The sequence below is a fragment of the Streptomyces sp. NPDC001070 genome, from assembly GCF_053598835.1.
This window is the reverse complement of record NZ_JBSFLB010000006.1, coordinates 1-114,204: the sequence shown is the minus strand read 5'-3', so window position 1 is coordinate 114,204 and position 114,204 is coordinate 1. Positions and strand designations below refer to the sequence as shown.

At 72.9% G+C, this 114,204-nt stretch carries 97 protein-coding genes, 1 pseudogene and 1 riboswitch (1 of these 99 only partly in view); of the genes and pseudogenes, 28 read left to right on the top strand and 70 right to left on the bottom strand.

Annotated features, from left to right (window positions below; genetic code table 11):
• Window positions 1–1,431 carry the 3' portion of a MocR-like pyridoxine biosynthesis transcription factor PdxR gene (gene pdxR / locus ACWDAS_RS09685; RefSeq protein WP_450388321.1) on the top strand. The gene continues 24 nt to the left of window position 1, outside the view, so 1,431 of the gene's 1,455 nt are visible here — the last part of the coding sequence; its start codon lies off the left edge, out of view; the stop codon is at window positions 1,429–1,431.
• A 64-nt stretch (window positions 1,432–1,495) separates the two neighbouring features.
• Here the strand turns inward: pdxR and ACWDAS_RS09680 are convergent, their stop codons facing one another.
• The 7 genes from ACWDAS_RS09680 to ACWDAS_RS09650 all read right to left on the bottom strand — a co-directional run bounded on the left by ACWDAS_RS09680 (window position 1,496) and on the right by ACWDAS_RS09650 (window position 8,724).
• Window positions 1,496–2,485, bottom strand: a complete 990-nt coding sequence (locus ACWDAS_RS09680) for a malate dehydrogenase (protein ID WP_450388320.1) — start codon at window positions 2,483–2,485, stop codon at window positions 1,496–1,498.
• 574 nt (window positions 2,486–3,059) lie between these two features.
• Complete coding sequence (locus ACWDAS_RS09675) at window positions 3,060–3,911, bottom strand: helix-turn-helix domain-containing protein (protein ID WP_450388319.1); 852 nt, start codon at window positions 3,909–3,911, stop codon at window positions 3,060–3,062.
• Window positions 3,912–4,005: 94 nt separating this feature from the next.
• Window positions 4,006–4,689, bottom strand: a complete 684-nt coding sequence (locus ACWDAS_RS09670) for a response regulator (protein WP_450388318.1) — start codon at window positions 4,687–4,689, stop codon at window positions 4,006–4,008.
• On the bottom strand, window positions 4,686–5,897 hold the full coding sequence (locus tag ACWDAS_RS09665) for a sensor histidine kinase (protein WP_450388317.1): 1,212 nt from the start codon (window positions 5,895–5,897) through the stop codon (window positions 4,686–4,688). Before ACWDAS_RS09665 ends, ACWDAS_RS09670 begins: the two co-directional genes overlap by 4 nt.
• Before the next feature lie 224 nt (window positions 5,898–6,121).
• Window positions 6,122–7,339: an NADP-dependent isocitrate dehydrogenase gene (locus ACWDAS_RS09660; RefSeq protein WP_450388316.1), complete on the bottom strand. Its 1,218-nt coding sequence runs from the start codon at window positions 7,337–7,339 to the stop codon at window positions 6,122–6,124.
• Between the two features lie 90 nt (window positions 7,340–7,429).
• Window positions 7,430–7,873, bottom strand: a complete 444-nt coding sequence (locus ACWDAS_RS09655) for a DUF3017 domain-containing protein (RefSeq protein ID WP_450388315.1) — start codon at window positions 7,871–7,873, stop codon at window positions 7,430–7,432.
• Entirely contained in the window at window positions 7,870–8,724 is an 855-nt protein-coding gene (locus tag ACWDAS_RS09650; RefSeq protein WP_450388314.1) for a bifunctional methylenetetrahydrofolate dehydrogenase/methenyltetrahydrofolate cyclohydrolase, read from the bottom strand. The genes ACWDAS_RS09655 and ACWDAS_RS09650 overlap by 4 nt, the downstream gene beginning before the upstream one ends.
• Before the next feature lie 102 nt (window positions 8,725–8,826).
• Between ACWDAS_RS09650 and ACWDAS_RS09645 the strand changes: the two genes are divergently transcribed.
• Window positions 8,827–9,498 carry an RDD family protein gene (locus ACWDAS_RS09645; protein ID WP_450388313.1) on the top strand — a complete coding sequence of 224 codons (672 nt, stop codon included), beginning with the start codon at window positions 8,827–8,829 and terminating at the stop codon, window positions 9,496–9,498.
• 57 nt (window positions 9,499–9,555) lie between these two features.
• Complete coding sequence (locus ACWDAS_RS09640) at window positions 9,556–10,152, top strand: hypothetical protein (protein ID WP_450388312.1); 597 nt, start codon at window positions 9,556–9,558, stop codon at window positions 10,150–10,152.
• Between the two features lie 70 nt (window positions 10,153–10,222).
• On the opposite strand, the gene purH is transcribed toward ACWDAS_RS09640, so the two are convergent.
• On the bottom strand, window positions 10,223–11,776 hold the full coding sequence (purH, locus tag ACWDAS_RS09635) for a bifunctional phosphoribosylaminoimidazolecarboxamide formyltransferase/IMP cyclohydrolase (RefSeq protein WP_450388311.1): 1,554 nt from the start codon (window positions 11,774–11,776) through the stop codon (window positions 10,223–10,225).
• Window positions 11,773–12,387 carry a phosphoribosylglycinamide formyltransferase gene (gene purN, locus ACWDAS_RS09630; protein ID WP_450388310.1) on the bottom strand — a complete coding sequence of 205 codons (615 nt, stop codon included), beginning with the start codon at window positions 12,385–12,387 and terminating at the stop codon, window positions 11,773–11,775. The genes purH and purN overlap by 4 nt, the downstream gene beginning before the upstream one ends.
• Window positions 12,388–12,601: 214 nt before the next feature.
• Between purN and ACWDAS_RS09625 the strand changes: the two genes are divergently transcribed.
• Window positions 12,602–13,327: a hypothetical protein gene (locus ACWDAS_RS09625; protein WP_450388309.1), complete on the top strand. Its 726-nt coding sequence runs from the start codon at window positions 12,602–12,604 to the stop codon at window positions 13,325–13,327.
• A gap of 7 nt (window positions 13,328–13,334) precedes the next feature.
• On the opposite strand, the gene ACWDAS_RS09620 is transcribed toward ACWDAS_RS09625, so the two are convergent.
• Window positions 13,335–14,627: a cell division protein PerM gene (locus tag ACWDAS_RS09620; protein ID WP_450388308.1), complete on the bottom strand. Its 1,293-nt coding sequence runs from the start codon at window positions 14,625–14,627 to the stop codon at window positions 13,335–13,337.
• Between the two features lie 112 nt (window positions 14,628–14,739).
• Between ACWDAS_RS09620 and ACWDAS_RS09615 the strand changes: the two genes are divergently transcribed.
• Entirely contained in the window at window positions 14,740–15,720 is a 981-nt protein-coding gene (locus ACWDAS_RS09615) for an RNA polymerase sigma factor (protein ID WP_450388307.1), read from the top strand.
• An 82-nt stretch (window positions 15,721–15,802) separates the two neighbouring features.
• Here the strand turns inward: ACWDAS_RS09615 and sucD are convergent, their stop codons facing one another.
• The 7 genes from sucD to ACWDAS_RS09580 all read right to left on the bottom strand — a co-directional run bounded on the left by sucD (window position 15,803) and on the right by ACWDAS_RS09580 (window position 24,761).
• Window positions 15,803–16,687 (bottom strand): succinate--CoA ligase subunit alpha, encoded by an 885-nt coding sequence (sucD, locus tag ACWDAS_RS09610; RefSeq protein ID WP_450388306.1) that lies wholly within the window; start codon window positions 16,685–16,687, stop codon window positions 15,803–15,805.
• A gap of 19 nt (window positions 16,688–16,706) precedes the next feature.
• Window positions 16,707–17,882 (bottom strand): ADP-forming succinate--CoA ligase subunit beta, encoded by a 1,176-nt coding sequence (gene sucC / locus ACWDAS_RS09605; protein WP_450388305.1) that lies wholly within the window; start codon window positions 17,880–17,882, stop codon window positions 16,707–16,709.
• A gap of 283 nt (window positions 17,883–18,165) precedes the next feature.
• Window positions 18,166–19,068, bottom strand: a complete 903-nt coding sequence (locus tag ACWDAS_RS09600; RefSeq protein WP_450388304.1) for a hypothetical protein — start codon at window positions 19,066–19,068, stop codon at window positions 18,166–18,168.
• Window positions 19,069–19,191: 123 nt separating this feature from the next.
• A complete protein-coding gene (locus ACWDAS_RS09595) occupies window positions 19,192–20,076 on the bottom strand; it encodes a hypothetical protein (protein WP_450388303.1) in 885 nt (294 codons plus the stop codon).
• Window positions 20,077–20,179: 103 nt separating this feature from the next.
• Window positions 20,180–21,349: a VWA domain-containing protein gene (locus tag ACWDAS_RS09590; RefSeq protein ID WP_450388302.1), complete on the bottom strand. Its 1,170-nt coding sequence runs from the start codon at window positions 21,347–21,349 to the stop codon at window positions 20,180–20,182.
• Complete coding sequence (locus ACWDAS_RS09585; RefSeq protein WP_450388301.1) at window positions 21,346–23,676, bottom strand: DUF5682 family protein; 2,331 nt, start codon at window positions 23,674–23,676, stop codon at window positions 21,346–21,348. Before ACWDAS_RS09585 ends, ACWDAS_RS09590 begins: the two co-directional genes overlap by 4 nt.
• Window positions 23,673–24,761 (bottom strand): ATP-binding protein, encoded by a 1,089-nt coding sequence (locus tag ACWDAS_RS09580; RefSeq protein ID WP_450388300.1) that lies wholly within the window; start codon window positions 24,759–24,761, stop codon window positions 23,673–23,675. The genes ACWDAS_RS09585 and ACWDAS_RS09580 overlap by 4 nt, the downstream gene beginning before the upstream one ends.
• Before the next feature lie 165 nt (window positions 24,762–24,926).
• Here ACWDAS_RS09580 and ACWDAS_RS09575 point away from each other — a divergent pair, with 165 nt between their 5' ends.
• Together ACWDAS_RS09575 and ACWDAS_RS09570 are read left to right on the top strand one after the other, a co-directional pair.
• Window positions 24,927–26,297 carry an SWIM zinc finger family protein gene (locus ACWDAS_RS09575; RefSeq protein WP_450388299.1) on the top strand — a complete coding sequence of 457 codons (1,371 nt, stop codon included), beginning with the start codon at window positions 24,927–24,929 and terminating at the stop codon, window positions 26,295–26,297.
• A 44-nt stretch (window positions 26,298–26,341) separates the two neighbouring features.
• Entirely contained in the window at window positions 26,342–27,883 is a 1,542-nt protein-coding gene (locus tag ACWDAS_RS09570) for a DUF5691 domain-containing protein (RefSeq protein ID WP_450388298.1), read from the top strand.
• Between the two features lie 122 nt (window positions 27,884–28,005).
• On the opposite strand, the gene ACWDAS_RS09565 is transcribed toward ACWDAS_RS09570, so the two are convergent.
• Window positions 28,006–28,419 carry a cobalamin B12-binding domain-containing protein gene (locus tag ACWDAS_RS09565; RefSeq protein WP_450388297.1) on the bottom strand — a complete coding sequence of 138 codons (414 nt, stop codon included), beginning with the start codon at window positions 28,417–28,419 and terminating at the stop codon, window positions 28,006–28,008.
• Between the two features lie 241 nt (window positions 28,420–28,660).
• Here ACWDAS_RS09565 and ACWDAS_RS09560 point away from each other — a divergent pair, with 241 nt between their 5' ends.
• Together ACWDAS_RS09560 and ACWDAS_RS09555 are read left to right on the top strand one after the other, a co-directional pair.
• Window positions 28,661–29,479, top strand: a complete 819-nt coding sequence (locus ACWDAS_RS09560; protein ID WP_450388296.1) for an esterase/lipase family protein — start codon at window positions 28,661–28,663, stop codon at window positions 29,477–29,479.
• Between the two features lie 141 nt (window positions 29,480–29,620).
• Entirely contained in the window at window positions 29,621–30,982 is a 1,362-nt protein-coding gene (locus ACWDAS_RS09555; protein ID WP_450388295.1) for a M23 family metallopeptidase, read from the top strand.
• Between the two features lie 100 nt (window positions 30,983–31,082).
• Here the strand turns inward: ACWDAS_RS09555 and pcrA are convergent, their stop codons facing one another.
• Window positions 31,083–33,518 (bottom strand): DNA helicase PcrA, encoded by a 2,436-nt coding sequence (gene pcrA / locus ACWDAS_RS09550; protein ID WP_450388294.1) that lies wholly within the window; start codon window positions 33,516–33,518, stop codon window positions 31,083–31,085.
• A gap of 261 nt (window positions 33,519–33,779) precedes the next feature.
• A riboswitch (cyclic di-AMP (ydaO/yuaA leader) is annotated at window positions 33,780–33,940 on the top strand.
• Window positions 33,941–33,948: 8 nt separating this feature from the next.
• On the opposite strand from pcrA, the gene ACWDAS_RS09545 reads away from it, so the two are divergent.
• Window positions 33,949–35,097 (top strand): NlpC/P60 family protein, encoded by a 1,149-nt coding sequence (locus ACWDAS_RS09545; protein ID WP_450388293.1) that lies wholly within the window; start codon window positions 33,949–33,951, stop codon window positions 35,095–35,097.
• 16 nt (window positions 35,098–35,113) lie between these two features.
• On the opposite strand, the gene ACWDAS_RS09540 is transcribed toward ACWDAS_RS09545, so the two are convergent.
• Complete coding sequence (locus ACWDAS_RS09540) at window positions 35,114–35,467, bottom strand: hypothetical protein (RefSeq protein WP_450388292.1); 354 nt, start codon at window positions 35,465–35,467, stop codon at window positions 35,114–35,116.
• Window positions 35,468–35,808: 341 nt separating this feature from the next.
• Between ACWDAS_RS09540 and ACWDAS_RS09535 the strand changes: the two genes are divergently transcribed.
• The gene (locus tag ACWDAS_RS09535; RefSeq protein WP_450388291.1) at window positions 35,809–36,873 is read left to right on the top strand and encodes an NlpC/P60 family protein; all 1,065 of its coding nucleotides are present in this window, start codon (window positions 35,809–35,811) and stop codon (window positions 36,871–36,873) included.
• 30 nt (window positions 36,874–36,903) lie between these two features.
• On the opposite strand, the gene ACWDAS_RS09530 is transcribed toward ACWDAS_RS09535, so the two are convergent.
• Window positions 36,904–37,527 carry a LuxR C-terminal-related transcriptional regulator gene (locus ACWDAS_RS09530; RefSeq protein WP_450388511.1) on the bottom strand — a complete coding sequence of 208 codons (624 nt, stop codon included), beginning with the start codon at window positions 37,525–37,527 and terminating at the stop codon, window positions 36,904–36,906.
• Window positions 37,528–37,571: 44 nt separating this feature from the next.
• Entirely contained in the window at window positions 37,572–38,873 is a 1,302-nt protein-coding gene (locus ACWDAS_RS09525) for a PspC domain-containing protein (RefSeq protein ID WP_450388290.1), read from the bottom strand.
• A 109-nt stretch (window positions 38,874–38,982) separates the two neighbouring features.
• Between ACWDAS_RS09525 and ACWDAS_RS09520 the strand changes: the two genes are divergently transcribed.
• Together ACWDAS_RS09520 and ACWDAS_RS09515 are read left to right on the top strand one after the other, a co-directional pair.
• A complete protein-coding gene (locus ACWDAS_RS09520) occupies window positions 38,983–40,239 on the top strand; it encodes a PspC domain-containing protein (protein WP_450388289.1) in 1,257 nt (418 codons plus the stop codon).
• The gene (locus tag ACWDAS_RS09515; protein ID WP_450388288.1) at window positions 40,236–40,502 is read left to right on the top strand and encodes a hypothetical protein; all 267 of its coding nucleotides are present in this window, start codon (window positions 40,236–40,238) and stop codon (window positions 40,500–40,502) included. The genes ACWDAS_RS09520 and ACWDAS_RS09515 overlap by 4 nt, the downstream gene beginning before the upstream one ends.
• Here the strand turns inward: ACWDAS_RS09515 and ACWDAS_RS09510 are convergent.
• From ACWDAS_RS09510 to guaA, 3 genes are all read right to left on the bottom strand, one after another.
• A complete protein-coding gene (locus ACWDAS_RS09510; RefSeq protein WP_450388510.1) occupies window positions 40,440–40,958 on the bottom strand; it encodes a DoxX family protein in 519 nt (172 codons plus the stop codon). The genes ACWDAS_RS09515 and ACWDAS_RS09510 overlap by 63 nt on opposite strands.
• A gap of 121 nt (window positions 40,959–41,079) precedes the next feature.
• Window positions 41,080–41,871, bottom strand: a complete 792-nt coding sequence (locus ACWDAS_RS09505; RefSeq protein ID WP_450388287.1) for a class II aldolase/adducin family protein — start codon at window positions 41,869–41,871, stop codon at window positions 41,080–41,082.
• A gap of 89 nt (window positions 41,872–41,960) precedes the next feature.
• Window positions 41,961–43,544, bottom strand: coding sequence for a glutamine-hydrolyzing GMP synthase (gene guaA, locus ACWDAS_RS09500; protein WP_450388286.1), 1,584 nt, complete (start codon window positions 43,542–43,544; stop codon window positions 41,961–41,963).
• A gap of 281 nt (window positions 43,545–43,825) precedes the next feature.
• Here guaA and ACWDAS_RS09495 point away from each other — a divergent pair, with 281 nt between their 5' ends.
• Complete coding sequence (locus ACWDAS_RS09495) at window positions 43,826–44,143, top strand: chorismate mutase (protein ID WP_450388285.1); 318 nt, start codon at window positions 43,826–43,828, stop codon at window positions 44,141–44,143.
• 503 nt (window positions 44,144–44,646) lie between these two features.
• The gene (locus ACWDAS_RS09490; protein ID WP_450388284.1) at window positions 44,647–44,904 is read left to right on the top strand and encodes an LAETG motif-containing sortase-dependent surface protein; all 258 of its coding nucleotides are present in this window, start codon (window positions 44,647–44,649) and stop codon (window positions 44,902–44,904) included.
• Window positions 44,905–44,977: 73 nt separating this feature from the next.
• Here ACWDAS_RS09490 and ACWDAS_RS09485 read toward each other — a convergent pair whose 3' ends face one another.
• From ACWDAS_RS09485 to ACWDAS_RS09450, 8 genes are all read right to left on the bottom strand, one after another.
• Complete coding sequence (locus tag ACWDAS_RS09485; RefSeq protein WP_450388283.1) at window positions 44,978–46,762, bottom strand: GMC oxidoreductase; 1,785 nt, start codon at window positions 46,760–46,762, stop codon at window positions 44,978–44,980.
• Window positions 46,762–48,363 (bottom strand): succinic semialdehyde dehydrogenase, encoded by a 1,602-nt coding sequence (locus tag ACWDAS_RS09480; RefSeq protein ID WP_450388282.1) that lies wholly within the window; start codon window positions 48,361–48,363, stop codon window positions 46,762–46,764. Before ACWDAS_RS09480 ends, ACWDAS_RS09485 begins: the two co-directional genes overlap by 1 nt.
• 120 nt (window positions 48,364–48,483) lie before the next feature.
• Entirely contained in the window at window positions 48,484–49,992 is a 1,509-nt protein-coding gene (locus ACWDAS_RS09475) for a serine/threonine-protein kinase (protein WP_450388281.1), read from the bottom strand.
• A 20-nt stretch (window positions 49,993–50,012) separates the two neighbouring features.
• Window positions 50,013–51,416, bottom strand: coding sequence for a serine/threonine-protein kinase (locus ACWDAS_RS09470; RefSeq protein WP_450388280.1), 1,404 nt, complete (start codon window positions 51,414–51,416; stop codon window positions 50,013–50,015).
• Window positions 51,417–51,480: 64 nt separating this feature from the next.
• Window positions 51,481–53,355 carry a serine/threonine protein kinase gene (locus tag ACWDAS_RS09465; RefSeq protein WP_450388279.1) on the bottom strand — a complete coding sequence of 625 codons (1,875 nt, stop codon included), beginning with the start codon at window positions 53,353–53,355 and terminating at the stop codon, window positions 51,481–51,483.
• Between the two features lie 81 nt (window positions 53,356–53,436).
• The gene (locus tag ACWDAS_RS09460; RefSeq protein WP_450388278.1) at window positions 53,437–55,275 is read right to left on the bottom strand and encodes a serine/threonine-protein kinase; all 1,839 of its coding nucleotides are present in this window, start codon (window positions 55,273–55,275) and stop codon (window positions 53,437–53,439) included.
• A 121-nt stretch (window positions 55,276–55,396) separates the two neighbouring features.
• The gene (locus ACWDAS_RS09455; RefSeq protein WP_450388277.1) at window positions 55,397–56,995 is read right to left on the bottom strand and encodes a serine/threonine-protein kinase; all 1,599 of its coding nucleotides are present in this window, start codon (window positions 56,993–56,995) and stop codon (window positions 55,397–55,399) included.
• Window positions 56,996–57,096: 101 nt separating this feature from the next.
• Window positions 57,097–58,803, bottom strand: coding sequence for a glycerol-3-phosphate dehydrogenase/oxidase (locus tag ACWDAS_RS09450; protein ID WP_450388276.1), 1,707 nt, complete (start codon window positions 58,801–58,803; stop codon window positions 57,097–57,099).
• A gap of 384 nt (window positions 58,804–59,187) precedes the next feature.
• On the opposite strand from ACWDAS_RS09450, the gene ACWDAS_RS09445 reads away from it, so the two are divergent.
• Window positions 59,188–60,423, top strand: coding sequence for a nucleotide sugar dehydrogenase (locus ACWDAS_RS09445; protein WP_450388275.1), 1,236 nt, complete (start codon window positions 59,188–59,190; stop codon window positions 60,421–60,423).
• Window positions 60,424–60,452: 29 nt separating this feature from the next.
• Here ACWDAS_RS09445 and ACWDAS_RS09440 read toward each other — a convergent pair whose 3' ends face one another.
• The 7 genes from ACWDAS_RS09440 to ACWDAS_RS09410 all read right to left on the bottom strand — a co-directional run bounded on the left by ACWDAS_RS09440 (window position 60,453) and on the right by ACWDAS_RS09410 (window position 69,121).
• On the bottom strand, window positions 60,453–61,544 hold the full coding sequence (locus ACWDAS_RS09440) for a sugar phosphate nucleotidyltransferase (RefSeq protein WP_450388274.1): 1,092 nt from the start codon (window positions 61,542–61,544) through the stop codon (window positions 60,453–60,455).
• A 36-nt stretch (window positions 61,545–61,580) separates the two neighbouring features.
• The gene (locus tag ACWDAS_RS09435; protein ID WP_450388273.1) at window positions 61,581–62,171 is read right to left on the bottom strand and encodes a GtrA family protein; all 591 of its coding nucleotides are present in this window, start codon (window positions 62,169–62,171) and stop codon (window positions 61,581–61,583) included.
• A 93-nt stretch (window positions 62,172–62,264) separates the two neighbouring features.
• Entirely contained in the window at window positions 62,265–63,047 is a 783-nt protein-coding gene (locus ACWDAS_RS09430) for a polyprenol monophosphomannose synthase (protein ID WP_450388272.1), read from the bottom strand.
• A 173-nt stretch (window positions 63,048–63,220) separates the two neighbouring features.
• Window positions 63,221–64,771, bottom strand: coding sequence for a glycosyltransferase family 39 protein (locus ACWDAS_RS09425; protein WP_450388271.1), 1,551 nt, complete (start codon window positions 64,769–64,771; stop codon window positions 63,221–63,223).
• Window positions 64,768–66,513: an ArnT family glycosyltransferase gene (locus ACWDAS_RS09420; RefSeq protein ID WP_450388270.1), complete on the bottom strand. Its 1,746-nt coding sequence runs from the start codon at window positions 66,511–66,513 to the stop codon at window positions 64,768–64,770. The genes ACWDAS_RS09425 and ACWDAS_RS09420 overlap by 4 nt, the downstream gene beginning before the upstream one ends.
• Window positions 66,510–67,511, bottom strand: coding sequence for a glycoside hydrolase family 26 protein (locus ACWDAS_RS09415; protein WP_450388269.1), 1,002 nt, complete (start codon window positions 67,509–67,511; stop codon window positions 66,510–66,512). Before ACWDAS_RS09415 ends, ACWDAS_RS09420 begins: the two co-directional genes overlap by 4 nt.
• A complete protein-coding gene (locus ACWDAS_RS09410; RefSeq protein WP_450388268.1) occupies window positions 67,508–69,121 on the bottom strand; it encodes a glycosyltransferase family 2 protein in 1,614 nt (537 codons plus the stop codon). Before ACWDAS_RS09410 ends, ACWDAS_RS09415 begins: the two co-directional genes overlap by 4 nt.
• Window positions 69,122–69,659: 538 nt before the next feature.
• Between ACWDAS_RS09410 and ACWDAS_RS09405 the strand changes: the two genes are divergently transcribed.
• Window positions 69,660–74,093 carry an Ig-like domain-containing protein gene (locus tag ACWDAS_RS09405; RefSeq protein ID WP_450388267.1) on the top strand — a complete coding sequence of 1,478 codons (4,434 nt, stop codon included), beginning with the start codon at window positions 69,660–69,662 and terminating at the stop codon, window positions 74,091–74,093.
• A gap of 152 nt (window positions 74,094–74,245) precedes the next feature.
• Here the strand turns inward: ACWDAS_RS09405 and ACWDAS_RS09400 are convergent, their stop codons facing one another.
• From ACWDAS_RS09400 to ACWDAS_RS09385, 4 genes are all read right to left on the bottom strand, one after another.
• Window positions 74,246–75,367: a GuaB3 family IMP dehydrogenase-related protein gene (locus tag ACWDAS_RS09400; RefSeq protein WP_450388266.1), complete on the bottom strand. Its 1,122-nt coding sequence runs from the start codon at window positions 75,365–75,367 to the stop codon at window positions 74,246–74,248.
• Window positions 75,368–75,475: 108 nt separating this feature from the next.
• A complete protein-coding gene (gene guaB / locus ACWDAS_RS09395; RefSeq protein WP_450388265.1) occupies window positions 75,476–76,978 on the bottom strand; it encodes an IMP dehydrogenase in 1,503 nt (500 codons plus the stop codon).
• A gap of 99 nt (window positions 76,979–77,077) precedes the next feature.
• Complete coding sequence (locus ACWDAS_RS09390; RefSeq protein ID WP_450388264.1) at window positions 77,078–77,692, bottom strand: sigma-70 family RNA polymerase sigma factor; 615 nt, start codon at window positions 77,690–77,692, stop codon at window positions 77,078–77,080.
• Window positions 77,693–77,953: 261 nt separating this feature from the next.
• On the bottom strand, window positions 77,954–78,565 hold the full coding sequence (locus ACWDAS_RS09385) for a response regulator transcription factor (RefSeq protein WP_003948568.1): 612 nt from the start codon (window positions 78,563–78,565) through the stop codon (window positions 77,954–77,956).
• 472 nt (window positions 78,566–79,037) lie between these two features.
• On the opposite strand from ACWDAS_RS09385, the gene ACWDAS_RS09380 reads away from it, so the two are divergent.
• Window positions 79,038–79,352 carry a WhiB family transcriptional regulator gene (locus ACWDAS_RS09380; RefSeq protein WP_319138961.1) on the top strand — a complete coding sequence of 105 codons (315 nt, stop codon included), beginning with the start codon at window positions 79,038–79,040 and terminating at the stop codon, window positions 79,350–79,352.
• A gap of 68 nt (window positions 79,353–79,420) precedes the next feature.
• Here the strand turns inward: ACWDAS_RS09380 and ACWDAS_RS09375 are convergent, their stop codons facing one another.
• Window positions 79,421–80,335: a LysR family transcriptional regulator gene (locus tag ACWDAS_RS09375; RefSeq protein WP_450388263.1), complete on the bottom strand. Its 915-nt coding sequence runs from the start codon at window positions 80,333–80,335 to the stop codon at window positions 79,421–79,423.
• 84 nt (window positions 80,336–80,419) lie between these two features.
• Between ACWDAS_RS09375 and ACWDAS_RS09370 the strand changes: the two genes are divergently transcribed.
• The 4 genes from ACWDAS_RS09370 to ACWDAS_RS09355 all read left to right on the top strand — a co-directional run bounded on the left by ACWDAS_RS09370 (window position 80,420) and on the right by ACWDAS_RS09355 (window position 83,782).
• Window positions 80,420–81,475: an aminotransferase class V-fold PLP-dependent enzyme gene (locus ACWDAS_RS09370; protein WP_450388262.1), complete on the top strand. Its 1,056-nt coding sequence runs from the start codon at window positions 80,420–80,422 to the stop codon at window positions 81,473–81,475.
• A 75-nt stretch (window positions 81,476–81,550) separates the two neighbouring features.
• Window positions 81,551–82,210, top strand: coding sequence for an MOSC domain-containing protein (locus ACWDAS_RS09365; protein ID WP_450388261.1), 660 nt, complete (start codon window positions 81,551–81,553; stop codon window positions 82,208–82,210).
• A gap of 10 nt (window positions 82,211–82,220) precedes the next feature.
• Entirely contained in the window at window positions 82,221–83,006 is a 786-nt protein-coding gene (locus tag ACWDAS_RS09360; RefSeq protein ID WP_450388260.1) for an SDR family NAD(P)-dependent oxidoreductase, read from the top strand.
• A 71-nt stretch (window positions 83,007–83,077) separates the two neighbouring features.
• Window positions 83,078–83,782, top strand: a complete 705-nt coding sequence (locus ACWDAS_RS09355) for an ester cyclase (RefSeq protein ID WP_450388259.1) — start codon at window positions 83,078–83,080, stop codon at window positions 83,780–83,782.
• A gap of 61 nt (window positions 83,783–83,843) precedes the next feature.
• On the opposite strand, the gene groL is transcribed toward ACWDAS_RS09355, so the two are convergent.
• The 4 genes from groL to ACWDAS_RS09335 form a co-directional block, all read right to left on the bottom strand.
• On the bottom strand, window positions 83,844–85,472 hold the full coding sequence (groL, locus tag ACWDAS_RS09350) for a chaperonin GroEL (RefSeq protein WP_450388258.1): 1,629 nt from the start codon (window positions 85,470–85,472) through the stop codon (window positions 83,844–83,846).
• Window positions 85,473–85,596: 124 nt separating this feature from the next.
• Window positions 85,597–85,905, bottom strand: coding sequence for a co-chaperone GroES (gene groES / locus ACWDAS_RS09345; RefSeq protein ID WP_018562788.1), 309 nt, complete (start codon window positions 85,903–85,905; stop codon window positions 85,597–85,599).
• 267 nt (window positions 85,906–86,172) lie between these two features.
• Complete coding sequence (locus tag ACWDAS_RS09340) at window positions 86,173–86,727, bottom strand: NUDIX hydrolase (protein ID WP_450388257.1); 555 nt, start codon at window positions 86,725–86,727, stop codon at window positions 86,173–86,175.
• Window positions 86,727–88,088, bottom strand: coding sequence for a hypothetical protein (locus tag ACWDAS_RS09335; protein WP_450388256.1), 1,362 nt, complete (start codon window positions 88,086–88,088; stop codon window positions 86,727–86,729). Before ACWDAS_RS09335 ends, ACWDAS_RS09340 begins: the two co-directional genes overlap by 1 nt.
• A gap of 62 nt (window positions 88,089–88,150) precedes the next feature.
• Between ACWDAS_RS09335 and ACWDAS_RS09330 the strand changes: the two genes are divergently transcribed.
• Entirely contained in the window at window positions 88,151–89,329 is a 1,179-nt protein-coding gene (locus tag ACWDAS_RS09330; protein ID WP_450388255.1) for a THUMP-like domain-containing protein, read from the top strand.
• A 28-nt stretch (window positions 89,330–89,357) separates the two neighbouring features.
• Here ACWDAS_RS09330 and ACWDAS_RS09325 read toward each other — a convergent pair whose 3' ends face one another.
• Genes ACWDAS_RS09325 through tsaB form a run of 4 tightly spaced genes read right to left on the bottom strand, consistent with a single transcriptional unit; the run spans window position 89,358 to window position 91,888 of the window.
• Window positions 89,358–89,618: a hypothetical protein gene (locus tag ACWDAS_RS09325; protein WP_450388254.1), complete on the bottom strand. Its 261-nt coding sequence runs from the start codon at window positions 89,616–89,618 to the stop codon at window positions 89,358–89,360.
• Window positions 89,615–90,730 (bottom strand): tRNA (adenosine(37)-N6)-threonylcarbamoyltransferase complex transferase subunit TsaD, encoded by a 1,116-nt coding sequence (gene tsaD / locus ACWDAS_RS09320; protein WP_450388253.1) that lies wholly within the window; start codon window positions 90,728–90,730, stop codon window positions 89,615–89,617. Before tsaD ends, ACWDAS_RS09325 begins: the two co-directional genes overlap by 4 nt.
• Window positions 90,723–91,217, bottom strand: coding sequence for a ribosomal protein S18-alanine N-acetyltransferase (gene rimI, locus ACWDAS_RS09315; protein WP_450388509.1), 495 nt, complete (start codon window positions 91,215–91,217; stop codon window positions 90,723–90,725). The genes tsaD and rimI overlap by 8 nt, the downstream gene beginning before the upstream one ends.
• A 17-nt stretch (window positions 91,218–91,234) precedes the next feature.
• Complete coding sequence (tsaB, locus tag ACWDAS_RS09310; RefSeq protein ID WP_450388252.1) at window positions 91,235–91,888, bottom strand: tRNA (adenosine(37)-N6)-threonylcarbamoyltransferase complex dimerization subunit type 1 TsaB; 654 nt, start codon at window positions 91,886–91,888, stop codon at window positions 91,235–91,237.
• Between the two features lie 164 nt (window positions 91,889–92,052).
• Between tsaB and ACWDAS_RS09305 the strand changes: the two genes are divergently transcribed.
• Entirely contained in the window at window positions 92,053–92,595 is a 543-nt protein-coding gene (locus ACWDAS_RS09305) for a hypothetical protein (protein ID WP_450388251.1), read from the top strand.
• Window positions 92,596–92,662: 67 nt separating this feature from the next.
• Here ACWDAS_RS09305 and ACWDAS_RS09300 read toward each other — a convergent pair whose 3' ends face one another.
• The 10 genes from ACWDAS_RS09300 to ACWDAS_RS09255 form a co-directional block, all read right to left on the bottom strand.
• A complete protein-coding gene (locus ACWDAS_RS09300) occupies window positions 92,663–92,833 on the bottom strand; it encodes a hypothetical protein (RefSeq protein WP_450388250.1) in 171 nt (56 codons plus the stop codon).
• A 124-nt stretch (window positions 92,834–92,957) separates the two neighbouring features.
• Window positions 92,958–93,482: a tRNA (adenosine(37)-N6)-threonylcarbamoyltransferase complex ATPase subunit type 1 TsaE gene (gene tsaE, locus ACWDAS_RS09295; RefSeq protein ID WP_450388249.1), complete on the bottom strand. Its 525-nt coding sequence runs from the start codon at window positions 93,480–93,482 to the stop codon at window positions 92,958–92,960.
• A gap of 11 nt (window positions 93,483–93,493) precedes the next feature.
• A complete protein-coding gene (locus ACWDAS_RS09290) occupies window positions 93,494–94,777 on the bottom strand; it encodes an alpha/beta fold hydrolase (RefSeq protein ID WP_450388248.1) in 1,284 nt (427 codons plus the stop codon).
• A gap of 32 nt (window positions 94,778–94,809) precedes the next feature.
• Window positions 94,810–95,946 carry an alanine racemase gene (alr, locus tag ACWDAS_RS09285; RefSeq protein ID WP_450388247.1) on the bottom strand — a complete coding sequence of 379 codons (1,137 nt, stop codon included), beginning with the start codon at window positions 95,944–95,946 and terminating at the stop codon, window positions 94,810–94,812.
• A 35-nt stretch (window positions 95,947–95,981) separates the two neighbouring features.
• Entirely contained in the window at window positions 95,982–96,971 is a 990-nt protein-coding gene (locus tag ACWDAS_RS09280) for a L,D-transpeptidase (RefSeq protein ID WP_450388246.1), read from the bottom strand.
• An 80-nt stretch (window positions 96,972–97,051) separates the two neighbouring features.
• Entirely contained in the window at window positions 97,052–98,524 is a 1,473-nt protein-coding gene (locus tag ACWDAS_RS09275; RefSeq protein ID WP_450388245.1) for an NAD(P)H-hydrate dehydratase, read from the bottom strand.
• A 421-nt stretch (window positions 98,525–98,945) separates the two neighbouring features.
• Complete coding sequence (locus tag ACWDAS_RS09270) at window positions 98,946–99,314, bottom strand: holo-ACP synthase (RefSeq protein WP_450388244.1); 369 nt, start codon at window positions 99,312–99,314, stop codon at window positions 98,946–98,948.
• Between the two features lie 7 nt (window positions 99,315–99,321).
• A complete protein-coding gene (gene glmS, locus ACWDAS_RS09265) occupies window positions 99,322–101,169 on the bottom strand; it encodes a glutamine--fructose-6-phosphate transaminase (isomerizing) (RefSeq protein ID WP_450388243.1) in 1,848 nt (615 codons plus the stop codon).
• Window positions 101,170–101,267: 98 nt separating this feature from the next.
• Entirely contained in the window at window positions 101,268–102,074 is an 807-nt protein-coding gene (locus tag ACWDAS_RS09260) for an ABC transporter permease (RefSeq protein ID WP_450388242.1), read from the bottom strand.
• Window positions 102,071–103,045 carry an ATP-binding cassette domain-containing protein gene (locus ACWDAS_RS09255; RefSeq protein ID WP_450388241.1) on the bottom strand — a complete coding sequence of 325 codons (975 nt, stop codon included), beginning with the start codon at window positions 103,043–103,045 and terminating at the stop codon, window positions 102,071–102,073. The genes ACWDAS_RS09260 and ACWDAS_RS09255 overlap by 4 nt, the downstream gene beginning before the upstream one ends.
• A 162-nt stretch (window positions 103,046–103,207) precedes the next feature.
• Here ACWDAS_RS09255 and coaA point away from each other — a divergent pair, with 162 nt between their 5' ends.
• Window positions 103,208–104,200, top strand: coding sequence for a type I pantothenate kinase (gene coaA / locus ACWDAS_RS09250; RefSeq protein WP_450388240.1), 993 nt, complete (start codon window positions 103,208–103,210; stop codon window positions 104,198–104,200).
• Between the two features lie 29 nt (window positions 104,201–104,229).
• Window positions 104,230–105,168, top strand: coding sequence for a DUF389 domain-containing protein (locus ACWDAS_RS09245; RefSeq protein WP_450388239.1), 939 nt, complete (start codon window positions 104,230–104,232; stop codon window positions 105,166–105,168).
• Here ACWDAS_RS09245 and glmM read toward each other — a convergent pair.
• The 4 genes from glmM to ACWDAS_RS09225 all read right to left on the bottom strand — a co-directional run bounded on the left by glmM (window position 105,165) and on the right by ACWDAS_RS09225 (window position 109,530).
• A complete protein-coding gene (glmM, locus tag ACWDAS_RS09240; RefSeq protein WP_450388238.1) occupies window positions 105,165–106,523 on the bottom strand; it encodes a phosphoglucosamine mutase in 1,359 nt (452 codons plus the stop codon). The two genes, ACWDAS_RS09245 and glmM, sit on opposite strands and share 4 nt — an antisense overlap.
• Window positions 106,524–106,674: 151 nt before the next feature.
• A complete protein-coding gene (rpsI, locus tag ACWDAS_RS09235) occupies window positions 106,675–107,175 on the bottom strand; it encodes a 30S ribosomal protein S9 (RefSeq protein ID WP_319140461.1) in 501 nt (166 codons plus the stop codon).
• A gap of 40 nt (window positions 107,176–107,215) precedes the next feature.
• A complete protein-coding gene (rplM, locus tag ACWDAS_RS09230; RefSeq protein ID WP_361800595.1) occupies window positions 107,216–107,662 on the bottom strand; it encodes a 50S ribosomal protein L13 in 447 nt (148 codons plus the stop codon).
• Window positions 107,663–107,907: 245 nt separating this feature from the next.
• Complete coding sequence (locus ACWDAS_RS09225) at window positions 107,908–109,530, bottom strand: ATP-binding cassette domain-containing protein (RefSeq protein WP_450388237.1); 1,623 nt, start codon at window positions 109,528–109,530, stop codon at window positions 107,908–107,910.
• A gap of 66 nt (window positions 109,531–109,596) precedes the next feature.
• On the opposite strand from ACWDAS_RS09225, the gene ACWDAS_RS09220 reads away from it, so the two are divergent.
• Window positions 109,597–110,634, top strand: a complete 1,038-nt coding sequence (locus ACWDAS_RS09220) for a hypothetical protein (RefSeq protein ID WP_450388236.1) — start codon at window positions 109,597–109,599, stop codon at window positions 110,632–110,634.
• 26 nt (window positions 110,635–110,660) lie between these two features.
• A complete protein-coding gene (locus ACWDAS_RS09215) occupies window positions 110,661–112,511 on the top strand; it encodes a hypothetical protein (RefSeq protein WP_450388235.1) in 1,851 nt (616 codons plus the stop codon).
• Between the two features lie 13 nt (window positions 112,512–112,524).
• Here the strand turns inward: ACWDAS_RS09215 and truA are convergent, their stop codons facing one another.
• The 3 genes and pseudogenes from truA to ACWDAS_RS09200 form a co-directional block, all read right to left on the bottom strand.
• Window positions 112,525–113,382, bottom strand: a complete 858-nt coding sequence (gene truA / locus ACWDAS_RS09210; protein ID WP_450388234.1) for a tRNA pseudouridine(38-40) synthase TruA — start codon at window positions 113,380–113,382, stop codon at window positions 112,525–112,527.
• Between the two features lie 72 nt (window positions 113,383–113,454).
• Window positions 113,455–113,958: a 50S ribosomal protein L17 gene (gene rplQ / locus ACWDAS_RS09205; protein ID WP_450388233.1), complete on the bottom strand. Its 504-nt coding sequence runs from the start codon at window positions 113,956–113,958 to the stop codon at window positions 113,455–113,457.
• Window positions 113,959–114,040: 82 nt separating this feature from the next.
• Window positions 114,041–114,204 (bottom strand): annotated as a pseudogene (locus tag ACWDAS_RS09200) (DNA-directed RNA polymerase subunit alpha); the annotation flags it as partial.

The window sequence follows — 114,204 nt, the reverse complement described above, 5'->3', positions numbered from 1 at the left end:
GTCGACCTCCATCTGGACCTCGCCGGGGGCGCCGGTGCGCGCACCGGGCTGGAGAACGCGCTGCGTGAGGCGGTGCGCGTCGGCCGGCTCACCCCCGGCACGCGGCTGCCGTCCTCGCGGGTGCTCGCCAAGGACCTGGGCATCGCCCGCAACACCGTCGCCGACGCCTACGGGCAACTGGTCGCCGAGGGCTGGCTGACCGCCCGCCAGGGCTCCGGCACCCGCGTCGGCCACGGCTGGCACCCTGCCGGGGCGCCGCCCGCCGCCCGTGCCCGCGGCGCCGGTCCGCGTCCCGTCGACGGCACAGGCGCGGCGGTGGGGCCGCTGACGCCGTTCGGGCACCGGGACCACGTCCCGTACGACCTGCGGCCCGGCGCACCCGACCTCGGCTCCTTCCCCCGTGCCGCATGGGCCGCCGCCGCGCGCCGCGCGCTCGCGGCCGCCCCCAACGAGGCCTTCGGCTACATCGACCCGCGCGGCCGCCCCGAGCTGCGCGAGGCCCTGGCGGCGTATCTGGGCCGGGTGCGCGGGGTCCGCACCACACCGGAACTCCTGGTGGTGTGCACGGGCTTCGTCCAGGCCTCCGGGCTCCTCGGCCGCGCACTGCGCGCCCGCGGGGCCCGCCGCGTCGCCGTGGAGGCCCTGGGCTACCCGCACACCCTGCGCATCCTGCGGGCGGCGCGGCTCACCACCGTCCCGCTGCCCGTCGACGAGGACGGCGCCCGCGTCTGCGCCCTGGACGCCGGTGTCGACGCCGCGCTGCTCACGCCCGCGCACCAGTTCCCGTACGGCACCCCGCTCTCACCCGAACGGCGTACGGCGACGGTGGCCTGGGCCCGTGACACGGGCGCAGTGGTGATCGAGGACGACTACGACGGGGAGTTCCGCTACGACCGGCAGCCGGTGGGCGCCCTGCAGGGCCTGGCGCCCGAACACGTCGTCTACGCGGGAACGGCCAGCAAGAGCCTCGCCCCCGGACTGCGGCTGGCCTGGCTCGCCCTGCCGCCCGCCCTCCTCGAACCGGTCCTCGACGAGAAGATCCTCGCCGACCACCACTCCCCCGTACTCGACCAGCTCACTCTCGCCGAACTGATCGCCTCCGGCGCGTACGACCGCCATGTGCGCCGCATGCGGCTGCACTACCGCCGCCGCAGGGACCGTCTCGTCGCCGCGCTCGCCGCCCACGCGCCCGCCGTACGGGTGTCGGGCATCGCCGCCGGCCTCCACGCCGTGCTGCGCCTGCCGCCGGGCACCACGGCCGAAGCAGTGGTCGGGCAGGCCCGGGAGCACGGCCTCGCCCTGCAGAGCCTCGCCGAGTTCGGCGGCACGGACGACGACGCGATCGTCGTCGGCTACGGCACCCCGCCCGAGCACGCCTTCGCCGGGGCCGTGGACGCGCTCTGCGGGCTGCTCGCCGCGCACACTCCATGACGCGGCCCGCCGCCGCGCCCGTGCGGGGCGCGGCGGCGGGCCGTCGTCAGGCTCTGCGCCGGTCTCAGATGAGGCCGAGGGAGCGGACCGCGTCACGCTCCTCCTCGAGCTCCTTGACCGAGGCGTCGATGCGCGCGCGGGAGAACTCGTTGATGTCCAGGCCCTGGACGATCTCGAACCGGCCGTCCTTCGCGGTCACCGGGAAGGAGGAGATGAGGCCCTCCGGCACACCGTAGGAGCCGTCGGAGACGACACCGGCGGAGGTCCAGTCACCCTCGGCGGTGCCGTTGGTCCAGGTGAAGACGTGGTCGATCGCGGCGTTGGCGGCCGACGCGGCGGAGGAGGCGCCACGGGCCGCGATGATCGCCGCACCGCGCTTGGCGACGGTCGGGATGAAGTCCTCGGACAGCCACTTCTCGTCGTTGACGGTCTCGGCGGCGTTCTTGCCGGCGACCTCGGCGTGGAAGATGTCCGGGTACTGGGTGGCGGAGTGGTTGCCCCAGATGGTCAGGCGGCGGATCTCGCTCACCGGCACGCCGGTCTTCTTCGACAGCTGGGAGATCGCGCGGTTGTGGTCGAGGCGGGTCATCGCGGTGAAGCGGTCGGCCGGGACGTCCGGGGCCGAGGACTGCGCGATGAGCGCGTTGGTGTTGGCCGGGTTGCCGACGACGAGGACGCGGATGTCGTCCGCGGCGTGGTCGTTGATGGCCTTGCCCTGCGGGCCGAAGATGCCGCCGTTGGCCTCCAGCAGGTCGCCGCGCTCCATGCCGGCGGTGCGGGGGCGGGCGCCGACGAGCAGGCCCACGTTGGTGCCGTCGAAGGCGACGTTCGGGTCGTCGCTGATGTCGATGCCCTGGAGCAGCGGGAAGGCGCAGTCGTCCAGCTCCATCGCGGTGCCCTCGGCGGCCTTCAGGGCCGGGGTGATCTCCAGCAGCCGCAGCTTCACCGGGACATCGGGGCCGAGCAGGTGGCCGGAGGCGATGCGGAACAGCAGCGCGTAGCCGATCTGGCCGGCCGCTCCGGTTACGGTGACGTTGACGGGAGTGCGAGTCATTGCCTTCTCCTGGCCTTCTCCTGCTGGATCCCTTGCCGCCCCGGCAGCGTCCCATGCCCCGGAACGGGGATCTCTCGGCGTCAAGAGACCCACGCCAGGCTATACCCGCGCCGTCGTGGCGGATGCCACCACCAGTGTGGCCCCGGTCACCGCCTCCGCGTCCCGCGTTCCCCGCGCCGGCGTGCGTCCCGTGCCCCCGAGTCCCGGCGCGGTCCGGAAGTGGGAGGCCGGGGCGGCGGGGGTCCGTCGATGTCCGCGGTGACCGTCCCGGGCGACGCCCACGGCCAGGACGGCCCGGCCCCGCCGCCGGCGCCCGCGCGGTGGGCCCCCGAGGCGGGCCCCGCCCCGGCGACGGCCCACCGCCGACCGCGACCACGCGACCGAGACCGGCGAGTCGCCCCGCGCAGCGAGGGCGCACACGCCCCAACCCCGCACTGCGCCTCAACCGCAGGCAGGCCGCAGGGGGATCCGCCACCGCCGGCGGGCCATCTCCCGCTCCCCCTCCTGCTGGTGCCGTTCTGCCCCGGAAGGCTGTTGACGGGGATGCTTGGACCGGCTCGTCCGGTTGCGTCCGTCATCCGATGCAGACGCCCAGGATGATCAGGCCGAGGCAGAGTCCCTTGCCGTGGCCGTGGCCGTGGCCGTTGCCGTGGCCCTCGGACGCGGAGGGTGCCGGTGCGGTGGTCGACGCGGGCGGCGGGGCCTGGGTCGTGTCGCCGCCGCCGGGGGCCGCCGTCGTGCCGCCCGTGCCCGGTGTCGTACCCGGGCCCCGACCCGGTGCGGAGGAGGCGCGGTCGGTCTCCGTCACCGGCGCCGCGGGCGTGCCGCCGTCCGGGGACATGTCACCCGCGGAGCGGGAGGTGTCCTGTTCCGTCGGGCCCGCCGAGGGGCCCGACCCGGGCCACGAGGTGGCCGCGGACCCGCTGGAGCGCGTGGCGGAGGGGGCTGGGGCGGCCGGCACGGTGGCCGTGGGGCGGGCCGACAGCGGGGCCTCGGCCCGCTCGGCCCCGTCCCTGGCCACCCCGGTCGCCACCAGCAGCGCGAACACCCCGCCCAGCACCAGGCCGCAGGCGGCCGCCAGCAGCGCCTTGCTCCGCCGCCGGAGGGCGTGCTGGGGCAACCCCTCCACCGGGGCCAGCGGGTCGAGCGGATCGGCGTACGGAAAGCCCTTCATGGTGTCCGCGACCCCGCGGTCGGCCAGCTCCCACAGGGCGATGAGCCGGTCGTAGTCGGCGCCGCTGAGCTGCCCCAGCACCTCGACCGCGTCACGCGGCGGGATCTTCACGCCGTTGAGGTACTGCTCCCAGGACTCGGTGCTCTGCACGGTGCGCGCGGCCAGCGCCGGCACGCTCAGCCCGCTGCGGTCCTTCATCCGGCGCAGATGCACGGCGAGGCGGCGCGCGGCGCCGTCCAGTGTCTCGGGCAATGGCTCCCACCGTGCCATCACGCACCCCCCGGCTCCGTTAGTCAACCCACGGTAGCGACGCACACACGCTCGATGCATGAAATCCGGAGAATCCTCACGCTCCTCGCGGGGTGACGAGTCCGGTCTCGTAGGCGAGGACGACGGCCTGGGCGCGGCTGCCGAGGTGGAGCTTGGCCATGGTCCGGTTCAGGTGGGTCTTGACGGTCGCCTCGCTGATGAAGAGCAGATCGGCGATCTCCGGGTTCGACAGGCCGCGGGCGATCAGCCGCAGCACCTCCAGCTCCCGCGCGGTCAGCACCGCCAGCTCGGCGGGCGGGGCCCGGTCGGCGCCGGCCGAGGGCGCGGCCGGGCGCGGCGGCGCGTACGCCTCGATCAGCCGGCGGGTGACGCTGGGGGCGAAGAGGGTGTCGCCGCCCGCGACGGCGTGGACGGCGGCGAGCAGCCGGTCCGGGCCCGCGTCCTTGAGTAGGAAGCCGGAGGCCCCGGCGCGCAGCGCGGTGTAGACGTACTCGTCGAGGTCGAAGGTGGTGAGGATGAGGATGCGCGGCGGCGGGTCGGCCGCGGCGGCCAGGATGCGCTCGGTGGCGACGACCCCGCTGATGCCCGGCATCCGGATGTCCATGAGGATCACGTCGGGCCCGGTCCGCGCCGCGCGCTCCACGGCCTCCTCGCCGTCGCCCGCCTCCCCGACCACCTCGATGCCGGGGGCGGCGCGCAGCAGTGCCACGAGGCCGGCCCGGATCAGGAACTGGTCGTCGACGACGAGCACCCTGGTCATGCCTCCGATGTGTCCCCTCGCCGCTCTGTCCCCCGCGCGGACGTGGGGAGTGTGAGCCGCACCTCGAATCCCTCGCCGAGCGGGCCGATATCCACCGTCCCGCCGTAGAGCCTGGCGCGCTCCCGCATGCCGATCAACCCGTGTCCCGTTCCGCGGACCATTGTGGCCGGATCGGATCGGCCCGGCGGCACCCCGGAGCCCGTGCCCGCGCCGTCGTCGGTGACGGTCACCGTCAGGTGGTGCGGCTCGTAGGCGACCCGGACGAGCGCCCGGGCGAGGGGGGCGTGCTTGAGCACGTTGGTCAGCGCCTCCTGCACCACCCGGTACGCGCACAGGCCCACGCCGGGCGCCACGGGCCGGGGCTCGCCCTCGATCCGCAACTCCACCACGAGCCCGGCGGCGCGCACCCGCTCGATCATCTCGCCCAGCCGGGTCACCGAGGGCATCGGGTCGTAGGAGGCCCAGCCCTCCTCCGGCTCGCCCGGCCCGGCGCGCAGCACCTTGAGCATGCGGCGCATCTCCTGGAGCGCCTCGCGGGTGGTGTCGGAGATGGTGTCGAGCGCGCCGCGGGCGGTCTGCGGGGAGGTGTGGAAGACGTACGCGGCCATGCCCGCCTGCACCGAGATCACCGACATGTGGTGGGCGACGACGTCGTGCAGTTCGCGGGCGATGCGTGCCTGCTCCTCCGCCACCGCCTCACGGGCGCGGTCCTGCTGTTCGGTCCGCAGTTGCTCGGTGAGCCGTGCCAGCCGCTTCTCGCGCTTGGCCGACACCCGGGCCGAGCGTCCGAAGCGGCACATCACCAGAGGGAACACCACGGCCTGCGCGGCCACGGTGGCCATCGAGCTCTGCGCCGCCGTCAGTCCGGCGTACACCCAGACCGCGCCGGTCAGCCCCGCGCAGGCCAGCGCGGTGCGCACGGGGCGCACGGCCGCGACGGTGTAGAGCGCGAGCAGCGGCGCCATGGAGTTGACCACCGGCCAGTACCCGGCCGCCACGTAGAGCGTCCAGGCGGCGCAGACGAAGACGCAGACCCCGAGCGGGGCCCGGCGCCGGACCGCGACCGGCAGGTTGACCAGGGCGGTCAGCGCGTAACCGAACAGATCCAGCCGCACCCAGTCCGTCGGCGGCCGCTCATGGCCCAGCAGCATGCTGGCGACGGTGAAGCCCACCGCCAGCAGGACGTCGACCAGCCACTTGTTCCGCACGCGCGCAGCGTAGGCCCCGGCCGCAGGGGTGAGCGTCAGTCCCCCGCCGTACCGCGGAAGTTGTACGTCCTCTTCCGAAAGGTCAACCCGGCACGGGACGACCTCCCCGCCCCGCCCCCGTAGGGTCGTCGCCGGGGGCCAGAGGGGGGCGCCCCAACACGACGGTGCCCCGTCCTCCGACGGGGGGAGGACGGGGTACCGGGTCGTGGGGTGCCCGCGGGTGCTCAGACGGACATCCGCTTGCGCAGGTTCTCCTCGACGGCCGCGAGGAACTGCTCGGTCGTCAGCCACGGCTGTTCCGGGCTGACCAGCACCGCGAGGTCCTCGGTCATCTGGCCGGCCTCGACCACCTCCAGGCAGGACCGCTCCAGCACCCCGGCGAACCGGGCGAGCTCGGGGGTGTCGTCCAGCCGGGCGCGGTGGGCCAGGGCGCGGGCCCACGCGAAGACCGAGGCGATGGGGTTGGTCGAGGTCGGCCGGCCCGCCTGGTGCCTGCGGTAGTGGCGGGTGACCGTGCCGTGCGCCGCCTCGGACAGCACGGTCCGGCCGTCGGAGGTCATGAGGACCGAGGTCATGAGGCCGGGTGAGCCGACGCCCCGGGCGAGGACGCCGGACAGGATGTCGCCGTCGTAGTTCTTGCACGCCCAGACGTAGCCGCCCGCGCCCTTCAGGGCCGAGGCCGCCAGGTCGTCGACGAGGCGGCGCTCGTAGCCCAGGCCGCAGGCCTCGAACTCGCGGCGGAACTCGCCGTCGTAGACCTCCTGGAAGAGATCCTTGAAGCGGCCGTCGTACTTCCTGAGCACCGTGTTCTTCGTGGACAGGTAGACGGGGAGCCCGCGCGCCAGCCCGTAGCGGAAGGCGGCGCGCGCGAACTCCCGGATCGAGTCGTCCAGGTTGTACATGGACAGGGCCACGCCGGGCCCGGGGAAGTCGTGCACCTCCAGGTCGACCGGGTCGGAGCCGTCGTCCGGGGTGAAGCTCAGGGTCAGCGTGCCCGCGCCGGGGATCCTCAGCTCGGTGGCGCGGTACTGGTCGCCGAAGGCGTGCCGGGCGATCACGACGGGCCGGGTCCCGCCGGGCACCGCCCTCGGCACGTTCCGCACGACGACGGGTTCGCGGAAGATCCCGCCGCCGAGGAGGTCGCGGATGGTGGCGTTCGGGGAGCGGTACATCCCCCTGAGGCCGAACTCCGCGACCCGCGCCTCGTCGGGCGTGACAGTGGCGCACTTGACGCCGACGCCGTGCCTGGCGACCGCCTGGGCCGCGTCGGCGGTCACCTGGTCGTGGGTGGCGTCGCGGTGCTCGATGCCCAGGTCGAAGCGGATGAGTTCGATGTCGAGGTACGGCAGGACCAGCTCGTCCCTGATGAACCGCCACATGATCCGCGCCATCTCGTCGCCGTCGAGCTCGACGACCGGGTTCCTTGCCTTGATCTTGGCCATGGGAGTCGTTCTGCCTCTCACGCCGTGACGTGAGCCCAGGGTGGCGCCGCACGTCTTACGTCAGGAAACTCGCCACCCAGCGTAGCCGGATCAACGCACAGAGAAACGGACAACGTCCTCCAGGAAGGGGATCTCGAGCACCGGGTGCGGCTGCGCCATCAGCGCCAGCAGCACGATCAGGACGCCCAGCAAACCGTAGATGATCATGTCGGTGAAGCGGCTGCGCACCGCCAGCATGCCGACCGAGGGCAGCAGCCAGCGCATCAGCGCGCCCAGGAGCAGCGCCGAGCCGATCAGCACCAGGCCGGCGCGGGCGACGTCCGCGGCCACCAGCACCAGGCCGAGCAGCACCGCGCCGGAGACCACGAGGATCGGCCACTGGCGGGCCGGGGCCGGGGCGTGGGGGCCCATGGCCCGGCCGCCGCCCTCGGGGCGCGCGGTGCCGCGGGTCAGCACCTGGAAGCGGCGGCTGCGGCCGGCGTCGCCGGACTCCTCCGGCGCCGCCGCTCCCGTACGGGGACCCGTCCCGGTCATGCGTACCGGCCCTCCGCGGTCTCCACGACGTTCGCCAGCAGCATGGCCCGGGTCATCGGGCCGACGCCGCCGGGGTTCGGCGAGATCCAGGCGGCGACCTCGGCCACGCCCGGGTGCACATCGCCGACGATCTTGCCGTTCTCGTCGCGGCTGACGCCGACGTCCAGAACGGCCGCGCCCGGCCGCACGTCCTCCGGCTTCACCAGGTGCGGCACTCCCGCGGCGGCCACGATGATGTCGGCCTGGCGCAGCTGGGCGGACAGGTCGCGGGTGCCGGTGTGGCAGAGGGTGACGGTGGCGTTCTCGGACTTGCGGGTCAGCAGCAGCCCGATCGAGCGGCCGACGGTGACGCCGCGGCCGACCACGGTGACGTGCGCGCCGTTGATCTCCACGCCGTGCCGCCGCAGCAGCTCCACGATGCCGTTGGGGGTGCAGGGCAGCGGGCCGCGCTCGTTGAGGACCAGCCGGCCGAGGTTCGTCGGGTGCAGCCCGTCCGCGTCCTTGGCCGGGTCCATCAGCCCCAGGACGCGGTTGGTGTCGATCCCCTTCGGCAGCGGCAGCTGGACGATGTAGCCGGTGCACTCGGGGTTGTCGTTGAGCTCGCGGACGACCGCCTCGATCTCCTCCTGGGTGGCGCTCTCCGGCAGCTCGCGCTGGATGGAGGCGATGCCGACCTCCGCGCAGTCGCGGTGCTTGCCCGCGACGTACCAGCGGCTGCCCGGGTCGTCGCCGACCAGGAGCGTGCCGAGGCCGGGGGTTACACCCCGCTCCCTGAGCGCCTGGACGCGGGTCGACAGTTCTGACTTGATCGCGGCGGCAGTGGCCTTGCCATCGAGAATCTGGGCGGTCATAGCTCCATCTTCTCAGGTCCGCACACCAACGCTGGACAGCGGATGACGCCGCCCACGACGATGTGGGCCGTCCCCAGTCCCATCCGCGCGAAAGAAGCCAACGTGAGCTACCCGCCCGGTCCCGGCAACCCGTACGGCCAGCAGCCTCCGCAGCAGCCCTACGGTCACCCCCAGCAGCCCCCGGCCCAGCCCGGTTACGGTTACCCGACGCAGCCGCAGCAGCCCTACGGCAGCATCCCGCCGCAGGCCCAGGGCCCGTACGGCCACGGCTACCCGGGCGGCCCCGTCCCCGGCATGCCGCCGTACGCGAGCTGGGGCGCGCGGGTCGGCGCGACGCTGGTCGACTTCCTGGTCGCCGGGCTGGTGCCGATGATCCTGATCGGCATCGGCTACGGGCAGTTCATCGCCACCGTGGTCGACCAGGCCCGGACCTGCGACAGCAGCGGCACCTACGACTGCCCCGCGCCCGCGATACCGGGCAGCGCCTTCGCCCTGATCGGCCTCGGCTTCCTGCTCTCCGTCGCCGGCACCCTGTTCCTCTGCTACCGCGAGGGCAAGACCGGCCAGACGCCGGGCAAGAAGGCCCTGGGCATCAGCGTCCTGCGGGAGTTGGACGGCCGTCCGCTCGGCTTCGGCATGGCCTTCGTCCGCCGGCTGTGCCACGGACTGGACGGCGCCGCCTGCTACATCGGCTACCTGTGGCCGTTGTGGGACGACAAGAAGCAGACCTTCGCCGACAAGATCCTCAACACGGTTGTCGTGAAGACCCGTTAGGCCCCCGGCGAGAATGAGGCGACGTCCCCGGTCCCGCCCCTGCGAAGGAAGTCACCAGTGAGCTATCCGCCCGGCCCCGGCAGTCCCTACGGCCAGCGGCCTCCGCAGCAGCCGTACGGATACCCGCAGCAGCCCCCGGCCCAGCCGGGCTACGGCTACCCGGCGCAGTCCCAGCCGCAGGGGCAGCCGCCGTACGGATACCCGCAGCAGCCGCAGCCGCAGGGGCCGTTCGCGGCGTATCCCGGCGGGCCCGAGGTCATGCCGTCGTCGGCGAAGGCGGCCCGGGCGATGCTCTTCGTGCTCGGCGGGATGCAGATCCTGGGCGGCCTGCTGCTCCTGCTCGGGGCCGCGGCGCTCAAAAGCGTCGACGACACCGACGAGTTGGCCATGCCCATCGGCCTGGTCTACGTGATGGGCGTGCTCTTCCTGGCCTTCGCCGTCCTGTCGATCGGCATGGGCGCCAAGTACAGGACGGGCGGCAACGGCACACGGATCGGGTCCATCGTGATCGGCGTGCTGGTCGCGCTGAGCAGCATCGCCACCATGATCAGCGGCGCCTTCGTGCTGGTCGCGCCGCTCGCGCTCAGCGTGCTGCTGATCGTCTTCGCGGCGAAGGGCGAGACGGCGGCCTGGTTCAGGCGCCCGCAGTACTGAGCGGGTCCTCCCCGTACGCCGAAGGCCCCCGCCTGCGCGGGGGCCTTCGGCGTACGGGCGCGGCGGCCGGTCAGTGGAAGAAGTGCCGCGTCCCGGTGAGGTACATGGTGACGCCGGCCTTGCGCGCGGCGTCGATCACGGCCTCGTCCCGGACCGAACCGCCCGGCTGCACGACGGCCTTGACGCCCGCGCCGGTGAGCACCTCCAGCCCGTCGGGGAACGGGAAGAAGGCGTCCGACGCCGCGTAGGAGCCGGCCGCGCGCTCCTCACCGGCCCGCTGGACGGCGAGCTTGGCGGAGTCGACGCGGTTGACCTGGCCCATGCCGACGCCGACGGTCGCGCCGTCCTTGGCCAGCAGGATGGCGTTGGACTTCACGGCCCTGCAGGCCCGCCAGGCGAAGGCCAGATCGGCCAGCTCATCGGCGGCCAGCGGCTCGCCCGTCGCCAGCGTCCAGGTGGCCGGGTCGTCGCCGGTGGCCTGCAGGCGGTCCTTCTCCTGCAGCAGCACCCCGCCCTCGACCGGGCGGAACTCGGTCACCGCGACGGGCGCCTCGGGGCAGCGCAGCACGCGGATGTTCTTCTTGCGGGCGAGGATCTCGACCGCGCCCTCCTCGAAGTCCGGCGCCACGATGACCTCGGTGAAGATCTCGGCGACCTGCTCCGCCATGGCCGCGCTCACCGGACGGTTGACGGCGATGACCCCGCCGAAGGCCGACAGCGGGTCGCAGGCGTGGGCCTTGCGGTGCGCCGCGGCGACGTCGTCACCGACCGCGATGCCGCAGGGGTTGGCGTGCTTGATGATCGCGACGCAGGGCTCGTCGTGGTCGTACGCCGCCCGGCGCGCGGCCTCGGTGTCGACGTAGTTGTTGTAGGACATCTCCTTGCCGTGCAGCTGCTCGGCGCCCGCCAGGCCCGCGCTGCCGTCCGTGTAGAGGGCGGCGGCCTGGTGCGGGTTCTCGCCGTAGCGGAGCACGTTCTTGCGCTCGTACGTGGCGCCCAGGAAGTCCGGGAAGGGGCTGTCGTCGGCAGGGGCGTACGAGCTCGCGAACCAGCTCGCGACCGCGACGTCGTACGCGGCGGTGTGCTGGTAGGCCTCGGCGGCCAGGCGCTTGCGGGTGGTGAGGTCGAAGCCGCCCTCACGGACGGCGGCCAGCACGTCGGCGTACCGCTCGGGGCTGGTCACGACCGCCACGGAGGGGTGGTTCTTGGCGGCGGCGCGGACCATCGACGGGCCGCCGATGTCGATCTGCTCGACGCACTCGTCCTCCGAGGCGCCGGAGGCCACCGTCTCGCGGAACGGGTAGAGGTTCACCACGACCAGGTCGAAGGGCTCGACGCCGAGCTCCTCCAGCTGCCTGCGGTGGTCCTCCAGCCGCAGGTCGGCGAGGATGCCGGCGTGCACCTTCGGGTGCAGGGTCTTCACCCGGCCGTCCAGGCACTCGGGGAAGCCGGTCAGCTCCTCGACCTTGGTGACCGGCACCCCGGCGGCGGAGATCCGCCCGGCCGTCGAGCCGGTGGAGACCAGCTGGACGCCCGCCTCGTGCAGGCCGCGGGCCAGCTCCTCCAGCCCGGTCTTGTCGTAGACGCTGACCAGTGCGCGACGGATCTCCCGCTTGGTACTCACGGCAACAGAACCTTTCGTCCCTCAATGCGATAGCCGTCGCGGGACAACCGCCCCACGACGTCGACGAGCAGCGTGCGCTCGACTTCCTTGATGCGCTCGTGGAGCGCTTCCTCCGTGTCGTCCGCCCGGACCTCGACCACGCCCTGGGCGATGATCGGGCCGGTGTCGACGCCGTCGTCGACGAAGTGGACGGTGCAGCCGGTGACCTTCGCGCCGTAGGCGAGGGCGTCGCGCACCCCGTGGGCGCCCGGGAAGCTGGGCAGCAGCGCGGGGTGCGTGTTGACGAAGCGGCCGCCGAACCGGGCGAGGAACTCCTTGCCCACGATCTTCATGAACCCCGCCGAGACGACCAGGTCGGGCTCGTACGCCGCCACCGCCTCGGTCAGCGCGGCGTCCCACGCCTCGCGGTCGCCGTGGTCCTTCACCCGGCAGACGAACGTCGGCACCCCGGCGCGCTCGGCGCGGTCGAGGCCCGCGATGCCGGAACGGTCCGCTCCGACTGCGACGACGTGCAGCCCGGCGTCGAGCAGTGCCTGCAGGTTCGTACCCGAACCGGAGACGAGCACGACGAGTCGGGCGGGACGGGAAAGGGGCGGAAAGACTGTGGCCACTGCGGGTCATCTCTCGGGATCCGGCGCTTTGGAGGATCGTACGGCTCGAAGATCGCCGGAATTCCGGGGAACTCTACGAGGCCGTCGACCGTCAGCAACGATACCGGCACACCCGACCGCCCCCACGGGACGGGGGAGCGCGCGGGCGGTAGCGTCTGGGGTGAAGAACGGCGAAGTCACGCGTCCGACAACTCGAGGAGTCGACGGCAAGGGGATGACCCAGGCAAGCATGAGCAGTGGCCGCGGCCACGAGCAGGACAACCCGTTCGCCCCGCCGCCGGAGAACGCGCCCGAGCAGCCCTGGCAGCCGCGCCGGCCGCAGCAGCCCTCCGACTCCGGGGAACAGTCGCCCACGCCCACTCCCCCGCCACCGCCGCCGCCTTCCTGGGGCGGCCAGTGGAGCGAGCGGCAGCCCGGCCGGCAGGACGGGGGCCTCGGCGACCGTCCCGGCGGTGGCGGCTACGGCGGGCAGCGCCCGGAAGGATCCCGCTTCGACCCCACCGACCCCGCGCAGCGACGTGCCCGCTACGCCCTGATCTGCGGCATGTGGGGGCTCTTCTTCGCGCTCTTCCTGGGGTGGACGTACGTGGGGCTGCTGCTCGGCGCCCTCGCGCTGTACTGGGGCGTCAACGCGCTGCGGATGAAGCCCGAGGAGCGCGCCAAGGCCCGCGCCGAGGCGGCCGCCCTGCTGGCCGAGGGCGGTGCCACCCCTCCGCCGCAGCGGCCCATCGACCCCCGCAGCAAGCCGCAGCGCCCGGCCGCGGTGGGCGGCCTGGTCATGGGCGGGCTGGCCCTCAGCGTCGTGGCGGCGACCTTCACGACCCAGCTGGTCTACAAGGAGTACTACACCTGCACCCGGGACGCCCTGACCTCCCAGTCGCGCGACGCGTGCCAGGACCTGCTGCCGTCCCCGGTCCGCGAGCTGCTGCACACGCGCTGACGGGGCGCTACTCCTCCGGCTGATCGTCGGCGGCCGCCACCGCGGCCGCCGCACGACGGGTCCGCGCCCAGCGCAGCAGCAGGGCTGTCGGGGTGCCGACGGCCGCCGTCCAGACGGCCGCCGCGCCCCCGGTGAGCCACCAGGAGGGCCCGAACGCCTCCAGCGCCCCGGTGCCCAGCGGCCCGGCCGCGAACCCGGTGAGCAATCCCATGGCGATCCCGCACACCAGCCCGCCCAGGGCGGCGTGCGCGGCGGTGCGTCCGAGGCCGCGCGGCTCCCGCGGATCGACCGCGAGCAGGCCCACCGCGACGCCGGCGAGCACCGGCACGACCAGCGCCACCCAGGTCAGCGCCGTCCCCGGCCCGGGCTGGGGCAGCGCCGCGAGAAGCGGGAAGTCCGGCAGCACCGGCTCCCCCACCACCCCGGCCGGGCGCACCGCGGCCTGGCTGCCGAGCGCGAAACCGGGGCCGAGCGCGTAGGCCGCGCCCCAGACGGCTGCGTTCGGGATCAGCGCGACGGCCACCGCCAGCACCGCGAGCCGCCCGGACAGCGCCTCACTGAGCCGGGTGAAGGACGCCCCCGCCGCACCGGGGTGCAGCACCAGGGTCACCGCCGTGAGCGCCGCACCGCCCGCGACGAGGACGCCGGCCCCCGCGCCCGCCGAGCGCAGCACGACCGCGGCCTCCCGCACCGGCACCTTCACCGGTACGGACACCGACACCCGGGACAGCCACGCCGGCAGCGGGATCCGCGGCCGCCCCCGCTCCACCCAGGCACCCGCGGCCGCCGCGAGGGCGGCGACGACGGGCACGTGCAGCACGGCGCCGATCGCGTCGCTGCGCACCGGGCCGTACGAGGTGTAGACGACCACCCCGGCGGCCACCGCGAGATAGCCGCCGATCAGCCAGGCGACGGCGGAGCGCGCGGCCCGGTCGTCGGAGGCGGGTGCCACGGCGTCCGCCCCCGCCCGGTACAGCAGCCACACGGGAAACACCATGGGCAGCAGCGGTGTGACGCCGATGGGCGCGGGGACACCGGAGAGGGTCTCGGTGCGCACGAGCTCGCCGCCGTGCGCGACGAGCCAGCAGTCGGCGGCGACGTGGAGGGCGCCGTTCAGTCCGCTGTCGGGGAACGGCGAGATGATCCACAGGAAGAGCACGAGCATGGCGAAGCCGCCCAGGCCGAGGCCCGCGGCGACCACGCCGCCGGTGAAGGCGGGGGCGGACTCGGAGGCTCGCAGGGTCGCGTGGGCGGCCCGGATCCGGAGGACGGCCTGACTCAGGGCGCTTGCGGCACTCACGGCTCTCATGCTGCCAAGAACACCCCCTTTCGCCGTGGCAGCATGCGAATGCCCGTCGTGTCGCCGAATATGACGTTATGCGTTTCTTCATTCGATCCGAGTGGTCGATCGCATGAGCCGCACATCCACGACAAAGGCCGCCAAGGGCCTCAGGAAGCGAAGGCGTTCCCAGCCGGCCAAGGACCCGAAGGCGACGAGGGCCGGGAACGCCGCGAAGACCCCGCAGGTCGCGCAGGCGGCCGGGCCGGGGGAATCCGCCGTGCCCGCAGAGCACGTGGAGTCCGCGGGGGCCGGGAGCACCGCACCGTCCATGGCGACGGGGTCACGGGGCGGAAGCGGCCGCGGCCCCGCCCCGGCACCCGGTCCGCCCGGTCCGCCCGAGGGACGGACGGCGGGCGCCACGGAGACCGCGGAGGTCACCGAGGCGGATGCCGTACGGATCGCCGAGGCGGCCCAGGCCGCCTTCGACGCGCTCTACATCCGCAACGCCCCCGCCCTTCTCCGCCAGGTCGAGCTGCTCACCGGCAACATACGGTTGGCCCGGCACGCCGTGCACCGCGCCTTCGACCTGGCCTGGCAGCGGTGGCCCGAGGTCGCCGTCGACCCCGATCCGGCCGGATGGGTCCGTGCGGAGGCGCACCACCACGCCCTCGCCTCCTGGCAGCAGCTGGTGCCCTGGTACCGCACTCCGCCCAGGGAGCGCAGCCTCTTCCAGCGGCTGCCGCGGGGCGCCCGGCACGCCGTGTTCCTCCACGACGGCCTGGGCCTGAGTCTGCGGCGTACGGCGGAGGAGAGCATGGCCACCACCTCGGCGACCGCCGAGCGGATCGTCCGGGCCCGTGCCGCCCTGGGCGAGGGGATGGCCGCCCGGCTCGGCGACCTGCTGGACGAGCAGCCGCAGCCGGAGTTCCCGGCGGCCATGGTGCGCGAGCTCAGCGAGCAGTGGCTGCGGGTCCGCACGGTGGGAGCGGTGGTGGTGACGGCCGTGATAGCGCTGGTGACCGCGATCGGGCTGATCTTCGGGCCGCTGAGCGACCGCGTGTCCGCCGAACGCGATCACGTCGGGCACCGGACCTCCGCGCCCGCGCCCTGACACCCGCCCCCTGGCACGGACGCGGGCCCGCCCCCCGAGGGGAGCGGGCCCGCGTGCGTTGCCCTCCGTACGGAGGTGAGGATCAGCCCTGCAGGATGGCGCGCGCGAGGCGGGCCGTCTCCGACGGGGTCTTGCCGACCTTGACGCCGGCGGCCTCGAGGGCCTCCTTCTTCGCCTGGGCGGTGCCGGAGGAGCCGGAGACGATGGCACCGGCGTGGCCCATGGTCTTGCCCTCGGGCGCGGTGAAGCCCGCGACGTAGCCGACCACCGGCTTGGTGACGTGCTCGGCGATGAAGGCCGCGGCACGCTCCTCGGCGTCGCCGCCGATCTCGCCGATCATGACGATCAGGTCGGTCTCGGGGTCGTCCTGGAACGCCTTGAGCGCGTCGATGTGGGTGGTGCCGATGATCGGGTCACCACCGATGCCGACGGCGGAGGAGAAGCCGATGTCGCTGAGCTCGTACATCATCTGGTAGGTCAGCGTGCCGGACTTCGACACCAGACCGATGCGGCCGGACGTGGTGATGTCGGCCGGGATGATGCCCGCGTTGGACTGGCCGGGGGTGATCAGGCCGGGGCAGTTGGGGCCGATGATCCGGGTCTTGCTGCCCTTGCTGCCCGCGTACGCCCAGAAGGAGGCGGTGTCGTGGACGGCGATGCCCTCGGTGATCACGACCGCGAGCGGGATCTCGGCGTCGATGGCCTCGATGACCGCGTCCTTGGCGAACTTCGGCGGGACGAAGATGACGGTGACGTCGGCACCGGTCTTCTCCATGGCCTCGGCGACGGAGCCGAAGACCGGCACCTCGGTGCCGTCGAAGTCCACGCTGGTGCCGGCCTTGCGCGGGTTCACACCGCCGACGATGTTGGTGCCGGAGGCGAGCATGCGCCGGGTGTGCTTGGTGCCCTCGGAACCGGTCATCCCCTGGACGATGACCTTGCTTTCCTTGGTCAGGAAGATAGCCATGATGTGGTGACCTTGTCCCTTACTTCGCAGCCAGCTCGGCGGCGCGCTCGGCGGCGCCGTCCATGGTGTCGACCTGCTCCACGAGCGGGTGGTTGGCGTCGGTCAGGATCTGCCGACCGAGCTCCGCGTTGTTGCCGTCCAGACGGACGACGAGCGGCTTGGTGACCTCTTCGCCCTTGGACTTCAGCAGCTCCAGGGCCTGGACGATGCCGTTGGCGACGGCGTCGCAGGCGGTGATGCCGCCGAAGACGTTGACGAAGACGGACTTGACGTCCGGGTCGCCGAGGATGATCTCGAGACCGTTGGCCATGACCTCGGCGGACGCCCCACCGCCGATGTCCAGGAAGTTGGCGGGCTTGACGTTGCCGTGGCCCTCACCGGCGTAGGCGACGACGTCCAGGGTGCTCATGACGAGACCCGCGCCGTTGCCGATGATGCCGACCTCGCCGTCGAGCTTGACGTAGTTGAGGCCCTTGGCCTTGGCCGCGGCCTCCAGCGGGTTGGCGGCGGCGTGGTCGACCAGCGCCTCGTGCTCCGGCTGGCGGAAGTCGGCGTTCTCGTCCAGGGAGACCTTGCCGTCGAGCGCGATGACGCGGCCGTCGGCGACCTTGGCGAGCGGGTTGACCTCGACGAGGAGCGCGTCCTCGGAGATGAAGGTCTTCCACAGGGTCTGCAGGATCTCGGTGACCTGGTCGGCGACGTCGGCCGGGAAGTTGGCCGCCTCGACGATCTCGCGGGCCTTCTCCGGGGTCACGCCCTCGATGGCGTCCACCGGGATCTTGGCGACGGCGTCGGGGTTGGTGGCCGCCACCTCCTCGATCTCCATGCCGCCCTCGACGGACGCGATCGCCAGGAAGGTCCGGTTGGCGCGGTCGAGGAGGAAGGAGACGTAGTACTCGGAGGCGATCTCCGGGGCCAGCTCCGCCAGCATCACCTTGTGGACCGTGTGGCCCTTGATGTCCATGCCGAGGATCTGCTGGGCCTTCGCCACCGCGTCCTCGGGGTCCGACGCCACCTTCACGCCGCCTGCCTTGCCACGGCCGCCGGTCTTCACCTGAGCCTTGACGACAGCCTTGCCACCGAGTCGCTCCGCGACCTCGCGCGCCGCCTCAGGCGTGTCGATGACTTCACCGGCCAGCACCGGTACACCGTGCTTGGCGAAGAGGTCCCTCGCCTGGTACTCGAACAGGTCCACGCGCGTCCGTCCTTGGTAATCGCGGGTTCGTTGTCTGCGTGAGCGTGCCGGGGGCGGTCGTCGCTGACGTCTTCGTAACGATCCATGCGTACGGTCGTACGGGGGGCGCACACGTCGGCCGAGCACGCGGCATGTCCGTCTCGCAGGTTATCGCCGCATGGGCGGCACGGGTAAATCGGAGATGGCGCGAGAGCGGTGAGAACAGTCACAGACCAGCCGAACGGGCGGCTCCCGCTCTCCTTCGCGGGAGCCGCCCGGCCGGTACGGCGGACCGGTGAACCGGTCAGCCCAGGTGCTGGACGGGGCCGGGGACTGCCGCCCGGGCGACGCCCCGGACACCGGAGGCGGCGCTGGAGGCGAGCGGCGTGGCGTCGTCCCCCGCGGTGACCGTCACGTCCTTCACGAACGGCCGCACGTAGCTCGCCACGCCGCCGGTGAGCGGGCCGGTGCGGTAGGCGACGCCCTCGCCGAGGCCGCCGCTGTCGCCGGCGACACCGTCCGCGAGGGGCCGGGTGCCGGCCACGACGGCCCGCGCGGCCGGCGCGACCGCGTCCGCGGTGCCGTCGGCGAAGACGGCGGCACCGTCCGCGACACCGCCGGCGAAGGGCGGCACCTGGCCGGCGACGCCGGTGGCGAAGGGGTTCACCTCGCCCGCCACTCCGGTCGCGAACGGCGTGACGTCCGCCACGACGTCCTGGGCGAGCACCCCGGCGTCGCCCACGGTCCGGCCGGCGACGGGGGTCGCCGCGCCGACCGTCCTCACGGCCAGCGGGGGCAGCGCGTCCTGCGCGGTGCCGTCGACGACGGGACCGGCGGCGGTCACGGCGTCCTGGGCCCGCTCGGTCTCCAGGTGGGGGGCGAAGGCGGACAGGGGGCCGAAGAGGTAGTCGATCTCGTCGCCGGCGGCAGGGACCTCGACGCCGGAGGCGGCGCGGGTGGCCGCGCCCGCGGCCTCGGTGGCGGTGCCGGTCGTTTGGGCGGCACGGGCCGTCGCATCGGTCTCGGCGACGGCGGACACCTCGGCGGTGGCCTTCGCGTGCGCGGCCTCCGCGGTGTCGACGGCGACGTCGGGCACCGACACGGGGCGCATGGGCAGTTCGGCGGCGTTGGCGGACGCGGCACCGATCGCGACGATGCCGCTCGCGGTGGCGGCCACATAGAGGGAACGACGGATTGCCTGGTTCATGGTGGTTCGGATCCTTCGGGTGCGATGGATCGGAGATCACCCGTGCGAAGAGGGGATCATCCGGCTGGGCAGACCTGTTCCGCCCCCGCGCGGCAGGTCACGGAGCGGGGGGAGAGGGCTGCCCTAGCCGGGGAATTCGAGGACTTCGCGGTACTGCTCGAGGAGCGGCGCCGTACCGGCCCTACGGCCGCGGACACCGGTCGCGGGCCGCGGGAAGGCCGCGGCGGAGAACGCGGCGGCCTGCGGGTCGCCGCCGGAGGAGGACCTGTACTGCGCCGTCGTGGTGACGGGGTCGCCACCGTCCCGGCCGGCCGGGAGGCGGAACGGGCCGTCGTCGCCGCCGGCGCTCACCGCGGCTCGTCGCGTGTCCGTGCCGGGCGGGCCGGGGAGGCCCGCCGCCGGGAAGGACGTCGGGCCGAACCGCGGCGCCTTCCGCACGAGGCCCTCGCGGGGCGCGGTGGCGGCATCCGCCGGTGCGGCGCCGGGCGCCGGGGAACCGGCGGACGGTGCCGTGCCGGGCACGACAGGCCGCGGGACCAGGTTCGCGGCCCGGGGCGGAAGAACGTCCAGTACGGGCCCGGTGAGCGCGACCGGGGACAGGTGGCCCCCGCGCAGCGCGCCGCGGACGGACGTGCGGGTGCCGCTGAGGGCCGGCTCGGCGGCGTCGGTGCCGGGGAGCGCGCGGGCGGTGTCATGGACGGGGTCGGCGATGCGCCCGCCCCGGGCGGCCGGACGGGCCGCCGTCCCGGACGGTGACCTCGTGTCCTGGCGCTGAACGACCCGGGCCACGGGGCGCAGCGAGCCGTCGCCGGACGGGGCCGCCGCCGCCACGGCCGCCGAAGCCGGCGCGGTGGGCGGCTCGTTCGCCTGCGCGCGGTCCCCGAAGAGGAAGCCGAGGACCAGCAACGCGCCGAGGAACACCGCGATCCGCAGCGCACGCGACCGCGCCGCCGCCCGCAGTACGCACACGGCGGTGCGCGGCTGCGGGAACGCGGTCACGGACGTCACGGTCGGGGGGTCCTCCACCGTATGGAATCGGACGGAACGCGGTGTTCCGGAAGCACGGGGTGGCATCCTCGCACAGGGGGTCGGGGCCCGCGCAAGCCCGATGTCACTGACGGGTCGCCAGATCCGGTACGGGCAGGGGCCGCTTTTCGATGGCGGCGGCCATGACCTCGGGGAAGAGATCCGGGGTGCAGGCGAACGCCGGTGCCCCCAGCGCCGCGAGCGCCGCCGCGTGTTCCCGGTCGTAGGAGGGCGCGCCCTCGTCCGACAGCGCCAGGAGTGCGACGAACTGCACACCGGAGGCCTTCATGGCCGCGACCCGCTTGAGCATCTCGTCGCGTATGCCGCCCTCGTAGAGGTCGCTGATGAGCACGACGACCGTCTCCGCGGGCCGCGTGATGTGGGACTGGCAGTAGGCCAGCGCCCTGTTGATGTCGGTGCCGCCGCCGAGCCGGGTGCCGAACAGCACGTCGACCGGGTCGTCCAGATGGTCGGTCAGGTCGACGACCGAGGTGTCGAAGACGACGAGCCGGGTGTCGATGCTGCGCATCGAGGCGAGGACGGCGCCGAAGACGGACGCGTAGACCACGGAGGCCGCCATCGATCCCGACTGGTCGATGCAGAGCACCACGTCCTTCTTGACCGCCTGCGAGGCGCGGCCGTGGCCGATCAGCCGCTCGGGCACGACCGTGCCGTGCTCGGGCAGGTAGTGCCGGAGGTTGGCGCGGATCGTGCGGTCCCAGTCGATGTCCCCGTGCCGGGGGCGGTTCACCCGCGCGGAACGGTCCAGAGCGCCGGTGAGCGTGGCCCGGGTCCGGGCCGCCAGGCGCTTCTCCAGGTCGTCCACGACCTTGCGGACGACGGCCCGCGCCGTCTCCTTCGTCGTCTCGGGCATCGCCTTGTTCAGCGAGAGCAGGGTGCCGACCAGGTGGACGTCGGCCTCGACCGCCTCCAGCATCTCCGGCTCCAGCAGCAGCGCGGACAGCCCGAGCCTGTCGATGGCGTCACGCTGCATCACCTGCACGACGCTGCTGGGGAAGTACCTGCGGATGTCCCCCAGCCAGCGCGCCACCTGCGGCGCCGAGCCTCCCAGGCCCGCGCTCCGGGGGGCGGGCGACCCCCCGCCGTCGCGGGGGGCGGTCCCGTAGAGCGCCTCCAGTGCCTGGTCCATCGCCGCGTCCCGGCCGGTGAGCTGCCGTCCCGTGCCGTCGGCGGGACCACCGCCCAGCACCATCCGCCAGCGCCGCAGCCGCTCGCCGGCGTCCACATCCGTCATGTGTCCTGACCCCCCGTCCGTTCGCCGAGACCCAGCAGCAGCCGTGCGGTGGACAGCGCCGCCCCCGCCCGCTCCTCGTCGAGCCGCGGGCCGAAGCCCGCGAGGCCCTCCCCCGCGTCTCCGTCCACCGCTCTCCCGCCCGCCGGGCCCCGCCGCACCAGCTCCCCCACCGTGCGCCGCACCCCCCGGTCGAACCCGCCGAACGTGCGCCGCAGCAGCGGCAGTACGTCGTCGAAGGCCGCCGCCGGGACCCCGGACAGCCAGCCGTCGACCAGCGCGAGCAGCCGTTCGTCGTGGACCAGCAGCATCCCGCCACCGGCGAGGAACCCCTCGACCCAGGCGGCAGCCTCCTGCGGGGGCGTGCCGTGCGACAGGGCGAGCCCCATCAGCCGGGCCACCTCCGCGGGATCCAGCCGCCCGTCGTCGAGCAGCAGCCGTGCGGCGCTCCCGCGCAGCAGCCCCGGTACGCCCCGGTCGCGCACGGCCAGCGTCCGCAGCACCCCCGCCCAGCGGTCGCGCAGCGCGTCGTCGCCGAGCAGGACCAGGGCCTGCTGCACACCCTCGACGTGCCCGCGCATCTCACCCGCGCCGTCCGCGTCGAGCCCCGCGCACGCGGGCGGCAGGCCCACGCAGACCCGCTCCGCGAGCCCCCACGCGACCTCGCGCAGCGCCTCCGCGTCCGTCCCCCGCACGTCGCCGTAGCGAACGGAGCGCACAAGCGCCGGCAGCGCCTGAGCGAGGTGCGCGACGTCCGCGTCGAGCGCGGCGCGGTCGGCGAGCACCCGCATCACCTTCGGCAGGGCGTCCGGCAGCCCGGCGAGCAGGCAGCGTTCGGCCAGGCCCGTCACGTCGGCGAGCGTGCCCGCGGTCACCGCCGCGTCCTCGGCCCGGGCGGTGGCCGCGGATTCCACGGTGGTGCCCCACACCCCCGCCTCGGCGACCCGCACCGCCAGCTCCGGCTCCCAGCGCAGCCGCCAGCTCTCGCGGAAGGTGCCGGTGGCGGCCGTACGGGAACGGGCCGGCTCGCCCCAGTGGACGCCGAGCATCCGCAGCCGGTGCAGCAGGCGGCTGCGGCCCGCGTCGGTGTCCTTGCGCAGGTCCAGGTCCACCTCCTTCTCCGGGGCCTCCGGCTTCATCCGCAGCCTGCGCTGCTCGCGCGCCAGGTCGCGGGCGAGCGGCACCGCCGGGGCGCCCTCCGGGACCTCGCCCAGCACGTCCCCCACGACGAGCCGGTCCCGTATCAGCGCCAGCGGCACGTCCGATCCGTCGCACATCACCGCCCGTATCGCGTCGGTGGTCTCGCCCAGCCCGGCAAGGGGGCGCCCGCGCAGGGTGGCGAGGGTGTCGGCGAGCCGCACCGCCTCGATGACGTGCGCGGAGGAGACCGGCAGATCCTCCTCCCGGAGCAGGCCGGCGACCTTGGTCATCCACCGCGCCACCGGACGGTCGGGCGCGGTGAACAGATGGCGGTACCAGCCGGGGGAGTCGATGCCGGCCCCGTAGCCGCTGGCGCGGGAGAGCCTGCGGTGTGTCCAGGGCACCCAGGTGACCTCGACCTTCGCCTTGGGCAGGCCCTTGAGCAGGGCCCGGTCGGCGGTCACCCCTGCGTCGCGGGCGAGCGCGGGCACATGCCAGGCCCCGCACACCACGGCCACGCTCCCGTGCGCGCGGCGCGCCTCCCGTATCCGCAGCCGCATGTGCGCCTCGCGCACCGCGTCCTGCGGGTGGCCACCGTCGCCGTACGCCCCGCGCAGCGCCTCCATCGCCTCGGCGAGCGCCCCGAACGCGGCGAGCGGGTCGGCGTCCCCCTCCGCGTCCCCGCCGCGGTGCTCGACCGCGTCCTCCCACCATCGCTCGGGGTCGTCGTAGCCGGCCGTCCGCGCGAGCACCGCGAGCGGGTCGACGCGCGCGTCCGCCGCGCCGGCCATATCCCCATCCCCTTCTTCCCTCTCCTCCTCTCTTCTCCCCTGTCCCTCAGGCGCGTCCGTCTCCTCCCGCAGCACGAGCGAGTGCGCGGCGGGCAGATCGATGAAGCGCACCGGCACCCCGCGTCCGGCCGCCCAGCGGATCGCCTCCCACTCCGGGGAGAACTCCGCGAACGGCCAGAAGCCGGCCCGGGACGGCTCGTCGACGACATGGGCGAGCAGGGCGACCGGCGGCCGCATCCCCGGATCCGCGGCGAGCCCCAGCACCGCGTCCGCCTCCGGCGGGCCCTCGACGAGCACGATCCGCGGCTCCAGCCGGTCGAGGGCGGCGCGCACGCCGCGTGCCGAGCCCGGGCCGTGGTGCCGCACCCCCAGCAGCGCCACCCCCTCCGCACCGGTCACGGCGTCACCTCGCGGCAGGCGCGGTAGAAGTCCTTCCAGCCCTCGCGCTCCCGGACCACGGTCTCCAGATACTCCTGCCACACCACGCGGTCGGCGGCCGGGTCGCGGACCACCGCGCCGAGGATCCCGGCGGCGACGTCCCCGGCGCGCAGCACGCCGTCGCCGAAGTGCGCGGCCAGGGCCAGGCCGTTGGTGACCACCGAGATCGCCTCGGCCGTGGAGAGCGTGCCGGAGGGGGACTTCACCCTGGTGCGCCCGTCGGCGGTGACGCCGCCGCGCAGTTCACGGAAGACGGTGACCACCCGGCGGATCTCGTCCGCGCCCTCGGGGGCGGCCGGCAGTTCCAGCGAACGCCCGAGCTGGCCCACCCGGCGGCTGACGATGTCGACCTCCTCCTCCACGGTCGCGGGCAGCGGCAGCACGACCGTGTTGAAGCGCCGGCGCAGCGCGCTGGACAGGTCGTTGACGCCCCGGTCCCGGTCGTTGGCGGTCGCGATGAGGTTGAACCCGCGCACCGCCTGGGTCTGGTCGCCCAGCTCCGGTATCGGCAGCGTCTTCTCCGAGAGGATGGTGATGAGGGTGTCCTGCACGTCCGCGGGGATACGGGTCAGCTCCTCCACGCGCGCGATGCGCCCCTCGGCCATGGCCCGCATGACCGGGCTCGGGACCAGGGCCTCCCGGCTCGGCCCGTTGGTGAGCAGCCGGGCGTAGTTCCAGCCGTAGCGGATGGCCTCCTCCGGGGTGCCCGCGGTGCCCTGCACGAGCAGTGTGGAGTCACCGCTGACGGCGGCCGCGAGATGCTCGGAGACCCAGGTCTTCGCGGTGCCCGGGACGCCGAGCAGCAGCAGGGCCCGGTCGGTCGCGAGGGTGCTGACGGCGACCTCGACGATCCGCCGCGGGCCCACGTACTTGGGTGTGACGACGGTGCCGTCGGGGAGCTCGCCGCCCAGCAGATACGTGGCGACCGCCCACGGTGACAGATTCCACCGGGCCGGACGCGGTCTGTCGTCGGCCGCCGCGAGAGCCTTGAGCTCATGGGCGAACGCGTCTTCGGCGTGCGGCCGGAGTGCGGTGTCCACGGACATGGTTCTCCCCCTGTTCTCACGTGGAGCGGATGGTGCGGACGCCCCGTCAGCCCCCGGGGGCGTCCGCGTTTCCCACGATGGCGCACCCCACTGACAATCCCGGTCCACCGTCAAGAACCCGCAGGTCAGGGCCGTTTGTCAGTGCCCGCCCGTACCGTCGTCGCCATGGACGGGATGGACGAACAGCGGCCGGAGCGGTGGACCGCCGACCAGGTCCTGGCACTCGCGCCGGACGCGTCGTCGCGCAAGGCGGGGACAGGGCTGGCGACGGCCGCGCGGTGGTCCGGGACGGGGTCCTGGGACACCGCGGTGTGGGGGCTGTGCCCGGGCAGCGGCGGCGAGCCGTACCGGACGGTGGTCGACACGGCCGGGCCCGGCTGCAGGTGCAGTTGTCCCAGCCGGAAATTCCCCTGCAAGCACGCGCTCGGGCTGCTCCTCCTCTGGGCCGGGGGCGAGGTCGGGCCGGCCGCCGGCGGGGACGGCCGGCCCGACTGGGTCACCGAGTGGATCGACGCGCGCCGCGCGCGCGAGGAGCGCAGGTCCCAGGGCGAGCGCGGCACGTCCGGCGGCGGTGACCCGGAGGCGGCGCGGAAACGGGCCGAACGCCGGGCGGGGCGGGTCGCCGCCGGGGCCACGGAGCTGGAGCGGCGGCTGGCGGACCTGCTGCGGGGCGGTCTGGCCGGGGCGGACCGCGAGGGGTATCAGCGCTGGGACGAGACGGCGGCGCGCATGGTCGACGCCCAGGCCCCCGGACTCGCCTCCCGGGTGCGCGAGCTGGGCGCGCTGCCCGGGGCGGGCGGCGACTGGCCTTCGCGGCTGCTGGAGGAGACGGCCCTGCTGCATCTGCTGGCCAGGGGCTATCTGCTGGAGGACCGGCTGCCGGAGCCGCTGGCGGCCACCGTGCGGTCCCGGATCGGCTTCACGGTGGATTCGGCGGAGCTGCTGGCCGGGCCGACCGTGCGCGACCACTGGCTGGTCCTGGCACAGCACGACACCGCCGACGACCGCCTCACCACCCGCCGGACGTGGCTGCACGGCGAGGCCACCGGCCGGACCGCGCTGCTGCTGTCCTTCGGGGCGGCGGGCCGGGCGCCCGAACCGGCGCTCCCGGTCGGCCTCCGCCTCGACGCGGAGCTGGCCTTCCACCCCGGGGCCCATCCACTGCGGGCGGCGCTCGGACCGCGGCACGGCGCCCCTCTGCCCGGCCGGATGCCGCCGGGCGTGCCGGTCGCGGCGGCGCTCACCGCGTACGGCGAGGCCCTGGCCGGCGATCCGTGGCTGGACTCGTGGCCCGTCGTGCTCGCCGGTGTCGTGCCGATACCGGGCGGGACGGGCTGGCAGGTGGCGGACGCGGCGGGGAAGGACGCGGTCCCGGTCCCGGCGGGAGGCGCCGGTGCCGGGGCGGGGCTGTGGCGCCTCGCGGCGGTCTCGGGGGGCCACCCGCTGACGGTGTTCGGCGAGCTCGGCCACCAGGGCTTCCGGCCCCTCACGGCCTGGGACGGCGCGGACACGGGGCCGGTGCGGCTGACGGCGTGAGCCCGGCGGCCGGCCGTCGCGGAGACGACGACGAAGGGGGAACGATGACGAAGACCTGGGCCGAGCTGGTCGGCACCGCGCTGCTCGGCACCGACCGCAGAGGCGGCACACCCGCGGAGCTGCTGGACTGCGCCGCCCTCGCCGTCGTACGGCGTCGTGCCGGACTGCGGCCGGCCACCGCGGGGGCGCGGCCGGCCGCGGCGCCGGACGACCCGCGGCCGCCACTGCCCGACGCGGCACGGCGACGGCTGTCCCTGCTCCTGGCGGACCGCTCCGTCGGGGGCGGCGGGGGCAGCCGGCGCGGAGCCGCCCCCAACCTGGCCGAGTTGCTGCCGCAGTGGCTGGCCGAGGCGAACGCGCGGGGCTACGCGGCCCCGCCCGAGCTGCTGCCCGCGCTCCTGGACGCCGCCCGCGCGCGGACCGATCTGCGGCCCGAAGCGTTGGCGCTGGCCGGACCGCGCGGGCTGTGGCTGGCCGAGCTGAACGCGGACTGGCGGTTCGCGCTGCGCGCCGGGGCGCCGGGTGTCGTGCCGGACGTCGCTGACCCGCGGGCCGTGCGGGCGCTGTGGGAGGAGGGGCTCTTCGCCGAACGGGTGTCCCTGCTGGCCCGGCTGCGGGCCCGCGACCCGGGGCAGGCGCTGGAGCTGCTGCGTTCCGGATGGGCCGGCGAGCGGGCCGAGGACCGGCTGATGTTCCTGGACTCGCTGCGCGAGGGCCTGTCGCCGGCCGACGAGCCGTTCCTGGAGCAGGCACTCGCCGACCGCAGTCGCAATGTGCGCGCCACCGCCGCGGAACTGCTGTCGGCCCTGCCCGGCTCCGCGCTCGCCACCCGGATGGCCGCACGGGCCAGGACGTGCGTCGCGTGGGATCCGGCGGGCGGCCGGATCACGGTGGAGGCGCCCTACGAGTGCGACACCGCCATGGAACGCGACGGTGTGGTGGCGATACCGCCCGCGGGGCGCGGGGAGCGCGCGTGGTGGTTCGGCCAGGTGGTGGACGCGGCGCCGCTCGGCACATGGCCGGCGCGCTTCGGCGGCCGGACGCCCGAGGAGATCATCGCGCTGCCGGTCGCCGACGACTGGCAGGCCGATCTGCACGCTGCGTGGTGCCGGGCCGCGGTGCGCCAGGGGGACGCGGCCTGGGCCCGCGCCCTGCTGGGCCCGGCCCCGACTCCGGCGACGGCCGTCAGCCCCGTCGGGGACCCGGCGAAGCTGCTGTCGATCCTCCCGGCACCGGAGCGGGCGCAGTGGGTGGCCCGCTTCATCGCCGCGCACGGCCTGTCGGAGGCGTTCCAGATGCTCGCGGTGTGCGCCGTGCCCTGGGCGGAGCCCCTGGGCAGCGCGGTGGTGGACGCCCTGGACATCGCGCGGGACGCGGGCAGCTACCCGTGGAGCTTCAGCGGGGTGATGGGCCTGGCCGAGCGCTGCCTGGATCCGGCGGAGGCCGATCGCGCGGCCCCGCTGGCCGCGGTGCCGGCGGAGTCCGCCGACACCTCCCCGGGCGCCGGGGCGTACTGGGCGGAGGCCTTCCAGCGGCTCGTCGGCACCTTGCGCCTGCGGGCCGCCATGCTTGAGGAACTGGCCTGAGCCGACCGCGGCACGGTGGGCCGGTGACGCCGTTGGGGCCGGCAGGCCGGTGACGCCGCTGGGCCGGTGACGCCGGCGGCGTCGGCGCCCGCGCCCCGCCCGCCGGCGCCGCCCGCCTCCGGTCAGGCCTGCGCGGGCTGCCGCAGGTTGTCGTTCACCCAGGCGACGACCTCGGTGGTCGGCGTGCCCGGGGTGAAGATCGCGGCCACGCCCAGTTCCCGCAGCGGGGCGATGTCCGCCTCCGGGATGATCCCCCCGCCGAAGACCTTGATGTCGGCCGCGTCACGCTCCTGGAGCAGCTCGATCACCTTGGCGAAGAGCGTCATGTGGGCACCCGAGAGGATGGACAGCCCGATCGCGTCGGCGTCCTCCTGGATCGCGGTGTCCACGATCTGCTCGGGCGTCTGGTGGAGACCGGTGTAGATGACCTCCATGCCGGCGTCCCGCAGCGCCCGCGCGATGACCTTGGCCCCGCGGTCGTGGCCGTCCAGGCCCGGTTTGGCGACCACCACACGGATCGGTCCGGACACTCCCATCGCTGCCTCCATACACGATTGCTGCGCTCAGCGGGCACATGCGTGAACGAACGTTATCGCCAGCATCCCCCGTGCGGACAGTTTCACGAAGTGCCCCGAGGGGGAAATCACACATGGGACACGTTCACGTTAGAAACGCGTTCGGCCCGTGGTCGTCCATCGTTCGGCAGGCGACACGGGCCGTCGCGTTCTCGGCGCACGGGGGACAGGGCCGTCTCCGTGTGCCCACGGGAGGTAGGCCATGGGCGTCCTGTCTTTCGGTGTCGGAGATCGCCTGGTGCGCCAGGCGGCCTACGTACGAGCCGCCGCGATCGAGATCGCCATTCTCACCGGGCATGTCTTCCTCTACCCGACCGGCATCTTCCAGGAACGCGGGCCGCAGCCGCCGGCCGGCGACTCCGAGGAACCGCCCCGCCTCCCCACCGCGGGCCGGAGCCATCCACCGGTGCTCCTGCTGCACGGCTTCGTGGACAACCGTTCGGTGTTCGCGATGCTGCGCCGTTCACTTCGCCGGCACGGCTGGCCGCATGTGCAGGCGCTCAACTACTCGCCGCTGACCTGCGACATCCGCACGGCGGCGGCCCTCCTCGGGCGTCATGTCGAACAGATCTGCGAGCAGACGGGGCACCACCAGGTGGACATCGTGGGCCACAGCCTCGGTGGGCTCATCGCCCGCTACTACGCGCAGCGGCTGGGCGGCGACACGCGGGTGCGCACCGTGGTCACCCTGGGCACCCCGCACGCCGGGACCCGGGCGGCACCGCTGCTGAACCCGCACCCCATCGTCCGCCAGATGCGGCCCAACTCCGACCTCATCGAAGAGCTGGCCAAGCCGGCACCCGGCTGCCGTACCCGGTTCGTGGCGTTCTGGAGTGATCTGGACGAGCTGATGAGCCCGGTCGAGGCCGCCCGTCTGGACCACCCCGACCTCATCGCCCGGAACGTCCATGTGGCGGGGGTCGGGCATCTGACCATGCCGGTCCACGCGGCGATCGCCGCCGGAGTCCGGCAGGCGCTGCTGGGCGAGGAGCTGGCGTCGGGGGCCGTGGACGCGGCTTGACGGCCTTGCACCCATAACCATCGAAAGGCCATCGAACACAACGCATCGGGGATGCCTGAATCCTGCCGAAGATTGTGGCCGTCGGCCGCAGGGGGATACAGTCGCCGCTAATTCTCCTGCTGCCGAGGCGAAAGAGAAGCGGTGAACGACCGTCATCCGGCGGGGTACGCCCCCGAGTACAGCGCCTACGGGTACGAGGGCTATTCCGACGCCTCGTACGCGCCCGTGGGTGCTGCCCATGCGGATGACGACCCCCTCTTCGGCGCCTGCCAGGGCTACCCCGCCTACGACACGGGGTCCTACACCACCGGCTCGTACGACACGACCGCGACCGCGTACTGGCCCTCGACGCCGGCCGCCCCCGCCTACGGCGACTACACGGGCACGACCACCGGCACCTGGCATCCGGACCCCGCGCAGGCCCAGCCCGCGGCGGCCTACGACTACGCGCAGTACGAGCACACGGCCGTCCACGGCTACGAGGAGCCCGAGGCCGCGCACGGCCACGTGCCCGCGCCCCGCACCTACGAGCAGCCGGAGCAGTACGACACCGGAGCCCACGCCCCCGAGGCCTACCGGCCGCAGGCGTACGAGCCCGACGGGTACGACTCCGAGCCCTACGAGGCCGAGTCTTACGAGAGCGAGCCCTACGGGGCCGACGCGTACGACGTCGCCCCGGACCCCGACGCCGCCGACGACGACGCGGAACCGGAGCTGGACCCCGAGTACGAGGGTGACACCGCAGTGGCCGCCGTGCCGCGCTCGCGCGGCGCCGGCGGCAGCCGCCGGCGCCGCCCGGCACGGCGTTCGGCGCTGCTCACCGTCGCCGTCCCCTCCGTGGCGGTCATGGGCGTCGCGGCCTGCGCCGCCGCCGTCACCGTGAACACCGAGGACGCAGACAGCAGCCGCACCCAGGCCGACGGCGCTCCCGAGGCGGCCAACGCCCCGACCACGAAACTCGACCAGCAGCTCGCCGGAGTCAACCGGGACGTCGACGACTTCGCCGACCGCGCCAGCCGCACCCAGGAGCGCATCGACCTCAAGGAGCGCCAGGCGCTCGAGCGGGCGAGGAAGGCGGCGGAGGCGGCCCGCAAGGAGGAACTGCGCCCCAAGTTCCTGCTCCCGGTGAAGCAGCACGGCCTCAGCGCCTACTTCGGCCAGGCGGGCGTGAACTGGATGTCGGTCCACACCGGCATCGACTTCCCGGTGGACTACGGCACCCCGGTGATGGCCGCGACCGACGGCGTCGTGCGCACCCAGTGGAACAGCGCCTACGGCAACATGGCCATAGTGACCGCCCCGGACGGTACCGAGACCTGGTACTGCCACCTGAGCAGCACCAAGATCCGCTCGGGCTCGGTCAAGGCCGGCGAGGTCATCGCCTATTCCGGCAATTCCGGCAACTCCACCGGACCGCACCTGCACTTCGAGGTGCGCCCCGCCGGCGGCGCGGCCATCGACCCGCTGCCGTGGCTGCTGAAGCACGGTCTCGACCCGCGCTGAGCCGCACGCACCGAGCCGCACCCGCCGGGAGGCAGCCGACCCGAGGGCCGAGGCGCGAAACCCCGGACCCCGGGTCCCGGGCCCCCGTGACCGCGAGGCCCTACAGCTTCTCCACCGGCGCGTAGCGCAGCAGCAGCACCTTGGGCCGCTCGTCGCCGAAGTCGATGGTGGCCTTGGCCTTGTCCCCGCTGCCGTCGACCGAGACGACCGTGCCCAGCCCGAACGTGTCGTGGGTGACCCGGTCCCCCACCGCCAGGGCGATGACCGGCCGGTCCTGCGTACGCCGTGTGGCGAAGCCGGAGGGCCCGCTCTTCGACGAGGACCGCGACAGCATCGAGGCCGCCGCCGACACCGAGGCGGACGGTGCCGGGGAGGAACCCGTGCGCCTCCACTCGATGAGCGGCTCCGGGATCTCCTCCAGGAACCGGGAGGCCGGGTTGTACGAGGGCTGGCCCCACGCACTGCGCATGGTCGACCGCGTCACGTACAGCCGCTGCCGCGCCCGCGTGATGCCGACGTAGGCGAGCCGGCGCTCCTCCTCCAGCTCCTTGGTCTGGCCGAGCGCGCGCATGTGCGGGAAGACCCCGTCCTCCATGCCGGTCAGGAAGACCACCGGGAACTCCAGGCCCTTGGCGGTGTGCAGGGTCATCAGCGTTATGACGCCGCCGCCCTCGTCGTCGTCCGGGATCTGGTCGGAGTCGGCGACCAGCGCGACCCGCTCCAGGAACTCGGCGAGCGTGCCGGGCTCCTCCTCGGTGCGCTCCTGCTCGAACTCCAGGGCCACCGCCGCGAGTTCCTGGAGGTTCTCGATGCGGGTCTCGTCCTGCGGGTCGGTGGAGGCCTGGAGCTCGGCCAGGTAGCCCGTGCGCTCCAGCACCGCCTCCAGGACGGTGGCGGGACCGGCGCCGGACTCCACGATCGTGCGCAGCTCCTCCAGCAGCTCGTTGAAGCGCTTGACGGCGTTGACCGAGCGCGCGGCCATGCCGAAGGCCTCGTCGACCCGGCGCAGCGCGGCCGCGAAGGAGATCCGCTCGCGCGAGGAGAGGGCGTCGATCATGGCCTCGGCGCGCTCGCCGATACCGCGCTTGGGCACGTTCAGGATGCGGCGCAGCGGGACGGTGTCCTCGGGGTTGGCGAGCACGCGCAGGTAGGCCAGGACGTCCCGGACCTCCTTGCGCTCGTAGAAGCGGACTCCGCCGACGACCTTGTACGGCAGTCCGACGCGGATGAAGACCTCTTCGAAGACACGGGACTGCGCGTTGGTGCGGTAGAAGACCGCGACCTCGCCGGGACGTGCGTCGCCGGCGTCGGTGAGCCGGTCGATCTCGTCGGCGATGAACTGCGCCTCGTCGTGCTCCTGGTCGGCGACGTAGCCGGTGATGACCGGGCCCTGCCCGGCCTCCGTCCACAGGTTCTTCGGGCGGCGCGAGGCGTTGCGCTCGATGACGGCGTTGGCGGCGGTCAGGATGTTCTGGGTGGAGCGGTAGTTCTGCTCCAGCAGGATCGTGCGGGCCTGCGGGTAGTCCTCCTCGAACTGGAGGATGTTGCGGATGGTGGCACCGCGGAAGGCGTAGATGCTCTGGTCGGCGTCGCCGACCACGCACAGCTCGGCGGGCCCCTCGCCGCCATCCTCCGCGTCACCGGTCCCGACCAGCTCGCGCACCAGGGTGTACTGGGCGTGGTTGGTGTCCTGGTACTCGTCCACCAGGACGTGCCGGAAGCGGCGCCGGTAGTGCTCGGCGACGTCCGGGAAGGCCTGCAGGAGGTTGACCGTGGTCATGATGATGTCGTCGAAGTCGAGCGCGTTGGCCTCGCGCAGCCGCGACTGGTACATCGCGTAGGCCTCGGCGAGCTTCTTCTCGAAGGGGTTCTCGGCCTGGCCGGCGAAGGTCTCCTCGTCGATGAGCTCGTTCTTGAGGTTGGAGACCTTGGCGCTGAAGGACTTCGGCGGGAACTGCTTCGGGTCCAGGTCGAGGTCGCGGCAGACCAGGGCCATCAGGCGCTTGGAGTCGGCCGCGTCGTAGATGGAGAAGCTGGAGGTGAAGCCGAGCCTCTTGGACTCGCGGCGCAGGATGCGGACGCACGCGCTGTGGAAGGTGGAGACCCACATCACGTTGGCGCGCGGGCCGACCAGCTGCTCGACGCGCTCCTTCATCTCCCCGGCGGCCTTGTTGGTGAAGGTGATCGCCAGGATCTGGCCGGGGTGCACCTTGCGGGCACCCAGCAGGTACGCGATGCGGTGGGTGAGCACCCGGGTCTTGCCCGAGCCGGCACCGGCGACGATGAGCAGCGGGGAGCCGGTGTGCTCGACGGCGGCGCGCTGCTGCTCGTTGAGCCCCTCCAGCAGCGCGGCCGGGTCGACGGCCGGGCGGTGGGCACCGTCCCGGTAGTACGCGTCCCGGTCGACGGGCACGTCGAAGCGCCCCTCGAAGAGGTCGTCGGGGACCGTCTCGGGCTCGTCCTCGGGAGGCGGCGGGGGCTGCTCCTCCCTCGGTTCGAGGCCGGCCAGGAAGCTGTCGTCAAAGAGGCTGCTCATCGCCTCCCGAGTCTAGGCCGTGGGACGGACAGCGTTGCCCCGCTTGCCCGAGCCCGCCCCGGGCGGGCCGCCGGACCGGTCGGGGCCGCGGCCCCGCGTACGGTCACTCGGGGCCGCGGCACCGTCACGCGGAGCCCCGGATCGTGAAGGTCACGAAATGATTGCGGACAATTCGAACACCAGGGTTCCCACAGACCCCCGCAGTTGACTACCGTGCCGCATCAGGCGGTCCGCTCCACGCGGCGGCGACCGTGCCGTCACGGGCCGCCTCCGCTGAGTCCGGCGACCGCCGGAGCCGGGGACCCAATGACCTTGGGGTGAATCGGCCCGTACGAGCGCAGCACGCGCCCGCGCGGACCGTAGGGCGGCCTTCCGAAGCCCGAACCCGACAGCTAACCCGGTAGGCGGTCCACGGAAGGAGCCGCCTGACTTGGCGACCCACCGCAAGCCGCGCCCGCGCGCGCTGACCGTTCCCGGCCCCCGCGCCGCCGTGGGACTCACGACCGCCGCGCTGGCCACCGTCACCCTCTTCGGCGAGAGCGCGAGCGCGGCGCCCGCCTCCCCGGACAAGCCCTCCATCAGCGAGGTCAAGGCCCGGGTCGACAGGCTCTACCACCAGGCCGAGGCCGCCACCGAGCGGTACAACGGCGCCAAGGAGCAGACCGAGACGCAGCGTGCGCGCGCCGACGCGCTGCTCGACCAGGTGGCCCGCAAGACCGAGACGCTCAACGACGCCCGCCGCACGATAGGCGAGTACGCCGCGGCGCAGTACCGCGGCGGCGGTCTGGACGGGACGACCAGCTTCCTGCTCTCATCCGACCCGCAGCAGTTCCTGGACCAGGCGCATCTGATGAACCGCCTGTCCGACCGCCAGGAACAGGCGATGGAGACCTTCCGTACCCAGCAGGCCGAGACGACGCGGAAGCGCGCGGAGGCCGTCGAGAGCCTGCAGAAGCTGACCGAGGCGCAGCAGCGGCTGAGCGCGGAGAAGACCGCGGTCAAGCAGAAGCTGGCTGCGGCGCAGAAGCTGCTGAACAGCCTCACCGCCCAGGAGAAGGCGCGGCTGGCGGCGCTGGAGAAGAAGCGCCAGGAGGAGGCCGCCGCCAAGGCCGCGGCGATCGCCGCCAAGGAGAAGGCCGCGCAGGAGGCGGCGGCGAACGACACCGCCTCGTCGGGGTCCTCCACGGGCTCCTCGTCCGGTTCGACGTCCACGGCGTCCGGGACCTACGCAGCCAAGGCGGCGAAGGCGATCGAATTCGCCCGCGCCCAGCTGGGCAAGCCGTACGTGTACGGCGCCACCGGCCCGAACTCCTACGACTGCTCGGGCCTGACCCAGGCCGCCTGGGGGGCCGCGGGAGTCTCCATCCCCCGCACCACCTACGACCAGGTCGACTTCGGCAGCCGTGTCACGGCGGACCAACTGCAACCCGGAGACCTGGTCTTCTTCTACTCGGACGTCACCCACGTCGGCCTCTACATCGGCGGCGGCCAGATGATCCACGCCCCGCACACGGGCACCGTCGTCAAGATCGCCCCGATCACCGAGATGCCGATCTACGGCTACGCCCGGATGGCCTGAGAGCCCCGGGAAGGGCTCAGGTCCACAGCACCGCGATGAAGATGTTGGCGGTGGTCAGCGCACCCACGGTGCCGAAGGCCGCCGCCGACACCTTCTCCTCGTCGCGCTTGACGTAGACCAGGCCGAGGATCACCACCAGGATCGCGAGCTTCACACCGATCTTGATGTTGTTCACCGGCTGGTCGTCGGCCTGGTTGAGGCCGACCAGCACCGCGCCCGTGACCAGCATGGTCAGCGCGCCGTGCAGCATGCCCGGCACGAAGCGGGCCTCGCCGCGCCCCATGGCCTTCATCTGGGTGAGGAAGCCGCCCAGCAGTGCGGCGATGCCGATGATGTGCAGGCCGACGAAGAGGTTGATGAGTACGTCCATGGCTCAGGACCCTAACCGCGCTCTTACCAGCGCTCGGCACCGAGGGTGCCCTGTTCCGGCACATCGGTCAGGGGCGGACTGCAAGTGACCAGGTCACCCGTCGAACAGCGGTCATCCGCGGGCAGGCCGCGGCCGAATCGGACCAGTCCCGCACAGTCCGGCACTCCCCCGCGACGTCCAGGTTTAGCGTCCTGACCCAGGTGGCCGACCCCACTGCCGCAAGGACCCCGTCCCCGGCACGGCCACCCCCGCCGAAGGTCCGGCGGTGGACGGCTCCCCGTCCGCCCGCCGCCGGACCACCGGGGGGCGTACGGACGGCACCCCGGAAGGAGTGACGGCGCGTGGCGTCGCACAGAAGGCCCAAGGAGCGCGGTCTCGCCGGCACGACCGCGCGCACCGCCGCCGGTCTCGCCCTCGCCGGCGCGGCCTCCGTGACGATGTTCGGGGAGACCGGGCACGCCGAGCCCCGGCTGACCACCGAGGAGGCCAGGGCCCGGGTGGACCGCCTGTACGAGGAGGCCGAGCAGGCCACCGAGCAGTACAACGGCGCGAAGGAGAAGGCGGACACGGCCACCGAGCGGATCGAGCAGCTCCAGGACGAACTCGCCCGCAGGACCGAGCGCCTCAACCGCACCCGCGACGGCCTCGGCTCCATCGCCACCGCCCAGTACCGCAGCGGCGGCATCGACCCCGCCGTCCAGCTCGCCCTCGCCTCCTCCCCCGGCGACTACCTGGAGCGGGCCGGGATGCTGGACCGGATGAGCAGCCGGCAGACCGCCGCGCTGCGCGTCCTGTCCGCCCAGCAGCGCGAGATCGAGCAGGTGCGCGCCGAGACCCGCGCCGAGCTCGACGAACTGCGCGGCACCCGCGCCGAACTCGCCCGCCACAAGCGCACCGTGGAGCAGCGCCTCGCCTCGGCCCGGCAGCTGCTGGGCCGTCTCACCGCCGCCCAGCGCGCCGCCGTGCTGTCCTCGGACGGCCACGGTTCCGCCGACCCCCGGGCCGGCCGCGGCGCCGCCGGCTCCCGTTCGGACCTGGCGCCCGTCGCCGCCCCCAACGCGCGCGCCGCCCGTGCCGTCAACTTCGCGTACGACTCGCTGGGACTGCCGTACGTCTGGGGTGCCACCGGGCCCTCGGCGTACGACTGCTCGGGCTTCACGCAGGCCGCGTGGCGGGCGGCCGGGGTCTCCCTGCCGCGCACGACGTACACCCAGATCAACGCGGGCACCCGGATCTCCCGCTCCCAATTGGAGCCCGGGGACCTGGTGTTCTTCTACTCGGGGATCAGCCACGTCGGCCTCTACGTCGGCAACGGCATGATGATCCACGCCCCCCGCACCGGTGACGTCGTCAAGCTCGCCCCGATCGACCAGATGCCCTTCGCGGGCGCCACACGACCGGCGTGACGCCCCGGGGCCGGGCCCCGGCCCGGCCCCTCAGACCAGCCGGCGCGCGGTCGCCCAGCGGGTGAGCTCGTGCCGGTTGCTGAGCTGGAGCTTGCGCAGCACCGCGGAGACGTGCGACTCGACCGTCTTCACCGAGATGTAGAGCTGCTTGGCGACTTCCTTGTACGCGTAGCCGCGGGCGATCAGCCGCAGCACCTCGCGCTCGCGCTGGGTGAGCCGGTCCAGGTCCTCGTCGACCGGCGGGGCGTCGGTGGACGCGAAGGCGTCCAGGACGAAGCCGGCCAGCCGGGGCGAGAAGACGGCGTCGCCGTCGGAGACCCGGAAGACCGAACTCACCAGATCGGGGCCGGTGATGGTCTTGGTGACATAGCCGCGCGCGCCGCCGCGGATCACTCCGATGACGTCCTCGGCGGCGTCGGACACCGACAACGCCAGGAAGCGCACCGGATGTTCTGCGTCGGTCATGAGCCCGGCGCAGCGCTTGAGCACCTCGACCCCGCCACCGCCCGGCAGATGGACGTCGAGCAGCACGACATCGGGCCGCGTCGCGGTGATGACGGAGACCGCCTGGTCGACGTCGGCGGCCTCGCCGACCACCTCGACCCCGGTCCGCTCGGTCTCACCGATCTCGGCCTGCACCCCGGTGCGGAACATCCGGTGGTCGTCGACGAGGACGACCCTCACTCGCCGCTCCGTGCTCACGACGGCCTCCCTGGTTCCTGGGACCTGTCCATCTCCAGCTCCACTTCCGTCCCCCCGCCCGGCGCGGAGCGCAGCCGCGCCTCGCCGCCGTTGCGCCGCATCCGGCCGATGATCGACTCGCGGACGCCCATCCTGTCCGACGGTACGTCGTTCAGGTCGAATCCGGGCCCGCGATCGCGCACCGACACGAAGACCCTGCTCTCCTCGACCTCCGCGTACACCTGCACGGGCTCGTTCCCACCGTACTTGGCGGCGTTGACCATGGCCTCGCGGGCCGCCTGCATCTGCGCCACCAGGCGTTCGTCGAGCGGGCAGTCGCCGACGCACACCACCTCCACGGGCACCCCGTGCGCGTCCTCCACCTCGGCCGCGGCCCGGCGCACCGCGTCGGCCAGTGTGACCGGCTCGTCGTCCTTGCCGTTGCCCTCGGGCCGGTACAGCCAGGCCCGCAGCTCGCGTTCCTGCGCGCGGGCCAGCCGGGCGACCTCGCGCGGGTCCTCGGCGTTCCTCTGGATCAGCGTCAGGGTGTGCAGGACGGAGTCGTGGACGTGCGCGGCGACCTCGGCCCGTTCCTGCGCCCGGATGCGCGCGAGGCGTTCCGCGGACAGGTCCTGGGTCATGCGGACGAGGTACGGCCCGGCGATCAGCGCCACGCCGACCAGCACGGCGAGCGAGGCCTGGAGAATGGTGCCGAGGTGGCTGACCGAGCCCTGCACGACGAGGAAGCCGGTCACACCCACGCCGACGAGGATCACCCCGGCGGCACCGCGCGCGAACGGCAGCAGTCTCTTGCGGCGGCTCAGCTCCGCCCAGCGGGCGCGGCGGGCGTTGTCGGCCTGGCGCCACACCAGGGCGACGCCCAGCCCGATCAGCAGCAGCGGCCAGACGTAGGCGTTGGCCTTGCCGAGGTTGAGGTTGTCCAGCAGGATGCCGAGGCCGATGGCGAGCGCGATGAGCGCGACGATCTGGCCCCGGTCGGGCCGGCGTCCGGCGAGCCATGAGCGGGCATTGCGCGGCTCCTTGGCCTCGACGACACCGCCGACCCCGAGCGGCACCACGAACCAGAAGACCGCGTAGAGCAGGATGCCGAGGCCCTGGATGGTCGCCAGGACGACGAACACGACGCGCACCCACGCGACCGGCAGTCCGAGGTGCCCGGCCAGACCGCGGGCGACGCCGCCGATCACCCGGCCCTCGGAGCTGCGGTAGAGCTTGCGGACCGGGTGCTCGGCCGGGTCCGGGGACGCGAGGTACGACGCCCCGGTGGGCGGGCTGGTCGGCGGTCCGGCGGCTGGCATGTCCCGATCGTCACATGTTTCGCGGACGGTGGGTATCAGGGTTGGCCCCCATGCGGGGTCAGGGTCGTTCCGGATACCGGCACGCGTCCCGGGCCGCCACCATGGAGCCATGACGGAGCAGTACACGCAGGCGGCCGAGGCACCGCCGGGCCGGCGCCTGGCGCGCAGCCGCAAGCCGAAGGTGATCGCCGGTGTCTGCGAGGGGGCGGGGCGGTACTTCGACATCGACCCGGTGATCTTCCGGATCGTGCTCGGCGTACTGGCGCTCACCGGCGGCCTGGGGCTGGTGGCCTACGGCCTGGCGTGGCTGCTCGTCCCGATGGAGGGAGCCGGCGAGAACGCCGAGAGCGAGGCCCACCGGCTGCTGTCCGGGCGGGTGGAGGGCACCGCGCTGACGGCGGTGCTGGTCGCCCTGGTCGGCTGCGGGCTGTTCCTGTCGATGCTGGGCAGCGGCGGCAACCTGGCCTTCTCCCTGGGACTGCTCGCGGCCTTCGCGGGCGCCGTGTACTGGTCGGTGCAGAAGCGGCAGGCCACCGAGGCTCCCGCGCAGGCGGCCGCGCCGCCGCCGACCCAGCCGCCGCCGCAGCCCGCCACTGCGGCGTGGTGGAAGGAGACCGCGGTCGAGGACGCTCCCACTGCGCCGGGGGCCGGCGGCTATCTGTGGGGGCCGGACGACGGTCCCGCCGATGAGGAGCGCGACCGCCGCGAGTGGCGGGACCGTCGGCGTGCGGGACGGCGCGAGGGCGCCTGGCTGGGCGTGGTCGTGTTCTTCCTGGCCGCGGCCGCGGCCGCGACCGGCATGGCCGCGTCCTGGTCCTCCCAGCCGCTGGGCACGAGCCTGCAGACCGGCTTCGGGTCCGCGCTGGCCGTCTTCGGCCTGGGCTTCGTGGTCAGCGCCCGGTGGGGGCGGCTCGGCGGCGGCACGGTCTTCGCGGTGCTGCTCACCGCCGCGGTGCTGGTGGGCTCCACGGCGCTGCCGCGGTCGATCGTCACCGACTGGAAGCAGCGCACCTGGGCGCCCACCACCGTGGCCGCCGTGCAGGACTCGTACGAGCTGGGCACGGGCCGGGCGACGCTGGATCTGTCCGGGCTCCGGCCCGGCGGGCGCACCGTCTCGACGCGGGCTCAGGTCGGCGCGGGCCAGCTGGTGATCAGGATCCCGGAGGACGTCAGTCTGCGGATGCACGTCCAAATCGGCCTCGGGGACGTGCAGTTGCCCGGTGAGAGGGAGAAGGACGTCGACGTCCAGCCCAGGGTGAACCAGAAGGTGACGCTGGATCCGGCGGACGGGAAGAAGTCCCGGGGCACGCTGGAGCTGGACGTGGAGATGGGTGTGGGACAGGTGAGGGTGGTGCAGTTCTCGTGAGACGGCATGGATTCGAGCCCTCGGCGCTCTTCACCGGCCTGGTGCTGCTCGGCCTGGCCACCGCGTTCCTGCTCGACGCCGCCGGCGCGTGGAAGCTGACCGCGGCCACCGCGGTGCCCCTGACCTGTGCCGGTCTGGGGCTCGCGGCGCTCGGCGCGGTCACCTCACGTGTGGTCCGCGGACGGTCGACGGCCCGCCGCTCAGGCGAGGCCGCGCCGTCCCCGGCCCCGGCGTCCGGCGATCATCGCGTCGACGGACAGTAGCGGGGCGCCGGCGAGGACCAGCGGCAGCCAGGCCATCAGGTAGACGAGGTCGTTGCCGTAGTAGTACGGCTGGGTGGCCCAGCTGACGGTGAGCCACAGGCTCAGCGAGATCAGCGCGCCGCCGAGGGCGGCGATCCTGCTGAGCAGGCCGACCAGGGTGCCGATGCCGACGGCGATCTCACCGAAGGCAATGGCGTAGCCGAAGCCGTGCGGGTTCTTCAGGGCCAGGTCGATCATGCCCGGGATCGCGGCGCTGCCGCGCACCGCGTTCAGGGTGCCGACGAGCGAGCCCGGGGCGCTGTCGTTGAAGAAGATGTCGGACATCAGTTTGTCGAAGCCGGCGTAGACGAAGGTCACGCCGAGGAAGATGCGCAGCGGCAGCAGCGCATAGCGCCGTGCCGTGTCCCGCCACGGTCCCTGGCTGGGGAACCGCTCCGTGTCTCTCGTACCGCCCATGCCCGGTATGCCCGTCACGCTCATGACGTCCGCCCTCTCCCAACGCACGTGCCACCAGCCCCCTCCCGGAACCGATTCTCCAGGAGCGCCCCAGGAGATACGTAGGCGAACCGGCCGTCGTTCAATCAAAAATCCCTGAATTCTCGCGGGCTATCCGCTCATAGGTGGGCTGGTAGTTGATCCATGCGACCAGATCGTGTCCCAGTTGCTCACGCGTGGCGAGCGCGTCCTCGTGCGCGATCCACACCGGCTTGCCCGCCGCCTTCGCGCTGAGCTGCACCTGGCAGGACTTCTCCATCGTCATGAACCACCACGCCGCCGAGTCCACGGTCTCGCCGACCGTCAGCAGCCCGTGGTTGCGCAGGATCACCGCCTTGTGCTCCCCCAGTACCACCGCGACGCGCCGTGCCTGCGCCTCGTCCACCACGACCCCGGTGTACGCGTCGAACAGCGCGTGGTCCTCGTAGAAGGCGCACGCGTCCTGCGTGATCGGCTCCAGCCGCTCCCCCAGGGCGGCCAGCGCCCGGCCGTAGGTGGAATGGCTGTGCGCCACCGCGACCACGTCCGGGCGGGCGCTGTGCACATGGGCGTGGATGGTGAACGCCGCCTGGTTGACGTGGTGGCGCCCCTCGACGACGGCGCCGTACTGGTTGACCAGGATCAGCTCCGCCACGGTGAGATGCCGGAACGGCACCCCGAAGGGATTGACCCAGAAGTGGTCCGTCAGTTCCGGATCGCGCACGGTGATGTGCCCCGACACCCCGTCCTCGTACCCCAGCTCCCCGAACGCGCGCAGCGCCACCACCAGCCGCTCCTTGCGATGCCGGCGTTCCGCGGCGGGGTCCTCGAAGGTGGGCGGCAGTGCGAAATGGAGCTGATCGGGGGGTATGGGCTGCGGCGCGGTGTCGGTCATGGCGCGGAAGTTACCCCGAGGTACCGCAGATGAACAGGGGCGATACCAGGTTTCCCCGGTATCGCCCCAAGCCGGCCCCACTCAGGGGGCTACTCCCACTCGATGGTGCCCGGGGGCTTGCTGGTGACGTCCAGCACGACGCGGTTGACGTCCGCCACCTCGTTGGTGATCCGGGTGGAGATCCGGGCCAGCACCTCGTACGGCAGCCGCGACCAGTCCGCGGTCATGGCGTCCTCGCTGGAGACCGGGCGCAGGACGATGGGGTGGCCGTAGGTACGGCCGTCGCCCTGGACGCCGACGGAGCGGACGTCGGCGAGGAGGACGACCGGGCACTGCCAGATCTCGCGGTCGAGGCCGGCGGCGGTCAGTTCCTCACGGGCGATGGCGTCGGCCTCGCGCAGCAGGTCCAGGCGCTCCTTGGTGACCTCGCCGACGATGCGGATGCCCAGGCCCGGGCCCGGGAAGGGCTGGCGCTGGACGATCTCCTCGGGCAGGCCGAGTTCCTGGCCGACCATGCGGACCTCGTCCTTGAACAGCTTGCGCAGCGGTTCCACGAGCTGGAACTGCAGGTCCTCGGGGAGGCCGCCCACGTTGTGGTGGGACTTGATGTTGGCGGTGCCGGTGCCGCCGCCGGACTCCACGACGTCCGGGTAGAGGGTGCCCTGGACCAGGAACTCCACCGACTCCCCGTGGGCGCCGGCCTCGGCGACGATCTCGCTCGCGGCCTGCTCGAAGACCCGGATGAACTCCCGGCCGATGATCTTGCGCTTCTCCTCCGGGTCGGAGACCCCGGCGAGCGCCGTCAGGAAGCGCTCCTGCGCGTCGACGACCTTCAGCTGCACGCCGGTGGCGGCCACGAAGTCCTTCTCGACCTGCTCGGACTCACCCTTGCGCATCAGGCCGTGGTCCACGTACACACAGGTCAGCTTCTCGCCGATGGCCTTGTTGACCAGGGCCGCGGCGACCGCGGAGTCCACGCCGCCGGACAGGCCGCAGATCGCGCGCTTGTCACCGACCTGGGCGCGGATCGCGGCGACCTGCTCCTCGACCACGTTGTGCGTGGTCCAGTTCGGGGCGATGCCGGCGCCGCGGTAGAGGAAGTGCTCCAGCACCTGCTGGCCGTAGTCGGAGTGCAGGACCTCGGGGTGGTACTGGACGCCGTAGAGCTTCTTCTCGTCGTTCTCGAACGCGGCCACCGGCACCAGGTCGGTGGAGGCGGAGACGGTGAAGCCCTCCGGGGCGCCGGAGCAGGTGTCGCCGTGCGACATCCACACCGACTGCTCGGCCGGGGTGCCCTCGAAGAGCGTGGAGCCGGTCTTGCCGACGTGCAGCGGCGTACGGCCGTACTCACGGGCGCCGGTGTTGTCGACGGTGCCGCCGAGGGTGATCGCCATCAGCTGGAAGCCGTAGCACATGCCGAAGACCGGGACGCCCGCCTCGAAGAGCGCGCGGTCCAGCCGCGGGGCGTGCTCGGCGTAGACCGAGGAGGGACCGCCCGACAGGATGATCGCGGCGGGCCGCTTGGCCAGCATCTCCTCGACCGGCATCGTGCTCGGCACGATCTCGCTGTAGACCCTGGCCTCGCGGACGCGGCGGGCGATGAGCTGGGCGTACTGCGCCCCGAAGTCAACGACGAGGACGGTGTCGGGGGCGGCTGGGGTCGCTGATGCCACGGTGGGCCTTCCGGCGGTGTCGAACGTGGGGTCCTCACCGAGTCTACCGGGGCCCACGGCTTTACTTCCCCGCCCCGAGGGCTCACACTGTGCGACATGCTCAGCAGCACGCTTTTCGCGTTTACCTATGGCACCGGCTGGTCCGGCTGCCATGGTCGTGCTGTCTGATCGCGCACAGAGCGCGTACCGACTTCACCAGGCGCCCCGGGCCACACGGCCCGGGGCGCCTCGCGTTTCCCGTCCCGGGCGGTCCGGGGGCCCAGACCCCGAGGAGACACCCCATGAGCAGCACCACGGCAGCAGCGCAGAGCACCGCCACCGGCGGCGGCACGGGCGAGGACACCGGCACCGTCGACACCGCCGGCGTCATCGCGGACGCGCGCGGGCGGATCGACGACCTCGACGCGAGGATCATCGCGCTCGTGAGGGAACGGATGACGGTCTCGGCCGCCATCCAGCGCGCCCGCATCGAGTCCGGCGGCCGCCGGGTGCACCTCTCGCGCGAGATGGAGATCCTCCACCGCTACAGCGACCAGCTGGGCAAGCCCGGCACCGCCCTCGCCATGACCCTGCTCGAGCTGTGCCGCGGCCGGGTCTGAACCCCCCGCGGCCACGGCCCTGTGACCCGTTCGGGGGGCATCACCCGTACGGCACGTGACCGCCTCCGGATGCCTTCGTTGAATCCGGTGTCCGCGCCAGCCAGGCGCGGTCACCTTGGGCCAGGGAAGCAAGACGTCGAAACACCACGCGTGGACACCGCTCAGACGCAGCTGGGCGGGGTGCCACCGGAGCGATGAGACGCGCCCGCGCGAGTGGAAGCAATGCGGCCGCGTCGTGGGACCTCGCTCCGGTGATAGTGACCGGACGGCAGGGGACAGCAGCCCGGTCACGACTCAAAGTGGCGGTCGGTTCCGGGGACGCCCGGGACCGGCCGCTCTGCGAGGAACACACTACTCATTTCGCGGCACTTGGGCAGGTATCCGACCCACGATCGGGTGAGTCGGATCACACATCAAGGTTTCGGGAACCCGTACACCCCCGTGCCTGCCACACGGGTCTGACCGGCGCATCACCACCGCACCGGCTCCAAGGGCCCACCACCGTGAAGCTTCGCCGTACCCTCGCGGCCGCCGCAGCCTCGGCGGCCCTCGTTCCCGCAGACGTGGACGAATCCGAGCCGCGGACCGGTGGCAAGACCCCGGTGACCAAGCCGTCCGGCGACACGGAGATCGGCTCGCAGGCGGAGACCGGCACGTCCTCGTCCCTGCCGCTCATCGCGACCGTCGGCGGTGTCGCCATGGTCGTGGGCGCGGGCACGATCTTCACGGTCCGCCGACGCAGGAGCGGCGCCGCCGCCTGAGCGCGGTGACGTGCGAAACGGCCGAGGGGGCCGCATCCCGTACGGGTGCGGCCCCCTCGGCGTCCGGCGGTGATCAGGCCTTGGGCGGGACCGGCGGCACCGGGAGCAGCGGCAGCCGGAGCGCGCCGAAGGCGTCCGCGGGGACGGCGGGGCGCTTGGGCTCGACCGCGGCGACACGGCGGTAGGCCGCGCCCTGGGCCGGACGCGGGTCCGCCTCGCCCTTGTTGGGCCACAGGGACATGGCGCGTTCCGCCTGGGCGGTGATGGTCAGGGAGGGGTTGACCCCGAGGTTGGCGGAGACCGCGGCGCCGTCCACGACATGGATGCCCGGGTGCCCGAAGAGCCGGTGGTACGGGTCGATCACGCCGTGCTCGGCGTCCTCACCGATCGCGCAGCCGCCGAGGAAGTGGGCGGTGAGCGGGGTGCCCATCAGCTCGCCGACGTTGCTGCCAGCGAAGCCGTTGATCTCCTCGGCGAGCAGTCGCGCGGCCTCGGCGCCCTCGGGGATGAAGTCGGGGTTGGGCGCGCCGTGCCCCTGGCGGGCGGTGAGCAGGCCCTTCCCCAGGCCCTTGGGCTTGCGGTAGGTCGTCAGCGAGTTGTCCAGGGACTGCATGACCAGCCCGATGATGGTGCGTTCGGACCAGCGGCGATTGGACAGCGACCGCATGAGCAGCACCGGGTGGCGCGCGCAGTGCGCCAGGTAGGCGAGGCCGCGGGGCAGTCGGGTGCCGTGCGGGACCTGCAGGATGGACAGCCCGCCCATCGAGTTGGAGCCCTTGCCGTAGCGGACCGGCTCGATGTGGGTGTTGTCGTTCGGGTGGATCGAGGACGTGATGGCCACGCCCCGCGTGAAGTCCACCCGCTTCTCGCCCGTGCGCTTGCGGTAGCGGCGGCTGTCGGTCTGCGCGCCCACCAGGGCCTCGGAGTTGGTGCGGGTGAGCTCCCCGAGCCGCGCGGAGACACCGGGCAGCCGGCCCGCGTCACGCATGCGGTGCAGCAGCGTCTGGGTGCCGTAGGTGCCCGCGGCGACGACCACGTACTCGGCGCGCAGGACGCGCGGGGCGGCCTTGCGGCGGCGGTCGGTCGGGACGACGATTATGTCGTAGCCGCCCTCGGGGTTCTCCGCCAGGCCGGTGACCGTGGTCATCGGGTGGATCTCGGCGCCCGCCTTCTCGGCGAGGTACAGGTAGTTCTCGTTGAGGGTGTTCTTCGCGCCGTGGCGGCAGCCGGTCATGCACTCCCCGCACTCCGTGCACGCGCGCCGGGACGGGCCGACGCCGCCGAAGTACGGGTCGGGGACCTCGCCGCCGGGCGCGGCCTTGGCGTCGCCCGTGGCGTCCTGGCCGTCGCCGAAGAACACGCCGACCGGGGCCATGTGGAAGGAGTCGCCCACGCCCATCCGCTCGGCGGTCGCCTTCAGGTGGACGTCCGAGGGGGTCATGGTCGGGTTGAGCCGGACGCCGAGCATCCGCTTGGCCTGGTCGTAGTACGGGGCCAGCTCCTCCTGCCAGTCGGTGATGTGCCCCCACTGGCGGTCCTCGAAGAAGGCCTTCGGCGGGACGTAGAGGGTGTTGGCGTAGTTGAGCGAACCGCCGCCGACACCCGCGCCCGCCAGGATCATGACGTTGTCGAGCAGGTGGATGCGCTGGATCCCGTAAAGGCCGAGGGCGGGGGCCCAGAGGTAGTCCTTGATGTGCCAGGAGTTCTTCGGCAGCGACTCCCGGGTCCAGCGGCGGCCCGCCTCCAGGACGCCGACCCTGTACCCCTTCTCGGTCAGGCGCAGCGCCGAGACGGATCCGCCGAAGCCGGACCCGATCACGATCACGTCGTAGTCGTAGGACATCGGCTCACCCTCCATCAGCGGAGCCTCAGGGCCTTCATCACGCGAAGGCTGCGGCTCATGAAGGCCGCGTACTTCTCGTCGTCCATGCCCAGCGAGGGGGCCATCGGCAGCAGCCGCTGCGTCGCCACGGTCTGCGCCTCGGTGTACTTGAGGATGCCCTCGGAACCGTGCCGTCGGCCGAGCCCGGAGTCCTTCATGCCGCCCATGGGGGACTGCACGCTGCCGTAGGCCGAGGCGTAGCCCTCGTTGACGTTGACGGTGCCGCTGCGCAGGCGGGCCGCGACACGGGCGCCGCGGCGGGTGTCCTTCGTCCAGACGCTGGAATTGAGGCCGTACGGCGTCGCGTTGGCGCGCTCGATCGCCTCGTCCTCGTCGGTGAAGCGGTAGACGGACACCACCGGGCCGAAGGTCTCCTCCGCGCACACGGCCATGGGCGGCTCGACGCCGTCCAGGACGGTCGGCTCGAAGAAGTACGGGCCGACGTCGGGGCGGGCCCGGCCGCCGGTGAGGACGGTGGCGCCCTTGGCGACGGCCTCCTCCACGTGCCGGGTGACGGTCTCCAGCTGGCGCTCGCCGGCCAGCGAGCCCATCCCCGCGCCGTAGGCGAGGGCGGTGCCGAGCTTGAGGGCCTTGGTGCGGGCGGTGAAGCGCTCCAGGAAGGCCTCGGCCACCGACGCGTGCACGAAGAGCCGCTCGATGGAGATGCACAGCTGGCCCGCGGAGGAGAAGCAGGCGCGGACCGCGCCCTCGGCCGCCTTGTCGAGGTCGGCGTCCTCCAGGACGAGCAGGGCGTTCTTGCCGCCGAGTTCGAGGGAGACGCCGATCAGGCGGGCCGCGGCACGCGTCGCCACGTCCCGGCCGGTGCGGGTGGAGCCGGTGAACGACACGTAGTCGGCGTGCTCCACGACCGCGGGACCGACGACCGGGCCCTCGCCGATGACGATCTGCCAGACGTCGGCGGGCAGTCCGGCCTCGATCAGCTGCTCGCGGGCCCACAGGGCGGTCAGCGCGGTCTCGGTGTCCGGCTTCATCACGACGGCGTTGCCGGCGGCGAAGGCGGGCAGCGCGTCGCCGATGGAGAGCTCCAGCGGGTAGTTCCAGGGCGCGATCTGGCCGACGACACCGCGAGGGTGGCGCAGCTCGCTCACCTTGGTGAGGGTCGGGATGGCGCCGGTGTGCCGCTTGGGCCTCAGGTAGGACGGGGCCTTGACGCCGTAGTGCCGGGCGGCGACGGCGACCGCCTGCACCTCCTCGTGCGCGTGCAGCCGCGTCTTGCCGGTCTCCAGCTGGATCAGGTCCAGCACCTCCGCCTGACGGGCCAGCACCAGGTCGTGGAAACGGAGCAGCACCGCGGCGCGGCTGCGCACGGGCGTCGCCGCCCACGCCTTCTGCGCCTCCCGCGCCCTCTCGTAGGCCGCCGCCACGTCCTCCGGTGTCGACTCGGGCAGCTCCGCGAGCTTCTCGCCGGTCAGCGGCGTGTGGTTCACGGTACGGCCGCTGCCGCCGACGCCCCGCGTCAGCCGCGCGACGAGGTCCGGGGTCACCACGTCAGCGGCCGTCCTGGTGCCGGAGGGGGCGACCGGATTGCCGTTACCGGCAGTAGGAGAGTCCGTCATGGCGGGAGCGTACGACGGGGTGGCACCGCGTGCATACCCGTCAGTAGCCAGTTTTCGCGATGACGCCAGTAAAAGCTGGCAGAAACGCCCCGGCCGGGCCGCGGGCCGTGATCGAGCCCCCTACCCGGCGACGAACGTGCCGCGGGCCGTGTCGAAGTAGCTGCGGCCCTGTTCCGCCTGCTGGAGCGGTGAGGAGACCCACAGGTCGTACTGGCGGCCGTCCTCCTCCCAGCACAGGTCGAAGGTGCGGCGGGGTTCGCCGGGCGTGAAGCCGTCCCAGGTGAACTGCCAGAGCGCGGCCGGGCGCCCGTTCTGCGTGGTGGGGGTGACGAAGCCGTCCCGGTAGCCCCGGTACGCGGCCGGGCCCGATGCGTCCTGGGCCCGCATGACCGCCTCCGGGCCTTCGGGGTCGGGGCTCTGCGTACGGATGCCGACACGGAACTCCTTGCCGGCGGAGTAGTAGTAGATCCGCGGCGGTTCGAGGGAGCGCCGGAAGCCCCCGGGCAGGGCGAGCGAGAACCCGGCGGGGTCGTCGACCGTGCGGAACCCGGCGGGAAGCACCGAGATGCTCGGGGTCGGGGTGGGCGTCGCAGTGGTCGGCGTCGGGGTGGGGGTCGGCCGCCCGCCGGTCGCCGCCGTGGAACGGCCCGTGCCGCCGCCCGCCGGGGATCCCCCCTGCGGCAGCAGGGACGCCGCGGCGACACCGGCTCCCGCCAGGACCGCGACGGCCAGCGCCGCGACCAGCGGCGCACGCCGGCGCCGCGCCCGCGGGGGCGGTACGTCCCGCGCCTCCGCGTCCGGCACGGGCAAGGGCGCCGTGGCGGGCGGCACACCGGTGTCCGCGTACGCCCCCAGCAGCGCCTCGGTCTCCTCAGCCGCCAGCCGCCGCTCGGGCTCGCGCCGCAACAGGGCCTCGACCACCGGCAGCAGCGGCCCGGCCCGATCCGGCGGCCTGATCTCGTCGAAGACGACGGCGTGCAGCACCTCGCCCAGGGAGTCGCGGCGGAACGGCGACCGGCCGAGGACGGCCGCGCACAGCAGGACGCCCACCGACCACAGATCGGAGGCGGGCCCGGCGGGCTGCCCCGACATGCGCTCGGGGGCGGTGTACTCGGGCGAGCCCACGAAGTCCCCGGCCCGGGTCAGCGTGGTCGTGCCGGCCACCCGCGCGATGCCGAAGTCGGTGAGCACGACCCGTCCCGTACCGCGCTCGACGAGGACGTTCCCCGGCTTGATGTCGCGGTGCAGCACCCCGCGCGCGTGCGCGGCCCGCAGCGCGCCGGTCACGGCGGCGCCGACCCGGGCCGCCTCGCGCGGGGACAACGGGCCGTCCTGGGCGAGGACGTCGGCGAGCGAACGCCCGTCGATCAGTTCCATGACGATCCACGGCCGGCCCTCCTCCTCGACCACGTCGAAGAGGACGATCACATTCGGGTGGCGGATCTGCGCGACCGTACGGGCCTCCCGCAGGGCGCGCGCCTCCTCGCCCTCGGCGTGCAGTTCCTTGACCGCCACCTGACGGCCCAGCAGTTCGTCCTCGGCCCGCCACACCGTGCCCATGCCGCCACGCCCGAGCCGCCCCGTGATCCGGTAACGACCCGCGACCAGCCGCCCCCCGTCGCCCGTCATGCGCCCATGATGCCGCACCGTCAATTCCCGGAGCCGTCTGCCCGCCAGGTCTGCAGGGCGACCTGGAACCGGGCGGATGCGGCCGCCCAGTCGCCGGCCGGCGCCCCCATGTAGAGGGCGTACTCGGTGCCGTCACCGGTGACGTACGCCTGGTCGACGGCGCGGCGCGGGCCCGGGTGCTCCTTGGAGTCGGTCCAGGTGAACTCCCACAGGGCGCCGTCACCGCCGCGGAAGCTGTTCTGGTGCAGCCGCACCCGGGTGTAGTCCGGCAGCGCGCGGACGCTCTTCTCCAGTTCCAGCAGGTGCATGTACGGATTGAGCTCCCGTGCCGCGCGGCCCACGCCGATGCGCAGCCGGTGCGCGCCGTTGTCGGGCGTGTAGTCGATCTGGTCGCCGTCGAGTTGCCGCTTCCAGCCGCGCGGCACGGCGAGGCTGAACCCCGCGGGGTCCTGGACGCGCACGTAGCCGGCCGGGACCCCGTCGGCTCCGCCGCCACGGTGGTTCACGACCGCCAGCACGATTCCGGCGCCCGCGAGCAGCGCCCCCGTGACCGCGGCCGCCACCACGGCGGCGGTCCGCCGCCCGCCGGGCCGGCGCCGCCGCGGGCCTCCCGCCGCGATGGCGGTGAGCGTGGCCGTCAGCTGCCCGGCCGGCGGCCGGGCGGCCGGGTCCTTCGCGAGCAGCGCCGCGATCACCGGACGCAGCGGGCCCGCGGCGCGGGACTCGGGCAGCTGCTCGTACACCACGGCCTGCAGCGTGCCGATCGGCGAGGTGCGGCGGAACGGCGAGCGGCCCTCGACCGCCGCGTAGAGCGTGGCGCCCAGCGACCACAGGTCGGACTCGGGGCCCGGACGGCCGCCGCGGGCCCGTTCGGGCGCCAGGTAGTCGACGGAGCCGACGAGTTCGCCGGTCCGGGTGATCGCGGCGTCGCCCTCGACGACGGCGATGCCGAAGTCGGTGAGCAGGACCCGGCCGTCACGGGCGAGCAGGACGTTGGCGGGCTTCACGTCCCGGTGGAGCACGCCCGCCGTGTGCGCCGCGCGCAGCGCCCCGAGCACGGCGGCGCCGACGGCTGCCGCCTGCCGGGGGGCGAGCGGGCCGTCCTGCTTCACGGCCTCGTCCAGGGAGCGTCCGTCGACCAGTTCCATGACGATCCAGGGACGGCCGTCCTGCTCCACGACGTCGTGGACGGTCACGACATTGGGATGGTTGATCCGGGCGGCCGCGCGGGCCTCCTGCTTCATGCGTTCCTGGAGCACGGCGCGGTCGTCCTCGGCCAGGTGGCCGCCGAGGGTCAGCTCCTTGACGGCGACGGTCCGCCGCAGCACGACGTCCTGGGCCTCCCAGACCCGGCCCATGCCGCCGCGGCCGATGACGTCGCCGAGCCGGTACCTTCCGGCCAGGACGCTTCCGCTCCCGCTCACTCCCCTGCCCCCACGGCCTCTCCGACGCTCGCCGGGTCCCCGCGGTTCCGGTCCGGCGCCGCCCTCAGGTGCGGTAGGACTCCGCCGCCTTCTCGAAGTACCGCTTGACGTCCGCGCGACGGTTGTCCGGGCCGACGACCAGGACGACGTGGTACCTCCCGTCGCGGATCATCACCAGGTTGCGCGCGAAGAGCTGCTGCCCGGAGCCGTCGCTCCAGCTGAACTCCCCTTCCGCGGCCGTGATCCCGCCCATGTCGAGCCGGCGCAGTCCGGAGGCCGAGGACCAGCCGGAGGCGCGGAACCCCGCCAGCTCCGGCTCGTCGTTCTGGTAGACGATCGGGTCGCTGCCCTTGTCGGCGACGGAGTCGCGGCCGGGCACGACGATCAGCCGGTAGTCGCCGCCGGTGTAGCGGACCTGCCCGTCGGCGTTCTTGCCCGCGCGTGCCCAGCCGCTGGGGACGGCGAGGCTGAAGCCCTCCGGGTCGGTGCGCAGCCGGAAGTCGCCGCCGAGGCCGGTGGTGGCGGTGTTGTCGGCCGGGGTGGACCGCGCGGGCGGCGGGGCGCTCGTGACCGGCGCCGAGCTCCGCGGCGCCTTGTTGCCGGGCGGCTTCGTCGTCTGCGGCCGCTCGTCGCCGCCGGGCACCCGCGCGGGCAGGGTCCGCGTGGCGCCCGCGGCGCCCTCGTCGTCCGTGGCCCCGCCGCGCGGCATGAAGAGCACGGCGTACAGCACCGCGGCGGCCAGCAGGAGCAGCACCAGCCCGACCAGGGCGACCCCGAGGCTGCGGGGCCCGCGCGCGGGCCGCTGCCTCCGCTCCTTGGCGCGCTTGTGCCGCCCGTGCGCGGGATGGGCCGGCACGGGGTCGGCGGCGGCCTTGCGGCGGCGTACGAGCTCGCCCCGGCGCCGTACGACCGGCAGCTTGTGCGGATCGTCCGCGGGCACGGGCACGGTGCTCAGCCCGAGGTCCGGCTCCGGAGCGGACCGGACGAGCGAGCGCAGCCAGCCGCGCAGCTCCTCGACGTCCGGCCGCTCCTCGGGGTCCTGGCGGAGCAGGGACTCCACGACGGGCCGCAGCGGGCCGCACTCCTCGGCGTACGCGGGCGGCTCGGCTATGACCAGCTGAACCAGTTCCGCCGTGCTCTCCTCGGGGAACGGCGGATGGCCCTGGACGCTGCGGAAGAGCAGCGAGCCCAGCGCCCACAGGTCGGCGGCGGGGCCGACGGGCGGGGCGAGCTGCCAGTTCTCGTGCACCTCGGTGGCCTGCTCGGGGGCCCACCGCTCGGTGACCGGGCCGACCACGGTGAGCCGGGCCTGCCGGGCGCGCTCCAGCTCCAGCGCGGAGTGCGGGCCGTCCCAGCCGGCGCCGGGTGCCTCGCCGCCTCCGGCCATGGCGGGCACCGGTACGGGGTTGTACCCGCACAGCGCCTCCTGGGCGGCGCCCACGGCCAGGCCCGAGAGCATCGCCCGGCCGTCGTCGCAGACCAGCACGGTCCGGCCGGTGACATTGCGGTGGACCCAGCCGTGCGCGTGCAGCACGCGCAGCGCGGTCAGCACATCGGAGGCGACCTCGGCGGCGCGGTAGGGGCTGAGCCGCTTGTCGGCGAGGATCGCGGCCAGCGGACGGGCGGCGACCAGCTCGCTCACTATCCACACGCTGCCGTCCTCGACGAAGATGTCGAAGACCTGCACCAGGCGGGGATGGTCGGGTATCGCGGCCGCGGCCCGCGCGGCCTCCAGGGCCCGGTGGGCGGTGTCCCCGCCGTCGCCGGGGTGCGGCTCGGGGTCGGGGCCCACGACCTCGGGCAGCAGGACCTGGCGTATCAGCACCTCCTGGCTGCTGAGCGTGTCCCAGGCCCGGGTCTCCACCAGTTCGAACTCGTCGGCGGGCGGCCGCGGCAGGCGGTAGCGGTCGGCCAGTATCCGTCCCGCGTAGTCGTCCACGACGCCTCCCCAAAGCGTCAGATCCGATCCGTTCTGGATGCGGACAGTCCGCAATGATTCACAATACGTGCCCGAGCGGTGTCACTTGGCCGGTTTGAAGGTCTTGAACAGGTTCGCCAGCATCGCCTGGGTCTTCGGGCTGTCCCAGTCCGCGGCGGGCGCCGTGAAGAGGATCGCGTAGCCGTGGTGGGCGTCCACCACGAAGCCGCGGTTGAGGGCGCGCATCTTGGTGCCGCCGGAGGTGAAGGTGAACTGCCAGTCGGCGGTGGTGCGGTAGCCGCGGTAGTCGACGGACTTGATGAACAGCCGGTCGTAGTGGGGGTAGAACGTCCGCGTGCTGGGTTCCTGCTTGCGCCACGCCTCGGCGGCGTCCGTGCCGGGGCTGCTCGTCCAGTCGATCTGCACGCGCGGGCTGCTCCCCGCATTGAAGATCATTCCGCTGCCGTAGCCGTTGCCCTTGCTGTTGGAGGCCCAGCCGGCGGGCAGCGCTATCGAGAAGTCGCCCGCCGACGAGGTGTACGTCTTCCAGCCGGCCGGGACCGCGGCGGCGCCGTCCTTCCCGCTGCCGGAACCGTCGGACGACCCGGAGGAGGAAGAGCCCGAGCCCTTGCCCGAGTTGTCCTCGCCCTTGCCCTGGCCACCGCCCTTGCCGGAGTTGTCCTCGTTGCCCTCGCCCTTGCCGTCCTGGACGCCGTCGTCACCGGACTTGGGGCTCGCCGAGGCCCCCGGCGTGCCGGACTGCCCCGAACCCGGGCTGTCGTCGCCCTGGGCGACCCAGAATCCGATTCCCGTGCCGAGCAGCGCGATCGCCACCGCGACCGCCACGAAGAGCAGTCCGCGGCGGCGCCGCTCGTCCAGGGAGGCCAGGAGCGGGCGCCGGACGGCGGCCGGACCGGGGACCGGTACCGGCGCGACGGGCGCCGACGCGGTCGCCGGGGTGGGCGTGGGCTCCGGCTTGGTCTTCGCGGCCCGCAGCGCCGCCTGGTCGGCGGCGGCCGCGCGGGTGGCGGGGGGCGCGTCGGTCGGGGTGGGCTGCGGGTCGGAGTGCGGCAGCGGCATCGTCCGCGTGGCCTCCGCGACGGGGACGTCCGGGGCGTGGGCGACACCGGCGAGCAGCGGTCGCACGCCCTCGTCGTCGAGCCGCAGCTCCGGGTCCTTGTTGAGCAGCCCCTGGATCGCGTCGGCCAGCGGCCCCGCGCTCCTGGGCGTCCTCAGCGGCTCGGTCATGACCGCGGTGAGCGTGGCGATGGCCGAGCCCTTGTCGTACGGCGGCCGGCCCTCGACCGAGGCGTACAGCAGGGCGCCCAGCGACCACAGGTCGGCCGGCGGGCCCGGCTTCTGGCCGCGCGCCCGCTCCGGCGAGATGTAGGAGGGCGCGCCCACGAGCATGCCGGTGGAGGTGACGGACGGGTCGCCGTCGATCTGGGCGATGCCGAAGTCACTGAGCACGACCCGGCCGTCGTCGGCGATCAGCACGTTGGACGGCTTGACGTCGCGGTGGAGGATCCCCTCCTTGTGGGCGGCCCTGAGGACGTCCAGGACGGTCAGCCCGACCTCGGCGGCACGTTTCGGCGTGAGCGGACCGTCCTCGCGGATCGCGTCCGACAGCGAGCGGCCCTCGACCAGTTCCATGACGATCCAGGGCCGGTCGTCCTCCTCGACGACGTCGAAGACGGTCACCGCACCGGTGTTGCGGATCCGGGCGGTCGCCTTGGCCTCGCGCAGGGTGCGGGTGACCAGGCGGCGCTTCTCGTCCTCGTCGATGTTGTGCGGGAAGCGCAGCTCCTTCACGGCGACCGTGCGGCCCAGGGTCTCGTCGACGGCCCGCCAGACCGTGCCCATGCCGCCCTTGCCGAGGACGTCGCCGAGGCGGTAGCGGTCGGCGATGAGACGCTGGTCGGTGTCGTGCGCCTGGCCCATGAATTCCCTCTGCAGTCGCTGAAGATGAAGCTCCCTCATCGCCAGCTTGCGGCGACCGCGGGATGGAGACCTCCATCATCCCTGAATCCGGGCCGTGGTCCCACCCCGGCCCGGCCGTGTGCTAGTCGTGGACGACGAGTCCGTCCACCACGTTGGTGAAGACCGGCCGGAACTCGTCCCATTGGTCCTTGGGGGCCGAGAGGTAGACGGCGAACTCCCGTCCGCCGGGCTCCCCGAAGCCGAGGTCGATGGCCCGGAAGTCGCGGGCCTTGCCCTGGAAGGCGAACTCCCACACGGCGGCTGGGCGTTCACGCCACCGCGTGCTCTGCATGCGCAGCAGCTCGTAGCCCGCCACCTGGGGGATGGTCTGCTGCTCCTCCTGCTGGAAGTGCTCCAGCGGGGTGGTCGCCGCGTAGTCCAGCGTGCCGATCCGCAGACCGGCCAGCCCGGTCGGGTCGACGTAGACGACCTGGTCGCCCTTGACCTGGCGCGTCCAGCCGTCGGGCACGGGGAGGGAGAAACCGCGGTCCGACTCCTCCGCCAGGTGGTAGCCGGCCGGTACGGGCGACGGGCCGGGGGCGGACGGGGAGGGCGAGGGGGAGGGCTGCGACGACGTCGCGGAGTGACTCGGCCGCGAGCCACCGTCCCCGGCGTCCGCCGCTGTGCCGAAGTGCCGGGAGGCGTAGAACCCGCCCCCGGCCAGGGCGGCGGCCACGACCAGGGCGAGGGCCCACAAGCCGGCACGGCGGCCGCGCCCGCGCGCGGGCGCCGGGGGCGCCGCGGGCACCGCGGGCGCCGCCGGCGGGACCTCGGCGGCGGGGGTTGCCTGGGGCCGCACGACGGTGGTCGGCGCGGTGTGCGACAGGGTGAGGCTCTCCCGAGGCACACTCGCCGTCTCGCTCTCGGCGGCCGGGGCCCGCAGCATCCGCTCGGCCTCCTCGGCCGACAGCCGGCGCTCCGGCTCCCGCACCAGCAGCCCGGCGATCACCGGCGCCAGCGGCCCGGCACGGCCCGCCACCGGCACCTCGTCGGTGGCGATGGCGTACGCCGTCTCGATCGCCGTGTCCCGGCGGAACGGCGAACGCCCCTCCACCGCCTGGAACAACGTCGCCCCCAGCGCCCACAGATCCGCCTCGGGACCGGGCGTCCCACCGGTCAGCCGCTCGGGAGCCAGGAAGTCGATCGAACCGATCAGTTCACCGGTACGGGTCAAAGTCGAGGTGCCCGAGGCCTGGGCGATCCCGAAATCCGTCAGCACGATCCGGCCGGTCTGCGACAGCAGCACATTGCCGGGCTTGACGTCCCGGTGCAGCACCCCCGCCGAATGCGCCGCCCGCAGCGCGGCGATCATCCCCCGGCCGATCCGGGCGGCCTCCACCGGCGACACCGGGCCCCGCTCCTTCAGCAGGTCGCCCAGCGTGGTGGCCGGCACGTACTCCATGACGATGGTCGGCAGGCCCTCGTCGTCGACGACATCGTGGACCACCACCACATTGGGGTGACTGATCCGCGCCGCGCTGCGGGCCTCCCGCCGGGTGCGCTCGAAGAGCGTCTCCAGCTCGTCGTCCTGCAGGTGCGCCTGCGGCGGGTGCAGCTTCTTCACCGCCACCGGCCGGCCCAGCAGCTCGTCCTCGGCCCGCCACACGGTGCCCATGCCACCGCGGCCTATTCGCTCCACGAGCCGGTACCGCCCGGCCACCAGGCGTCCGAGGTCGGACATCGCGCGCCCCTTCCTGCGATTACGAGAAGGAACGATATCCGGCCGCGCCACGGTCCCCGCGAGGGCCGTGGCCCACACCTCACTCCAAGTGCGGTCGCGCGCTACAGCGGGACGATGTCCGGGGCACCCAGCCGGGCGGCGTCCGCGGTCTGGTCGTCGGGCTGGCGCTGCGACTCCCGCTCGGCCTCGACCCGCTTCTCGTAGTGCTCGACCTCCTTCTCCACCTGCTCCTTGTCCCAGCCCAGGACGGGTGCCATCAGCTCGGCGGCCTCACGGGCGCTGAGCGTGCCGCGGTCGAAGGTCTCGATGGAGATGCGGGTCCGCCGGGTGAGGACGTCGTCCAGGTGCCGCGCGCCCTCGTGCGAGGCGGCGTAGACGACCTCGGCGCGCAGGTAGTCGTCGGCCCCGCCCAGCGGGCGGCCCAGCGACGCGTCGTCCGCGATCAGCTGCAGCAGCTCCTCGGCGAGTGAGCCGTAGCGGTTGAGCAGGTGCTCGATCCGCGCCACGTGCAGGCCGGTGCGCGCGGCGATCCGGGCCCGGGCGTTCCACAGGGCGTGGTAGCCCTCCGCGCCTGCCAGCGGGATCTCCTCCGTGACGCATTCGGCGACCCGGTGCGCCAGGCCGTGCACGGCCGCGTCCACCGCGTCCTTGGCCATCACCCGGTACGTCGTGTACTTGCCGCCCGCGACCACCACCAGGCCCGGCACCGGGTGCGCCACGGTGTGCTCGCGCGACAGCTGGCTGGTGGCCTCCGACTCCCCCGCCAGCAGCGGACGCAGGCCCGCGTACACGCCCTCGACGTCGTCCCGGGTGAGCGGCACCGCGAGCACGGAGTTGACGTGCTGCAGCAGGTAGTCGATGTCGGCACTGGACGCGGCCGGGTGCGCCTTGTCCAGGGACCAGTCCGTGTCCGTCGTGCCGATGATCCAGTGGCGGCCCCACGGGATCACGAAGAGCACGCTCTTCTCGGTCCGCAGGATCAGCCCGGACGAGGAGTGGACCCGGTCCTTCGGCACGACCAGGTGGATCCCCTTGGACGCCCGCACGTGGAACTGCCCGCGCTCGCCGATCAGCGCCTGCGTGTCGTCCGTCCACACCCCGGTGGCGTTCACCACCTGCCTGGCGCGCACCTCGTACACCCCGCCGGCCTCCACGTCCTCGACGCGGGCGCCGACCACGCGCTCGCCCTCACGCAGGAAGCCGATCACGCGGGCCCGGTTGGCGGCCAGCGCGCCGTACGCGGTGGCCGTCCTGACCAGGGTCATCGTGTAGCGGGCGTCGTCCATCTGCGCGTCGTAGTACTGCAGCGCCCCGACCAGGGTGTCCTTCTTCAGGCACGGCGCCACGCGCAGCGCGCTCTTGCGGCTGAGGTGGCGGTGGTGCGGCAGACCGCGGCCGTGCCCCGACGACACGGCCATCGTGTCGTACAGCGTCACGCCGGCCCCCGCGTAGAAGCGCTCCCAGCCGCGGTGCTGCAGGGGGTACAGGAACGGCACCGGCTTGACCAGGTGCGGAGCCAGCCGCCGGAGCAGCAGTCCGCGCTCCTTGAGGGCCTCCCGGACGAGGGCGAAGTCCAGCATCTCCAGGTACCGCAGGCCGCCGTGGATCAGCTTGCTCGACCGGCTCGACGTCCCGGACGCCCAGTCCCGGGCCTCCACGATGCCGGTCGTCAGCCCGCGCGTCGCGGCGTCCAGCGCCGTCCCGGCGCCGACGACGCCGCCGCCCACCACGAGTACGTCGAGTTCCTGCTCCGCCATCCGGGCGAGCGCGGCGGCACGCTCCGCCGGTCCCAGTGTCGCCGTCAGCATCCTGGCCTCCCGTAGAGACTCGGGGTCGCGCCTCAGCGCATTCCCCGTCCCCACGATCGTTACCCGTGTCCCGCCCCCCGGCTACTCCGGGCTGCGCCGGGCCTGCGTGGCGCGTGTGCGGCGCCGTTGTGGTTGCGGTGGGGGTGTCCGGCGCGGTCAGTTGCCGCGTGCGCTGCGTTCGTGTGGGGTCCCCACCCCCACCGCAACCACAGACGACCCGCACACAGGCGCACGCACCCGCAACGCTTCCCGGGAGGGAAAGGCTGAGGGAGTCGGGGGCATCCCGGACCGCGTGGCGTGCAGTCATATCAGCTACCTGTCTGGTTAGCCTGATTTCGCGCCATTTGGGTACCAGGACGCCGCCCGTCGCAGGAAAGGACCCCCATGCCCGCAGACCTCGCAGTCATCGGACTCGGCCACGCCGGGCTGCCGCTCGCGCAGGCGGCCAGCGCCGCAGGGATCGGGGTGATCGGGTACGACCCGGACGAGCGGGTCGTGGAGGCGATCAACACCGGCGGGCGGCTGCCGTCCGGGGCGCTGGCGGCCGCGGACGTACGGCGGATGCTCGCGGGCGGCTTCCGGGCGACCGCGGATCCGGCCGTGCTGGGCCGGGTGCGGACGGCCGTGCTGTGCGCGCCGACCCCGCTCGGGGAGGACCGGGAACCGGATCTGACGGCCCTGACGGAGGCCGGCCGCGCGCTGGCCGCGCATCTGCGGGCGCACACCACGGTCGTCCTGGAGTCGCCGGTGTACCCGGGGACGACGGAGGAGTTCCTGCGCCCGTTGCTGGAGGAGGGGTCCGGGCTGCGGGCGGGCCACGGCTTCCACCTGGCGTACGCCCCCGCCCGGCGGGCCGGTGCACCCAAGGTGATCGGGGGGCTCACCCCCGCCTGCACGGAGGCGGCGGCCACCTTCTACGGCCGTTTCACCGAGCGGATCGTCCGGGCCCGGGGTGTGCGCGAGGCGGAGACCGTGCAGTTGCTGGAGACCAACTACCGGCACGTCAACATCGCACTGGCCAACGAGATGGCGGTGTTCTGCCACGACATCGGCGTGGACGTCTGGGACGTCATCCGCTGTGCCGAGACCCGTCCCTACGGCTTCCATGCCTTCCGCCCGGGCCCCGGCGTCGGCGGCCACACGATGCCGCTGGACCCCGGGCATCCGCCGTACCAGGGCCGGGTCAGGGGCCATCCGCTGCGCCTGGTCGAGTACGCGCAGGAGGTCAACGCGCGCATGCCCCGCTATGTGGTGCAGCGTGCCGCGGCCCTGCTCAACGAGCACGGCAAGTCGCTGCGCGGGGCCCGGGTCCTGCTGCTGGGCGTGACGTACAAGCCGGACCTGCCCGACCAGGAGCGCTCACCGGCCCGCGAGATCGGGGCCCGCCTTGTCGAGCTGGGGGCGCAGCTGAGTTACCACGACCCGTACGCCCCGGAGTGGCGTGTCCTGGACCGTCCGGTGCCCCGCGCCGACTCCCTGTGGGAGGCGGCGGCGCACGCCGACCTCACCGTGCTGCTCCAGCACCACCGCAGGTACGACCTGCAGAGCCTGGCCGCGAAGGCGCAGCTGATGCTGGACACCCGCGGAGCCACTCCGGTCGGGGCGGCCGCGCGGCTGTGAGCCCCGCGGGAGGGCTGCCGCGGGACGTGTCAGGCGAGGTGGGTGGGTGCCGAGACGCGGACCGCCCGCTCCGGCAGATGCACCCCGCAGTCGACGCGTACGCCTGCCGGGACCTCGTTGTGCGGCCCCACGTGCGCATGGTCGCCGACCACCACGTCGACGAGGCTGGTGCACTCGCCGACCGTGGCGTCCCGGCCCACCACGGACCGGTGGACCAGCGCTCCCCGGCTGATGCGCGCCCCGGGCAGGACGACGCTGCCGTCGACGACGGCCCCCGCCTCCACCACGGCGCCCTCGCAGATCGCGGAGCCTCCGGTCAGCACGGCCAGGGGATCGACCCGCGCCCCCGGCAGGACCAGGGCCTCCCCCGTCGGGCCGGGCAGCGCGGGTGAGGAGACGTGGCCGCGCACCAGGTCGGCGGAACCGGTGACGAAGGCGGACGGCGTGCCGAGGTCCAGCCAGTACGTCTCGTCGACGACACCGCGCAGATGCGCGCCCGAAGCCAGCAGGCCCGGGAACGTCTCGCGCTCGACGGAGACGACCCGGCCCTCGGGGATGCCGTCGATGACGGAGCGGGTGAAGACGTAGCAGCCCGCGTTGATCTGGTCGGTGACGATCTCCTCGGGCCGCTCGGGCTTCTCCAGGAACGTCGTGACCCTGCCCTGCGCGTCGGTGGGGACCAGTCCGTACGCCCGCGGATCGGCGACCCTGGTCAGGTGCAGGGTGACGTCGGCGCCGGAGGCGCGGTGGCCGTCCCGCAGGTCCCGGATGTCGAGGCCGCTGAGGATGTCGCCGTTGAAGACCAGGACCGGTTCGCCGGGACCGCAGGTGAGATGCCGCGCGGCGTTGCGGATCGCGCCACCCGTGCCGAGCGGTTCGGTCTCGGTGACGTAGACCAGCTCCAGGCCCAGACCGGCTCCGTCGCCGTACTCCCGCTCGAAGAGCTCCGCCAGGTAGGAGGTGGCGAAGACGATCCGGGTCACCCCGGCCGCCGCGGCGCGCGCCAACTGGTGGGTCAGCAGCGGCACACCCGCGACCAGCAGCAGGGGCTTGGGGGTGAAGGTGCACAGCGGGTGCAGCCGGGTGCCCTTGCCGCCGACGAGGAGGATGGCTTCGCTCATGGTGTCTCTGTCTTCCCGTGTCGTGCCGTGGGGCCGTCAGTGCGCCGGCGGGACGGCGTGGGATCCGAGGTCGGTCATGTCTTCTCCCCAGGGGATGTTCAGGAAGGGGCCGGGAGGTGCGACGGGCGGGGCCGGGAAGGCCGCCCCGCCGCGTGCGACGGGCGAGGTGCGCTCCGGCGGGGAGGCGGCGGCGGTCTTGAAGACCCACGTCCGGTAGGACCAGAAGCGGAAGAGGGTCGCGATGCCGATGCCGACGAACTTGAACACGTTGTTGGCGAGCGTGCCGTCCCAGCCGAATCCGTACGTGGCCGTGTAGAGCACCGAGTTCTCGATGACCAGACCGACCGCGCTGAAGAAGAGGAAGAGCCCGAGCTCCCGCTTCTTGCCGATCTGGTCCTCCTGGCCGCGGTCACGGTACGCGAAGTACCGCAGGCCGAGGTAGTTGCTCATGATCGCGACGACCGTGGCCAGGACGCTCGCCCGCACCGTCTGCCAGTGGGCCCCGTTCCTGACCAGGTTGAAGACCACGAGATTGACCACGAATCCCGAGAGCCCCACCAGGCCGAACTTCGCGATCTCGCGGTAGAGGTGGCCCAACCGCGTGGGAAGCGCGTGCCGTCCGCTCATGGTGAAGTCATGCCCCCTGTTCGTGACTCTTGGCCGTCCACGTCGTCCGTCGGTTGTGCCGCTACCGGGGCGGCACAACCGACGGATGCCGGATCAGCCCCGACGGTTGCGCAGCCGCAGTCGCAGCGGCACCAGGGCCGACTCGATCTGCGTCGCGAGGTTCATCTTGGAGACGCCTTCGGTGCGCTCCTCGAAGCGGATCGGGATCTCCACGCCGCTGTGGCCGGCCCGCGCCGCCAGGAACTTCAGTTCCACCTGGAAGCTGTAGCCGGCGCTGTCCAGGCTCCGCAGGTTCACGTCGCGTAGCGTCTGGGCCCGCCAGAGGTTGAAGCCGGCGGTGATGTCACGGATCTTCGTGTCGAGGATGGTCCGTGCGTAGCGGTTGGCGAAGCGCGACAGCAACTGCCGGTGCTTCCCCCAGTCCGCGTCCAGGGAGCCGCCGTCCACGTACCGGCTGCCCACGACGAACCCGGCACCGGTGGACATCGCCGTGCCCAGCATCTGGGGGATCACGTCGGCCGGGTGGCTGCCGTCGGCGTCCATCTGGACCACGAACTCCGCGCCCTCGTCGAGCGCGGCCAGCATGCCCTCGGTGTACGCCCTGCCCAGGCCGTCCTTGGTGGTCCGGTGGAGTACACTCATCCGCGATAGGCGGCCGAAGTCGTTGTACTTCTCGGCGAGTTGCTCGGCGAGCTCGCCCGTTCCGTCGGGACTCGAATCGTCCACGATCTTCAGGTGCAGGCCGGGCAGCGGAAGCCGCATCACGATGTCGGCCATCCGCGGCAGATTCGCCGCCTCGTTGTACGTCGGCATGACGACCGTGACCGGTAGGTCCCCCCATGTGACGGGGAGAGAGTCCGGGAACGGGTGGTTCATGACATCTCCTTGGTCGCCGCGCCGGCGGAGGCTGGGCCGGACGGCTCAGCGCGCGAGTTTCAGACGGACGGTCACACGGCGCACGTCGCCGAGCGCGTGGTGACCGTCCTGGCAGGTGTACGTGGGGTCGGGGAGATCCGCGCGAGCGCGGTTCTCCCGGTGGGGTGCGGTCGTTACCGGATGCGTTCCAGCAGCAGGACACGGACGTTGGGCAGGGAGTCGGTCTTCGCGACCTTGAACCGGGTCGACAGCAGGACGGCCGTCTTCTCCGGCATGTCGGCGAACGGTTTGCCCAGCTGGGAGGTGGAGACCACCCACAGCCGGTCGGTCTTCGTCAGGCACTTGGCCGGTTCCGGGCATTCCACTGCGCCGAAGTTGCCCATCTGCTGCGGCGTGCGCCACATCAGCACGTCCTTGGGCCGGCCCGACGTCCCGGCGTTCCGGAACTCGAAGGCCATCGCGCGGCGTTCCGACTTCTGCCCTGAGAAGGCGATCCCGTCACCCGGCTCGAGCCCGCGGGCGATCACCTTGGCTGCGGCCCGGTAGTCCGGCTCGGCCGGGTCGTTCTGCCGGGCGAGCGCCAGGCCGGGCTGCGCCTGCCAGGCGAACGCGGCGGCCGCGACGGCTACCAGCACCCCGCCGAAGACGCGCCGGGCGGTGCCGGTACGGGCCGCCACGGTCAGCGGCCCGGACAGCCGGGTGACGGCGGCGCTCGCCAGCAGCACCCAGGCGGGCACGGTGAAGAGCAGGTACCGCGGCAGGAACAGGTGCAGTTGCGCCGCGGTCAGGTAGGTGACGACCGGGGGCAGCAGCACCCAGGGGGCCAGCAGCACCGCGTACTTGCGGACCACGAGGAGGCCGGCCACGCCGAGCCCCATGACCGCTCCACCGGTCACCCAGGAGCCGAACAGCTTGTCCGGATGGTTGACCAGGTCCTCGAACGTGGGATTGTTCCAGGCGATCTGCCCGCTTTGACCAGAACCCTGGGCCAGCATCGGGAGCACGAGGGACAGACCGGCCAGCGCGGCGGCGGCGAACGCCCAGTGAGCGATGCGGTCGCCCTTCCGCTTCGCCATGACCACCAGGCCCAGGTGCCCGGCGAGCACCGACAGCGACACCAGGTGGCTGAAACCGATCAGCGGGATCGTCACGGCGTACGCCGCCCAGCCTTTGAGGCTCGGCTTTTCCAGCACACGCAACAGAACCAGGGTGGACAGCAGCGCGAACGCGACCGCGAAGGCGTAGGGCCGCGCTTCCTGCCCGTACTGGGTGACCGAGGGCACCGAGGCGAAGACCAGGCCGGCCAGCAGCCCGGTCGCCGGGGTGAACATCCGTCGCCCGACGAGCGCGACCAGCCCGGCCGCGGCGGCCATGGCGAACGCCGCCGGGACCCGCAGGGCGGTCGGCGAGTCCCCGGCGACCATGACCCACAGGTGCATCACGAAGTAGTACGGGGCGAACACCACGTCGATGTTGCGGATCAGTCCGCCCAGGTCGCTGAGGGAGAGCCCGGTCGCCCACCAGGTGGCGTGCTCGTCACGCCACATCTGCCGGTCGCCGATGCCGTGCAGCGTGAGAGCGAGCGTGAGCGCAGCAGGGACGAGGAAGAGCAGCACGGCGGCGACCCGGCTGCCGCCGCCCTCCGGCCCGCCGTGCCGCCGGGGGTCCGGTTCCTCGCCGGCGGGAGCGGGCGCCGGTTCGTGGGTGGGTTCGGTGAGAGTCATCGTTTCACCCAGATCCGGTAGGTGGTCGAACCGTAGGCGTCAGTGGACGGCAGTACGGACACCAGCCGGTACCTGGAGTTGCCGTGCAGCGCGTCGGTGATGGCCTTGTCGTTGGACGAGGTGGCGTCCCCGTTGAGCACGATCGCGTCGAACCAGCCCGCCCGCACGGCCCTGCGGAAGCCGTCGGGGCCGGTGTGGTGCTTGCCGTCCCTGTCGGTGAAGTCGATGTCGTGCGTGCCCTGCCACTGGCCCCAACGGGTCTCGTCCCGCAGGTAGTAGGCGGGGATGTCGGACTGTTCGGCGAGGTACCGCCCGTCCTCGCCGACAGCCTTCCGCAGCGTCTCCACCATCTGGCCGGAGGCCGGGGGGTGGTAGAGCGACTGGGCCTGGGCCATGCCCACGACCAGGACCCCCACCCAGACCATGATGCCGAGCTGCGGGTAGCGGAAGTGCGCCCCCATGAGCCGGGAGATGCCGAGCCCCGCCATGGGCGCGGCGAACAGCAGGCCGAATCCGACGTGCTTGAAGAGTGAGACATCGTCGTTCAGCCAGGCCTGGCAGACGGGGGCGAGCAGGGCGGTGCCGCACAGCACCAGACCCAGCGCGGTGCGCCGGACGGCCCCGGGAGTGTCGCCCGCAGCCCAGGGCATCTCCCCCATACGCGACTTGCGTATGTAGTCGACGGCACCGCCGACCGCGACCAGGAGGACCAGGCCGCCCCATTCAGTGCTGTTCCACAGCACGTCCAGGGCGGGGTCCGTGCCGTGCGCCCGCCCAATGGTGGCGGAGGTGAAGCCGTGCAGCCCGCCGAAGAGGTACGCGCCCCCGAGGATCAGCAGCGTCCCGGCGCCGAAGAACAGGCCTCGCAGGTAGGCCCGCGCGCCCCGGTAGGGGTAGGCGGACAGCACGGCGAGGACCACCAGGCTCGGCAGATACAGGGCGGCGATGTACTTGGTCACCGCGGCGAGCGCCGCCAAGGGTGTGGCCGACAGCGCCAGGGCCGGGTGCGACCGGCCGGTGCGGACCAGGGCCCACGCGGCCCCGGCGACCAGGAAGACCGCCATCGCGTCGAAGCCGGCGACGTTCCCGAGCATCGCGGTGGACTCGACCACCGAGAACAGCGCGGCGGCGGACAGCCCGGCCCGCTCGCTGAACAGCCGGCTCGTCATCGCGTAGAGCAGCGCGGTGGCGCCCAGCATGAAGAACAGGCTGAGCAGGCGGGCGGCGAACAGACCGCCCACCGAGTCCGCCGCCGCGGCCAGCACCGGGTAGACCGCGGGGTGGCCGGGGAAGTGCCCCACGATTCCGGCGGGCATGTCGGCACCGTTGAGCAGGTGGTCGAGCCGGTAGTGGCCGGCCGACAGGTATCGCGCCTCGCTGTCGAAGGCGCGCCCGCTGAGCCGGAACCACAGCCCGGCCTGGACCAACAGGACGCACAGCACCACGCTCCGTCCGATCCAGGTGCTGCGCCGGGTGTCGACCGACCAGGCCGACACCGGCACCTCCGGTACGACGTAGCCGGGGGCGACGGGTGCCTCGGGCGCGGCCTGCCGCGGGTCTGCCTGGGAGGCGTCTGTCAGCGTGAGGGGCCGCGCCGCCGCCTGCGCGTAGTGCTCTTCGTACGGCTCCGGCTGGTACCGCGGGTAGGATCCGCGATCCTGCCACGCCCCGTCGTCGTGGAGGCCGGCGGGCTGCGACCCGTGGTCGTACCCGTAGTGGTGGGTGGGGTTCTGCTCCGTCACTGCTCCGGCACCTCGAAACCGATCCGGTCGTCGGCGACCAGACGCTTGAACTCCGCCAGGGCCAGCGGACTCGCCTGGAGTCGCCAGTCGGCGCGCTTGGCGATGTTGAACCAGATGAAGCCGAGAACGTCGTCGTCGCCCTCGACACCCTCGATGAGGTTGCGGACGTCCGCCCGGCGGCGCACACCGGGCTCGGAGGCGGTCTCGGAGAGGATGAAGGGCTTCTTCGTGAACTTGCGCACCTGGCTCGTCGTCGGGCCGTACAGGGTCTCGAAGGTCGACGCCCCCGTGGCCGTCCAGTACCCGACCACACCGACCCAGTCGACGTAGGCGTCACCGGGCCAGTACGGCTTCAGCGCCACGCCGGGGACGGGGTTGACGACGTTCGGGCTCCACACCCAGATGACGTTGGTCGCGCCCTCGTCCTGGAAGATGTCGTGGATGTGGCGCCATGCCTTCACGAACTGGGCAGGGGTCGCCTTCTGTGTGCCCCAGGGGTACCAGTGGCCGTTCATTTCGTGGCCGAAGCTGATGGCCACCGGTGCGTTGCCCTTTCGCACCTCGGAGGCGTAGCGCCTGATGTACTCGTCCTGCGATCCGTCGGCGATCTTGGCGAGCGACGGATCGAACGGCTCCCAGGAGACGTAGAGCATCGCGCCCGAGCCAAGCACGCGCCGGGCACCGTCGATGTTGAAGTCGTTGCCCCACGCGGAGTAGGAGGCGACGATGTTGGGCCGTTTGCCGACGAGACCGGTGTACTTCGTCACCGGCGCCAGGGAGTCGGGAGCACCGTCGAGCGCCACGCCGAAGAACTTCTTGTCGGGGTGCAGCAGGTCCGTGACGTCGTACGCGACCTCGGGCGCCTCGCTCGCGGCTTCGGAGTGCGGGGCGGGACCGCCAACGGGCTCGGAGTCCGTCGCCCCCGACGTGCAGCCGGCGAGGCAGACCAGGAGGGCTGCGACGGCCGCGCGACGGAGGGACAGGGAGAACCGGCTCATGCGGAGATCTCGCTTCTCGGCTGGACCAGAACGCGTCCGACGACGAGCGCGTAGAAGAGTCCGGAGGACAGGACGAGGGCGAAGTCCGGCGGGTAGCCGTCCAGCATCCGCCAGACCGCGGCGCACACCCAGACCACGGCGGTGCCGGCGCTCCAGATGCGGATGCCGAGCCAGAACCGGCGGGTCTTGTTCTTCTTCGCCCCCGAGGAACCGGTGGGCTGCCAACCCATCCGCTGCTTGCGCAGGATGTCCCAGATGGCGAAGAAGTGCGCCCACCCGTACATCAGCCGGGCCGACCAGGCCTCCAGCCGATACGGGGACTTGTGCCAGATCGGGAAGATGACGGTGGTGTAGATGATGCTCGGCAGCACCATCAGCAGATGGTCCACCTCGAGCTTGTCCGGCATGCTCAGGAGCAGCACGATCGGGATGATCGGCGCCGCGAAGGTGAACAGTGCGGTGTGGATGTAGTAGAAGAAGCCCGACAGGTAGCAGAGCCGGCTGGAGAATTTGATCCGGGCGTCCCAGAACTTCTTGCTGCCCAGCAGGCTCATCGAGCCGGAGCACCAGCGGTACTGCTGATTGAAGAAGGCTCCCGCGTTGTCCGGGCACACCCCGGTGGAGAGCGCGACCGGGATGTAGCGCAGGTCCCAGCCCAGGCCGCGCAGGTCGAAGCCGGTGTGCACATCCTCGGAGTGCTCGATGAGGGTCGTGCCGCCGTTGGTCTCCAGGGCGGCGCGCCGGTAGACGGCGCAGCTGCCGACGCAGATCGCGCCGTCGCTGCTCTGCCGGGACACCTGCACCGAGCGGTAGAAGAGCTCCTGCACCGCGCCGGCGCCGCGCTCGATCCAGTTCTGCGAGTCGAGCACCCGGAAGAATTGCGGCGACTGGACGATGCCAATCCGCTCGTCCGCCTCCATGTACGGGAGCATCTCCTCGAGGAGATCCGAGCGCGGGGTGAAGTCGGCGTCGAGGATCAGGATGTACTTGCCATCGGACTGCCCGAAGCCGAAGTGGAGGTTGCCCGCCTTCTTGAACCAGCCGCGATTCGGGCGGGTGCCGTAACGGAATCCGAAATCGGCGGCCATCGCCTCCAGCTCCGGGCTGGCGCCGTCGTCCAGGACGAAGGGGACGCACACACCCGGATAGCGGTCGGCCAGCGCGCGTACGTGCGTCCAGGTGTTGTGCAGGACCTCGATGGGTTCACCACACACCGGCAGGAACACGTCGACGGAGGGGTAGACCTCAGGCCGCCATTCCCGCACCAGCTGCCTGTGGCGCTTGAGGTCGAAACCCCGGGAGAAGCCGTTCACCCGCAACGAGACCAGGTAGTAGACCACGGTGAACAGCAGCGGCGGCGCGTAGAGCCACAGCAGCGGGTTGGACTGTGCGAGCTTGTACTGGCTGTAGCCCAGGCAGCAGAAGCTGATCACGGAGCTGATGGTCAGCACCCACAGGTTGCGCCTGGCGTACGCGTACTTCTCGCGGTCCGAGGGCGGCTGCGGCAGCAACCCCAGCTGCGGAACCTGCTTGCGCGTCGCGTGGCGGCGATTTACGGCAGGCTGCCGCTCCCGGCTTCCCCCCGCGAACGCAGGTTGAAGAGAACTCATGTGCACCCCCCGGGCCGGCGGCCCGTCTACCCCCACCTTTACTCGGCCTCCACATTTCGAACACAGAGCCGAGTGCCGGAAGTATATATGAGACCTACTGGGACGCCAGATACCCGATGAACCCCACGCGTCCGTTATGTGCAGCTTGCATGTAACTCGGGGTGAAAATACTTGGTTACGGAACAGTTACCGTCAGGGGCGTCTCAGACCGAACGGCCCGGATGTGCGCCGGCGACCCTCAATGACCGCGGACTCCAAGGGTCCCGGACCGCCACACGGTCCGGGACCCCGTGCCACGTCGCGGCGAAGTCGCGGAATCGGTCAGCGGCGGTACGCCGGGGCACCGTCACCTCGATGCGCGGGAGTTCCAGCTTGACGATCAGCAGGGCGTGAGGGATCGGCCGGGCGGCGATCCCGGAACGAAATGCGTCCGAGCGGTGCGGAATCACGTCCACCGATGATATGAACGATCACCCAGTCTTCACATTTGTTCCGCGCCTGTGACCACCCCGGGCGCGAAAGTCAGAGGAGGTCCGGTTTGGCCGGGTTTTCCGCGCTGCCCGCGCGCCGCGGCCGCCACCGCGACAGACGGCACAGACGGTTGTCCGCCATCGCCGCCATAGCCGGCGCGGCACTGATCGCCGCGACGATCAGCCTGGTGGGGCCGCCTGCCCAGGCCGACCAGACCACGCAGGGCGTCGACAATCTGCGCACCAACTGGGACCAGGACGAAGCCAGTCTCTCCCCGGCGCTCGTCCAGTCCTCCGCCTTCGGGCGGCTCTTCGCCACACAGCTGGACGGGCAGATATACGCCCAGCCACTGGTGGTGGGCGACGAAGTGATCGCCGTCACCGAGAGCAACACCGTGTACGGCCTCGACCGCGCGACCGGCGCGATCGAGTGGAGCAAGAACTACGGGCCGGCCTGGCCCGCCTCGGCGATCGGCTGCGGCGACCTGGTGCCCAACGTCGGGGCGACTGCCACCCCCGTCTACGACCCGGCCACCGGGGCGCTCTACTTCACCACCAAGGTCGACGACGGCACCTCCGCCCACCGCCACCCGCGCTGGCTGATGCACGCGGTGACCCCCACCTCCGGAGCAGAGCTCCCGGGTTGGCCGGTCACCATCGCCGGCACCCCCGGCAACGACCCGAATGCCGTCTTCGACGCGTTCTACGAACAGCAGCGCCCCGGCCTGCTGTTGATGGACGGCGCCGTTTACGCGGGCTTCGGCGGCCACTGCGACGCATGGCCGTACCGCGGCTACGTGGTCGGCGTGAGCACCACCGAGCACAAGATCACCTCGATGTGGGCCACCGAGGCCGGTATCGGCACCAACGGGGCCGGCATCTGGCAGTCCGGCGGCGGCCTGGTCTCCGACGGGTCCGGCCGGATCTTCTTCAGCACCGGAAACGGCATCAGCCCGGCGCCCGGACCGGGCAAGACCGTCCAGGGCACCCTGGCCGAATCGGTGGTCCGTCTGCAGGTCAACGCGGACAAGAGCCTCAGCACGGCTGACTTCTTCAGCCCGAGCGACGCCAACACCCTGGACCTGAACGACCAGGACATCTCCTCGGGCGCCCCGATGGCACTGCCCGACGGCTTCGGCACCAGCGAACACCCCCACCTGCTGGTCCAGCAGGGCAAGGACGGGCGGGTGTTCCTGCTCGACCGCGACAACCTCGGCGGCATGGGCCAGGGGGCCTCGGGCGGCGACGCCGCGGTGAGCGTGACCGGTCCCTACCAGGGCATGTGGGGGCACCCCGCGTTCTGGGGCGGCGACGGCGGCTATGTCTACGTCGTCGGCAGCTACGGTCCGCTGCGGGCACTCAAGTACGGCGTGCGCAACGGCGGCACCCCCGCGCTCACCCTCACCGGCCAGAGTCAGGACACCTTCGGCTACACGAGCGGCTCCCCGCTCGTCACGTCCAATGGCACGGACGATTCCAGTGCCCTGGTGTGGGTGGTCTCCGCGAGCAGCGCCTCGGGGGCCAACGGCACGCTGCGCGCCTACAGCCCCACTCCGGACGGCCACGGCCTGCTGCAACTGCTGTGGTCCGCGCCGATCGGCACCGCGACGAAGTTCAGCACCCCGACCGCCGACCGCGGGAAGGTGTACGTCGGCACCCGGGACGGCGTTCTCTACGGCTTCGGCAGCCCGGCGAGGACCGCCCTGACCGCGTCCTCCCTCGATTTCGGCCAGGTCGGCGTCGGCGCCAGCAGTTCGGCCGCCATGAGGCTGACGGCCACTCAGGACGTCAGCCTCGTCGGGCTCACGGCCTCGGGCGCCTTTTCGGTCGCGCCGTCCGCCGTTCCCACCCCCCAGGAGCCGAAGGCCCTGGCGACGGACGACTCCTTGGACGTGCCGATCACCTTCTCCCCGACGGCCCCCGGCGGCATCAACGGCACGCTGACCGCCAACCTCTCGGACGGACAGAAACTCGTCTTCGCCCTTCACGGCGTCGGCACCAAGCCCGGACTTGCGGCAGCGCCCGACGCCATGGACTTCGAGACGGTGCCCACCGGCAGCAACTCCACGCTGAACCTGCAGATCACCAACACCGGCACCGAACCGGAGCGGATCGACTCGATCGCCCCGCCGACCGGGCCGTTCGCCGCCTCCGGGCTGCCGGCAACGGGGACCGTCGTACCCGCCGGCGGATCGTTCGTGCTCTCGGTCACCTACACCCCGGCCGGCGACCAGGAGGACAGCTCCGCGCTGGTGATCACCAGCACGGGCGGCGGTGACACGCACACCGTGAGCGTTCCGGTCACTGGAACGGCCGTCACGGGACAGGGGCACCTCGAGTTCTCCACGGACTCGCTGGACTTCGGCTCCGTTCCGATCGGCAGCTCGAAGTCGCTCTCGTTCACCATCACGAACACCGGGAACATCCCGGTGACGGTCACGAAGGCCAAGGCGCCCACGGGTGACTTCAGCACCCCGCTGCAACTGTCCGAGGGCCTGGTCATCGGCCCGGAGCAGACCGCCGTGCAGAACGTGACGTTCACCCCTCGTTCGGCCGCGGATCTCAGCGCCTTCTACGAGGTCACCGGGACCGGCGTCGACGCGGACGGCAACGCCCAGGGCGCCATGTACGTGGCGGTCAAGGGCACGGGCACCGGCATCGCCACGACCACCTCGGCCAAGGACGGACTGTGGCAGGCCAACGGCACGACGGTGCTGGGCGGGGACGGCAGCGTCCAGCTGACCTCGGCCACCGCTAACCAGGCGGGCACGGCGGTGTACACCAAGCCGCTCCGCACCGACGGCCTGCGGACGACCTTCACCGCGCAGTTCGGTCCTGGCAACAGGGGAGTCGGCATGGCCTTCTCCCTGCTCGACCCGGCCCAGAACTCCGCCACGGCACTGGGCGCGCCCGGCGACGGTCTCGGCATCGCCGGGCGGCCGGGAGTGGTGGTCGCCTTCAGCACCGGCTGGAACAACACACTGCAGATGCAGAACTTCGCCGGTGTCGGCTACAGCTCATCCGGCTCGCCGACGATCGACTACCGGTCGGTGGACAAGCTCAGCACTTCCCTGCGCCAGGGCACGCACCAGGTGGACGTCCAGGTGGCCGGCGGTCATGTGTACGTCTGGGTCGACGGAGCCCAGGTGCTGGACGCCGCCGCGCCGGCACTGACATCCACCGCACTGGTGGCCTTCTCGGCCGGCACGAGCGTGGGTGCCGACGCGCACACGGTGAGCAATCTGGTGGTCAGCGAGGCCGCGCCGCCCGGTGAGGAGCCCAAGGCGGCGACCTCGCTCGGTCTCGTCGCCCCGAGTACGGGGGTCCCGGGTCGTGCCCTGACCGTCAAGGGCACGCTGACCTCGGGCGCGGCACTTCCCGCGGGTCAGGTCGTACACCTCACGCGCAACGGGACGGCACTGCGCGATGTGACGACCGCGGCGGACGGCTCCTTCACGTTCGGCGACACCCCACCGGCCGAGGGCACGTACACCTACGCCGCGAGCTACCCGGGCGACGCGACCCACGAGCAGTCGAGCACCGCTCAGCTCGTCCAGGTGTCCAAGCTGAGCACATCGGTCACGCTGACGGCTCCGTCCTCTGCCACTCGCACGCGGACCCTGACCGTGTCCGGCAAGCTCTCCGGTTCGCCCTTCGCCGCCGGCGAGGTCGTCAAGGTGACCAAGACCGACCTGGCACACGCGTCCGGCGTCGCACTGGCCGACGCGAAGGTTGCCTCGGACGGTTCCTTCACCTTCACGGACACCCCGCAGATCGGGGGTGCCAACACCTACAAGGTGGCCTACAGCGGCGACGTCTCACACCAGCCGGGCAGCCGCAGCGCCACCGTGCAGGTGTCCCGGGTCGCGACCTCCCTCTCCGTCGCCACCGACCACTCGACGTATCGGTATGGCCAGTCCGCGAAGATCACCGTCCACCTGGGCACGACCTACAACAGACGCACGGTCGCGATCTACGCCCAGCCGTTCGGCGCCGGGACGGCGGTCCTGGTGAGGTCGGGGACGGTGGACTCGCACGGAAATCTGACGGGCTACTACAAGCTGGTCCGCAACACCACGTTCAGCGCGGTGTTCACCGGTGACTACCGGTACGCCCCGAAGACCGTCGCCCGAACCGTGCAGTCCTACGTGCGGGTCTCGGAGAAGCTGTCGGGCTACTACACGAGCACGACGTACGGCGGCATCGTCTACCCGGTCTACCACCACACTGCGAAGGAGCGACTCGACGTCACGGTCGCACCCAACAAGGCGGGCCAGTGTGTCGTCTTCCGGGTGCAGCGGTACTACAGCAACGCCTGGCACACGCAGACCACCACACCCTGCGCTCCCCTCAGTTCCGCCAGCACCGGCCGGCACGAGATGTCGCTGGCCAACGCGACCAACGGCAGGTTCCGCGTGGCGGCGCGCTACGTGCACAGCAGCAGGGACGACAGCAATCCGAGCACATGGGGCGCCTGGCAGTACTTCACCGTCAGGCAGTGAGCCGCCCGGCTGATTCGCCCCGCCCTGGGGCAGCACCCCAGGGCGGGGCTCGGGCGGGGGTACCGCCGCACTGGAACGACCACGGCCCGGACCGCAGGCGAGCGGTCCGGGCCGTGTGCGTCCTCAGCTGCGCGATCGCGTCGCGGCGGCCGTCAGCGGTGGTGCGTCGGCGACACCGTCACCTCGACGCGCTGGAACTCCTTGAGCTCGGAGTAGCCCGTCGTGGCCATGGCGCGGCGCAGCGCGCCGAAGAAGTTCATGGAGCCGTCGGGCGCGTGCGAGGGGCCGAGCAGGATCTCCTCGGTCGTGCCCGCGGTGCCCAGGTTCATGCGCTTGCCGCGCGGCAGTTCCTCGTGGGTGGCCTCCATGCCCCAGTGGAAGCCGCGGCCGGGCGCGTCGGTGGCGCGGGCCAGCGGGGAGCCCATCATCACCGAGTCGGCGCCGCAGGCGATCGCCTTGGGCAGGTCGCCGCTGGAGCCGAAGCCGCCGTCGGCGATGACGTGCACGTAGCGGCCGCCGGACTCGTCCATGTAGTCACGGCGGGCCGCGGCCACGTCGGCGACCGCGGTCGCCATCGGCACCTGGATGCCGAGGACGTTGCGGGTGGTGTGGGCGGCGCCGCCGCCGAAGCCGACGAGCACGCCCGCCGCGCCGGTGCGCATCAGGTGCAGCGCCGCGGTGTAGGTGGCGCAACCGCCGACGATCACCGGCACGTCGAGCTCGTAGATGAACTGCTTCAGGTTGAGCGGCTCGTGCGAGCCGGACACGTGCTCGGCGGAGACCGTCGTGCCGCGGATGACGAAGATGTCCACGCCCGCGTCGACGACGGCCTTGGAGAACTGCGCGGTGCGCTGCGGGGAGAGCGCGGCGGCGGTGACCACGCCGGCGTCGCGCACCTCCTTGATGCGCTGGCCGATCAGCTCCTCCTTGATCGGCGCCGCGTAGAGCTCCTGCAGGCGCCTGGTGACGGAGGCGTCGTCCAGTTCGGCGATCTCGGCGAGCAGCGGCTCGGGGTCCTCGTAGCGGGTCCAAAGGCCCTCGAGGTTGAGCACGCCCAGGCCGCCGAGGTTGCCGATGCGGATCGCGGTCTCCGGGGAGACCACGGAGTCCATCGGGGCGGCCAGGAAGGGCAGCTCGAAGCGGTAGGCGTCGATCTGCCACGCGATCGAGACCTCCTTGGGGTCCCGTGTACGGCGGCTCGGGACGACGGCGATGTCGTCGAATGCGTACGCCCTGCGGCCGCGCTTGCCCCGCCCGATCTCGATCTCAGTCACTGTCGCTATGCCTTTCCTTCGTGGCTTGCCCGTCCAGTATCCCAGGGAGGGCAGGCGAAAGCCCGCGGCCGTACGGGACCGCGGGCTTCCGGTGAACCGGGTGATCCGTCAGCGCACGTGGTAGTTCGGCGCCTCGGTGGTCAGCTGGATGTCGTGCGGGTGGCTCTCCTTGAGGCCGGCCGCGGTGATCCGCACGAAGCGGCCCTTCTCCTTCAGCTCGGGGATCGTCGCGGAGCCGACGTAGCCCATGGAGGACCGCAGGCCGCCGATGAGCTGGTGGGCCACCGCCGAGAGCGGGCCGCGGTAGGGGACCTGGCCCTCGATGCCCTCGGGCACGAGCTTGTCCTCGGAGAGGATGTTGTCCTGGAAGTAGCGGTCCTTGGAGTACGACTTGGCCTGCCCGCGCGACTGCATCGCGCCGAGCGAGCCCATGCCGCGGTACGACTTGAACTGCTTGCCGTTGATGAAGAGCAGCTCGCCCGGCGACTCCTCGCAGCCCGCGAGGAGGCTGCCCAGCATGACGGTGTCCGCGCCGGCCGCGATCGCCTTGGCGATGTCGCCGGAGTACTGCAGGCCGCCGTCGCCGATCAGCGGGACGCCCGCGGGACCGGCCGCGAGGGAGGCCTCGTAGATCGCGGTGACCTGCGGCGCGCCGACACCGGCGACCACGCGGGTGGTGCAGATCGAGCCGGGGCCGACACCGACCTTGATGCCGTCGGCGCCCGCGTCGATCAGCGCCTGGGCGCCGTCGCGGGTGGCGACGTTGCCGGCCACCACGTCGATCTTGATGTTGGCCTTGACCTTGGCGACCATGTCGAGGATGCCGCGGCTGTGGCCGTGGGCGCTGTCGACGACCAGGAAGTCCGCGCCGGCCTCGACGAGCCGCTGGGCGCGCAGGAAGGCCTCGTCGCCGACGCCGACCGCGGCGCCGACCAGCAGGCGGCCCTCGGCGTCCTTGGCGGCGTTGGGGTACTTCTCGGCCTTCACGAAGTCCTTGACGGTGATCAGGCCCTTGAGCCGGCCCTCGTCGTCGACCAGCGGCAGCTTCTCGATCTTGTGCCTGCGCAGCAGCTCCATCGCCTCGACGCCGGAGATGCCGACCTTGCCGGTGACCAGCGGCATCGGCGTCATGACCTCGCGGACCTGGCGGGAGCGGTCGCTCTCGAAGGCCATGTCGCGGTTGGTGACGATGCCGAGCAGCTTGCCGGAGGCGTCGGTGACCGGGACGCCGCTGATGCGGAACTTGCCGCACAGGGCGTCGGCCTCGGCGAGGGTGGCGTCGGGGTGGACCGTGATCGGGTCGGTGACCATGCCGGACTCGGACCGCTTCACCAGGTCGACCTGGTTGACCTGGTCCTCGATGGACAGGTTGCGGTGGAGGACGCCGACACCGCCCTGGCGGGCCATGGCGATGGCCATCCGCGCCTCGGTGACCTTGTCCATCGCCGCCGACAGCAGCGGGATGTTCACGCTGACGTTCCGGGTGACCTTCGAGCGGGTGTCGACCTGGTTCGGCACGACGTCCGACGCACCCGGGAGCAGCAGCACGTCGTCGTAGGTGAGTCCGAGCAGTCCGAACTTATCGGCTACTCCGTCGGCGTTCAGCGTCATGACACCTTCCCCATGGTCTTGCCCGGCGAGATGTTCAATGCTAATGGGTCCCGCGGGAAACCATTTCCGCCCCCTGACGAGGGGGAAAGGCGGCGTCGCCTAGGCGCTGAGCCCGGGAGCAGCCGCGGCGGCTTCCTCCGCCAGCGCCCGCAGCCGGGACAGCGCGCGGTGCTGTGCCACCCGGACGGCCCCCGGCGACATGCCGAGCACCTGACCGGTCTCCTCGGCGGTGAGGCCCACGGCGACCCGGAGCAGCACGAGCTCGCGCTGGTGCTCCGGGAGGTTGGCCAGCAGCTTCTTCGCCCACTCCGCGTCGCTGCTGAGCAGCGCCCGCTCCTCGGGCCCGAGCGAGTCGTCCGCCTGCTCGGGCATCTCGTCGGAGGGCACCGCCGTCGAGCCCGGGCCGCGCATGGCGGCCCGCTGGAGATCGGCGACCTTGTGGGCGGCGATGCCGAAGACGAAGGCCTCGAAGGGCCGGCCCTGGTCCCGGTAGCGGGGCAGGGCGCACAGAACCGCGAGGCAGACCTCCTGGGCGAGGTCGTCCACGAAGTGGCGCGCGTCACCGGGCAGCCGCGACAGCCTCGTGCGGCAGTAGCGCTCGGCGAGCGGGTGCACATGGGCGAGCAGATCGTGCGTCGCCTGCTCGTCGCCCTCCACGGCTCGACGTACGAGAGCCCCTATGGCTGTCTCATTGCCGGTGGCCTCGTCGCGCATCCATCCATAGTGCATCGCCGCGGGCCGCTCCGTGGGCTCACACCCGTGGTTCTGGTCCGAAGCGTTATGCGGCGGGCCGTGTGGAACGTTTCGAGGGACCGCACCGACCGTAGTCATGTCATGCACCCGCCGCCCCGCCCGCCCGTGTCCCCGAGAGTCCATACCTCAAGCATGCGCCCTCGACGCGGAAACCGGTACGAGCGGGGCAGCCGCACAGCTGCCCCACAGCTCATCGGCCCCTCAGCCCTCAAAGCCGCTGCCTCAGCGCACCAGGCCCCAGCGGAAGCCGAGCGCCACCGCGTGGGCCCGGTCCGAGGCGCCGAGCTTCTTGAAGAGGCGTCGCGCGTGCGTCTTGACGGTGTCCTCGGAGAGGAAGAGCTCGCGGCCGATCTCGGCGTTGGAGCGACCGTGGCTCATGCCCTCGAGAACCTGGATCTCGCGGGCGGTCAGCGTCGGGGCGGCGCCCATCTCGGCGGAGCGCAGCCGGCGCGGGGCGAGCCGCCAGGTGGGGTCGGCCAGCGCCTGGGTGACCGTGGCCCTCAACTCGGCGCGCGAGGCGTCCTTGTGCAGGTATCCGCGGGCACCGGCGGCGACCGCGAGGGCCACCCCGTCCAGGTCCTCGGCGACCGTGAGCATGATGATGCGGGCGCCGGGGTCGGCTGACAGCAGCCGCCGTACGGTCTCGACACCGCCGAGGCCGGGCATCCGGACGTCCATGAGGATGAGGTCCGAGCGATCGGCGCCCCAGCGGCGGAGGACTTCCTCGCCGTTGGCCGCGGTCGTTACACGCTCGACGCCGGGCACGGTCGCAACCGCGCGGCGCAGGGCCTCTCGGGCAAGCGGGGAGTCGTCGCAGACGAGAACGGAAGTCATGACCGTCCTCCGCAGCTGATCCGCGTCACGTTGAGCCTCCAGGCTGTACGAATCGTTCACCGGTGGGGATGACGGCCTCGGGCGCCTGCCCGATTAGTTCGACCGCCAACCACTTCCGCACCTTCAACGACCCTCACTCGAAAGAGTTACGGAGTTTGGCGACCGTCTCCCGCACTCTCCGTGCGCGGACCGACACGGATCAGCAACGTCGCAGGTCGCGGCGGTAAGCCGGGCCCCAAAACGAAGCACAACGGGCGCCCGCTTGCAGCACACACACCCCGCCGACCGGGGGGCAATGTCAGATTTTGCCTGTTTGGAGGCTTTTTACCCGCATGGCGGGAGTTCGTTGGCGATTTTGTGATGAATCATATTTACATCTACTTCGACAGTAGATGTACGGTCGACAGCACCTGCCCCAGAGCTTCGCGCCTGGACGGTGTCCGATGCAGCCCACCTCTCGAGGAGATGAGCAATGGCAGACTTCTCCCGCCTCCCGGGCCCCAACGCCGACCTCTGGGACTGGCAGCTGGTCGCCGCCTGCCGCGGTGTCGACAGCTCCCTGTTCTTCCATCCCGAGGGAGAGCGCGGCGCCGCCCGGAGCGCGCGTGAGGCGGCGGCCAAGGAGGTGTGCATGCGCTGCCCCGTGCGCGCCGAATGCGCGACGCACGCTCTGACGGTCCGCGAGCCCTACGGGGTCTGGGGCGGACTCACCGAGGACGAGCGCGAGGAGATGATGGGCCGGTCCCGGAACCGGGTCATGAGCTCGCACGCCACCGGCAGTCACTGACACACCGGTCACCAGCCGCCGAGGAAACGTTTCATCACAAGCGACGGGGCCTCCGTCGCGGCGCGCCCTCAGCCCGCCGGACGGTCGCGCAGGGCCGCGAGCCGCAACCGCCCCAGCATCATGTCGACAGCCGGCACCTGAGCCAGGTCGGGCAGCGTCAGGGCCACCACGTCACGGCGTACGGCCGGCCTCAGCTCCCGTACGGCCACCCCGCGGAGCCGCACCGCCTCCAGTGCGAGGCCTGGCTGCGCCGAGACCCCCACCCCCGCCGCCACCAGGCCGATCGCCGCCGGGTAGTCGTCGGTGGCGAAGTCGATCCGCGGCTCGAAGCCCGCGCGCCCGCACAGCTCGACCAGATGCCGCCGGCAGTGCGGGCAGCCCGCGATCCACGGCTCGTCCGCGAGCTCGGCGAGCCGCACCGGACCACCGCCCCGGGCCAGCGCGTGCCCGGCCGGCAGCACCGCGAAGAGCCGGTCGGGCAGGAGCGGCCGCACCAGCAGCCCGTCCCACTGCGCTCCGTCCGGATCGCCCTCGTAGCGGTAGGCCAGCGCCAGTTCGCACTCCCCGGCGCGCAGCATCTCCACCGCGCGCGGCGGCTGCGCCTCCGCGAGCGTGATCCGTACATCCGGGTGCGCGGCGCGCATCGCCGCCAGGGCGGTGGGCACCAGGGACGGACCCGCGCTCGGGAACGACACCAGCCGCACCCGCCCGGCGCGCAGGCCCCCGATCGCCGCGACCTCCTCCTCGGCGGCGGCCAGTCCCGCCAGGATCCCGCTCGCGTGCCGCGCCAGCGCTTCGCCCGCCTCGGTCAGCCGGGTCGTCCGGCCGCCGCGGACCAGCAGCGGTGTGCCCGCGGACTGCTCCAGCGCCTTCATCTGCTGGCTGACCGCCGGCTGCGTGCAGCCCAGCTCCCGCGCGGCGCCCGACAGCGAGCCGGTGCGGGCCACGGCGCGCAGCACACGGAGGTGGCGGGCCTCGAACACGCCTCGAGCATAAGCATTGCTTGGGGGTCCGGTGCGGGGAACGATGATGGACTTTGGGCAGCCCCGGGCGCAGGCTGAGGAACCATGGACATCACCGGGGAATTCGCGCTGGACGCCGGGATCACCTACCTCAACACCGCCTCCTCGGGCATCGGGCCGCGCCGCGCCGCCGAGGTGCTGCGCACCGCCGCGGCCGCCTGGTCCGGGGGCACCGACGACTGGGTGCGCGACGAGCGCGCCCTCAACGCCACCCGCGCCACCTACGCCCGTCTCACCGGCGTCGCCGCCGACCGGGTCGCGGTCGGCTCCTCCGTCACCACGCACGTCGGCATGATCGCCGCAGCCCTCCCCGCCGGGGCCGAAGTCGTGCTGGCCGAGGGCGACTTCAGTTCGCTGGTCAACCCCTTCGCCTCACGCTCCGACGTCACCGTGCGCACCGTGCCCCTGGAGGGCGTCGCCGACGCCGTACGTCCCACCACCGGCCTCGTCGCCGTCAGCGCCGTGCAGTCCGCGGACGGCCGGGTCGCCGACCTCGCCGCGATCCGCGAGGCCGCCTCGCGGCACGGGGCGCGCGTGCTGGTCGACGCCACGCAGGCGGTCGGCTGGTTGCCGCTGCGCGCGGGCGGCTTCGACTACGTCGTGTGCGGCGGCTACAAATGGCTGCTCGCCCCGCGCGGGGTGTCCTTCCTGACCGTGCGGGAGGGCGCCGAGGACGGGCTGTCGCCGCACTTCGCGGGCTGGTACGCGGCCGAGGACCCGTGGGGCGACTGCTACGGGCCGGTGGCGCATCTCGCCCGCTCCGCACGGCGGTTCGACGTGCTGCCGCCGCTCCTGCCGTACCTGGCCGGGGCGGCCTCGCTCGGGCTGGTCGAGGAACTGGGCGTCGAGGCCATCGGCGCCCACGACATCGCACTGGCCGAGCACTTCCGGGCGGGCCTGCTGCGGCTGGGCCACAAGCCGGTGCCCTCCGGGGTGCACCCCTCGGCGATCGTGGCCGTCCCCGGCCTGGGCGACGCGGCGGAGCGGCTGGCCGCCGCCGGCATCCGGGTCTCGGCCCGCGCGGGCAATCTGCGGGCGGCCTTCCACCTGTACAACACCGAGACGGACGTGGACCGGCTTCTCGGCGTGCTCGCGGAGTGAGCCGCGGGGCGGTCGCGGCGGCGGCCGCGGGAAAACGCTTCGCCGGCAGCCCGGCGGCCGCCGTACGGTCGGGGCATGAAGCTGCTCTCGGTGAACGTGGGCCGCCCCCGTCCGAATCCGTGGAAGGACGTCGGGACGACGGGCATCGACAAGCACCCCGTCGCGGGCCCGGTGGCGGTGACCGCCCCGGGCCCCAAGGGCACCGGCGCGGTCGCTCTCGCGGGCGACCGCGTGTTCGACGCGGCGCACCACGGCGGCACCGACCAGGCCGTCTACGCCTACGCCCGCGAGGACCTGGACGACTGGGAGCGCGAGCTGGACCTGCCGCTGCGCAACGGCATGTTCGGGGAGAACCTGACGACCCTGGGACTGTGCGTCAACGAGGCGCTGATCGGCGAGCGTTGGCGGATCGGCGGCCCGGGCGGCGCCGTCCTGGAGGTGGCCTGCCCGCGCATCCCCTGCGGAACGTTCCAGGGCTGGCTGGAGCAGGGCGGCTGGATCAAGCGGTTCACCCGGGCGGCGCTGCCCGGCGCCTACCTCCGGGTCGCCGAGCCCGGCGAGATCCGGGCGGGCGACCGGGTCGAGGTCGTCCACCGCCCGGACCACGAGGTGACCGTCGCCCTGACCTTCCGGGCGGTCACCCTGGAGCCGGAGCTGCTCCCCCGGCTGCTCGCGGCGGACGCGCTCCCGGCGGAGGTCCGCGCCGCGGCCCGCAGACGTTCGGGCGGGCACTAGCCTGCGGGGCATGACGACTTCACTCATCACGGGAGCCACCGCGGGTCTCGGCGCGGCCTTCGCGCGCCGGCTCGCGAGCGACGGTCACGCCCTCGTCCTGGTCGCGCGCGACGAGCAGCGGCTGGAGGAGTGCGCCGCCGAGTTGCGGAGCGCGTACGCGGTGACCGTGGAGGTGCTGCCGGCCGACCTGTCGACGGACAAGGGCATCGAGACGGTCGAGGCCCGGTTGCGCGACCGCGAGCGGCCGGTCGGTGTGCTGGTCAACAACGCGGGCTTCGGCAACCGGGGAGCCTTCGGCGACGTGCCGATGGCCGACGAGCTGACCATGCTCAAGGTGCACTGCGAGGCCGTGCTGCGGCTGACCGGGGCCGCGACCGCGGCCATGAGGGAGCGCGGCCGCGGCTTCGTGATCAACGTGGCCTCGGTGGCGGCCTTCGTGCCGCGCGGCACCTACGGGGCGAGCAAGGCCTGGGTCGTCAGCTTCACCCAGGGCCTGGCCAGGGAACTGGCGGGCACCGGGGTACGGCTGCTGGCGCTGTGCCCGGGCTTCGTCCGCACCGAGTTCCACCAGCGGGCCGGGATGGACACCGGCAACATCCCCGGCTGGGCGTGGCTGGACGCGGACAAGGTCGTCGCGGCGGCCATCCGCGACCTGGCCCGCGGCCGCTCCCTGAGCGTGCCCGACCCCCGCTACAAGGCCGCGGTCGCCGCGGCCAGGTTGGCCCCGACCGGCGCGTTCGGCCGGGCCTCGACGAAGGCGGGACGGCGCTTCGGGCCGGTCTACCCCCGCGACTAGCAGCGGCATTCCCCCATAAAATGGACGGCGGACTCGGGGATCGCCCAGCGCACGGCCCCCGGGAGGGCGCCATGACATTCGTCCAGATCATCGACTGCAGGACCAGCAGGTACGACGACATGAACCGGCTCATGGACACCTGGATCGAGGCGACGAAGGGCAAGCGCACCGCGACCCATTCCATGGTCGGCCGGGACCGCTCCGGCGCGGACCACCTGGTGGAGATCGTGGAGTTCCCCTCCTACGAGGAGGCGATGCGGAACTCCACGCTCCCCGAGACCAACCGGATCTTCGAGGAGATGGTCGCCCTCTGCGAGGAGGCCCCCACCTTCACCGACCTCGACGTCCTCCGTGACGAGCAGCTCAACAAGGCCACGTGCCGCCGCTTCTTCCAGGAGCTGTGCGGCCGGGACGACCCGGCGGGGTACGACGAGATGTTCACGGCCGGATACCTCGACCACGACATCGGGATGGACGAGGACACCACGGGCCCGGACGCCCTCCGCGAGGAGACCCTCGCGTACCGGCACGGCTTCCCGGACTTCGGGTTCACCGTCGAGGACCAGATCGCCGAGGGCGACCGGGTGGTGACCAGGTGGAGCTGGCGCGGCACCAACTCCGGGGAGATGCGCGGGATGCCGCCGAGCGGCAAGGAGGTCTCCACCGTCGGCACCACGACCTTCCGCTTCGAGGGCGGCAGGATCGCCGAGGGCTGGTGGCACTGGGACTCGCTCGGCATGCTCAGCCAGATGGGCGTCATCAGGCTGCCGTCCTAGGGCCGTGGACAGCCCGAAGGCCCCCGTTCCCGGGCGGGAACGGGGGCCTTCGCGGTACAGCTCAGTGGGAGTGGCCGTGGCCGTGGCCGTGACCGGCCTCGGCGGGCTCCTCCTCCTTCTTCTCCACCACGAGGGTCTCGGTGGTGAGGAGCAGGGAGGCGATGGAGGCGGCGTTCTCCAGGGCGGAGCGGGTGACCTTGACCGGGTCGATGACGCCGGACTTCACCAGGTCGCCGTACTCGCCGGTCGCGGCGTTGAAGCCGTGGCCCTTCTCCAGCTCGGAGACCTTGGAGGTGATGACGTAGCCCTCCAGGCCGGCGTTCTCGGCGATCCAGCGCAGCGGCTCGACCGCGGCGCGGCGGACGACCGCCACACCGGTGGCCTCGTCGCCGGACTTGCCGAGGTTGTCGTCGAGCACCTTGACCGCGTGGACGAGCGCGGAGCCGCCACCGGAGACGATGCCCTCCTCGACCGCGGCGCGGGTCGCGGAGATGGCGTCCTCCAGACGGTGCTTCTTCTCCTTGAGCTCGACCTCGGTGGCCGCGCCGACACGGATGACGCACACGCCGCCGGCCAGCTTGGCGAGGCGCTCCTGGAGCTTCTCGCGGTCCCAGTCGGAGTCGGTCGCGGTGATCTCGGCCTTGATCTGGTTGATCCGGCCGGTGATCTCCGAGGACTCGCCGGCGCCGTCGACGATGGTGGTGTCGTCCTTGGTGACGGTCACGCGGCGGGCGGTGCCGAGCACGTCCAGGCCGACCTGGTCGAGCTTGAGGCCGACCTCCTCGGCGACGACGGTGCCGCCGGTGAGGGTGGCGATGTCGCCCAGCATGGCCTTGCGGCGGTCGCCGAAGCCGGGGGCCTTGACCGCGACCGCGTTGAAGGTGCCGCGGATCTTGTTGACCACCAGGGTCGACAGGGCCTCGCCCTCGACGTCCTCGGCGATGATCAGCAGCGGCTTGGAGGCACCGGCCTGCAGGATCTTCTCCAGCAGCGGGAGCAGGTCCTGGATGGAGGAGATCTTGCCCTGGGTGATCAGGATGTACGGGTCCTCCAGGACGGCCTCCTGACGCTCCTGGTCCGTCACGAAGTACGGCGACAGGTAGCCCTTGTCGAAGGCCATGCCCTCGGTGAAGTCCAGCTCCAGGCCGAAGGTGTTGGACTCCTCGACGGTGATGACACCGTCCTTGCCGACCTTGTCGATCGCCTCGGCGATCAGCTCGCCGACCTGCTTGTCCTGGGCGGACAGCGCGGCGACGGCGGCGACGTCCTCCTTGCCCTCGATCGGGCGGGCGGTGGCGAGCAGCTCGTCCGAGACGGCCTTGACGGCGGCGTCGATGCCCTTCTTCAGGGCGGCCGGGGAAGCGCCGGCGGCGACGTTGCGCAGACCCTCGCGGACCAGCGCCTGGGCGAGCACGGTGGCGGTGGTGGTGCCGTCACCAGCGATGTCGTTGGTCTTGGTCGCCACCTCCTTCACCAGCTGCGCGCCGAGGTTCTCGTACGGGTCGTCGATCTCGACCTCACGCGCGATGGTCACACCGTCGTTGGTGATGGTCGGGGCGCCGAACTTCTTGTCGATGACGACATTGCGGCCCTTGGGGCCGATGGTCACCTTCACGGTGTCGGCGAGCTTGTTGACGCCACGCTCGAGGGCGCGACGGGCGTCCTCGTCGAACTTCAGGATCTTGGCCATACCGGCGGAATTCCTCGTCTTTGGGTTCTCGTCAAAGACCGCGCCCCGGGTCCCCGGTCCGTGCGAGGACTCGGTGTACCCGGGGCGTGATCACGGCATTTCTCGATTACGAGCGGCGCCGGATTTACTTCTCGACGATCGCGAGGACGTCGCGAGCCGAGAGGACGAGGTACTCCTCGCCGCTGTACTTGACCTCGGTGCCGCCGTACTTGCTGTACAGCACGATGTCGCCGACCTTGACGTCGAGCGGGATGCGGTTGCCGTCCTCGAAGCGACCCGGGCCCACGGCCAGGACGACGCCCTCCTGGGGCTTCTCCTTGGCGGTGTCCGGGATGACCAGGCCGGAGGCGGTGGTCTGCTCGGCATCCAGCGGCTGGACCACGATGCGGTCCTCGAGCGGCTTGATGGCAACCTTGGTGCTGGCGGTCGTCACGATCCGACCTCCCCCTTCAAAGGGCTCACGGGAGTGTCTGTCTGGGGTGGCGACCTGGTAGGCCCGTCGTCGCGGGTGCCGGACCTGCCCGTCGCTTTTGTGCTGGCACTCGGCATGGCTGAGTGCCAGGTCTGAGATTAGGACGCGCTTAGCACTCGGTCAAGCGGAGTGCCAACGCCGCGCCGTACGCGGTGCGCTTCCGGCGGGAGAACGGCCCGCCCGGACGCGCGGTTCCGGACCCGTCCGGGCCCCTCCCGGCCCCGCCGCTCACGTGCGCGACGCGCTCCACGCACCGAGCGCGGCAAGGGTGAAGCCGTCGCGCAACTCGCCCGCGCGGACGGCCTCGGCGACGTCCCGCGGGCTCCACCAGCGCGCGTCGGCGACCTCACCCTCCCCCGCGGCGCCGGGCCGCGGGACGGCGTCCTGCGCGACGGTGACCTCGACGACGGCCACCTGGCTCTCCAGCAGCCCGGAGTCGACGTCCAGCCGGGCCACGACCGTCGCCGCGGAGCCCGCGAGGCCGGTCTCCTCGGCCAGTTCCCGCAGCGCGTCGGCGGCGGGGTCGGTCTCACCGAAGCCGCGCGGCAGCTCCCAGGCCCAGCGGCCCACCGCGGGGCGCCACTGACGGACCATCAGCACATCGTCACCCCGCCGGGCGAGGACCACGACACCTGTGCGACCGCCGCCGACCCGGACCCGGTGCAGCTCCACCTCCGCGCCCGAGGGCAGCCGGTAGGTGTCGAGGTGGACCTCGCACCAGCGCCCGCCCTCGGCGTCGCCGTACGCCTTGCGGGTGCGGGTGCGTACCGCCTCGGTGTCCATCAGACCGCCCCCCGCGGGCTCGCCGGGAACTCCATCACGTCGTACCGCCCGCGGTAGCCCCGCAAGCGCGGCAGCCCCGCGGACACGGCCGCGACGACCACGGGGGCCAGGGCTCCCGCCGCGCCGGCCGCGAACGCCCCGAGCGTCCCCTGCCCGAGCACCCCCGCGGCGACGCTCAGCCCGCCCGCCGCCGCCGTCTCCGTGCCCAGCCCGCGGACCACCCGCGCGATGCGCTGGACACGCGTCACCGGCACCTCGTCCGCGCCGCCTTCCGGGGGCTCCTTCGTCCTGCCGCCCAGCATGTCGCCGACATCCTGGAGCGCGGCGAGGTCGCGCCGCTGCCACCACGCGGTCAGCGCGTCGGCGGCGTCGTCGGTGAAACGCTGCCACTGCGCCGCGGTCAGCAGCCCGAGCCGCAACTGGAAGCGGGTCGGCCAGGCCACGACCGGGGTGTGTTCCCCCAGGGCCTCGGCCTCCGCGCGCGGTACGCCGTGCCGGGTGGCGCTGAGCCCGAGCGCGCACCCCTCACCGGCGGCGATCGCCCGGTAGTACGACTCGTCGAAGGCGTCGCGCAGTGCCTCCGCGTCGGCCCGCACGGCCGGGGCGGGGGCGCGCAGCAGGGGGGCGAGCCGCTCGTGCAGGCGGCTGCGGTGGGGCATGCCGTCCACGTCGAACTCCCCGCCGGCCCAGGCGGCCAGCACCGCCCGTCCCTCGTCGGTGGCCGGCATCCCCGGCGGGGGCGGGGGCTGCACGGCGTACGCGGTCGCCCAGTCGGCCGGCCGCAGCTCGCTGACCTCCAACTGGCCGCGATCGGCCGCCTCCAGCCAGTCGTTCCAGCGGCTGACCATGCGACGGCGCAACGGGGTGCCGAGGACCCCGGTCGCCGCGAGCAGCCGGTCCGCCGTGACGGCCGGCCCCTCCGCGGCGAGGGTCGCGGCGGCCGCGGCGGCGTCCGCGCGGGCGCCGAGTTCGCGCTGCAGACGCAGGCACTGCTCGTCGGGGAGCGGCAGGGAGGAGAAGAGGAACCCACGGGCGAGCAGCGCGACGAGCTGCCCCGCCAGGTCCGCGCCGCGGGCGTTGACCCGGATCGGCACCATCGCCCCGCCGCCGACGGCGCGCAGCGCGAGCTCGTCCAGGAGTTCGGCGGGCCGCAGGACCGCGAAGGCGGCGCCGTCGAGCAACTGGGAGTAGGCCAGGAAGAGGCCGCCGCCCTGGAGGACCTCCCAGCGCAGCCGCCCGAGCAGTTCCGCCCGGGTCCGCGCGTCCGCGCGCTCCACCGGGGCGGCGCGGCCGGGTGCGCCGGCGCTGAGCGTGGCCCGCTGCCGTAAGGAGTCCCATTCCGTGCTGAGCACTGCCGTCATCTCCGCCCCCCTCGCCGCCGCCCGTACCGGGCAAGTCCAGCACGCGCCGGGGGCGCGGGACAATGGACGACGTGGATCTCGACGCGTTCTCGGCACTGCTGACCGACGAGGGGCAGGCGCTGCTGGCCTCCCTGCGGGACTACGACCCCGCCGGCGAACTGGCCACCGCCACGCGGCTGCGGCGGGAGCACGACGCCGGGCTGGTGTCGGCGGCGCTCACGCAGGCGCGGCTGCGGCAGCGGGCGGTGGCGAAGTTCGGGGAGGACGCCTACCGGATGTACTTCACGCCCGACGGGGTCGAGCAGTCGACGCGGGCCTCGGTGGCGGCGCACCGGGCGGAGCGGTTCGCGGCGCTCGGGGTGCGGCGGCTGGCCGATCTGTGCTGCGGGGTCGGCGGGGACGCGATCCCGCTGGCGCGCGCCGGGGTGGAGGTGCTGGCGGTCGACCGTTCTCCGCTGGCCTGCGCGGTGGCGCGGGCGAACGCGCAGGCACTGGGGCTGGCCGGGCGGATCGAGGTGCGCTGCGCCGATGTGGCCGAGGTCGGCACGGAGGGGTACGACGCGGTGTTCGTGGACCCGGCCCGGCGTGGCGGTCGGGGCAGGATTTTTGACCCCGAGGCGTACTCCCCGCCGCTGTCGTGGGCGGTGGCGGCGGCGCGCGTGGCGCCCTTGGCCGCGCTGAAGGTGGCGCCGGGGATCCCGCACGAGGCCGTGCCGGAGGACGCCGAGGCGGAGTGGGTCTCCGACCACGGTGACGTGAAGGAGGCCGTGCTCTGGTTCGGCACCGCGCCGGGCACCCGCCGGGCGACACTGCTCCCGGCGGGCGCCACCCTGCCCGCCGCCGGGTTGCCCGACCCGCGGGTGCGCCCCGTGGGGCGCTGGCTGTACGAGCCCGACGGCGCGGTCATCCGCGCCCACATGGTGGCCGACGTGGCGGCGCAGGTCGGCGGCGGGCTGATCGACGAGACCATCGCGTACGTCACCTCGGACGAGCCGCACATCACGCCCTACGCCTCCGCGTACGAGATCACCGATGTGCTGCCCTTCAACCTCAAGCGGCTCAAGGCGCTGCTGCGCGAACGCGAGGTCGGCGTGCTGACCGTCAAGAAGCGCGGCTCGGCCGTCGAGCCCGAGGAGCTGCGCCGCCGGGTCAAGCCCCAGGGCCCCAACGCGGCCACCGTCTTCCTGACCCGGGTCGCGGGCGCCCCGAGCATGCTGCTGGGCACCCCGGCACCGGCCTAGGGGTAGCCCGGAGGCCGCCTGGGGGCGCTCAGGGGCTGTCCTCCACCGACTCGAAGCGCCAGCGGTGGACGGCCCGCCGGGCCAGCCCCTCGCCCGGTTCCGGCAGCTCGGGCAGCCCGGCGTCGTACGGGGCGTCCCACCAGGTGATGACGAGCACCCGGTCCTGCGGGGCGGAGAAGGTCTCCCGGCGCAGCGGTGCCGGCGACAGCGGGCACGCGCGGGCCCACGCCAGCAGCTCTGGCCCGCGGCCCTCGACGGCGCGGGCCTCCCACATCAGGGCGACGGTCACGAGTAGAGGTTGTCCTTGCTGAGCTCGTGCAGATGGTCGTGGGCGTGGCCGTGACCGTGTTCGTGCGTGTGGCCCGGCACGGACACGTCCGTGACCTGCAGCGAGGAGTCCGCGGGCAGGTCCCACGTGGAGGACGGCCGGCCGCGGGCCACCATCTCCGCGCCCAGCGCCGCGACCATCGCGCCGTTGTCCGTGCACAGCTTCGGCCGCGGGACACGCAGGATGATCCCCGCGTCCTCGCAGCGCTCCTGGGCCAGCGAGCGCAGCCGGGTGTTGGCGGCGACGCCGCCGCCGATCATCAGATGGTCGACGCCGTTGTCCTTGCAGGCCCGGATCGCCTTGCGGGTCAGGACGTCGACGACGGCCTCCTGGAAGGACGCGGACACGTCCGCGACCGGCACGTCCACGCCCTCGCGGCGCTTGGACTCGATCCACCGGGCCACGGCCGTCTTCAGTCCGGAGAAGGAGAAGTCGTACAGCGGGTCCCTGGAGCCGGTCAGGCCGCGTGGGAAGCGGATCGCGTTCGGGTCGCCCTCGCGCGCGGCGCGGTCGATCGCCGGGCCGCCGGGGAAACCGAGGCCCAGCACGCGGGCGACCTTGTCGAAGGCCTCGCCCGCCGCGTCGTCGATGGTGGAGCCCAGCGGGCGTACGTCGCCGGTGATGTCGGGCGCCAGCAGCAGCGAGGAGTGCCCGCCGGACACCAGCAGCGCCATCGTCGGCTCGGGCAGCGCCCCGTGCTCCAGCTGGTCCACGCAGATGTGGGAGGCGAGGTGGTTGACCCCGTACAGCGGCTTGCCGAGCGCGTAGGCGTACGCCTTGGCCGCGGACACGCCGACCAGCAGCGCGCCCGCGAGCCCGGGGCCGGCGGTGACGGCGATGCCGTCGAGGTCGGAGGCGGCGACGCCGGCCTCCTTCAGCGCGCGCTGGATCGTGGGGACCATCGCCTCCAGGTGCGCGCGGCTGGCGACCTCGGGGACGACGCCGCCGAAGCGCGCGTGCTCGTCCACGCTGGACGCGATCGCGTCGGCGAGCAGGGTGTGCCCGCGCACGATGCCGACACCGGTCTCGTCGCAGGACGTCTCGATGCCGAGGACAAGGGGCTCGTCAGCCATGGGTGGTCTCTGTTCCTTGTAGTCCCGGTACGTCAGGGGATGCCGGCAGCTCGCCGAGTCTCATCACGAGCGCGTCGACGTTGCCCGGCTGGTAGTAGCCGCGGCGGAAGCCGATCGGCTCGAAGCCGAAGCGCTCGTACAGCCGCTGCGCGCGGACGTTGTCGACCCGCACCTCCAGCAGCACCTCGTGGCACTCGAAGGCGGTGGCCTGGCGCAGCAGTTCCCCGAGCAGCCGGGCGCCGAGGCCGCTGCCCCACTGCTCGCGGGCGGTGGCGATGGTCTGCACGTCCCCGGTGCCGCCGACGGCGGCCAGCCCCGCGTAGCCGACGACCTGTCCGTCGCCTTCCTCGGCCACGACATAGTGCCGGGTCGCCGACGGGTGCCGCGCGTCGGCCAGTTCGGACCAGAACATGCCGCGCGACCACGCGTCGTCCGGGAAGAGCCGGTGCTCCAGCTCCATCACCGGGTCCAGGTCCCACCAGCGCATCTCGCGCATCACCGCGGTCACTTCGGCAGGACCGCCTTGTAGCCGGCCGGCACCTGGGCGTCCGGGCGGCGCAGGTACAGCGGCAGCGCGGGGAGGAACTCCTCGCCGTCCGCCAGCTTCACCGCGGCGAGCGCGGCCAGCGCGGCGGCGGACTGGTCGGCGGGCGGGCGGAGGTCCGTGAACACCTCGGGGTAGAGGGCGGCGCCCGCGCCGACCGCGGGCACCCCGGCGACCTCGCCGGCGATGTCGGCGGGCCGGTCCACGGCCGGGTCGGTCACCCGGGTCCGCGGACCCTCGTACCGGGCCCAGTAGACCTCCTTGCGGCGGGCGTCCGTCGCCACGGCGAACGGCCCCTCGATCCCGGCCGCGTACGCGAGGCCGTCGAGGGTGCAGACCCCGTGCACGGGGACGCCGAGCACGTCGCCGAAGGAGGCCGCGGTCACCAGGCCGACGCGCAGCCCCGTGTACGGCCCGGGGCCGACGCCGACCACGATTCCGGTCACGGCGCCCAGTTCGGTCCCCGCCTCGCGCAGCACACGGTCCACGGCGGGCATCAGCAGTTCCCCGTGCCGCCTCGCGTCGATCTCCGTCGACTCTGCGAGCACGCGCCGGCCGTCGTGCAGGGCGACCGTCACAGCGGGGGTTGCGGTATCGAAGGCAAGCAGCAGCACGCGTTCAGCCTACGGCGTTCACCGGGGTGGCCCTGCCAGGACGGGGGCACCGCCGCGGCCCGGGACGGCGCTCCCGTCGCCGTGCGGCCCGGCTGCTAACGTCAACCCAGCGTGACGCCCACCTCCGGAGGAAAACCGTGGCAAGGATCGGTTCAGGGACGATCGTGACCGGACTGACCGCAGCCGCCCTGGCCGCTGTCGGTGTCCTCGCCGTCCAGGCCTCCGGTTCCGCGGCCGACATGAGCAAGGGCACCCGCCCGGTGGGTTCCACCGGCACCGACACCCCGGTGTCGGCCTCCGCCTCCCCCGCGCCGCAGAAGGCGAACGAGCTCCCCGCGTCCTCCGGGAGCGGCACCAGGGTCGTGTACTCCCTCCGCAAGGACCGCGTGTGGCTCGTCGGCGCCGACGAGAAGGTGAGCACCACCTACGTGGTCACCCCCGGCACCGTGGACCCCGCACCCGGCACGTACGCCGTGACGTCCCGGAGCGCGAGCGGGCTCGGCGGCGACGGCGTGCGGGTCGAGAACGTGGTGCGTTTCACGTCCGTCGACGGTGTGGTCATCGGCTTCAGCGCGGCCAAGGACGGCTCGCTGCCAGGCCCCCCGCCGCCCGGTCAGCAGACCGGTGGCATCCGCGAGAAGCGGAAGGACGGCGCCGCGCTGTGGGGCTTCGCGACCATCGGCAGCAAGGTCGTCGTCGTCCGCTGATTTCACCCGGACGAGTGAACGCCCGCCCGGGTGACGCCGGCACCGCGCGCGGCGCCCCGGGCCGCGCCTAGGCCGCGTCCGCCTCGGGACGCGTCGAGGGTTCGTCCGGTACGGCGTCGGGCTCCGGCGCCTCGGGCTCCTGCGGTGGGGTGCAGACCGCGCTCGCCGCCGCGCTCGCCGCGAGCAGCTCCTGCATCGAGTAACCCTGCTCCGGCTCCGGGGCCGTGTGGGCCGACATGGATGCCTCCTGGGTCCGGCGGGGTCGGGTTAGGCAGCCCTAACCAGCTCCTGGACTCCAGCAGAACACGTGGGCCGTGTCGTACGCAACATCTTCCCGACAGCTTGTCGGAACGGTTACGCGGTCAGACGCCGAGCCCCGCCAGATCCTCACCGGCCCAGCGCGCACCGACCCCGGTCACGACGACCTCGCGCACGTCGTGGTCCTCCTGGCCGTTGGCGGCGACCTCGCCGGCCGCGCGATGGATCACCAGCTGCAGCCGGTCGTCGGACAGCTCCTCGACCTTGCCCTCGCCCCACTCGACCACGACCACCGACTCCGGCAGCGAGACGTCGAGGTCGAGGTCCTCCATCTCGTCGAGGCCGCCGGTCAGCCGGTACGCGTCCACGTGCACCAGGGCCGGGCCGTCGCCCAGCGAGGGGTGGACCCGCGCGATCACGAAGGTCGGCGACGTCACCGCGCCGCGGACGTCCAGGCCCTCGCCCAGGCCTCGGGTCAGCGTGGTCTTCCCGGCGCCCAGGTCACCGCTGAGGACGACGAGGTCGCCGGCGCGCAGCAGCGGCGCGAGACGGCGCCCCAGCTCGCGCATCTGGTCGGGGGTCTTGACGGTGACCCGGATCGCTTCCATGCCGATGGCTTCCATGCCCATGTGCCCGAATGCTACGCGCCGCCGGAGACCACCCGGTCCGCCCGGCCCGGCATGCCGGGCGGCGGCACCGCCAGTTCACGCAGCGCCTGCGGGACCGGGGCGCGCGCGGCGTCGGCCGCCTCGGCGAGCAGCGCGGCGAGATGGGTGTTGACCAGCTCGGGGTACTCCAGCATCACCAGATGCCCGGCGTCGGGCACCACGACCAGCTCCGTGTCCGGCAGCCGCTCGGCGATGGCGCGGCTGTGCTCGCTGGGCGTCAGCAGGTCCTTGTCCCCGGCGAGCACCAGTCCGGGCAGGCCGTCCAGGACGTCCAGGGCCTCGCCCTTCTCGTGCTCGGTGAAGGCCGGGTAGAACTCGGCGACGACGTCGATCGGGGTCGACTCGATCATGCGCTCGGCGAAGCGCGCGACCCCCGGGTCCACGTCGGAGCCGAAGGAGTAGCGCTTGATGATCCCGGCGAAGAGGTCGGCCGTCGCGCGGCGCCCCCGTTCCACCAGGTCCACCTGGGTGCCCAGGATCCGCAGCACCCCCGGCGCCAGCGCCCGCAGCGCCCGCGCGCCCGCCGCCGGCAGGCCCAGCGTCACACTGGCCAGCTTGCCGGAGGACGTACCGACGAAGGCGAAGCCCGCGACGCGCTCGGCCACCAGCTCGGGGAACTGGTCGGCGAACGCCATGATCGTCATCCCGCCCATGGAGTGCCCGACCAGCACCAGCGGGCCGTCCGGCACGGCGGCGTCGAGTACCGCCTTCAGGTCCCGGCCGAGCTGGTCGATCGTCGCGGGCTCGCCGTCCTCCTGGTCCTTGCCGTGGCCGGAGCGGCCGTGACTGCGCTGGTCCCAGTAGACGGCGCGTATCGCCCCGCGCAGCGCGGCGCGCTGGAAGTGCCAGGAGTCCTGGTTGAGGCAGTAGCCGTGGCAGAAGACCACGGTCAGCGGCGGCGCCTGGCCGTTGCGGCGGAAGAACTGCCAGCGCCGCGGCGGCGCGGCCGCGTCGACCGCGGCCGGGTCCGCCTCCTCGACCTCGTAGTACAGCTCGGTGCCGTCCTCGGCGGCGGCCCGGCCCGGCATCCCGCGCAGGGAACCGTAGGGCCCGGCCAGGTCGAGGGCGAGCCGCGCGCGCTTGCGCATGCCGCGGCCGACCGTGGCGCGCTCCAGCGCGACGCCCGCGGCGGCGCCCGCCGCGACGACGCCGATGGCCGCGCCGACGATCCCGGCGCGCTGCCAGCGACCGGAAGCGGCGGCCGCTTCGGCCACCGCCTCGATCGCTTTCCCCGTTGCCTTACCGCTCTCGGTCATGGTCGTATCGCTGCTTCCCCTTGGCTACGCGTTTACGTACCCACGTAGACGCGCGGCACCCGGGTCCCGATCCGAGTGACGATCTCGTACGCGATGGTGCCCGCCGCGCGCGCCCAGTCCTCGGCGGTCGGCTCACCGCGGTCACCAGGGCCGAACAGTACTGCCTCGTCGCCCGGCTCGGCGGAGTCGCCCCCGAGGTCGACCACGAACTGGTCCATCGCCACCCGCCCGGCGACCGTCCGCCACTTGCCCGCCACCAGCACCGGGCCGGTGCCGGAGGCATGCCGCGGGATGCCGTCCGCGTAGCCGACCGGGACCAGGGCGAGGGTCGTCTCGCCGGGGGTCCTGTAGTGGTGGCCGTACGAGACGCCGTGGCCGCCGGGGACACGCTTGGCCGAGGCCAGGCGCGCCGACAGCGTCATCACCGGCCGCAGCCCGAAGTCCGCCGGACCCCCGACCTGCGGGACCGGCGAGATCCCGTACACGGCCACCCCGGGGCGGACCAGGTCGAAGTGCGCCTCCGGCAGGGTCAAGGTGGCCGGGGAGTTCGCCATGTGCCGGATCTCGGGGCGGAGCCCGGCGCGCTCGGCGGTCTCCAGGGCGCTGTGGAAGACGGCGAGCTGCGCGGCGATGGAGGGGTCGCCGGGCTCGTCGGCGCACGCGAAGTGCGACCACAGCCCGGTGACCTTGATCAGGCCCTCCACCTCGGCCGCGCGGGCGGCGGCGACCAGGTCGGGCCAGTCCGCGGGCTGGGCGCCGTTGCGGCCCAGGCCCGTGTCGGCCTTCAGCTGGACCCGCGCGGTCCGGCCCGCGGCCGCGGCCGCCGCGGTGACCTCGCGCAGCGCCCACAGCGCGCTGACCGTCACGTCGATGTCCGCGTCGACGGCGGCCCGCCACGGGCCGCCCGGCGTCCACAGCCAGCACAGCACGGGCGCGGTGATCCCGGTGGCGCGCAGCGCCAGCGCCTCCTCGGGCGTGGCCGTACCGAGCCAGTCGGCGCCGGCCTGCAGCGCCGCCCGGGCGCACGGCACCATGCCGTGGCCGTAGGCGTCCGCCTTGACCACGGCCATGAGCCCGGAGCGGGGCGCGCGGGCGCGCAGCGCCGCGACGTTCGACCGCAGTGCGGCAAGATCGATCGTGGCCTGGGCGCGCAGATTCGTCTCATCCATCGCGCCCAGTGTCTCAGGCGTACTCTGTGCCGCCGTCACGTGCCGGGTTTCCGGCCCCACACGTACACCGGCTCATGGAGCTTCAGGAAGTTCCACAGCAGGCGCGCGTTGCGGTTGGAGAGGTTGATGCAGCCGTGCGAACCGGGCGCCTTGTAGACGCTTCCCGGCGTGGCGTGCATCGCCTGGCCGCCGCTGAAGAACTGGCTGTACGGCATCGGGGCGTCGTAGATGTCGGAGACGTGGTCCTTGTGGCGCCAGTAGACGGAGAAGCGGCCGGTGCGGGTGAGGTAGCCGGTGCGGCCGCTGCGGATGGCTACCGGGCCGAAGACGACCTTCGTGGCGCTGCTCTGCACCCACAGCAGCTGGCGGTTGAGGTCGATGCACACGATGCGCTTGCCCCGGGCCGGGGCCGGGCATCGCCGGGAGGCGTTCGGGCCCTTCCTGCGCGCCTCCTCCAGGCGCAGGTACCCCCAGGTGGTGGGGCCTGCGAAACCGGTGTCGGGGACGATGCCCCGGGACCGCTGGTACTCCTGGATCGCCGCGCAGTCGGCCTCGGACTGCCTGCCGTTCACGCGCAGCCGCAGGCGCTTCTCCACCTCCCGCTGATACGGCCCGGTGAAGGACGTGCAGTACTCGCGGCGCTCCGGGTTCTCCCCGTCGTCCTCCTCGTAGTACTCCTCGTGCTCCTCGTCCGCCTGCCGCTCCTCCTCGAACTTGCGGGCCCGCTCGATGTCCTTGGACGGAACGAACTCGACCAGCTGCGGGTCCACGGAGTCGTCGTCCTCGGACGGCGCTGCGCTGCGCGCGCGCCCCGGCAGGCCGATCCGGCGCGGCAGGGCGCCCTGGTCGGGGGTGTCGACCTGCCGGGAGGCGTCCGGTCCGAAGGGGACCCCGGGGACGAGCCGGTCGACCGGCACCGGCCGGTCGTCGTCGTCCGCGGCGGCCGTCGTGTGCATACCGAGTGCGGCGAGGGCGATCACTGCCGCGGTGAGCAGCCGAGCCCTGCTTCTGGCATACGTTCCCATGAACACACAAATTGACGTGCGGCCGCCCGGCGGAACACCGCGTCGGCGGACTCCACCCGTTTCGCCCAGTTGACGGCGGATCAGGACCTGACGTCGCGCCAGGCGCCGGGGAGGGCCGCGGCCACGTCGTGCGCGGCGATCGGCGCTCCCACCGGGCCCGCGGCGACGCGCGCGGACAGGCCGTGCAGATAGGCGCCGACGGAGGCCGCGTCACGCGGGGTGAGGCCCGCGGCCAGCAGGGATCCGGTGATCCCGGAGAGCACGTCCCCGCTGCCCGCCGTGGCCAGCCAGGACGTGCCGGTGGGATTGACCCGGACCGGGACCCCCCGATCCGGGGAGGCCACGAGCGTCGTGGACCCCTTCAGCAGCGCCGTCGCGCCGAACGCGTCGGCCAGGCGTCGCACATGGTCCAGCCGCCCCGCCTCCACCTCCTCGCGGGCCACCCCGAGCAGCGCCGCCGCCTCCCCCGCGTGCGGGGTGAGCACGGTTCCCGCGGTACGGGAGCGCACGACGGCCCGGTCCAGCAGCCGCAGGCCGTCCGCGTCGACGAGCACGGGCACGTCCGAGGCGATCACGTCGTCCACCGCACGCCGCGCCTCCGGCCCGTCGCCCAGCCCCGGGCCCACCACCCAGGCCTGCACCCGGCCCGCCTTGTGCGGCGGCCCGGCCGACACCAGCGTCTCCGGGAAACGGGCCAGCACGGCCCGCGCCCCCGGTCCCACGTACCGCACGGCCCCCGCACCCGCCCGCAGCGCCCCCGCCACCGCGAGGACGGCGGCGCCGGGATACCGCTCCGAGCCCGCGACGACACCGATCACCCCGCGCCGGTACTTGTCGCTCTCGGCGTCGGGACCGGGGAGGAGGGCGGCGACGTCCCCGTGCTGCAGCGCCTCCAGGTCGGGCGGGGTGCCGTCGAGGCGGAGGCCGATGTCGATCAGGCGCAGCGCGCCGGCGTACCCGGCGGCGGGGTCGATGAGCAGGCCCGGCTTGTACGTGCCGAACGTGACGGTCATGTCGGCGCGCACCGCCGCCCCCTGCACCTCGCCGGTGTCGGCGTCCACGCCGCTGGGGAGGTCGACGGCGACCACGACCGCGCGGGACGCGTGGGCGGCCTCCGCGAGCGGCACCGCCTCAGGACGCAGGCCGCCCTTGCCGCCGATGCCCACGATGCCGTCCAGGACGAGGTCGGCGCGGTGGATCAGCGCCCCGGCGTCCACGTGCGCGTCGTCCGCGGTGACGGCGCGGCCGCCCGCGGCGCGCAGGGCCGCCAGGCCGCCGCGGTGCGCCTTCTGCGGGGCCAGCAGGACGGCGGTCACGCCCGCCCCGCGCCGGGCCAGCCGCGCGCCCGCGTACAGGGCGTCGCCGCCGTTGTCACCGCTTCCGGTCAGCACGACGACGCGGGCCGCGTAGACCCCGCGCCCCGCGCCGAGCGCGTTCGCGCACGCGGCGGCCAGGCCGGCCGCCGCCCGCTGCATCAGGGCTCCCGGGGGAAGCCGCGCCATGAGCTCGCGCTCCGCCGCCCGTACGGTGTCCACGCTGTAGGCATGCCGCATGCGGCCATGTTCCCACCGGGGGCGCGTCGTTGCGCGCCGTGCACGGGTTGTGTGCGGCGCCGTTGTCCGTTGCGGTGGGGGTTGCCCAGCACGGTCGGTTGCCGTCTTGCGCTGCGCGTGTGGGTGGGCCGGGGTCGGGCCCTCCGGGGCTGCACGTCCTGGGCTGGCATGTTCACGTGCATGGCGGGCACCTGCATTTCCCGCCCCGGATGCCGCACACACATACGCCGCACCGTCCAGAACATCCATCCTCCCCCAGCCTCCGGCCGGGGGAGGACCCCGGCGCGGCACCGAGCCCAAACGACAGAGCGCAGGCCCGCACTGACCGCGCCGGAACACCCCTGCCCCCAACAGAAACCACAAGGGCGCCGCACACAGACGACGACGGGCGCCCCGGAGGGAAACCGCACCCGCGAAGCGGTCACCCCTCCGCGACGACGACCGCTGACGCGACCCCCGCGTCGTGGCTGAGGGATACGTGGAAGCTCCGCACCCCGAGTTGCTCGGCCCGGGCCGCCACCGTCCCGCGGACGATGAGCCGCGGCTGCCCCGAGTCCTCCGTGACGACCTCCGCGTCCGACCAGTGCAGCCCCCCGGGCGCCCCCAGCGCCTTCGCGATCGCCTCCTTCGCGGCGAAGCGCGCCGCGAGCGAGGCGATGCCCCGGCGGGCCCCACTGGGGAGGTGGAGCTCGCCGGGGAGGAAGAGCCGCTCGGCCAGGCCGGGCGTGCGCTCCAGGGACCGCTCGAAGCGGTCGATCTCGGCGACGTCGATGCCGACCCCGATGATCACGGCGTGATCACTCGACCGTGACGGACTTCGCGAGGTTCCGCGGCTGGTCGACCTCGTTGCCGCGGGCCGTGGCGAGTTCGCACGCGAAGACCTGCAGCGGCACGGTCGCGACCAGCGGCTGCAGCAGCGTCGGGGTCTGCGGCACCCACACCAGGTGGTCGGCGTAGGGGACGACGGACTCGTCGCCCTCCTCCGCGATGACGATGGTGCGCGCGCCGCGGGCGCGGATCTCCTGGATGTTGGAGACGATCTTGTCGTGCAGCACCGAACGCCCGCGCGGCGACGGCACGACCACGACGACCGGGAGGTCCTCCTCGATCAGCGCGATGGGGCCGTGCTTGAGCTCGCCGGCGGCGAAGCCCTCGGCGTGCATGTAGGCGAGCTCCTTGAGCTTGAGCGCGCCCTCCAGGGCGACGGGGTAGCCCACGTGCCGGCCGAGGAAGAGGACGGTGTTCTTGTCCTTGAGGGAGCGGGCCAGCTCGCGGACCGGCTCCATGGTCTCCAGGACCTGCTCGACCTGGCGGGAGATCTGGGAGAGTTCGCGGATGACGGCGAGGATCTCGTCGCCCCACTTCGTGCCGCGCACCTGGCCCAGGTAGAGGGCGACGAGGTAGCAGGCGACGACCTGGGTGAGGAAGGCCTTGGTGGAGGCGACGGCGACCTCGGGGCCCGCGTGGGTGTAGAGGACCGCGTCGGACTCGCGCGGGATGGTGGAGCCGTTGGTGTTGCAGATGGCGAGCACCTTCGAGCCCTGTTCGCGGGCGTGCCGCAGGGCCATGAGGGTGTCCATGGTCTCGCCGGACTGGCTGATGGCGACGACCAGGGTGCGCGGGGCCAGGATCGGGTCGCGGTAGCGGAACTCGCTGGCGAGCTCGACCTCGCAGGGGATGCGGGTCCAGTGCTCGATCGCGTACTTGGCGATCATCCCGGCGTGGAAGGCGGTGCCGCAGGCGACGATGACGATCTTGTCGACCTCGCGCAGCACGGAGGCCGGGATCCGCACCTCGTCGAGGGTCAGCAGACCGCCGGCGTCGATCCGGCCGAGCAGCGTGTCGGCGACGGCCTTGGGCTGCTCGGCGATCTCCTTGAGCATGAAGTAGTCGTAGCCGCCCTTCTCGGCGGCGGAGGCGTCCCAGTCGATGTGGTACGGCCGGACGTCGGCGGGCTTGCCCTCGAAGTCGGTGACCGTGACGCCCTCGCGGCGCAGCTCGACGACCTGGTCCTGGCCCAGCTCGATGGCCTCGCGGGTGTGCGCGATGAACGCCGAGACGTCGGAGGCGAGGAAGTTCTCGCCGGCGCCGACGCCCACGACGAGCGGGGAGTTGCGGCGGGCGCCGACCACGACGTCCGGCTCGTCGGCGTGGACGGCCACCAGGGTGAAGGCGCCCTCCAGGCGGCTGCAGACCTGGCGCATGGCCTCGGCGAGGTCCCCGGTGGAGGAGTATGCCTCGGCCAGGAGGTGGGAGACGGCCTCGGTGTCGGTCTCGGAGAGCAGCTCGTGGCCGCGCTCGGCGAGCTCGGCGCGGAGCGCGGCGAAGTTCTCGATGATGCCGTTGTGGACGACGGCGACCCGGCCCGCGTTGTCCAGGTGGGGGTGCGCGTTGGCGTCGGTGGGGCCGCCGTGGGTGGCCCAGCGGGTGTGCCCGATGCCGGCAGGTCCGGTCGGCAGCGGACGCTCGTCCAGCAGCTTCTCGAGGTTGGCGAGCTTCCCGGCCTTCTTGGCCGCGGCGAGCCCCCCGTCGGCGAGGACGGCGACGCCCGCCGAGTCGTAGCCCCGGTACTCGAGACGCTTCAGACCCGCGATGACAACATCGAGGGCGGACTGGCCGCCCACGTATCCAACGATTCCGCACATGAGGAGAACTCTAAGCGGCGAACGGCGGACATCGGACCCTCAGCCGTCCCCCGGGCGGCCCCGGACCGGGACGGTCCGGGGCACCGCGGGGAATGCGGTCAACTGCGCGCGCGGTAGGCGCGCATCACCAGCGGGACGAACACCACGGCGATCCCGGCGGCCCACAGCAGCGACCACATGACAGGTCCTGCGACCTCCCCGGTACCGGTCATCAGCGCCCGCACGGCGTCGGCCAGGCGGGTGACCGGGTTGATGTCCGCCCACGCCTTGAGCCAGCCGGGCATGGTGTCGGCCCGCACGAACGCGCTGGAGGTGAAGGTGAGCGGCATGACCAGCACGAAACCGAAGGTCATCACCTTCTCCGGCTCGGAGACCAGCATCCCGATCAGCAGCGTCATCCAGGACATGGCGACCGCGAAGGCCAGCAGCAGGCCCGCCGCGCCCAGCACGCCGGGCGCCCCGCCGTCGACGTCGAAGCCCATGAGCATGCCCAGGCCCAGCATCAGCAGCAGCGACCACAGCTGCTTGCCGAGGTCCGCCACGACCCGGCCCATGAGCGGCGCGGAGCGGGCGATCGGCAGGGAGCGCAGCCGGTCCAGGACGCCCTTGGTGAGGTCGATGTTGAGGCCCATCGCGGTGTTCATGGTCGCGAAGAGGGCGTTCTGCACGATGATCCCTGGCAGCGCGTACTGCAGGTACGCGTCCGGCGAGCCGGCCATCTGGCCGCCGAAGACGTAGGTGAAGAGCAGCACGAACATGATGGGCTGGACGCTGAGGTCCATCAGCTCCATCGGGTTGTGCTTGATCTGCACCAGGTTGCGCCACGCGAGGGTGCAGGTCTGCTGCACTCCGTCCCAGGGCCGCACCTTGGCGGCGGGCATCACGTCCAGGGTCACGGCGCTCATACCAGGGCCTCCGTCTTGTCCTCGTCCGTCGTCGTCTCCTCCACCGCGCGGTGCCCGGTCAAGGACAGGAACACCTCGTCGAGGCTGGAGCGGCGCAGCGTGAGCTCGCTCACCCGCACCCCGGCCTCGTCCAGCCGCCGGACGACGGCGGGCATCAGCTCCGGGTCGTTGACGGGCGCGGTGACCAGGCCCGACTCGATCTTGGCGGCGGGCCCGGCGATCGCCGAGACCGTCGTGTGGACCTTCGCCAGCTGTTCCGCGGCCATCGGCCGCACCTGCAGCACCTGGCCGCCGACCTGCTCCTTGAGCCCGTCCGGGGTGCCCTCGGCGATCACGCGGCCGCGGTCGATGACCGCGATGTCGTCGGCCAGCTGGTCGGCCTCCTCCAGGTACTGCGTGGTGAGCAGCACCGTGGTGCCGTCCCCGACCAGGCCGCGGACGATGTCCCACAGTTCGTTGCGGCTGTGCGGGTCAAGGCCGGTGGTCGGCTCGTCGAGGAAGAGCACCCGCGGCCGCCCCACCAGGCTGGCGGCCAGGTCGAGGCGGCGCCGCATGCCGCCGGAGTACGTCTTGGCGGCGCGGCCGCCCGCGTCGGCGAGCCGGAACTCCTCCAGCAGGCGCGTCGCCCGGGCCCGGGCCTCACGGCGCGGCAGGCCCAGCAGGCGGGCGATCATCAGCAGGTTCTCGTGGCCGGTGAGCATCTCGTCCACCGCCGCGTACTGCCCGGTGAGCCCGACGAGGGCGCGCACGGCGCCCGCCTCCCGCACCACGTCGTGGCCGCCGACGAAGGCCCGGCCGGCGTCCGGCCGCAGCAGCGTGGCCAGGATGCGCACCGCCGTGGTCTTGCCCGCCCCGTTGGGGCCGAGCACGCCCAGCACCGTGCCGCTGCGCGCGGCCAGGTCCACGCCGGACAGCGCCGTCGTCTCCTTGAAGCTTTTGACCAGGCCCTCCGCCTGGATCGCGTAACTCATCCGCGATGTCCTCCCCGTTGCGGTTCGCACGGTGTTGGTCTGTTGCGCACCACTGTCCCGGGTGCCACTGACATCCGGCTGACAGACCGCTGACGACCGCGCCGGCGGCGGGCTTCCCGACCCCGGCGTGAGCGCCGTTCATCCCGGCGCAACAATGAATCCGTGCCGCCGACCACTTCCCCCCACCCGACGCGCCGCCGCGCCGAGCCCACTCCGTACGTCGACCTGACGCGGGCGGAGTGGAGCGCGCTGCGCGACCGTACGCCGCTGCCCCTCACCGCGGACGAGGTCGAGCGGCTGCGCGGCCTCGGCGACGTCATCGACCTCGACGAGGTGATCGACGTCTACCTGCCGCTGTCGCGGCTGCTCAACCTCTACGTCGGGGCCAGCCACGGCCTGCGCGGCGCGGTCAACACCTTCCTCGACGACACCGGGGAGGGTCACGGCTCGCAGACCGGCACGCCCTTCGTCATCGGGGTCGCCGGCAGCGTCGCGGTCGGCAAGTCCACCACCGCGCGCATCCTCAAGGCGCTGCTCGCCCGCTGGCCCGAGCACCCGCGCGTGGAACTGGTCACCACCGACGGCTTCCTGCTGCCCAAGGCCGAACTCCAGCGTCGCGGGCTGATGTCCCGCAAGGGCTTCCCCGAGTCGTACGACCGGCGCGCCCTGACGCGCTTCGTGGCCGACGTGAAGGCCGGCAAGGACGAGGTCCGCGCGCCGGTCTACTCGCACCTGATCTACGACATCGTGCCCGACGAGGAACTGGTGGTCCGGCGGCCCGACATCCTCATCGTCGAGGGCCTGAACGTCCTGCAGCCGGCCCTGCCCGGCAAGGACGGCCGCACCCGGGTCGCGCTCGCCGACTACTTCGACTTCAGCGTGTACGTGGACGCGCGCACCGAGGACATCGAGCAGTGGTACCTGGCGCGCTTCCGCAAGCTCCGCGAGACCGCCTTCCAGGACCCGCTGTCGTACTTCCACCGCTATACCGAGGTCTCCGAGGACGAGGCCATGCAGTACGGCCGCCACACGTGGCGCGCGATCAACCAGCCGAACCTGGTGCAGAACGTGCTCCCCACCCGCGGCCGGGCCACGCTGATCCTGCGCAAGGGCCCCGACCACAAGGTGCAGAAGCTCTCCCTGCGCAAGCTCTAGCGGCGCGGGGGCGGCGGTAGCCTGCCCGCATGCTGCATCTGCGGATGATCGTCCCGGCCCCGAGGACCGACGAGGTCGTGTCCCTGATCGAACGGACCGTGGGCACCACCCATGTCGCGGTGCTGGCGGGTGCCGCCCGCAATCCGCGCGGCGACATCGTCCTGTGCGACGTGGCACGGGAGGCGGGCGACGAACTGCTGCGCGGCCTCCGGGACATGGGGGTCGCCGACACCGGCTCGATCGCGGTGGAGCACATCGACCTGTCGCTGTCGCGCCGCGCGGACAAGGCCGAGGAGGAGGCGCCCGGCGAGGGCGCGGACGCGGTGCTGTGGGAGTCGCTCGCCGACGCGACGCACGAGGAGTCCACCCTCACCGTCACGTACCTGGCGTTCCTGTCCGTGGCGACGATGCTGGCGGCCTGCGGTGTGATGCTGGACAGCGCGATCCTGATCGTCGGCGCGATGGTCGTGGGCCCCGAGTTCGGGCCGCTGGCCGGGGTGTGCACCGGGCTCGTGCAGCGCCACGGGCGGCTGGCCAGGCGCTCGCTGGTGGCGCTGCTGGTGGGCTTCCCGGTGGCGATGGTGCTCACCGGCGGCTTCAACTACCTGATGGACGCCCTGGGCGTCTTCAGTGTCGCCGACTTCACGGCACCGCACCCGTCCACCGCGTTCATCTGGCAGCCGGACGCGAGCTCCTTCGTGGTGGCGTTCCTCGCCGGGATCGCCGGGATCCTCTCGCTGACCTCGGCCAAGTCCGGGGCCCTCGTCGGCGTGGCGATCTCGGTGACCACCGTTCCGGCCGCCGCCAACGCCGCCCTCGCCCTGTCGTACGGGGACTACCGCGAACTGTGGGGGTCCTCGGCGCAGCTCGGCGTGAATCTGGCGGGCATCGTCATCGCGGGCGTGCTGACGCTGCTCGCCCAGAAGGCGTTCTGGGCGATGCAGCGCAGGCGGCGTGCGGGGGTCTAGCCGAGCGCGGACTTCACGGCGTCGGCGAGCCGTCCGGCCACGGAACGGGCGTGGTCGATGTCGGCGGCCTCGACCATGACGCGGACCAGCGGCTCGGTGCCCGAGGGGCGCAGCAGCACGCGGCCGGTGGTGCCCAGCTCGGCCTCGGCCTCGGTCACGGCGGCGGCCAGCTCGGGCGAGGACCCGACACGGCTCTTGTCGACGTCCCGGACGTTGATCAGGACCTGGGGCAGCCGCTCCATGACCGACGCCAGGTCGGCCAGCGAGCGGCCGGTGGAGGCGACCCGGGCGGCCAGCATGAGACCTGTGAGGGTGCCGTCGCCGGTGGTGGCGTGGTCGAGGATGATCACGTGGCCGGACTGCTCGCCGCCGAGCGCGTAGCCGTGGGCCTTCATGGACTCCAGCACGTAGCGGTCGCCGACGGCGGTCTGGATCAGGTCGATGCCCTCGCGCTCCATGGCGAGCTTGAAGCCCAGGTTGGACATGACGGTGCCGACGACGGTGTTCTTGCGCAGCCGGTCCGCCTCGCGCATGGCGAGCGCCAGGACGGCCAGGATCTGGTCGCCGTCGACCTCGTTGCCCTGGTGGTCCACGGCCAGGCAGCGGTCGGCGTCGCCGTCGTGGGCGATGCCGAGGTCCGCGCCGTGCTCGGTGACGGCGGTCTTGAGCAGGTCCAGATGGGTGGAGCCGCAGCCGTCGTTGATGTTGAGGCCGTCCGGCTGGGCGCCGATGGTGATCACCTCGGCGCCGGCGCGGGCGAAGGCCTCGGGGGAGACGCGGGCGGCGGCGCCGTGCGCCTCGTCCAGGACGATCCTCAGGCCGTCGAGGCGGTTGGGCAGGACGGCGATCAGGTGGGCGACGTACTGGTCGAAACCCTCGTCGTAGTCGCGCACGCGGCCCACCCCGGCACCGGTCGGGCGGTCCCAGGGGGCGCCGGTGCGGTGCTCCTCGTAGACGGACTCGATGCGGTCCTCGAGCTCGTCCGCCAGCTTGTGGCCGCCCCGGGCGAAGAACTTGACGCCGTTGTCGGGCATCGCGTTGTGGCTCGCGGAAAGCATCACGCCCAGGTCCGCGCCGAGCGCGCCGGTGAGGTAGGCCACCGCCGGGGTCGGCAGCACGCCCACCCGCAGCACGTCCACGCCCGCGCTGGCGAGCCCCGCCACCACGGCGGCTTCCAGGAACTCTCCGGAGGCCCGCGGATCCCGTCCCACCACGGCCACCGGCTTGTGGCCCTCGAACGTTCCCGCCTCGGCGAGCACATGCGCCGCCGCGACCGACAGGCCGAGCGCCAGCTCAGCCGTCAGATCGGCGTTCGCGACGCCGCGCACACCGTCCGTACCGAAGAGTCGTCCCACAGTCTTTCCTCCGAGATGTTGCCGTGCTCCGCCCCGTACCCGTCGGGCGTTCATCCGGTTATACGCCTATACCCCCCGGAATGCGTACGCCCCGGAGACGCACAAAGTGCCTCCGGGGCGTACGCGCAGTGCGGCGCAGCGCGCGTGGTGCTTAGCGCTTGCTGTACTGCGGCGCCTTGCGGGCCTTCTTCAGACCGGCCTTCTTGCGCTCGATCTCGCGAGCGTCACGGGTCAGGAAGCCGGCCTTCTTGAGCGGGCCGCGGTTGTTGTCCACGTCCGCCTCGTTCAGCGCACGGGCGACGCCCAGGCGCAGCGCACCGGCCTGGCCGGAGATGCCGCCGCCGTTGATGCGGGCGATGACGTCGTAACGGCCGTCGAGCTCGAGGATCTTGAACGGCTCGTTGACTTCCTGCTGGTGCACCTTGTTGGGGAAGTACTCCTCAAGGGTGCGACCGTTGATGGTCCACTTGCCGGAGCCCGGGATGATCCGGACGCGGGCGACGGACTCCTTGCGACGGCCCGTGCCGGCGGCCGGCTGGGGCTCGCCGAAGCGGGACGCGAGGGACTCGGAGGTGTACTCCTCCGGGATCTCGATGGTCTCCACGATCTCGCCGTCTTCGACGAGCGGGGTCTCGGGGGTGGTCTCGGCCACGATGCTCCTCAGATGCTTTCTGTGTCGTTGGTGGCCGGGACTAGCCCTGCGCGACCTGGCTGATCTCGAACGGAACCGGCTGCTGAGCGCCGTGCGGGTGCTCGGCACCCGCGTAGACCTTCAGCTTGGAGAGCATCTGGCGACCCAGGCTGTTCTTGGGCAGCATGCCCTTGACGGCCTTCTCGATCGCCTTCTCGGGGTTCTTGTCGAGCAGCTCGTCGTAGCGGACAGAGCGCAGACCGCCGGGGAAACCGGAGTGGCGGTAGGCCAGCTTCTGCTGCTTCTTGTTGCCGGAGAGGTGCACCTTGTCGGCGTTGATGATGATGACGAAGTCACCAGTGTCAACGTGAGGCGCGTACACCGGCTTGTGCTTGCCCCGGAGGAGGGACGCTGCCTGGGACGCCAGACGGCCCAGGACGACGTCCTGCGCGTCAATGACGTGCCACTGGCGCTGGACATCGCCGGGCTTGGGGCTGAACGTACGCACGGTCGTAGCCTTCGCTTCTTCAGTGAGTGGGTCCTGACAAGGCCACCCGGACGATCACGACAGCCCTGTCGCCTGCGGCGACGCATACCGCGGGGCGAACGCTGGTCATCGGCCCGGTGGACCGGCGTAGCGGCCTCTCACGTGAGAACGAGCAAGCCAATACGCATAACGAACCTGCAGAATACCCGCGGCTGCCTGTTCGGGTCAAAACGCGCCGCCGCCGCGTGCGCGCCCCGGCCCCCGGGCTACCGCTCCCGGGTGACGCGGGCCTCGTCCCACACGGGCTCCGGCACTTCCCGGACGACCCCGTCCGCCCCGAAGACGAGGTACCGGTCGAAGCTGCGGGCGAACCAGCGGTCGTGCGTCACCGCGAGCACCGTCCCCTCGTACGCCTCCAGCCCCTCCTGGAGGGCCTCCGCCGACTCCAGGTCCAGGTTGTCCGTCGGCTCGTCCAGCAGCAGCGCCGTCGCCCCCGCCAGTTCCAGCAGCAGGATCTGGAAGCGTGCCTGCTGGCCGCCCGACAGCTGGTCGAAGCGCTGGTCGCCCTGCCGGTCCAGCTCGTACCGCCGCAGGGCGGACATCGCCTTGCCGCGGTCGCGGGAGTGCTCCGTCCACAGGATGTCGACGAGGGTGCGACCCGTGAGCTCCGGGTGCGCGTGCGTCTGCGCGAAGTGACCCGGGACGACCCGCGCGCCCAGCTTCCACTCCCCCGTGTGCCGCACGCCCGCGTCCCCCGCCAGCAGCCGCAGGAAGTGCGACTTGCCGGAGCCGTTCGAGCCCAGGACGGCCACCCGCTCCCCGTAGAAGACCTCCAGGTCGAAGGGCTTCATCAGCCCGGTGAGCTCCAGCCTCGCGCAGGTGACGGCCCGCACGGCGGTGCGCCCTCCGGACAGCCGCATGCGGATGTCCTGCTCGCGCGGCGGCTCCTGCGGCGGCCCCGCCTCCTCGAACTTACGCAGCCGGGTCTGTGCGGCCCGGTAGCGGGAGGCCATGTCGGGGCTGATCGCCGCCTGCTGACGCAACGTCAGAACGAGCTTCTTGAGCCGGGCGTGCTCCTCGTCCCAGCGCCGCCGCAGCTCCTCGAAGCGGGCGAACCGCTCGCGCCGCGCCTCGTGGTACGTGGCGAAGCCCCCGCCGTGCACCCACACGTCCGAGCCGGCCGGCCCCGGCTCGACGCTGACGATCTTCTCGGCGGAGCGGGCCAGCAGCTCCCGGTCGTGGGAGACGAAGAGCACCGTCTTCCTGGTCTGCCGCAGCTGCTCCTCCAGCCAGCGCTTGCCGGGGACGTCGAGGTAGTTGTCCGGCTCGTCCAGCAGCAGCACCTCGTCGGTGCCGCGCAGCAGCGCCTCCAGCACCAGCCGCTTCTGCTCGCCGCCCGACAGCGTCCGCACCTCGCGCCACTGGGCCCGCTCGTACGGGACGCCCAGCGCGGCCGTGGTGCACATGTCCCAGACCGTCTCGGCCTCGTAGCCGCGGGCCTCGGCCCAGTCGCTGAGCGCCTGCGCGTAGGCCAGCTGCGCGGCCTCGTCGTCCTGCGCCATGATCTCCAGCTCGGCCGCGTCGACGGCCGCCGCGGCCTCGCGGATCCGCGGCGGCGCCACGGACACCAGCAGGTCCCGTACCGTGCGGTCGTCCCGTACCGAGCCGACGAACTGCGGCATGACGCCCAGCCCGCCGCCGACCGTGACCGTGCCGCCGTGCGGCTTGAGCTCACCGGAGATCAGCCGCAGGAGCGTCGTCTTGCCGGCGCCGTTCGCCCCGACGAGGGCCACCGCGGCGCCCTCGCCCACCCGGAACGAGACGTCGCCCAGCAGCACCCGCCCGTCCGGCAGGTAGTACTCCAGATGCGCAACGTCCACATGTCCCATGCCGTGGATTGTCGTTGCGCGGTCGCCCGCCGCCAAACTGGTTTTCCCCTCTATAGAATCCGCGCCATGACTGACGGGCCGCAGCAGCCGTACAACCCGAACGAGGGATGGACCGCACCGCCGGGACAGCAGGGCGTGCCGGGGACCCCCGGCGACGGGCGCCACGTGCTCCGCGGCCAGATCGTCGGCGGCCCCGACCACCAGCCGCAGCAGCCCGCCTGGACCGCGCCCTCCGACTGGGCGCCGCCCGTGCCCGGCCAGGGCACCCGAGGCCCCTCGCAGCCGCAGGCACCCGCGCCCGCCGTCGGCGAGCCCGACTGGTCGGCGCTCGCCGACGAGGCGGAGGCGGGTGCCAGGCGCCGCCGGCTGCTCCTCATAGGCGGCGGCGTCCTCGCCGTCGCCGCCGTCGCCGGGATCGTCGCCACCGCCGTGGTCAGCTCCGGCAGCCCCGGGCCCTCCCCCACCGAGACCGCCTCGGCGCCCGCCTCCGAGGTCGCGCTGCCGCCCGAGCCCTCCTTCTCCGAGGTCTCCCCCGGCCCGACCTACGGCCCGCTCGACTTCCTGTCCAGCGCCGCCAAGGACACCGCCCCGCTCAGCGTGGGCACCCTCTTCCCCGGCAAGAAGCTCGACTGGGTCAACAGCCGCTCCTACACCAGGACCCGCTCCACCGAGGACCGCAATTGCGCCGCCGCCGCGACCGGCTCGCTGTCCGCCGCCCTGTCCGGCAGCGGCTGCATCCGGATGATGCGGGTGACCTACACCCGCGGCGGCTCCGCGGTCACCGTGGGCGTGGCCGTCTTCAAGGACGCCGCCTCCGCCAAGAAGCTCAGCAGGACGAACAAGTTCGTGCGGCCGCTCAACGGCGGCGGCGTCGCCGACTTCTGCCACGGCGTGGCGTGCTGGTCCAAGTCCGGCGCCGTGGGCCGCTACGCGTACTTCACCATCTCCGGTCCCAAGAGCGGCGCCCCCGCCACCAACTCCGACACCGCCTCCCGGCAGGCCGGTCAGGACGGCTTCAACTACGCCTTCAACCGCATCGTCCAGCACGGCAGGGCACAGGCCGAGGCCGCGATGGCCTCCGCGGCCGCCTCGCCGGCCGGCTGACCCCCGCGCGACCCGACCGGAACGGCATGCCCTCCCTGCGTACGCTGCTGACCCTGCCCCGCGTGCTCCGCCACGGCGCCGCCGTCGGGGCCGGGCTGCCGCCGGACGAGGCCGTCGTCCTGGACGTCCCGGACGCCCCGCTGCGCGCCGCGCTCGCCGCGGCGGGCACCGGCGACCACGCGCCCGCCCGGGAGCTGCTCTCCGCCACCCGCCTGGGCTGCCAATGGGAACTGCGGGACGCGTACGTCTCCGAACTGGCGCAGTTCGCGCTGCACAACCCCGGCTGGCTGGACGCCTGGCTCGACGCCGCCCCCGAGGATCCGGACGCGGCGCTGGTCAAGGCCGACCTGTGCATCGACCAGGCCTGGGAGATACGTAGCGGCGCCCGCGCCTCCGAGGTCTCGCCCGAGCAGTTCAAGGCCTTCTTCGCGCTGCTCAAGGACGCCGTACCGGTGATCGGCGCCGCCGCCGAGCTCAACCCCGCCGACCCGGTGCCGTGGCGCATCGCGCTCACCCACGCGCGCGGCATGCAGTCCTCCCGGCAGATCTTCGACGCGTACTGGAGCGAGGCCGTCGAGCGGGCCCCGCACCACTACGGCTGCCACGCCTCCGCCCTGCAGTACCTGTGCGCGAAGTGGTACGGCACCCACCGCGAGATGTTCGACTTCGCCGAGGCGGCCGCCGAGGAGGCCCTGCCCGGATCGAAGATCAACGCGCTGCCGCTGCTCGCCGCCGTCGAGTACGAGATCGTCGCGGGCGGTCCCGCCGCCGACGACGCGTCCGGCGGGGACGCCATCGAGCCGAAACGTATCGCCACCGCCGTCGACCGCGCCCTGGAGCTGTCCGGCTGGTACGACGCCGGCGACCCGGAGGCCGCCGGATTCCGCAACCACCTGGCCCTGATGCTGGTGCGCGCGGGCCGCTGGCAGGAGGCGCTGCGCGTCTTCCGCGACATCGGCGTGCACGCCACCAGCTTCCCCTGGGCCCACCTGGGCCAGGACCCGCGCCAGGAGTTCCTGGACTTCCGGACGGGGGTGCGCATGCAGGTCGCCACCCGCACTCCGTTCTTCGGCACCCCGCCCCCGGTCCCCGTCCCGGCCGGCGCCCCCGAGTGGGCGCCGCGCACCCTGGCGGTTGCCTCCGCGCCGCTGGCCGCCGTCGCCCGGGCCGCGCTGCTGTGCCGCAGCGGGCTGCGGCTGGCCCCCGCGGGGCCGGACGTCACCCATGTCGAGCTGACCGGGGAGGGCAGCCTGGCGGGGGCGGTCGACCTCTTCACCGCGGGCGAGAAGTGGCCCGCGGTCGTGCTGCAGCGCTCGGCTGACCGGTACGGGATCACGCTGTACGCCAAGGGCAGGAAGCTCGCCGCCCACGAATGGGCGCCGGGGGCGCCCGTGCCGTCCCTGGAGGCCGCCGGCGCCACGGCCGCGGCTCTCGCCGCCGCCTACGGCGTCGCCGACGCACGGCCCCTCACGGCGCTGCTGCGCGGCACGGACGCCCCGGGGCGGCGGCTCGCGGACACGGTGGCCGCGCTGGGCCTGCCGGCGCTGCCGGAGGGCTTCGGGGAGCGTCCCGCGGCCCTCGACGGTGTGCCGGGCGCCCAGGTGCTCGCCCCGCGGGGCTTCCTCTCCGGGGTCAGGGACACCCTCGCCACGGACAGGGGCACCATGCCGCCGCACCCGCGGAGCGCCCCGGTGCGGCGGCCCGCCGGCTGGTGGGCGATGCGCGTCCTGTGCCTGCTGGTGCTCGTCCCGGCCGCGTGCGCCCTGTGGTGGGGCGCCTTCCACCACAGGTTCCACCCGGTGTCCCTTGCGGTCACGTCCCTGGGCTCGGGCTGCGTACTGGCCCGGATGGCGGCGGCGCTGCGGCGCCGCAGATGAGCGGTCCGGTCAGTCAGTCGCGCGGCAGCGGCAGGGTGCGCATGTTGCGGGCCTCCCGGTTGCGCGCCGCGAGCAGCTCGTCCGCGGGGTAGCCGACCTCCTCCAGGGTCAGCCCGTGCGGCCGCACCACGTTGACCGCCGAGTGCCGCGCCCGTCCCGCCAGCACCTCGCCGGGGAAGCCCGCCGCCCGGTGCCCGTCGCCGACCAGGAGCATCGCGCCGACCAGGGCGCGCACCATGTTGTGGCAGAAGGCGTCCGCCCGCACCGTCGCCACGGCCAGCCCGGAGGCGTCCCGCTCCCAGTGCAGTTCCAGCAGGGTGCGGATGGTCGTCGCGCCCTCGCGCTTCTTGCAGTAGGCCGCGAAGTCGTGCTCCCCGAGCAGCTTCTGGGCCGCGGCGTTCATGAGGTCGACGTCCACCGGCCGGTCGTGCCACAGCACGTGCCCCCGCAGCAGCGGGTCGACCCCGCCCTGGTGGTCACCGACCCGGTAGGCGTAGCGGCGCCAGATCGCGGAGAAGCGCGCGTTGAAGCCCGCCGGGGCCTGCGACACCTTCCACACCCGTACGTCCCACGGCAGCCGTCCGGCCAGCCGGCGCAGCAGCTTGCCGCCCTCCCGGGCCCACACGTCCTCCGGCAGGTCCACGTGCGCCACCTGCCCCCGCGCGTGCACACCCGCGTCGGTCCGCCCGGCGACGGTCAGCTCGACCGGCTCCGGCAGCCGCAGCACGGTCTGGACGGCCGACTCCAGCTCGCCCTGCACCGTCCGCCTGCTGCGCTGCTTCGCCCAGCCGGAGAACTCCGCCCCGTCGTACGCCAGGTCCAGCCGCACCCGGACGAGACCCGGCTCCACCTCATCGCTCGACACACTCACCCGCAGATCCTCTCAAACACGCGGACGGGCCCGCCCCCAGCGATCTGGGTGCGGGCCCGTCCGGTCAGGACGTCAGGCGTCCTTGGACTCCTCGGCCGGAGCCTCGGCGGCCTCGGCCTTGTCCTCGACCTCGGCCGGAGCCTCGGTCTTGGCCTCGGCCTCCTTGACCGCGCGCTTGGTCGCGGCCTCCGCCTCACCCGTGGCCTGCTGGGCCACGGTCAGCGCCTCCACCAGCTCGATGACCGCCATCGGCGCGTTGTCGCCGCGACGGTTACCGATCTTGGTGATGCGGGTGTAACCACCCGGGCGGTTCTCGTACCGCGGGGCGATCTCGGTGAAGAGCGTGTGGACGACGCTCTTGTCCGTGATCGTCTGCAGCACCAGGCGACGGTTGTGGATGTCGCCCTTCTTCGCCTTGGTGATCAGGCGCTCCGCGACCGGACGCAGACGGCGCGCCTTGGCCTCGGTGGTGGTGATGCGACCGTGCTCGAACAGCGACTTCGCGAGGTTCGCGAGAAGCAGACGCTCGTGCGCGGCGCTGCCGCCCAGACGGGCACCCTTGGCGGGCTTCGGCATGGTGTTTCTCCTCAATCTCTGCACCGGCCGTGTCAGGTACCGGTGTCAGGGCCCCCCGGGCGGACGCCCGGGGGCAGTCAGATCAGTACTGCTCGGTCTCGACGAAGCCGGCGTCGGCGTCGTCGTCCGCACCGAAGGTGTCGGCGGCGGAGGTCGGGTCGAATCCGGGCGGGCTGTCCTTCAGGGCCAGGCCCATGCCGGCCAGCTTCGCCTTGACCTCGTCGATCGACTTCGCACCGAAGTTGC

Excerpts from the sequence above, each read along its gene's own strand:
- ACWDAS_RS09560 (WP_450388296.1), top strand. The coding sequence starts at position 28,661 with ATGGGCGTCCTGTCTTTCGGTGTCGGAGATCGCCTGGTGCGCCAGGCG.
- ACWDAS_RS09365 (WP_450388261.1), top strand. The coding sequence starts at position 81,551 with ATGAAGCTGCTCTCGGTGAACGTGGGCCGCCCCCGTCCGAATCCGTGG.
- ACWDAS_RS09590 (WP_450388302.1), bottom strand. The coding sequence starts at position 21,349 with ATGACGGATGTGGACGCCGGCGAGCGGCTGCGGCGCTGGCGGATGGTG.
- ACWDAS_RS09215 (WP_450388235.1), top strand. The coding sequence starts at position 110,661 with ATGCCCTCCCTGCGTACGCTGCTGACCCTGCCCCGCGTGCTCCGCCAC.
- ACWDAS_RS09290 (WP_450388248.1), bottom strand. The coding sequence starts at position 94,777 with ATGACCGAGAGCGGTAAGGCAACGGGGAAAGCGATCGAGGCGGTGGCC.
- ACWDAS_RS09430 (WP_450388272.1), bottom strand. The coding sequence starts at position 63,047 with ATGAACCACCCGTTCCCGGACTCTCTCCCCGTCACATGGGGGGACCTA.
- alr (WP_450388247.1), bottom strand. The coding sequence starts at position 95,946 with ATGGATGAGACGAATCTGCGCGCCCAGGCCACGATCGATCTTGCCGCA.
- ACWDAS_RS09530 (WP_450388511.1), bottom strand. The coding sequence starts at position 37,527 with ATGTTCCGCACCGGGGTGCAGGCCGAGATCGGTGAGACCGAGCGGACC.
- ACWDAS_RS09525 (WP_450388290.1), bottom strand. The coding sequence starts at position 38,873 with ATGCCAGCCGCCGGACCGCCGACCAGCCCGCCCACCGGGGCGTCGTAC.
- ACWDAS_RS09450 (WP_450388276.1), bottom strand. The coding sequence starts at position 58,803 with ATGCTGACGGCGACACTGGGACCGGCGGAGCGTGCCGCCGCGCTCGCC.
- tsaD (WP_450388253.1), bottom strand. The coding sequence starts at position 90,730 with ATGGCTGACGAGCCCCTTGTCCTCGGCATCGAGACGTCCTGCGACGAG.
- ACWDAS_RS09625 (WP_450388309.1), top strand. The coding sequence starts at position 12,602 with ATGACCCAGGCAAGCATGAGCAGTGGCCGCGGCCACGAGCAGGACAAC.
- ACWDAS_RS09410 (WP_450388268.1), bottom strand. The coding sequence starts at position 69,121 with ATGAGTTCTCTTCAACCTGCGTTCGCGGGGGGAAGCCGGGAGCGGCAG.
- ACWDAS_RS09615 (WP_450388307.1), top strand. The coding sequence starts at position 14,740 with ATGAGCCGCACATCCACGACAAAGGCCGCCAAGGGCCTCAGGAAGCGA.
- ACWDAS_RS09655 (WP_450388315.1), bottom strand. The coding sequence starts at position 7,873 with ATGACCGGGACGGGTCCCCGTACGGGAGCGGCGGCGCCGGAGGAGTCC.
- ACWDAS_RS09680 (WP_450388320.1), bottom strand. The coding sequence starts at position 2,485 with ATGACTCGCACTCCCGTCAACGTCACCGTAACCGGAGCGGCCGGCCAG.
- ACWDAS_RS09360 (WP_450388260.1), top strand. The coding sequence starts at position 82,221 with ATGACGACTTCACTCATCACGGGAGCCACCGCGGGTCTCGGCGCGGCC.
- ACWDAS_RS09505 (WP_450388287.1), bottom strand. The coding sequence starts at position 41,871 with ATGACCGACACCGCGCCGCAGCCCATACCCCCCGATCAGCTCCATTTC.
- ACWDAS_RS09540 (WP_450388292.1), bottom strand. The coding sequence starts at position 35,467 with ATGGACGTACTCATCAACCTCTTCGTCGGCCTGCACATCATCGGCATC.
- ACWDAS_RS09460 (WP_450388278.1), bottom strand. The coding sequence starts at position 55,275 with ATGGGCCAGGCGCACGACACCGACCAGCGTCTCATCGCCGACCGCTAC.
- ACWDAS_RS09245 (WP_450388239.1), top strand. The coding sequence starts at position 104,230 with ATGCTGCATCTGCGGATGATCGTCCCGGCCCCGAGGACCGACGAGGTC.
- guaB (WP_450388265.1), bottom strand. The coding sequence starts at position 76,978 with ATGACGCTGAACGCCGACGGAGTAGCCGATAAGTTCGGACTGCTCGGA.
- ACWDAS_RS09495 (WP_450388285.1), top strand. The coding sequence starts at position 43,826 with ATGAGCAGCACCACGGCAGCAGCGCAGAGCACCGCCACCGGCGGCGGC.
- ACWDAS_RS09275 (WP_450388245.1), bottom strand. The coding sequence starts at position 98,524 with ATGCGGCATGCCTACAGCGTGGACACCGTACGGGCGGCGGAGCGCGAG.
- ACWDAS_RS09415 (WP_450388269.1), bottom strand. The coding sequence starts at position 67,511 with ATGAGCCGGTTCTCCCTGTCCCTCCGTCGCGCGGCCGTCGCAGCCCTC.
- tsaE (WP_450388249.1), bottom strand. The coding sequence starts at position 93,482 with ATGGGCATGGAAGCCATCGGCATGGAAGCGATCCGGGTCACCGTCAAG.
- ACWDAS_RS09580 (WP_450388300.1), bottom strand. The coding sequence starts at position 24,761 with ATGTCCGTGGACACCGCACTCCGGCCGCACGCCGAAGACGCGTTCGCC.
- ACWDAS_RS09510 (WP_450388510.1), bottom strand. The coding sequence starts at position 40,958 with ATGGGCGGTACGAGAGACACGGAGCGGTTCCCCAGCCAGGGACCGTGG.
- rplQ (WP_450388233.1), bottom strand. The coding sequence starts at position 113,958 with ATGCCGAAGCCCGCCAAGGGTGCCCGTCTGGGCGGCAGCGCCGCGCAC.
- ACWDAS_RS09390 (WP_450388264.1), bottom strand. The coding sequence starts at position 77,692 with ATGCGCGACGAGGCCACCGGCAATGAGACAGCCATAGGGGCTCTCGTA.
- ACWDAS_RS09435 (WP_450388273.1), bottom strand. The coding sequence starts at position 62,171 with ATGAGCGGACGGCACGCGCTTCCCACGCGGTTGGGCCACCTCTACCGC.
- ACWDAS_RS09660 (WP_450388316.1), bottom strand. The coding sequence starts at position 7,339 with ATGGCCAAGATCAAGGCAAGGAACCCGGTCGTCGAGCTCGACGGCGAC.
- ACWDAS_RS09380 (WP_319138961.1), top strand. The coding sequence starts at position 79,038 with ATGGCAGACTTCTCCCGCCTCCCGGGCCCCAACGCCGACCTCTGGGAC.
- ACWDAS_RS09355 (WP_450388259.1), top strand. The coding sequence starts at position 83,078 with ATGACATTCGTCCAGATCATCGACTGCAGGACCAGCAGGTACGACGAC.
- ACWDAS_RS09520 (WP_450388289.1), top strand. The coding sequence starts at position 38,983 with ATGACGGAGCAGTACACGCAGGCGGCCGAGGCACCGCCGGGCCGGCGC.
- ACWDAS_RS09480 (WP_450388282.1), bottom strand. The coding sequence starts at position 48,363 with ATGACGGACTCTCCTACTGCCGGTAACGGCAATCCGGTCGCCCCCTCC.
- glmS (WP_450388243.1), bottom strand. The coding sequence starts at position 101,169 with ATGTGCGGAATCGTTGGATACGTGGGCGGCCAGTCCGCCCTCGATGTT.
- ACWDAS_RS09330 (WP_450388255.1), top strand. The coding sequence starts at position 88,151 with ATGGACGACGTGGATCTCGACGCGTTCTCGGCACTGCTGACCGACGAG.
- ACWDAS_RS09485 (WP_450388283.1), bottom strand. The coding sequence starts at position 46,762 with ATGGAGGGTGAGCCGATGTCCTACGACTACGACGTGATCGTGATCGGG.
- ACWDAS_RS09335 (WP_450388256.1), bottom strand. The coding sequence starts at position 88,088 with ATGACGGCAGTGCTCAGCACGGAATGGGACTCCTTACGGCAGCGGGCC.
- sucD (WP_450388306.1), bottom strand. The coding sequence starts at position 16,687 with ATGGCTATCTTCCTGACCAAGGAAAGCAAGGTCATCGTCCAGGGGATG.
- ACWDAS_RS09300 (WP_450388250.1), bottom strand. The coding sequence starts at position 92,833 with ATGTCGGCCCACACGGCCCCGGAGCCGGAGCAGGGTTACTCGATGCAG.
- ACWDAS_RS09445 (WP_450388275.1), top strand. The coding sequence starts at position 59,188 with ATGCCCGCAGACCTCGCAGTCATCGGACTCGGCCACGCCGGGCTGCCG.
- ACWDAS_RS09255 (WP_450388241.1), bottom strand. The coding sequence starts at position 103,045 with ATGAGTTACGCGATCCAGGCGGAGGGCCTGGTCAAAAGCTTCAAGGAG.
- pcrA (WP_450388294.1), bottom strand. The coding sequence starts at position 33,518 with ATGAGCAGCCTCTTTGACGACAGCTTCCTGGCCGGCCTCGAACCGAGG.
- ACWDAS_RS09575 (WP_450388299.1), top strand. The coding sequence starts at position 24,927 with ATGGACGGGATGGACGAACAGCGGCCGGAGCGGTGGACCGCCGACCAG.
- ACWDAS_RS09260 (WP_450388242.1), bottom strand. The coding sequence starts at position 102,074 with ATGAGCGCCGTGACCCTGGACGTGATGCCCGCCGCCAAGGTGCGGCCC.
- ACWDAS_RS09600 (WP_450388304.1), bottom strand. The coding sequence starts at position 19,068 with ATGAACCAGGCAATCCGTCGTTCCCTCTATGTGGCCGCCACCGCGAGC.
- ACWDAS_RS09425 (WP_450388271.1), bottom strand. The coding sequence starts at position 64,771 with ATGACTCTCACCGAACCCACCCACGAACCGGCGCCCGCTCCCGCCGGC.
- ACWDAS_RS09455 (WP_450388277.1), bottom strand. The coding sequence starts at position 56,995 with ATGTCCGACCTCGGACGCCTGGTGGCCGGGCGGTACCGGCTCGTGGAG.
- ACWDAS_RS09280 (WP_450388246.1), bottom strand. The coding sequence starts at position 96,971 with ATGGGAACGTATGCCAGAAGCAGGGCTCGGCTGCTCACCGCGGCAGTG.
- ACWDAS_RS09440 (WP_450388274.1), bottom strand. The coding sequence starts at position 61,544 with ATGAGCGAAGCCATCCTCCTCGTCGGCGGCAAGGGCACCCGGCTGCAC.
- ACWDAS_RS09565 (WP_450388297.1), bottom strand. The coding sequence starts at position 28,419 with ATGGGAGTGTCCGGACCGATCCGTGTGGTGGTCGCCAAACCGGGCCTG.
- ACWDAS_RS09650 (WP_450388314.1), bottom strand. The coding sequence starts at position 8,724 with ATGACCGCCCAGATTCTCGATGGCAAGGCCACTGCCGCCGCGATCAAG.
- ACWDAS_RS09370 (WP_450388262.1), top strand. The coding sequence starts at position 80,420 with ATGGACATCACCGGGGAATTCGCGCTGGACGCCGGGATCACCTACCTC.
- ACWDAS_RS09670 (WP_450388318.1), bottom strand. The coding sequence starts at position 4,689 with ATGACCAGGGTGCTCGTCGTCGACGACCAGTTCCTGATCCGGGCCGGC.
- ACWDAS_RS09220 (WP_450388236.1), top strand. The coding sequence starts at position 109,597 with ATGACTGACGGGCCGCAGCAGCCGTACAACCCGAACGAGGGATGGACC.
- ACWDAS_RS09340 (WP_450388257.1), bottom strand. The coding sequence starts at position 86,727 with ATGGACACCGAGGCGGTACGCACCCGCACCCGCAAGGCGTACGGCGAC.
- groL (WP_450388258.1), bottom strand. The coding sequence starts at position 85,472 with ATGGCCAAGATCCTGAAGTTCGACGAGGACGCCCGTCGCGCCCTCGAG.
- ACWDAS_RS09475 (WP_450388281.1), bottom strand. The coding sequence starts at position 49,992 with ATGACGGGCGACGGGGGGCGGCTGGTCGCGGGTCGTTACCGGATCACG.
- rimI (WP_450388509.1), bottom strand. The coding sequence starts at position 91,217 with ATGCGCTGGTGGGACCTGGACCCGGTGATGGAGCTGGAGCACCGGCTC.
- ACWDAS_RS09570 (WP_450388298.1), top strand. The coding sequence starts at position 26,342 with ATGACGAAGACCTGGGCCGAGCTGGTCGGCACCGCGCTGCTCGGCACC.
- ACWDAS_RS09225 (WP_450388237.1), bottom strand. The coding sequence starts at position 109,530 with ATGGGACATGTGGACGTTGCGCATCTGGAGTACTACCTGCCGGACGGG.
- ACWDAS_RS09385 (WP_003948568.1), bottom strand. The coding sequence starts at position 78,565 with ATGACTTCCGTTCTCGTCTGCGACGACTCCCCGCTTGCCCGAGAGGCC.